At 64.9% G+C, this 114,069-nt stretch carries 105 protein-coding genes (2 of these 105 running past the window's edge); 38 read left to right on the top strand and 67 right to left on the bottom strand.

Annotation, left to right across the window (positions count from 1 at the left end; genetic code table 11):
• From I6F31_RS21380 to tpiA, 3 genes are all read right to left on the bottom strand, one after another.
• A protein-coding gene (locus I6F31_RS21380) for a CTP synthase (RefSeq protein WP_100230731.1) crosses the window boundary here: on the bottom strand, positions 1-566 show its 5' end (the start). The gene continues 1,066 nt to the left of window position 1, outside the view; 566 of the gene's 1,632 nt are visible here — the first part of the coding sequence; its start codon is at positions 564-566; its stop codon lies beyond the left edge, outside the window.
• Positions 567-732: 166 nt separating this feature from the next.
• Positions 733-1,116, bottom strand: coding sequence for a preprotein translocase subunit SecG (secG, locus tag I6F31_RS21375; RefSeq protein WP_225147124.1), 384 nt, complete (start codon positions 1,114-1,116; stop codon positions 733-735).
• 139 nt (positions 1,117-1,255) lie between these two features.
• Positions 1,256-2,011, bottom strand: a complete 756-nt coding sequence (tpiA, locus tag I6F31_RS21370; RefSeq protein ID WP_225186064.1) for a triose-phosphate isomerase — start codon at positions 2,009-2,011, stop codon at positions 1,256-1,258.
• Between the two features lie 224 nt (positions 2,012-2,235).
• Between tpiA and I6F31_RS21365 the strand changes: the two genes are divergently transcribed.
• The 5 genes from I6F31_RS21365 to I6F31_RS21345 all read left to right on the top strand — a co-directional run bounded on the left by I6F31_RS21365 (position 2,236) and on the right by I6F31_RS21345 (position 9,434).
• Positions 2,236-4,134 (top strand): SurA N-terminal domain-containing protein, encoded by a 1,899-nt coding sequence (locus tag I6F31_RS21365; protein WP_225186063.1) that lies wholly within the window; start codon positions 2,236-2,238, stop codon positions 4,132-4,134.
• A 14-nt stretch (positions 4,135-4,148) separates the two neighbouring features.
• Positions 4,149-5,162, top strand: a complete 1,014-nt coding sequence (gene trpD, locus I6F31_RS21360) for an anthranilate phosphoribosyltransferase (protein ID WP_225147127.1) — start codon at positions 4,149-4,151, stop codon at positions 5,160-5,162.
• Positions 5,163-5,170: 8 nt separating this feature from the next.
• Positions 5,171-5,992, top strand: coding sequence for an indole-3-glycerol phosphate synthase TrpC (trpC, locus tag I6F31_RS21355; protein ID WP_225147128.1), 822 nt, complete (start codon positions 5,171-5,173; stop codon positions 5,990-5,992).
• Complete coding sequence (gene moaC / locus I6F31_RS21350; RefSeq protein WP_225147129.1) at positions 5,992-6,525, top strand: cyclic pyranopterin monophosphate synthase MoaC; 534 nt, start codon at positions 5,992-5,994, stop codon at positions 6,523-6,525. The genes trpC and moaC overlap by 1 nt, the downstream gene beginning before the upstream one ends.
• Positions 6,526-6,701: 176 nt before the next feature.
• Positions 6,702-9,434: an EAL domain-containing protein gene (locus I6F31_RS21345; protein ID WP_225186062.1), complete on the top strand. Its 2,733-nt coding sequence runs from the start codon at positions 6,702-6,704 to the stop codon at positions 9,432-9,434.
• Between the two features lie 81 nt (positions 9,435-9,515).
• Here the strand turns inward: I6F31_RS21345 and I6F31_RS21340 are convergent, their stop codons facing one another.
• The gene (locus tag I6F31_RS21340) at positions 9,516-10,850 is read right to left on the bottom strand and encodes a S41 family peptidase (protein WP_225125221.1); all 1,335 of its coding nucleotides are present in this window, start codon (positions 10,848-10,850) and stop codon (positions 9,516-9,518) included.
• A 304-nt stretch (positions 10,851-11,154) separates the two neighbouring features.
• Between I6F31_RS21340 and I6F31_RS21335 the strand changes: the two genes are divergently transcribed.
• The 7 genes from I6F31_RS21335 to I6F31_RS21305 all read left to right on the top strand — a co-directional run bounded on the left by I6F31_RS21335 (position 11,155) and on the right by I6F31_RS21305 (position 17,589).
• Entirely contained in the window at positions 11,155-12,288 is a 1,134-nt protein-coding gene (locus I6F31_RS21335) for an alpha-hydroxy acid oxidase (protein WP_074447974.1), read from the top strand.
• A gap of 28 nt (positions 12,289-12,316) precedes the next feature.
• Complete coding sequence (locus I6F31_RS21330) at positions 12,317-12,940, top strand: HAD family phosphatase (RefSeq protein ID WP_225151738.1); 624 nt, start codon at positions 12,317-12,319, stop codon at positions 12,938-12,940.
• 158 nt (positions 12,941-13,098) lie between these two features.
• Entirely contained in the window at positions 13,099-13,302 is a 204-nt protein-coding gene (locus I6F31_RS21325; protein ID WP_036009959.1) for a hypothetical protein, read from the top strand.
• A gap of 221 nt (positions 13,303-13,523) precedes the next feature.
• The gene (glp, locus tag I6F31_RS21320) at positions 13,524-14,732 is read left to right on the top strand and encodes a gephyrin-like molybdotransferase Glp (RefSeq protein ID WP_225186061.1); all 1,209 of its coding nucleotides are present in this window, start codon (positions 13,524-13,526) and stop codon (positions 14,730-14,732) included.
• A gap of 176 nt (positions 14,733-14,908) precedes the next feature.
• Positions 14,909-15,610 (top strand): transcriptional repressor LexA, encoded by a 702-nt coding sequence (gene lexA / locus I6F31_RS21315; protein ID WP_036009965.1) that lies wholly within the window; start codon positions 14,909-14,911, stop codon positions 15,608-15,610.
• Positions 15,611-15,995: 385 nt separating this feature from the next.
• Entirely contained in the window at positions 15,996-16,430 is a 435-nt protein-coding gene (locus I6F31_RS21310) for a hypothetical protein (protein ID WP_025036527.1), read from the top strand.
• A gap of 217 nt (positions 16,431-16,647) precedes the next feature.
• Positions 16,648-17,589, top strand: a complete 942-nt coding sequence (locus I6F31_RS21305) for a GAF domain-containing protein (protein ID WP_225186060.1) — start codon at positions 16,648-16,650, stop codon at positions 17,587-17,589.
• Between the two features lie 6 nt (positions 17,590-17,595).
• On the opposite strand, the gene I6F31_RS21300 is transcribed toward I6F31_RS21305, so the two are convergent.
• From I6F31_RS21300 to I6F31_RS21290, 3 genes are all read right to left on the bottom strand, one after another.
• Complete coding sequence (locus I6F31_RS21300) at positions 17,596-19,875, bottom strand: ComEC/Rec2 family competence protein (RefSeq protein ID WP_225147136.1); 2,280 nt, start codon at positions 19,873-19,875, stop codon at positions 17,596-17,598.
• 123 nt (positions 19,876-19,998) lie between these two features.
• Positions 19,999-20,385: an SgcJ/EcaC family oxidoreductase gene (locus tag I6F31_RS21295; protein WP_225147137.1), complete on the bottom strand. Its 387-nt coding sequence runs from the start codon at positions 20,383-20,385 to the stop codon at positions 19,999-20,001.
• Positions 20,386-20,402: 17 nt separating this feature from the next.
• Positions 20,403-22,079 carry a glutamine--tRNA ligase/YqeY domain fusion protein gene (locus I6F31_RS21290; protein WP_036025217.1) on the bottom strand — a complete coding sequence of 559 codons (1,677 nt, stop codon included), beginning with the start codon at positions 22,077-22,079 and terminating at the stop codon, positions 20,403-20,405.
• A gap of 165 nt (positions 22,080-22,244) precedes the next feature.
• Here I6F31_RS21290 and gltX point away from each other — a divergent pair, with 165 nt between their 5' ends.
• From gltX to I6F31_RS21245, 9 genes are all read left to right on the top strand, one after another.
• Positions 22,245-23,672, top strand: a complete 1,428-nt coding sequence (gene gltX, locus I6F31_RS21285) for a glutamate--tRNA ligase (RefSeq protein ID WP_036025218.1) — start codon at positions 22,245-22,247, stop codon at positions 23,670-23,672.
• Positions 23,673-23,816: 144 nt separating this feature from the next.
• Complete coding sequence (gene gltA / locus I6F31_RS21280) at positions 23,817-25,118, top strand: citrate synthase (RefSeq protein ID WP_036009984.1); 1,302 nt, start codon at positions 23,817-23,819, stop codon at positions 25,116-25,118.
• A gap of 178 nt (positions 25,119-25,296) precedes the next feature.
• Complete coding sequence (locus I6F31_RS21275; RefSeq protein ID WP_193375100.1) at positions 25,297-26,475, top strand: ROK family transcriptional regulator; 1,179 nt, start codon at positions 25,297-25,299, stop codon at positions 26,473-26,475.
• Between the two features lie 60 nt (positions 26,476-26,535).
• Positions 26,536-27,822: an ABC transporter substrate-binding protein gene (locus I6F31_RS21270; protein WP_036025220.1), complete on the top strand. Its 1,287-nt coding sequence runs from the start codon at positions 26,536-26,538 to the stop codon at positions 27,820-27,822.
• Entirely contained in the window at positions 27,819-28,742 is a 924-nt protein-coding gene (locus tag I6F31_RS21265; RefSeq protein ID WP_057030489.1) for a sugar ABC transporter permease, read from the top strand. Before I6F31_RS21270 ends, I6F31_RS21265 begins: the two co-directional genes overlap by 4 nt.
• Entirely contained in the window at positions 28,735-29,592 is an 858-nt protein-coding gene (locus tag I6F31_RS21260) for a carbohydrate ABC transporter permease (protein ID WP_057030516.1), read from the top strand. The genes I6F31_RS21265 and I6F31_RS21260 overlap by 8 nt, the downstream gene beginning before the upstream one ends.
• A 10-nt stretch (positions 29,593-29,602) precedes the next feature.
• A complete protein-coding gene (ugpC, locus tag I6F31_RS21255) occupies positions 29,603-30,712 on the top strand; it encodes a sn-glycerol-3-phosphate ABC transporter ATP-binding protein UgpC (RefSeq protein WP_074447993.1) in 1,110 nt (369 codons plus the stop codon).
• A complete protein-coding gene (locus tag I6F31_RS21250) occupies positions 30,709-31,476 on the top strand; it encodes an SDR family oxidoreductase (RefSeq protein WP_036025234.1) in 768 nt (255 codons plus the stop codon). Before ugpC ends, I6F31_RS21250 begins: the two co-directional genes overlap by 4 nt.
• A gap of 130 nt (positions 31,477-31,606) precedes the next feature.
• Positions 31,607-31,924, top strand: a complete 318-nt coding sequence (locus tag I6F31_RS21245; protein ID WP_141697647.1) for a hypothetical protein — start codon at positions 31,607-31,609, stop codon at positions 31,922-31,924.
• Between the two features lie 310 nt (positions 31,925-32,234).
• On the opposite strand, the gene I6F31_RS21240 is transcribed toward I6F31_RS21245, so the two are convergent.
• Complete coding sequence (locus tag I6F31_RS21240; RefSeq protein WP_074447994.1) at positions 32,235-32,897, bottom strand: phytochelatin synthase family protein; 663 nt, start codon at positions 32,895-32,897, stop codon at positions 32,235-32,237.
• A 257-nt stretch (positions 32,898-33,154) separates the two neighbouring features.
• Between I6F31_RS21240 and I6F31_RS21235 the strand changes: the two genes are divergently transcribed.
• From I6F31_RS21235 to I6F31_RS21215, 5 genes are all read left to right on the top strand, one after another.
• Positions 33,155-33,370 carry a dodecin family protein gene (locus I6F31_RS21235; protein ID WP_035699963.1) on the top strand — a complete coding sequence of 72 codons (216 nt, stop codon included), beginning with the start codon at positions 33,155-33,157 and terminating at the stop codon, positions 33,368-33,370.
• Positions 33,371-33,526: 156 nt separating this feature from the next.
• The gene (locus I6F31_RS21230) at positions 33,527-33,838 is read left to right on the top strand and encodes a hypothetical protein (protein ID WP_036009997.1); all 312 of its coding nucleotides are present in this window, start codon (positions 33,527-33,529) and stop codon (positions 33,836-33,838) included.
• Positions 33,839-33,986: 148 nt separating this feature from the next.
• Positions 33,987-34,172 (top strand): hypothetical protein, encoded by a 186-nt coding sequence (locus I6F31_RS21225; RefSeq protein ID WP_036025247.1) that lies wholly within the window; start codon positions 33,987-33,989, stop codon positions 34,170-34,172.
• Between the two features lie 39 nt (positions 34,173-34,211).
• On the top strand, positions 34,212-34,538 hold the full coding sequence (locus I6F31_RS21220) for a GcrA family cell cycle regulator (protein WP_036010004.1): 327 nt from the start codon (positions 34,212-34,214) through the stop codon (positions 34,536-34,538).
• A 300-nt stretch (positions 34,539-34,838) separates the two neighbouring features.
• Entirely contained in the window at positions 34,839-36,380 is a 1,542-nt protein-coding gene (locus I6F31_RS21215; protein ID WP_225147139.1) for a PAS domain-containing sensor histidine kinase, read from the top strand.
• Positions 36,381-36,493: 113 nt separating this feature from the next.
• Here the strand turns inward: I6F31_RS21215 and lpxB are convergent, their stop codons facing one another.
• Genes lpxB through lpxA form a run of 3 tightly spaced genes read right to left on the bottom strand, consistent with a single transcriptional unit; the run spans position 36,494 to position 39,362 of the window.
• On the bottom strand, positions 36,494-37,672 hold the full coding sequence (lpxB, locus tag I6F31_RS21210; protein WP_225147140.1) for a lipid-A-disaccharide synthase: 1,179 nt from the start codon (positions 37,670-37,672) through the stop codon (positions 36,494-36,496).
• Positions 37,672-38,541: a UDP-2,3-diacylglucosamine diphosphatase LpxI gene (gene lpxI, locus I6F31_RS21205; RefSeq protein WP_225147141.1), complete on the bottom strand. Its 870-nt coding sequence runs from the start codon at positions 38,539-38,541 to the stop codon at positions 37,672-37,674. The genes lpxB and lpxI overlap by 1 nt, the downstream gene beginning before the upstream one ends.
• Positions 38,542-38,570: 29 nt before the next feature.
• Positions 38,571-39,362 (bottom strand): acyl-ACP--UDP-N-acetylglucosamine O-acyltransferase, encoded by a 792-nt coding sequence (lpxA, locus tag I6F31_RS21200; RefSeq protein WP_225125199.1) that lies wholly within the window; start codon positions 39,360-39,362, stop codon positions 38,571-38,573.
• Between the two features lie 176 nt (positions 39,363-39,538).
• Here lpxA and I6F31_RS21195 point away from each other — a divergent pair, with 176 nt between their 5' ends.
• Positions 39,539-39,859, top strand: coding sequence for a KTSC domain-containing protein (locus tag I6F31_RS21195; protein ID WP_225147142.1), 321 nt, complete (start codon positions 39,539-39,541; stop codon positions 39,857-39,859).
• A gap of 12 nt (positions 39,860-39,871) precedes the next feature.
• On the opposite strand, the gene fabZ is transcribed toward I6F31_RS21195, so the two are convergent.
• From fabZ to I6F31_RS21105, 18 genes are all read right to left on the bottom strand, one after another.
• A complete protein-coding gene (fabZ, locus tag I6F31_RS21190) occupies positions 39,872-40,333 on the bottom strand; it encodes a 3-hydroxyacyl-ACP dehydratase FabZ (RefSeq protein WP_036010015.1) in 462 nt (153 codons plus the stop codon).
• A complete protein-coding gene (gene lpxD, locus I6F31_RS21185; RefSeq protein WP_036010017.1) occupies positions 40,330-41,397 on the bottom strand; it encodes a UDP-3-O-(3-hydroxymyristoyl)glucosamine N-acyltransferase in 1,068 nt (355 codons plus the stop codon). The genes fabZ and lpxD overlap by 4 nt, the downstream gene beginning before the upstream one ends.
• Positions 41,398-41,522: 125 nt before the next feature.
• Entirely contained in the window at positions 41,523-44,048 is a 2,526-nt protein-coding gene (gene bamA, locus I6F31_RS21180) for an outer membrane protein assembly factor BamA (protein WP_036010019.1), read from the bottom strand.
• 176 nt (positions 44,049-44,224) lie between these two features.
• Positions 44,225-45,376 carry an RIP metalloprotease RseP gene (gene rseP / locus I6F31_RS21175; RefSeq protein WP_036010021.1) on the bottom strand — a complete coding sequence of 384 codons (1,152 nt, stop codon included), beginning with the start codon at positions 45,374-45,376 and terminating at the stop codon, positions 44,225-44,227.
• A 44-nt stretch (positions 45,377-45,420) separates the two neighbouring features.
• Positions 45,421-46,644, bottom strand: a complete 1,224-nt coding sequence (dxr, locus tag I6F31_RS21170) for a 1-deoxy-D-xylulose-5-phosphate reductoisomerase (protein ID WP_225186059.1) — start codon at positions 46,642-46,644, stop codon at positions 45,421-45,423.
• 4 nt (positions 46,645-46,648) lie between these two features.
• Positions 46,649-47,491, bottom strand: coding sequence for a phosphatidate cytidylyltransferase (locus tag I6F31_RS21165; protein WP_225186058.1), 843 nt, complete (start codon positions 47,489-47,491; stop codon positions 46,649-46,651).
• On the bottom strand, positions 47,488-48,246 hold the full coding sequence (locus I6F31_RS21160) for an isoprenyl transferase (RefSeq protein WP_225125193.1): 759 nt from the start codon (positions 48,244-48,246) through the stop codon (positions 47,488-47,490). The genes I6F31_RS21165 and I6F31_RS21160 overlap by 4 nt, the downstream gene beginning before the upstream one ends.
• 104 nt (positions 48,247-48,350) lie before the next feature.
• Positions 48,351-48,914: a ribosome recycling factor gene (frr, locus tag I6F31_RS21155; RefSeq protein ID WP_025036556.1), complete on the bottom strand. Its 564-nt coding sequence runs from the start codon at positions 48,912-48,914 to the stop codon at positions 48,351-48,353.
• Positions 48,915-48,979: 65 nt separating this feature from the next.
• Positions 48,980-49,696 (bottom strand): UMP kinase, encoded by a 717-nt coding sequence (gene pyrH, locus I6F31_RS21150; protein ID WP_036010035.1) that lies wholly within the window; start codon positions 49,694-49,696, stop codon positions 48,980-48,982.
• 59 nt (positions 49,697-49,755) lie between these two features.
• Complete coding sequence (tsf, locus tag I6F31_RS21145; RefSeq protein WP_225112543.1) at positions 49,756-50,679, bottom strand: translation elongation factor Ts; 924 nt, start codon at positions 50,677-50,679, stop codon at positions 49,756-49,758.
• 132 nt (positions 50,680-50,811) lie between these two features.
• Positions 50,812-51,807: a 30S ribosomal protein S2 gene (locus tag I6F31_RS21140; RefSeq protein WP_036010040.1), complete on the bottom strand. Its 996-nt coding sequence runs from the start codon at positions 51,805-51,807 to the stop codon at positions 50,812-50,814.
• 211 nt (positions 51,808-52,018) lie between these two features.
• On the bottom strand, positions 52,019-54,799 hold the full coding sequence (locus tag I6F31_RS21135) for a caspase domain-containing protein (protein WP_225186057.1): 2,781 nt from the start codon (positions 54,797-54,799) through the stop codon (positions 52,019-52,021).
• Positions 54,800-55,021: 222 nt separating this feature from the next.
• The gene (locus I6F31_RS21130) at positions 55,022-55,717 is read right to left on the bottom strand and encodes a carbonic anhydrase (RefSeq protein WP_225133754.1); all 696 of its coding nucleotides are present in this window, start codon (positions 55,715-55,717) and stop codon (positions 55,022-55,024) included.
• A 339-nt stretch (positions 55,718-56,056) separates the two neighbouring features.
• Positions 56,057-56,419: a DUF2846 domain-containing protein gene (locus I6F31_RS21125; RefSeq protein ID WP_036010067.1), complete on the bottom strand. Its 363-nt coding sequence runs from the start codon at positions 56,417-56,419 to the stop codon at positions 56,057-56,059.
• 271 nt (positions 56,420-56,690) lie between these two features.
• Entirely contained in the window at positions 56,691-60,194 is a 3,504-nt protein-coding gene (gene dnaE, locus I6F31_RS21120) for a DNA polymerase III subunit alpha (protein WP_225186056.1), read from the bottom strand.
• A 446-nt stretch (positions 60,195-60,640) separates the two neighbouring features.
• Positions 60,641-61,363: an outer membrane beta-barrel protein gene (locus I6F31_RS21115; RefSeq protein ID WP_109143607.1), complete on the bottom strand. Its 723-nt coding sequence runs from the start codon at positions 61,361-61,363 to the stop codon at positions 60,641-60,643.
• A 557-nt stretch (positions 61,364-61,920) separates the two neighbouring features.
• Positions 61,921-62,559: an HD domain-containing protein gene (locus I6F31_RS21110; RefSeq protein ID WP_036025269.1), complete on the bottom strand. Its 639-nt coding sequence runs from the start codon at positions 62,557-62,559 to the stop codon at positions 61,921-61,923.
• Between the two features lie 41 nt (positions 62,560-62,600).
• Entirely contained in the window at positions 62,601-63,062 is a 462-nt protein-coding gene (locus I6F31_RS21105) for a carboxymuconolactone decarboxylase family protein (RefSeq protein ID WP_036025271.1), read from the bottom strand.
• A gap of 113 nt (positions 63,063-63,175) precedes the next feature.
• Here I6F31_RS21105 and I6F31_RS21100 point away from each other — a divergent pair, with 113 nt between their 5' ends.
• Together I6F31_RS21100 and I6F31_RS21095 are read left to right on the top strand one after the other, a co-directional pair.
• Positions 63,176-64,582, top strand: a complete 1,407-nt coding sequence (locus tag I6F31_RS21100; RefSeq protein WP_225147211.1) for a PLP-dependent aminotransferase family protein — start codon at positions 63,176-63,178, stop codon at positions 64,580-64,582.
• A 224-nt stretch (positions 64,583-64,806) separates the two neighbouring features.
• Positions 64,807-66,060: a hypothetical protein gene (locus I6F31_RS21095; protein WP_346656496.1), complete on the top strand. Its 1,254-nt coding sequence runs from the start codon at positions 64,807-64,809 to the stop codon at positions 66,058-66,060.
• A gap of 49 nt (positions 66,061-66,109) precedes the next feature.
• Here the strand turns inward: I6F31_RS21095 and I6F31_RS21090 are convergent, their stop codons facing one another.
• Both I6F31_RS21090 and I6F31_RS21085 read right to left on the bottom strand, forming a co-directional pair.
• Positions 66,110-69,259, bottom strand: coding sequence for a GAF domain-containing protein (locus I6F31_RS21090; RefSeq protein WP_225147150.1), 3,150 nt, complete (start codon positions 69,257-69,259; stop codon positions 66,110-66,112).
• Between the two features lie 171 nt (positions 69,260-69,430).
• Entirely contained in the window at positions 69,431-70,204 is a 774-nt protein-coding gene (locus I6F31_RS21085; protein ID WP_225147151.1) for a helix-turn-helix transcriptional regulator, read from the bottom strand.
• A 109-nt stretch (positions 70,205-70,313) separates the two neighbouring features.
• Here I6F31_RS21085 and I6F31_RS21080 point away from each other — a divergent pair, with 109 nt between their 5' ends.
• A complete protein-coding gene (locus I6F31_RS21080; RefSeq protein ID WP_225147152.1) occupies positions 70,314-71,393 on the top strand; it encodes a zinc-binding alcohol dehydrogenase family protein in 1,080 nt (359 codons plus the stop codon).
• Between the two features lie 92 nt (positions 71,394-71,485).
• Here the strand turns inward: I6F31_RS21080 and I6F31_RS21075 are convergent, their stop codons facing one another.
• The 8 genes from I6F31_RS21075 to I6F31_RS21040 form a co-directional block, all read right to left on the bottom strand.
• Positions 71,486-72,190: an ABC transporter ATP-binding protein gene (locus tag I6F31_RS21075; RefSeq protein WP_036010093.1), complete on the bottom strand. Its 705-nt coding sequence runs from the start codon at positions 72,188-72,190 to the stop codon at positions 71,486-71,488.
• Positions 72,191-72,197: 7 nt separating this feature from the next.
• Positions 72,198-73,478 (bottom strand): lipoprotein-releasing ABC transporter permease subunit, encoded by a 1,281-nt coding sequence (locus tag I6F31_RS21070; protein WP_225186054.1) that lies wholly within the window; start codon positions 73,476-73,478, stop codon positions 72,198-72,200.
• A gap of 90 nt (positions 73,479-73,568) precedes the next feature.
• Positions 73,569-74,888 (bottom strand): proline--tRNA ligase, encoded by a 1,320-nt coding sequence (proS, locus tag I6F31_RS21065; RefSeq protein ID WP_225186053.1) that lies wholly within the window; start codon positions 74,886-74,888, stop codon positions 73,569-73,571.
• A 164-nt stretch (positions 74,889-75,052) separates the two neighbouring features.
• Entirely contained in the window at positions 75,053-76,615 is a 1,563-nt protein-coding gene (locus I6F31_RS21060; RefSeq protein WP_225125183.1) for a CopD family protein, read from the bottom strand.
• Positions 76,615-77,133, bottom strand: a complete 519-nt coding sequence (locus I6F31_RS21055; protein ID WP_225113116.1) for a YcnI family protein — start codon at positions 77,131-77,133, stop codon at positions 76,615-76,617. Before I6F31_RS21055 ends, I6F31_RS21060 begins: the two co-directional genes overlap by 1 nt.
• 29 nt (positions 77,134-77,162) lie before the next feature.
• A complete protein-coding gene (locus tag I6F31_RS21050) occupies positions 77,163-77,696 on the bottom strand; it encodes a copper chaperone PCu(A)C (protein WP_225125182.1) in 534 nt (177 codons plus the stop codon).
• Between the two features lie 63 nt (positions 77,697-77,759).
• Positions 77,760-79,970: a TonB-dependent receptor gene (locus I6F31_RS21045; protein ID WP_225186052.1), complete on the bottom strand. Its 2,211-nt coding sequence runs from the start codon at positions 79,968-79,970 to the stop codon at positions 77,760-77,762.
• Between the two features lie 85 nt (positions 79,971-80,055).
• Positions 80,056-80,430, bottom strand: coding sequence for a DUF2946 family protein (locus tag I6F31_RS21040; RefSeq protein WP_192893192.1), 375 nt, complete (start codon positions 80,428-80,430; stop codon positions 80,056-80,058).
• A gap of 481 nt (positions 80,431-80,911) precedes the next feature.
• Here I6F31_RS21040 and I6F31_RS21035 point away from each other — a divergent pair, with 481 nt between their 5' ends.
• The 4 genes from I6F31_RS21035 to I6F31_RS21020 all read left to right on the top strand — a co-directional run bounded on the left by I6F31_RS21035 (position 80,912) and on the right by I6F31_RS21020 (position 85,033).
• Complete coding sequence (locus tag I6F31_RS21035; protein WP_036025300.1) at positions 80,912-81,316, top strand: globin; 405 nt, start codon at positions 80,912-80,914, stop codon at positions 81,314-81,316.
• Positions 81,317-81,458: 142 nt separating this feature from the next.
• Positions 81,459-82,478, top strand: a complete 1,020-nt coding sequence (locus I6F31_RS21030; protein WP_036010114.1) for a sugar ABC transporter substrate-binding protein — start codon at positions 81,459-81,461, stop codon at positions 82,476-82,478.
• Between the two features lie 15 nt (positions 82,479-82,493).
• Positions 82,494-83,996: a sugar ABC transporter ATP-binding protein gene (locus I6F31_RS21025; RefSeq protein ID WP_225186051.1), complete on the top strand. Its 1,503-nt coding sequence runs from the start codon at positions 82,494-82,496 to the stop codon at positions 83,994-83,996.
• Between the two features lie 11 nt (positions 83,997-84,007).
• Entirely contained in the window at positions 84,008-85,033 is a 1,026-nt protein-coding gene (locus I6F31_RS21020) for an ABC transporter permease (RefSeq protein WP_225125179.1), read from the top strand.
• A gap of 317 nt (positions 85,034-85,350) precedes the next feature.
• Here I6F31_RS21020 and I6F31_RS21015 read toward each other — a convergent pair whose 3' ends face one another.
• The 3 genes from I6F31_RS21015 to I6F31_RS21005 are packed head-to-tail and all read right to left on the bottom strand — an operon-like array spanning position 85,351 to position 87,356.
• Positions 85,351-86,052, bottom strand: a complete 702-nt coding sequence (locus tag I6F31_RS21015) for an L-2-amino-thiazoline-4-carboxylic acid hydrolase (protein WP_225186050.1) — start codon at positions 86,050-86,052, stop codon at positions 85,351-85,353.
• Between the two features lie 46 nt (positions 86,053-86,098).
• A complete protein-coding gene (locus I6F31_RS21010) occupies positions 86,099-86,485 on the bottom strand; it encodes a RidA family protein (protein ID WP_036010122.1) in 387 nt (128 codons plus the stop codon).
• Between the two features lies 1 nt (position 86,486).
• Positions 86,487-87,356 carry a VOC family protein gene (locus I6F31_RS21005; RefSeq protein ID WP_225186049.1) on the bottom strand — a complete coding sequence of 290 codons (870 nt, stop codon included), beginning with the start codon at positions 87,354-87,356 and terminating at the stop codon, positions 86,487-86,489.
• A 126-nt stretch (positions 87,357-87,482) separates the two neighbouring features.
• Between I6F31_RS21005 and I6F31_RS21000 the strand changes: the two genes are divergently transcribed.
• Positions 87,483-88,109: a LysR family transcriptional regulator gene (locus I6F31_RS21000; RefSeq protein ID WP_225186048.1), complete on the top strand. Its 627-nt coding sequence runs from the start codon at positions 87,483-87,485 to the stop codon at positions 88,107-88,109.
• A gap of 12 nt (positions 88,110-88,121) precedes the next feature.
• Here I6F31_RS21000 and I6F31_RS20995 read toward each other — a convergent pair whose 3' ends face one another.
• From I6F31_RS20995 to I6F31_RS20970, 6 genes are all read right to left on the bottom strand, one after another.
• Complete coding sequence (locus I6F31_RS20995; protein WP_036025312.1) at positions 88,122-88,346, bottom strand: hypothetical protein; 225 nt, start codon at positions 88,344-88,346, stop codon at positions 88,122-88,124.
• A 346-nt stretch (positions 88,347-88,692) separates the two neighbouring features.
• Positions 88,693-89,715, bottom strand: a complete 1,023-nt coding sequence (locus tag I6F31_RS20990; protein WP_225186047.1) for an oligopeptide/dipeptide ABC transporter ATP-binding protein — start codon at positions 89,713-89,715, stop codon at positions 88,693-88,695.
• Positions 89,708-90,688, bottom strand: coding sequence for an ABC transporter ATP-binding protein (locus tag I6F31_RS20985; RefSeq protein WP_225186046.1), 981 nt, complete (start codon positions 90,686-90,688; stop codon positions 89,708-89,710). The genes I6F31_RS20990 and I6F31_RS20985 overlap by 8 nt, the downstream gene beginning before the upstream one ends.
• Positions 90,685-91,506, bottom strand: coding sequence for an ABC transporter permease (locus I6F31_RS20980; RefSeq protein ID WP_036010134.1), 822 nt, complete (start codon positions 91,504-91,506; stop codon positions 90,685-90,687). The genes I6F31_RS20985 and I6F31_RS20980 overlap by 4 nt, the downstream gene beginning before the upstream one ends.
• Positions 91,503-92,426 carry an ABC transporter permease gene (locus tag I6F31_RS20975; RefSeq protein ID WP_128265629.1) on the bottom strand — a complete coding sequence of 308 codons (924 nt, stop codon included), beginning with the start codon at positions 92,424-92,426 and terminating at the stop codon, positions 91,503-91,505. The genes I6F31_RS20980 and I6F31_RS20975 overlap by 4 nt, the downstream gene beginning before the upstream one ends.
• Before the next feature lie 55 nt (positions 92,427-92,481).
• Positions 92,482-94,068: an ABC transporter substrate-binding protein gene (locus I6F31_RS20970; protein WP_225147212.1), complete on the bottom strand. Its 1,587-nt coding sequence runs from the start codon at positions 94,066-94,068 to the stop codon at positions 92,482-92,484.
• A gap of 226 nt (positions 94,069-94,294) precedes the next feature.
• Between I6F31_RS20970 and I6F31_RS20965 the strand changes: the two genes are divergently transcribed.
• Positions 94,295-95,179: a hypothetical protein gene (locus I6F31_RS20965; protein WP_225147163.1), complete on the top strand. Its 885-nt coding sequence runs from the start codon at positions 94,295-94,297 to the stop codon at positions 95,177-95,179.
• Between the two features lie 64 nt (positions 95,180-95,243).
• Here the strand turns inward: I6F31_RS20965 and mtnK are convergent, their stop codons facing one another.
• Positions 95,244-96,533 (bottom strand): S-methyl-5-thioribose kinase, encoded by a 1,290-nt coding sequence (mtnK, locus tag I6F31_RS20960; RefSeq protein WP_225147164.1) that lies wholly within the window; start codon positions 96,531-96,533, stop codon positions 95,244-95,246.
• Positions 96,534-96,763: 230 nt separating this feature from the next.
• On the opposite strand from mtnK, the gene I6F31_RS20955 reads away from it, so the two are divergent.
• Together I6F31_RS20955 and I6F31_RS20950 are read left to right on the top strand one after the other, a co-directional pair.
• Positions 96,764-97,213: a YidB family protein gene (locus I6F31_RS20955; RefSeq protein WP_036025325.1), complete on the top strand. Its 450-nt coding sequence runs from the start codon at positions 96,764-96,766 to the stop codon at positions 97,211-97,213.
• Between the two features lie 31 nt (positions 97,214-97,244).
• The gene (locus I6F31_RS20950) at positions 97,245-97,508 is read left to right on the top strand and encodes a GlsB/YeaQ/YmgE family stress response membrane protein (protein ID WP_024341246.1); all 264 of its coding nucleotides are present in this window, start codon (positions 97,245-97,247) and stop codon (positions 97,506-97,508) included.
• Here the strand turns inward: I6F31_RS20950 and I6F31_RS20945 are convergent, their stop codons facing one another.
• The 18 genes from I6F31_RS20945 to I6F31_RS20860 form a co-directional block, all read right to left on the bottom strand.
• Complete coding sequence (locus I6F31_RS20945) at positions 97,509-97,862, bottom strand: hypothetical protein (RefSeq protein ID WP_036010150.1); 354 nt, start codon at positions 97,860-97,862, stop codon at positions 97,509-97,511.
• Between the two features lie 30 nt (positions 97,863-97,892).
• On the bottom strand, positions 97,893-98,168 hold the full coding sequence (locus I6F31_RS20940; protein ID WP_025036606.1) for a DUF1467 family protein: 276 nt from the start codon (positions 98,166-98,168) through the stop codon (positions 97,893-97,895).
• A 9-nt stretch (positions 98,169-98,177) separates the two neighbouring features.
• Positions 98,178-98,582, bottom strand: a complete 405-nt coding sequence (gene mce, locus I6F31_RS20935; RefSeq protein ID WP_036010154.1) for a methylmalonyl-CoA epimerase — start codon at positions 98,580-98,582, stop codon at positions 98,178-98,180.
• A gap of 10 nt (positions 98,583-98,592) precedes the next feature.
• Positions 98,593-100,263: a ribonuclease J gene (locus I6F31_RS20930; protein WP_225143299.1), complete on the bottom strand. Its 1,671-nt coding sequence runs from the start codon at positions 100,261-100,263 to the stop codon at positions 98,593-98,595.
• Positions 100,263-101,069: a biotin--[acetyl-CoA-carboxylase] ligase gene (locus I6F31_RS20925; protein WP_036025332.1), complete on the bottom strand. Its 807-nt coding sequence runs from the start codon at positions 101,067-101,069 to the stop codon at positions 100,263-100,265. Before I6F31_RS20925 ends, I6F31_RS20930 begins: the two co-directional genes overlap by 1 nt.
• 1 nt (position 101,070) lies before the next feature.
• The gene (nuoN, locus tag I6F31_RS20920) at positions 101,071-102,507 is read right to left on the bottom strand and encodes an NADH-quinone oxidoreductase subunit NuoN (protein WP_036025333.1); all 1,437 of its coding nucleotides are present in this window, start codon (positions 102,505-102,507) and stop codon (positions 101,071-101,073) included.
• A gap of 22 nt (positions 102,508-102,529) precedes the next feature.
• Positions 102,530-104,038 carry an NADH-quinone oxidoreductase subunit M gene (locus I6F31_RS20915; RefSeq protein ID WP_036010164.1) on the bottom strand — a complete coding sequence of 503 codons (1,509 nt, stop codon included), beginning with the start codon at positions 104,036-104,038 and terminating at the stop codon, positions 102,530-102,532.
• Complete coding sequence (gene nuoL, locus I6F31_RS20910; RefSeq protein WP_225147165.1) at positions 104,039-106,138, bottom strand: NADH-quinone oxidoreductase subunit L; 2,100 nt, start codon at positions 106,136-106,138, stop codon at positions 104,039-104,041.
• A 61-nt stretch (positions 106,139-106,199) separates the two neighbouring features.
• A complete protein-coding gene (nuoK, locus tag I6F31_RS20905; protein WP_036010170.1) occupies positions 106,200-106,508 on the bottom strand; it encodes an NADH-quinone oxidoreductase subunit NuoK in 309 nt (102 codons plus the stop codon).
• Entirely contained in the window at positions 106,505-107,143 is a 639-nt protein-coding gene (locus I6F31_RS20900) for an NADH-quinone oxidoreductase subunit J (RefSeq protein ID WP_036010173.1), read from the bottom strand. Before I6F31_RS20900 ends, nuoK begins: the two co-directional genes overlap by 4 nt.
• A gap of 9 nt (positions 107,144-107,152) precedes the next feature.
• Positions 107,153-107,641: an NADH-quinone oxidoreductase subunit NuoI gene (gene nuoI, locus I6F31_RS20895; RefSeq protein ID WP_027550624.1), complete on the bottom strand. Its 489-nt coding sequence runs from the start codon at positions 107,639-107,641 to the stop codon at positions 107,153-107,155.
• A 14-nt stretch (positions 107,642-107,655) separates the two neighbouring features.
• The gene (gene nuoH / locus I6F31_RS20890) at positions 107,656-108,723 is read right to left on the bottom strand and encodes an NADH-quinone oxidoreductase subunit NuoH (protein WP_085969087.1); all 1,068 of its coding nucleotides are present in this window, start codon (positions 108,721-108,723) and stop codon (positions 107,656-107,658) included.
• 10 nt (positions 108,724-108,733) lie between these two features.
• Positions 108,734-110,809, bottom strand: coding sequence for an NADH-quinone oxidoreductase subunit NuoG (gene nuoG / locus I6F31_RS20885; protein WP_225186045.1), 2,076 nt, complete (start codon positions 110,807-110,809; stop codon positions 108,734-108,736).
• A 5-nt stretch (positions 110,810-110,814) separates the two neighbouring features.
• Positions 110,815-112,140, bottom strand: coding sequence for an NADH-quinone oxidoreductase subunit NuoF (gene nuoF, locus I6F31_RS20880; RefSeq protein WP_036025343.1), 1,326 nt, complete (start codon positions 112,138-112,140; stop codon positions 110,815-110,817).
• 15 nt (positions 112,141-112,155) lie between these two features.
• Positions 112,156-112,356 carry a hypothetical protein gene (locus I6F31_RS20875; protein ID WP_225143282.1) on the bottom strand — a complete coding sequence of 67 codons (201 nt, stop codon included), beginning with the start codon at positions 112,354-112,356 and terminating at the stop codon, positions 112,156-112,158.
• A complete protein-coding gene (nuoE, locus tag I6F31_RS20870; RefSeq protein ID WP_225125163.1) occupies positions 112,356-112,967 on the bottom strand; it encodes an NADH-quinone oxidoreductase subunit NuoE in 612 nt (203 codons plus the stop codon). Before nuoE ends, I6F31_RS20875 begins: the two co-directional genes overlap by 1 nt.
• Before the next feature lie 12 nt (positions 112,968-112,979).
• Positions 112,980-113,987, bottom strand: a complete 1,008-nt coding sequence (locus tag I6F31_RS20865; RefSeq protein ID WP_225147168.1) for an FkbM family methyltransferase — start codon at positions 113,985-113,987, stop codon at positions 112,980-112,982.
• Positions 113,987-114,069 carry the final stretch of an NADH-quinone oxidoreductase subunit D gene (locus I6F31_RS20860; protein ID WP_036025346.1) on the bottom strand. The gene runs 1,114 nt beyond the window's last position, so 83 of the gene's 1,197 nt are visible here — the last part of the coding sequence; its start codon lies off the right edge, out of view; its stop codon occupies positions 113,987-113,989. The genes I6F31_RS20865 and I6F31_RS20860 overlap by 1 nt, the downstream gene beginning before the upstream one ends.

Here is a 114,069-nt window from a genome sequence, read left to right as displayed (position 1 = left end):
GGCTTGGTCTTCAATTCACCAGCGCTCGGAATGTAGGGCAGCAGCGTCAGATGGATGTAGACGGCATGATCGCGCGGCAGTTCGTTCTTGAGCTGGCGAATCGCCTCGAAGAACGGGAGGCCCTCGATGTCGCCGACGGTGCCGCCGATCTCGACCAGCACGAAGTCGTAATCGTCGTTGCCGTCGAGGACGAATTCCTTGATGGCGTTGGTGACGTGCGGAACGACCTGGATAGTCGCGCCGAGATAATCGCCGCGGCGCTCCTTGGAGATGATGTCCTGGTAGATGCGCCCCGTGGTGATGTTGTCGGCCTTGGTCGCGGGACGGCCGGTGAAGCGCTCGTAGTGACCGAGGTCGAGATCGGTCTCCGCGCCGTCATCGGTCACGAACACTTCGCCGTGCTGATACGGCGACATCGTTCCGGGATCGAGGTTGAGATAGGGGTCGAGCTTGCGGAGGCGGACCTTGTAGCCCCGGGCCTGCAGCAGGGCACCCAGTGCCGCCGAAGCCAGACCCTTGCCGAGCGAAGAAACCACGCCGCCGGTGATGAATATGTACCGCGCCATGGGACTTAACCTCTAATCCCCTAAATACGATTCGCCAAAGCGATTCGTATTCCGCCCCAAAGATTTTGCGGGCCTGTGGGTGAGCCGAAACGAAGAGTGATGACAGGGCCTTGATGGGGATTGTTGATGCAGGACGGTAGCCGCCGCCCTGCATGCCCCCCCTGCTTTATTGCGAGCGCGGCACCTGGGGACCGGTCGGAGCCGGCGCCTGTTGCTGCTCGTCCGCCTTCTTCAGAGAATCCAGGATGCCGCCCGAGGTCGGCGGCGCGATCGGCGACCCGCCGACCGGCTGGGTCTGCGAGGGCTGGCCGATGATCGACGACGGCTTGCGGTCGTAACCGGCATACCAGGACAGAAACAGGCTGGTGAGGAAGAAGCCGACGGCCAGGATCGCCGTGGTCCGCGTCAGCAGGTTCGCGGTGCCGCGGCTCGACATGAAGCCCGCACCTCCGCCCATGCCGAGACCGCCGCCTTCCGACTTCTGGAGCAGGACGGCCCCGATCATGACGGCGACGATCATGAGGTGGATGATGATGACAACGGTCTGCATGATATCCTTCCGTCACAAGCGGGCGGCGCCTGACGGCGGCCGAGCGCGCTTCGCGGGTTTTCCTGAAGTTGCGCGGTGTTACACGATCGTCGGGGGTATTGCCACCCCCGATCAGATCCGGACCAACGGTCCGAATGAGTTAGGGGCAGCCTTTGGCAATCGCAAGGAAGTCGGCCGCTTTCAGGCTGGCGCCGCCGACGAGTGCCCCGTTGACGTTAGTCACCGCCATCAGCTCGGCCGCATTCGAGGGCTTGACCGAGCCGCCGTAGAGAATGCGCATCTTGGCACCGTCAGCCTTGAACCGGGAGGTCAGGAGTTCCCGGATAAACCCATGAATCTGCTCGACATCCTTGGCTGTGGGGGTCAGCCCGGTGCCGATCGCCCAGACCGGCTCATAGGCCACGACCAGATTGGCCGCCGTCGAGCCCTCTGGCAGCGAGCCGGCGAGCTGGCCGCGCAGGATGTCCAGGGTCTGGCCGGCGTCGCGCTGGCCCTGCGTTTCGCCAATGCAGACGATCGCAATGACCCCGGCGCGCCAGGCCGCCTCGGCCTTCTGCCGGATCAGCGCATCGTCCTCGCCGTGGTCGGCGCGGCGCTCGGAATGGCCGACTATGATGGCCGTCGCGCCTGCATCGGAGAGCATTTCGGCGGCGATATCGCCAGTATGAGCGCCGGAGGCCTTGGGATGGCAGTCCTGGGCCCCGATCGCGACCTTCTTGCCGCGCGCCTTCTCGGCGAACGCCGCAACCAGGGTCGCCGGCGGGCAGACCAGCAGGTCCGCGTTGCCAGCCACGTCTGCCGCGCCGTTGAGCATGGCGTCGAATTCAGCAGCCTGGGCTTTCAGGCCGTTCATTTTCCAATTGCCCGCGATCAGCGGTCGGATGGCGTCGGTCATGTCAATGTCCAGCAGAATGAGGTTTGTTCTTGCGCTAGCAGAGGTGCCCCTGCAGTTCCAGAGACCAGAGGCCCTTTCGCCGCAGCTTCAAGCGGTTGCCCGAGGCGAGGTTGCGGGGGGAAAGCCGCCACTTTATGATGATCTATCAATTTGGTGACGCGCTTTTGCGGAATCTGCATTAAGACGCGCTCCGTTCCCCTTCCTGACCAAACAAGTTGGACCAAATGCTCCGAGGAATACGCAAGGCCTCATCGAACTGGCTCGGCAAGATCGTTATGGCCGTGGTGATGGGCGTGTTGATCATCAGTTTCGGCATTTGGGGCATTGCTGACATCTTCAAGGGCTTCGGCCAGTCCACGGTCGCCAAGATCGGCAGCACCGAGATCTCGCTCAACGAGTTCCGCCAGATCTACACCGACCGCCTGCAACAGATCAGCCGCCAGTTCGGCCGTCCGTTGACGCCCGACCAGGCGCGCGCGTTCGGCCTTGACCGCCAGGTGCTGCAGCAGACCATTGCCGAGGCCGCGCTCGACGAAGAGGCGCGCCGGCTCGGCCTTGGCCAATCCGACGAGCAGATCCGCCAGCTCATCATGAACGACCCCAACTTCAAGGGTATCGGCGGCAATTTCGACCCCAATCGCTTCCAAGCCTTGATCCGCAATTTCGGCTACACCGAGCAGCGCTATGTCGCCGAGCAGCGCAAGGTATCGCTGCGCCGGCAGATCACCGGCACGGTCGGCGCCGGCCTCGAGCCCCCGAAGGCCATGGTCGACGTCCTGACGCGCTACCAGAACGAACAACGCTCGATTGAATTCGTCCGGCTCGACGCCGCGCAGGCCGGTCCGATCGACCCGCCCTCGCCCGAGGCGCTCGCCGCCTATTTCGAGGATCACAAGGTCCAGTTCCGCGCGCCCGAATATCGCAAGATCTCCTTTGTCGTGGTCTCGCCGGAAGAAATCGGCAAATGGACCGAGGTCTCCGATGAGGACGCCAAGAAGATGTTCGAGCAGCGCAAGGACCGGCTCGGCACGCCTGAGAAGCGCCAGATCCAGCAGATCGTGTTTCCGAACGTTGCCGAAGCGCAGGCCGCTCGCGAGCGCCTCGTCGGCGGGACGTCCTTCGAGGACATCGGCAAGGAACGCGGGCTGAGCGCCTCCGACGTCGACCTGGGGCTTGTGACCAAGTCTTCGCTCGCGCCCGCCGTCGGCGATGCCGCGTTCGCGCTGCCTGCCGGCGAGATCAGCCAGCCGATCCAGAGCGGGCTCGGCGTCGCGATCGTCAGGGTCGACAAGATCGAGCCGGGCGCCGAGGCCGACTACGCCAAGCTTGCCGGCGACATCAAGCGCGAGATCGCGACTGAGCGTGCACGCGTCAAGGTCGCCGACCTCCGCGACAAGATGGAAGACGAGCGTGGCGGCGGCTCCAGCGTGATCGACGCGGCGCAGAAGCTCGGCCTCACCGCCGTGACCATCGAGGCCGTCGACCGCTCCGGTCGCGCCCCGAACGGCCAGCCGGTCGCCAGCATCCCGCAGGGCCTCGACGTGGTATCGCAGGCCTTCAACACCGATGTCGGCGTCGACAACGACGCGATCTCGTTCAAAGGCGGCTATGTCTGGTACGACGTGCTCGCCATCACCCCCTCGCGCGACCGCAATCTCGACGAGGTCCGCGATCAGGTCGAGGCGCGCTGGCGCCAGGACCAGATCGCCGCCAAGCTGAAGGCCAAGGCGACCGAGATGGTGCAAAAGCTCGATGCGGGCGGCAAGCTCGCCGACGAGGCCACCGCCGTCGGCGCCAAGGTCGAGACCGCGAGCGGCTTCAAGCGCGACGACTCGCCCGCCGGCGTGCCCGGCACCGTCGTGGCGGCGGCCTTCCGCACCGCCAAGGACGGCATCGGACAGACGGCCGTGAGCGGCGGCAGCGAGGTGATCGTGTTCCGCGTCACCGACATCGTCGATCCCGCGGTCGACTTTGCCTCCGACGCGGTCAAGAAGCTGAAGGAGAGCCTCGACCGCGCCCAAACCGAGGAGCAGGTCGCTTCCTACGTCAACAAGCTTGAAACCGACATCGGGACCACCATTAATCAGGCCGCCTTCGCGCAGGTGACCGGCGCGAACCAGTGAGTTGAAAGCACGCGATGGACGACCTGAAATCGATCATTGGAAAAGTGGCGACCGGCGCTAGCCTGTCGCGTGACGAAGCCGCTTCCGCCTTCGATGCCATGATGAGCGGCGAGGCCACGCCCTCGCAGATGGGCGGGCTCTTGATGGCGCTGCGGGTGCGCGGCGAGACCGTGGACGAGATCACCGGCGCGGTCGCGGCGATGCGCGCGAAGATGCTGACCGTGCAGGCGCCGCCGGAGGCAGTCGACATCGTCGGCACCGGCGGCGACGGCTCCGGCTCGGTCAACGTCTCGACTTGCGCGTCCTTCATCGTCGCGGGCGCCGGCGTGCCCGTGGCCAAGCACGGCAACCGCGCGCTGTCGTCGCGCTCGGGCGCCGCCGACGTGCTGGCCTCGCTCGGGGTGAAGATCGATCTCAAGCCGGAGCAGGTCGGCCGCTGCGTGCGCGAATGCGGCATCGGCTTCATGTTCGCCCCCGCCCACCATCCCGCCATGAAGAACGTCGGCCCGACCCGGGTCGAGCTCGCCACGCGCACGATCTTCAATCTGCTCGGTCCCCTGTCGAATCCGGCCGGCGTGAAACGGCAGATGGTCGGCGTGTTCTCCAGGCAATGGGTACAGCCGCTGGCGCAGGTGCTGAAGAATCTCGGCTCCGACTCCGCCTGGGTGGTGCACGGGTCCGATGGTCTCGACGAGATCACCCTCACCGGCCCGACCTTCGTCTCCGCGCTCCGCAACGGCGAGATCCGGAATTTCGAGGTGACGCCGGAGGAAGCCGGGCTCCCGCGTTGCGAGGCCGGTGCGCTCAAAGGCGGTGACGCCGATGCCAACGCGATCGCGTTGCAGAGCGTGCTCGACGGCAAGCCGAGCCCCTATCGCGACGTGGCGCTGCTCAACGCAGCCGCCGCGCTGGTCGTGGCCGGCCGCGCCAAGGACCTCAAGGAGGGCGTCGCGATCGGCGTCCGCTCGATCGACAGCGGCGCAGCCAACGCGAAGCTGAAGCACCTGGTCACGGTCTCCAAGAGCTGAACTCCCGCATGTCCGACATCCTGACCAAGATCGAGACCTACAAGCGCGAGGAGATCGCGGCGGCGAAGCGAGCGCGTCCGCTCTCCACCGTCGAGGCGCAGGCCAAGGCCGCCTCCGCGCCGCGCGGCTTCCTGCGCGCGATCAAGGCAAAGCACGCCAAGGGCGGCTACGCGCTGATTGCCGAGATCAAGAAGGCCTCGCCCTCCAAGGGACTCATTCGCGCCGATTTCGACCCGCCGGCACTCGCAAAGGCCTATGAAGCCGGCGGCGCCGCCTGCCTGTCGGTGCTGACCGACACGCCCTCGTTCCAGGGCCATCTCGACTTCATGGTAGCCGCGCGCGAAGCAACCTCGCTCCCCGTGCTGCGCAAGGATTTCCTGTTCGATCCCTATCAGGTGGTCGAGGCCCGCGCACACGGCGCCGACTGCATCCTGATCATCATGGCGGCGCTCGATGACGCTGCCGCAAGAGACCTCGAAGACGCCGCCCTCGCCTACGGCATGGACGTCTTGATCGAGATCCATGACCGCGCCGAGCTCGACCGGGCGCTGAGACTTCGCTCGCCGATGATCGGGGTCAACAACCGTAATCTTCGGACCTTCGAAACCACGCTCGCGACCAGCGAGGCCTTGGCGCCGCTGATCCCTTCGGACCGGCTGATGGTCGGCGAGAGCGGCATCTTCACGCCCGCCGACCTCGCCCGGCTCGAGCGCGTCGGCATGTCGACGTTCCTGGTCGGCGAGAGCCTGATGCGGCAGGCCGACGTCACGGCGGCGACGCGCGCGCTGCTCGCGCGCGAGGCCAGCGCGCGCGCCACAGGCGCGCGCTGATGGCGCGCCAGCCAGCGAAGACCATTTCAGCCAAGACGAAGCCGGCCAAAGCCAAGGCCGGGCCGGCCCTTACCCATATCGGCGCCTCCGGCGAGGCGCGGATGGTCGACGTCTCGGACAAGCCAGCGACGGAGCGGCTGGCGGTCGCCGAGGGCCACGTCGTCATGACCAAGGCGACGCTCGATCTGATCGTGTCGGGCAACGCCAAGAAAGGCGACGTGCTCGGCACCGCGCGCATCGCCGGCATCATGGCCGCCAAGCGCACCTCGGAGCTGATCCCGCTCTGCCATCCGCTCGCCCTGTCGAAGGTCATTGTCGATATCGAGCCTGACGCCAAGCTGCCGGGCTGCGTGGTACGGGCCACCGTGAAGGTGACGGGACCGACCGGCGTCGAGATGGAGGCGCTCACGGCGGTGTCGGTCGCCTGCCTCACCATCTACGACATGATCAAGGGCGTCGAGCGCGGCGTGCGCATCGAGGGCATCCATCTGGTCGAGAAGCTCGGCGGCAAATCCGGCCATTACCGCGCCTGACGCGGGCTTGCGTTAGCGCCCCACTTTCGCGCCGCGCGCATGGATTGCTTTTGCGCGCGGGTATTCACGTCTCGTTAACCGCGCTTCCTAACTTTACTTCCACACCGCCACCGTAAACCAACGGATGTTCTCGGGGTCCTGAATTGATCCTGACGTGTGCGCGGCAACGATCCAGCATGAAGATGAAATTCGGCAGTCGTCTCTTTGACCAGGTCTTCGTGCGCAGCGGCCCGATCCGCTGGCTTGTGGTTGGCGGCACGCTGCTGATCGCGGCCATCGCCATAGGCTCGGTCCTGATGGCGCAGAACTTCCGGGAGCGGGCGCTGCGCAATTCCGGCCGCGAGCTGGAAAACACCGTGCTGCTGCTTGCTCATCATTTCGATCAGCAATTGCAGGACTTCGCCGTCATCCAGAAGGGTTTCGTCGACTACGTCCGCACCACCGGAATTACCTCCGGAGAGGAGTATCGCAAGCGCCTCTCGGGCGAGGACGTGCACCGGATGCTGCGGTCGAAGATCGAGGCGCTGCCCTATATGGGCGGCCTCAACATCATCGATGCCGAAGGCAATCTGATCAATTCGTCGACCGCATGGCCGACGCCCAAAGTGAATGTCGCCGATCGCGCCTACTTCCGCACCTTCAAGTACGATCCCAATGCGCCTGATGTCCTGATCGAGCCGCTGCACAGCCGCGTCTCCGGTGCGTGGACCATTCTGGTGGCCCGGAGGGTCGTCGGGCCACGCGGCGAGTTCCTCGGCGTGGTCGGACGCGGGATCGAACCCGCCAATTTCGAGAAATTCTTCGCCTCCGTGGTGCTCGGCGAAGGCGCGACGATCTCGATGCTGCATCGCGACGGCACACTGCTCGCCCGCTATCCGCAGTCCGGCGAATTGATGGGGCGAAACTTCAAGACCGGACCGTTCGAGCATCAAAGGGTGTTCGGGCTCGATCATTTCGCCGGCCGCTTCAACAGCCCCGTCGACGGCGAGGACCGGCTGATCTCCTCCCGTGCCCTGCCCCACTTCCCGATCCTGGTGATGGCCACCACGACGCGCGCAGCGGCCTTGGCTGACTGGCGCGAGCAGATCGGCATTCTGATCTCGATCGCAGCCTCTTCCGCGCTCGCGATCGCAGGCGTGCTGATTGCCGTCGTGCGCAAGCTGCTGGAGCAGCACCGCCTTTCGCGCGAACAGCTGACGCTGGAGAAGCAGCGGCTCGACCGCGCGGTCAACAACATGACGCAGGGCCTGTTGCTGTTCGATTCCGAGCAGCGGCTCGTGGTCTGCAACCAGCGCTACATCGAGATGTACGGCTTGTCGGCCGAGATCGTGAAGCCCGGCTGCAGCTTTCGCGACATCATCGCCCATCGCAAGACAACCGGCTCGTTCACCGGCGACGTCGATGCCTACGTCGCGCGTGTCCTGAAGGACATCCATCTCCGCAACTCCATGGTGGTCGATACCGCCGACGGCCGTTCGATCCACATCCTCAACGAACCGCTCGCGGATGGCGGCTGGGTGGCGACCCATGAGGACATCACGGAGCGCCGTCGCATCGAGGAGCGCATCACCCACCTCGCACATTACGACGCGCTGACGGACCTGCCCAACCGTGCCATGTTCCACGAGCATCTGCGGCAGGAGCTGGCCGCAGTCCGCGACGGCGAGCAGGTCGCGATCCATTACATCGACATCGACGAGTTCAAGGGCGTCAACGACGCGCTCGGCCATCTCGTCGGCGACGAGCTGTTGAAATCGATCGCGACGAACCTCCGCCGCTGTGCCGGCCCGACAGACTTCGTGGCGCGGCTCGGCGGCGACGAATTTGCCATCGTCCAGGGCGCGGTGACGTCGTTGAATCAGGTCAACGAGCTCGTCGCACGCGTCTTCGAAACCATCCGCACGCCGTTCGACTGCATGGGTCATCATCTCACCAGCGACGCCAGCATCGGCATTGCGCTGGCGCCGGAGCACGGCACGGCGCTCGACCAGATCCTGAAGAATGCGGACATGGCAATGTACGCGGCCAAGTCCGCCGGACGCCACACCTACCGCTTCTTCGAGCCGGACATGGACGCCAAGGTCCGCGAACGCCGCCAGCTCGAGGGCGACCTGCGCCACGCCATCGCACAAGGCGGTCGCAAGGGTGGGCTCGAGGTGTATTACCAGCCCTGCCTCGGCCTGAAGGACGACCGCATCACCGGCTGCGAGGCTTTGGTGCGCTGGCGCCATCCCGAGCGCGGCTGGGTCTCGCCGGCCGACTTCATCCCGATCGCCGAAGACACCGGCCTGATCAACGAGATCGGCGAATGGGTGCTGGCGACCGCGTGCCGGGACGCGGCAAGCTGGCCCGACGACATCCGCCTCGCCGTCAACGTCTCGCCGGTGCAGTTCAAGAGCGGCACGCTGGCACTGAAGATCATGGCGGCGCTCGCCGCGTCGAACCTGCCGGCGAGCCGGCTCGAGCTCGAGATCACCGAGGCAGTCCTGATCCGCGACGACGATGCCGCGCTTGCCATCCTGCACCAGTTCCGCGCCATCGGCGTGCGCATCGCGCTCGACGATTTCGGCACCGGCTACTCGTCACTGAGCTATCTGCACCGCTTCCCGTTCGACAAGATCAAGATCGACCGCTGCTTCGTCGAGGACATCGCCCGTCCCGACGGCTCCGCCAGCATCGTTCAGGCCGTCGTCAACCTGGCGGCCGCCCGCCGCATGACCACGACGGCCGAGGGCGTCGAGACCGAGGAGCAGCGGCGCCTGCTGCGCACGCTCGGCTGCTCCGAGATGCAGGGCTATCTGTTCAGCGCCGCCAAGCCCGCCGACAAGATGCTGGAGTTGTTCGCGCTGCACCGCAGCCGGCTCGCCCGGCGCGAAGGCAGCGAGAGCCGCCGCCGCGAGGTCGGTTAGGTCGAAACGGCGCTGGAAACGAAATCGCCCGGAAGCGGTCCTCCGCTCCCGGGCGAAACATGATCCGGAACGTCGTAAGATCTAGTTCGGCACTGCAGCCTTCGTCGCGCGCTTGGCAGCGACGGCATTTGCCGTAACGCCGTGGAGGAAGTCGTAGGCTGCGTGCAGAGCCTTATCGTCCTTCTCTTCCGGCGGAACGTAGGACTGCGATCCGGTCTGCTCGGTGCCGTCGGCCGACAGATGCCCGCGCATCTGGGATTCCGCCATGGTGTCCATCCGCCCCTTCAGCTCGGGCGGCACGTCCTGGAGGATCTCGATGTCGGGCGCGATGCCTTGGGCCTGAATCGAGCGGCCCGACGGCGTGTAGTAGCGCGCCGTGGTCAGCGCCAGCGCGCCATTGCCGGAGCCGAGCGGAATGATGGTCTGCACCGAGCCCTTACCAAACGATCGCGTGCCGATCAACGTCGCGCGCTTGTGGTCGTGCAGCGCACCGGCAACGATCTCCGAGGCCGAGGCCGAGCCGCCGTTGATCAGCACCACGATCGGCTTGCCTTTGGTGAGGTCGCCGCCATGGGCGGTGAAGCGCTGGGTTTCTTCCGGACTGCGGCCGCGGGTCGAAACGACCTCGCCGCGCTGCAAGAAGGCGCTCGACACCGACACGGCCTGGTCGAGCAGGCCGCCCGGATTGTTGCGCAGATCAACCACGTAGCCGGCGAGCTTCTCCGGCGGGACCTGCTTGGAGACCGAGGCGATCGCCTTCTTCAGGCCGTCGGCGGTCTGCTCGTTGAACGAGGTGATGCGGATATAGCCGATGTCGCCGTTCTCGACGCGGAAGCGCACCGGACGCACATGGATGATCTCGCGCGTGATCGCAACCTCGAGCGGCGCATCCGCACCCTTGCGGATGATGGTCAGCTTGGTCTTGGTGTCGACCGGTCCCTTCATCTTGTTGACCGCCTGCTCGAGCGTCATGCCCTGCACGGCCTCGCCGTCGATCTTGCCGATGAGGTCGCCGGACATGATGCCGGCCTTCGAAGCCGGCGTGTCGTCGATCGGCGAGACGACCTTGACGAGGCCATCCTCCATCGTGACCTCGATGCCGAGCCCGCCGAACTCGCCGGAGGTGGTCTCCTGCATCTCGGTCCAGGCCTTGGCGTTCATGTAGCGCGAATGCGGGTCGAGCGAGGTCACCATGCCGGTGATCGCCCCCTCGATCAGCTTGGCATTGTCCGGCTTCTCGACATAGCTGGCCTTGACCCGCTCGAACACCGCGCCGAACAGATTGAGCTGGGAATAAGCATCACCCGCACTCACTGCCGCCCGCGCTGCCCATACGCCGCCCTGCGGGCTGGCTACCAGAAGGGTCAGGCACGCTCCCGTGAGCGTGCCCAGGGGGAACAGCAGGGTTTTCCGCATGAAGGTGCCTTTTGTGCTTGGCGTTTCTCTTGAGGCTGGGAGACGCCATGCAAATGGCGATCCAGTCCATCTCTCACAATACCATTCTGGTTTCTTCAAGGCCGGGATGCCGCGCTGGCGGGTACACCGAAGAAATCCCTTCGCCTTGGCCTAAACTTTTGGCAACGTTCCGAAACTGTTTCGAAGCAACACGACACCGGTCCGGGCCGCCCACGCTTCGCAGCTATGCGATTTTAGGATGGTTTTGGAGGGCCGGACGCGATAGGCGATGGCGACAAGACTTCAAATTCTCGGGAGGACAACAATGAATGAAGCGCCCCGCATCCGGCCGGAACGGAACGTCGAGCTCGGCGCTAGCGACGAGCCGTTCCAGAACCTGCACGAGTTCATCCGGAAGGCGCGCGCCAACCTCAACCAGAATGCCTGGGACTACATCATCGGCGCCGCCGAGACCGAGACCACGATGCGGCGCAACCGCATGGCGCTCGACGAGATCGCCTTCCGCCCGCGCGTGCTGCGCGACGTGCGCAGGATCGATGGCAGCGTCGAGCAGTTCGGCCGCAAGCTGCGTCTGCCGGTGGTGCTGGCTCCCGTCGGCGCACTCGAGATCTTCGATCCGGATGGCGCGGCGAGCGTCGCGCGCGCTGCGGGCAGGTTCGGCGCGGCGCACATGCTGAGCTCGGTGTCCGAGCCCGGCCTCGAGACGACCGCCGAGGCTGCCCCCGATGCACTGCGTCTCTATCAACTCTATGTCCGCGGCGACGATGCCTTCGTCGCCGACGTGGTCGACCGGGCCGAGAAGAACGCCTATGCCGCCTTCTGCCTGACCGTCGACACCGCCCATTACAGCCGTCGTGAACGTGACATCGCCAAGCGCTACGTTCGCGAGAGCCGCCTGCGCGCCACCGGCGGCGATTTCCAGAAGGGCCTGGAGTGGCGGACCGTGAAGATGATCAAGGACACGTTCAAAATTCCGCTGATCCTCAAGGGTATCGCCACGGCCGAGGATGCGCAGATCGCGCTCGATCACGGCGTCGAGTGGATCTACGTCTCCAACCATGGCGGACGCCAGCTCGACCACGGCCGCGGCGCCATGCACGTGCTGCCGGAGATCGTCGACGCCGTGAAGGGCCGCGCCAGGATCATGGTCGACGGCGGCTTTTGCCGCGGCACCGACATCGTGAAGGCGATTGCGGCGGGCGCCGACCTCGTCGGCATCGGCCGGCTGCAATGCTGGGCGCTGGCGGCAGCCGGCGAAGCCGGCGTCGCGCGGATGCTGGAGTTGCTCGAAGACGAGGTGCTGCGCTGCCTCGGCCTCCTGGGCGCCACCTCATTCGCCGAGCTCGACAAATCCTGCCTGCATCCGGCGGCCGCCACCAACGCGCCCAGCGTGTTCAGCGCGTTCCCGCTGTTCGACCACGAGCCCTATCGTTACTGACGCGCCATACTGAAGTGAAAAGGACGCAATGACATCGCTCTCTCCCGGCAGCGCGGATGCGCTGCTGTTCGACCTCGGGCGCGTTGTGCTCGACATCGACTTCTCCAAGGCGATCGCCTGCTGGGCGGGACATGCCGGCTGCCAGCCCGAGGCCATCATCGCGCGCTATGTGCGCGACGAGGCCTACCGGTTGCACGAGATGGGCAAGATCAGCGATGGGGACTATTTCGCCTCGCTGCGGTCCTCGCTCGGGATCGGCATCTCGGATGCGCAATTCCTGGAAGGCTGGAACGCGATTTTCGCCGGCGAGATGCCTGATATCGCCGAGCTGCTGCCGCGCGCGGCGAAGCAGATGCCGCTCTACGCCTTCTCCAACACCAATCGGCCGCACGTCGACCATTTCTCGAAGGAATATGCCGGTCTGCTCGGCCATTTCCGCGAGCTGTATCTGTCCTCCAGCATCGGCCTGCGCAAACCGGATGCCGAGGCCTTCGACCATGTCGTGGCGGCGATCGGCGTGCCGGCCGAGCGCATCGTGTTCTTCGACGACCTCGCCGAGAACATCGAGGGAGCACGGGCGCGCGGCTTGACCGCCGTGCATGTCACCTCGCCGCGTGATGTCGGGAACGCATTGAAAGCACTGGGGATCTGAGCCGCGGGAAAGCCCGGAGCGCGCTCACTTGCCGGAACAAAAACTGCTGAAAATGTGGAACCTGATCACTTTGTGCATTTTTATACAGAGTTCCGGGAACGGAATACCACCCTTCGGACTCATGAGTCCGTTGGGACTTCTACATTGGACTGATCGACGTGCTGGGCAAGACCTATCTCACCAAGCAAGCCTCTCTCCTGCTCGAATTCGCCAGAACCACCTCGGATTCTGACCTCTCCGCCAAGCTGATCAGCAAGGCCGCCGACCTAAAATCCCAGGCGGACCCGCTGCCGGACAAGGATCAGGGTCCCAAGCCGCCCGACGTCGCGGACATCAGTCCGGGCGATCCGACGGGGCGTTGAACGATGTTGGCCGTGGCGCTCGTCATTCTCGTCCTTGCCATGGCAATCCTCGTTCCGGTCTGTCTCGCCTTCCGCATCATGCCGCGGCGGAGTTGAGCCGACCTCCTCCACCCCCTGCGACCATGCAGGATAGATCATCCCGCGTGCTGCTTTGCCTCACGGCTGCACTCGGCTAGAACTCTCGCCGCCCATTGACTGATGTGCTCAGCAGGAGTTCGCCCGTGGCCCTGATGCCGGTTTCTGACGCGCTCGCCGCGGTGTTGGCCGGCGTCGAGCCGCTGGCTGAACAGATGGTTTGCCTCGACGAGGCCTACCATCGTGTGCTCGCCGGCGATGTCGCGGCACGGCGCACGCAGCCGCCGGAGGCGATGTCGGCGATGGACGGCTATGCCGTGCGCACGGCCGACGCGGCCATCGATTCCAGGCTGACCGTCGTCGGCGAGGTCGCGGCGGGTCGGCCGTTCGCGGGAAGCGTCGGCCCCGGCGAAGCCGTGCGGATCTTCACCGGCGGCGTCGTTCCCGACGGCGCCGATGCCGTCGTGATCCAGGAGGACACGGCTGCCGACGGCAAGCATGTCACGATCAAGGAAGCCGCCATTTTCGGCCGGCACATCCGCCCTGCAGGCGTCGACTTCCGCGAAGGCGACGTGCTGCTGCGCAAGGGAATCCGCCTCACCGAGCGCGATCTCGCCCTCGCCGCCGGAATGAATCATCCGCATCTCGCCATCATCCGCCGCCCGAGGGTTGCCGTTCTCGCCACCGGCGACGAGCTCGTGATGCCGGGCACCACGCCTGGTCGCGGCCAGATCGTCTATTCCAACGGCTATGCCCTGCATGCGCTCGCCCGCAGCGAGGGCGCCGAGACCATCGACCTCGGAATTGCCGCCGATACACTGGAGGCGACGTCCGCCGGCATCCGCCGCGCGCGCGAGAGCGGCGCCGACATCCTGATCACGACCGGCGGTGCCTCGGTCGGCGACCACGACCTGGTCCAGCAGGCGCTCAAGGGCGAAGGCATCGCGATGGCGTTCTGGAAGATCGCGATCCGGCCGGGCAAGCCGATGATGCACGGTCGGATAGGCGCGATGCGCGTGATTGGCCTGCCCGGCAATCCCGTGTCGTCCTACGTGTGCGCCTTCCTGTTCATGGTCCCCTTGATTCGCGCCCTGTCGGGCCGTTCAGCGATTCATCATCGGCGCGAGCGCGCCGTGCTGGGCTGCGATCTCGCCGCCAACGACCAGCGCGAGGACTATCTGCGTGCGCGGCTGGAGGAGCGCGACGACGGCACGCGCGTCGCCCTTCCGGTCAGCCATCAGGACTCCTCCCTTCTTGCGAATCTCGCTGCGGCACAGGTACTTCTGGTGCGCGCACCGTTCGCGCCGAAGGCCGAGGCCGGCACGCCTTGCGAGGTGCTCCGGCTGCCCGTCTGAGCCGCCCAGCCACACGCATTCCGCGAGCTTGGCCGCGTTCACCATAAATTAAGCAGTTGCGGAACACATATCGAACATATAGTGTCCGTTCATGATTTGTTTCGAGGATGTAGCGGCTTAGTGCCGGCTTCATCGTGTCGGAATCGAACGACATCAACCGGGGGACTTTGGTCGAGATGTTGACGCGCAAACAATACGAGCTTCTGCGGTTCATCAGCGAACGTCTGAAGGAAAGCGGCGTGCCGCCGTCCTTCGACGAGATGAAGGATGCGCTCGACCTGCGCTCGAAGTCAGGCATCCATCGCCTGATCACTGCGCTCGAGGAGCGCGGCTTCATTCGCCGCCTGCCCAACCGCGCCCGTGCCATCGAGGTGATCAAGCTGCCCGAGCTCCAGGCCGCCGCCGGCAATCGCCGTGGCTTCACCCCGAGCGTGATCGAGGGCAATCTCGGCAAGGTGCGCGCGAGCTCCAGCCCGCCCGCGGACGAGGGCGAGCGCCCCGTCGCGGTGCCCGTGATGGGCCGCATCGCCGCCGGCACGCCGATCGAGGCGCTGCAGACCCGCAGCCATACCATCAGCGTGCCGCCGGACATGCTCGGCTCGGGCGAGCACTACGCGCTCGAAGTGCGCGGCGATTCGATGGTCGAGGCCGGCATCCTCGACGGCGACATGGCGCTGATCCAGCGCAACGAGACCGCAAATACCGGCGACATCGTGGTGGCATTGATCGACGACGAGGAGGCCACGCTCAAGCGCTTCCGCCGCCGCGGCGCCTCGATCGCGCTCGAGCCCGCCAATGCCGCCTACGAGGTCCGCATTCTTCCGCCGAACCGCGTGAAGATCCAGGGCAAGCTGATCGGGCTTTACCGGAAGTACTGATACGGGAAACATCAAGCGCCGCGCGCGTTTCGATCGGCATCGGCGATCCAGGATCGGAGCGGATACTTGTCCGCTCCGGCTGGACGGTTTCTCTGGTTCTGCGCCGGCTGTCCGGTCCATCTTCCCGCGCGACATTCCCCCGCGCAGGCGCGCAGCCATTTCTGCTTCGCCGGTAGAGTTGTGCCGGCAGTGCTGATAGCTCCGGCCGAATGCAAGGACGCGAGGTTTGTTCCTATCGAATCCGGGAAAGATAATGTGATCGCGCGCTGCGGACGCGAGCCGCAGATTTGCCCATAACCGAGCAGAGCGTTGTATGCTTCCACTCTGATAGAGGCCTGCGCCTCGAAAGAGACGCGGGTCGCTATCCCAGCATGAGGAGCACCCGATGTGTGACTACAGCCTGCATGCCGTCGCGACGCGCCCCGCCGAAGTCGGCGAGACGATCGTCACGACAACCTTCCGCGGCACCTCGACGCGCGGTTTCGCTTCCGAAGCCGATCCCTCCGTCGCGGTCTGTCTGCTGCCGGGGACGGAGCTCGCTTTCGCCGACAACGTCCGCTACGACAACCGCTGGATCTGGACGCGCACCGTGAACTCTCGCGTCGGCAAGTTCGGCAAGATCGACCCGCACATTCCCGATCGCCATCATGACGCGATCGAATTCCCCGACGGCAAATACGTGCTGGTGACGCAGCTCGTCGAAGGCCAGCGCGCGACCGTGCTGCAATTGCCGGTGACGCAGCCAGCCCCCGAGCGCGAGCACAAGCCGCAGATCGTCGCCGACACGCGGCCCACGATCACGCGCCTGCCGATCGGCTGACGCCCTTCGGCCGACAGGCCGAGCCCGGGATTGAAATTGCCGTCGCCGGCTGAGGCCGGCGAGCCCGGTGAGTTTGTGTTTCAGGACATTCGATCGGCGAGCCCACCGCCGCGCCTCGTCGTCGCACGAAGTTTGGGCCGTGCTGCCCGCATTTTGAACGTCCGCTCCGCAGCCAAATGACCGATGCTGTCGTGGTTTGAGGCGGCGGACACGCTCGATGAAGACCTTCATTCGCGTCGTTGAACTTTGGGTACCCGACCGGACGCGCATGCGGCTGGAATTCGGCGGCGGCCTCTACGACGATGGGCTGTCCGCGTTCAAAGCCGTCAGCGAAGAGCTGCACTTCGGATATGACGAGGGACTTCCCGGCAAGGCCTGGGCCTGTGGCCACCCCGTCATCCTCACGAAATTCGCCAACTCCTATTTCAAGCGGACCGATCAGGCCGCTGCGGCCGGCCTCACCTGCGGCGTGGCGGTGCCGGTGTTCGCGGGCGAATTCCTGCAAGCCGTGCTGGTGCTGTTCTGCGGCGACGACGAGGCGCATGTCGGCGCGATCGAACTCTGGCACAACGATCCTGATCTCTCGCATGAGATGGGGCTCGTCGATGGCTATTACGGCACCGCGGACATGTTCGAATTCAACTCCCGCCACACCAGATTTCCGCGCGGCTTCGGCCTGCCCGGACGCACCTGGAAGGCGGGCCTGCCGCTGATCATCAAGGACTTGCACGACGCCAAGAGCTTCCTGCGCTGGGAGGACGCCGCCAAGGTCGGGATCAATCTCGGCGTCGGCGTGCCCTACCGAACCGGTACCGACCAGACCTGGGTTCTGACATTCCTCTCCGCGCAGGCAACGCCGATTGCACGACGCTTCGAGATCTGGGTCCCGAACGAGGACCGTTCGGCGCTGGTCTTTCGCGCCGGCGATTGCAGCGCGCAGACCGACCTCGCCGCACGCTATGCGGCGCAGTCCATCGCCAGGGGCGAAGGCAGCATCGGCGGCGCCTGGGCCACCGGCATGCCCGCGCTCAACGACGATCTCACCTCTGACGGCTCGATCGCCGGCTCCGAAGCCTGCGCAGCCGGGCTGAGCCGAATGGTGGCCCTGCCGGTTATCGGCAACGGAAGGCTTGACGCCGTGCTGGCCTGGTATTTGTGATCCGCGTCAATCGTCGGCCTGCAAGTCGGCCTCCGATGGCGTTGCGTCCCGGTTGCGGGGCACGGCCGCCTTCGGCACGAGGCTGCCGTCGAAATCTCCCTCGCCGGCGCCGGCCGGCAGCCAGGGACGGCTTGCTCCCCTCGTCCTCACCGCCTGCACCGAAAAGCCCTCGCCGCGTCTCGTCAGAGCCAGTGCGCCCTGACTGGCAAGACGCGCCCGATCGACCACCATCGCCGCGCAATCGGGTGGCGCAGGCCGCGCCGTCACCACCAGCGCGGAGCGGCTGCAATCATCGGCCAGCGCGTCGATACGCGTCGCCAACGCGATCAGTCGTCCGTCCGCGAGCGGCGCCACGCAGCCGGACTCGTCACACGACACCCCGCTCGCCAACGAGGCGTTGCCGGCATCGCGCGGATCGGCATCGGCAGCCAACCACTCCTTCAGCAGGAAGCTGTCCTTGCTGGCGCGGATCACCTGCAAGCGCCCATCCCCGCCCCGGACCGCGACGCTCGCGCCATCCCCGGCAATCAGGATATCGGGCTGCCGCACCGACAGTCCCCAGAGGATCGCTGCCAGCAGCACCAGGGCGCCGGACCAGCGCAAGGGCGTGCGCAACAGGCCCATCACGATGAGCCCGAGGCTCGCTGCGATCAGCGGCGCGATCCCGAAGGCGGGAATGCGGCCGACGGCGCCCGGCAGGGCCGCCACCCAGCGCGCGACCAGGACCATCCACTCGATGCCGATCCCCATCAACCACCAGAACACGCCGTCGAGCCCGAAGGGCGCCGCGAGCAGCCCCAACAGCCCGGCCGGCATCACCAGCGCCGAGACCACCGGCATGGCGCCGAGATTGGCGAGCACGCCGTATGGGGTCACGCGATGGAAGTGGAAGGCGGCGTATGGCGTGGTCGCGAGCCCCGCGATCAGCGAGGCCAGGAACAGCATCGCGATCTCCCGGCCGCCCCACAACGCGATCCGCGCAGTCGCGGAATGATCGGGCGATGCGAGCAGGTTCGGCATGCCGATCTGCACCAGCGCCACCAGCCCGAGCGTTGCCGCAAACGACATCTGGAAGCTTGGATGCACCAACGCCTCCGGCGCGACCGCAAGCACGATCAGCGCGGCAACCGCCAGCGTGCGGAAGGTGATGGCGCGGCGGTCGACCATCACTGCGATCAGCACCACCGCCGTCATGAAGAACGATCTTTGCGTCGCAACCTCCGCGCCCGACAGCAACAGGTAGAACGCGGCCGCGACCAGCGCCGCGGCGGCCGACCATTTCTTGATGGCAGAGCCGGCCGCCAGCCCCGGGATCAAGGCCAGCAGCGCGCGCACCGCGAAGAAGACGACGCCGGCGACGACCGCCATGTGATAGCCGGAGATCGACAGCACATGGCCGAGTCCCGAGACGAACATGGCATCGTTCACGGGCGCGGTGATCGCATCGCGCCGCCCCGTGAGCAGCGCCGTCGCAATCGCGCGGTTGTCGCCTTCGAGCGTTGCGCGGATGCGCGCGTCGATCGCGTCGCGCAGGCCCTGCATGAAGGCGGCATAGCGCAGCCGCAGGCCGCCGCCATCCGGCGGTGTGGACGCCGTGATCGCGCCCATCACGAAGCCGGAGGCGCCGATGCCCTGGAAGAACATGTCGCGCGAGAAATCATAGCTGCCGGGGCGCACCGGCGAGATCGGCGGCATCAGCCGCGCCTTCAATTGCACGAAGCTGCCGACCTCCGGCGCCGTGCCCTTGCGCACCGAGAGGCGGACGCGCTCGAGCTTGACGTCGCTGCGCTGCGCCTCCATCGCGCTGACGCGCAGCACGAAGCGATCGGTGCGCTCGCGGATGTCGCGCGCTTCCACGAAGCCCGACAGCGACACCGAATAGAGCGGTTTTGCCAAAACGGTGTGCGCGATACGCGCGGTCTTCCAGGTCGCCACGGCAAAACCAGCCGCGACCGCCGCGAGCATGATGGCGGGCGCAAACAGCCGGCTCCGCCGGAGCAGCACCGCGCCGAGCATCAGCGCGATGGCTGTGGCGGCAACCACCCACAGCACCGGCTCATGATCGGCGGCGAAATAAAGCGCAATGCCGCCGCCGAAGGCGACCGGCACCCACGGCAACAGCCGGCCAGGCCCGGCCTCGCCCCGAGCCCATTGGCGCAGCGTCTCGATGATCGCCGGCCAGATGCCAAAGCCCACCGGCGCAAAACCGCCGGCCGGGGTAGCGCGGCCGACCGGCCACGTCCCGGCAACTCCCTGGGACCGTCCTGGCCGGCCCGGCTCCGCCATTCCCCTGCACCTTACGATACGCGACGGCTGCGGAGGCTACCGGACCGTGCGGCTGCACGAATAGCGGTACGGATCGGGAACAGGCGAAGAGCGCCCTACTTTTCTCCGGGCTGGCGCCCGTTGCTAGATCAGCGGCGCCTGCGAGGAGGCGTGGTGATTGACGATCTTCCACTCGCCGTCCTCGCGGATGATGACCCAGCTCATTTTGACGACGAGATCATCCCGCTCGCCCGCGAGATCGAACGTGATCTTCGCGGCCATGTTGATCAGATCAGGGCCGGCCTGCGCGGCGTGCACATCGGAGAACGCGGCGCTTGGCCTGCGCCAGCGCGGCAGGCCGTTGAAGTATTCGGCGACGCCGTCCCGGCCGCGATAGAGCTTCGGGTTGGAGCCGAAGAAGAATGCGTCCTTCGCATAGAGCGAGGACAGCGCGGCCGCATCGAGCGTCGCGAAGCCGGCGCACCATTTCGCGATGATGGCGGAAACGATGGCGTCGGCCTCGCTGCTCATGTCCTGCTCAGCCCTTCTCAACCCTTGGCGACTTCCTTCGCGAACGTGTCGCGCAGACCGATCGTGCGCGAGAACACCGGCTTGCCGGGCGTCGAGTCCTTGTCACGCACGAAATAGCCCTGGCGCTCGAACTGCATCGGCTCGGTCGAATTGCTCTCCGCAACGGACGCCTCGACCCGCGCATCGGCGAGGATCTCCAGCGAGTTCGGGTTGAGATCGGTCGCGAAGTTCGAGGCATCCGGGCTCGGATTGGCGAACAGCTGGTTGTAGATGCGGATCTCCGCCGGCTTGGAGGCCGCCGCCGGCAGCCAGTGCATGGTCGCCTTGACCTTGCGGCCGTCGGGCGCGTTGCCGCCCTTGGTCGCGGGATCATAGGTGCAGCGCAGCTCCACCACCTCACCCTTGTCGTTCTTGATCACGCCGGTACACTTGACGAAATAGGCATAGCGCAGCCGCACCTCGTTGCCAGGCGACAGGCGGAAGAACTTCTTCGGCGGGTTCTCCATGAAGTCGTCCTGCTCGATATAGAGCTCACGGCCGAACGTGATCTTCCGCGTGCCGGCCGAGGGATCGTCGGGATGATTGATCGCCTCGAGCTCCTCGGTCTGCCCTTCCGGATAATTCTCGATCACCACCTTGAGCGGCTTCAAGACCGCCATGCGCCGCTGCGCCGTGCGGTTCAGCTCCTCGCGGATGCAGAACTCCAGCATGCCGACATCGACCACGCTGTTGGCTTTGGCGACGCCGATGCGCTTGACGAACTCGCGAAGTGCAGCCGGCGGCACGCCGCGGCGACGCATGCCCGCCATGGTCGGCATGCGCGGATCGTCCCAGCCCGCGACATGGCCGTCGCGGACGAGCTGGGTCAGCACGCGCTTGGACAGCAGCGTATAGGTGAGATTCAGCCGCGCGAATTCGTACTGATGCGGCTGTGAGGGCACCGGCAGCTTCTCGATGAACCAGTCGTAGAGCGGTCGGTGGTCCTCGAACTCCAGCGTGCAGATCGAATGCGTGATGCCTTCGATGGCATCCGACTGGCCGTGGGCATAGTCGTAGCTCGGGTAGATGCACCATGCGTTGCCGGTGCGCGGATGGTGCGCATGCAGGATGCGGTACAGCACTGGGTCGCGCAGATTGATGTTGCCCGCGGCCATGTCGATCTTGGCCCGCAGCACGCGCGCGCCGTTGGGGAATTCGCCCGCCTTCATGCGGCGGAACAGGTCGAGGTTCTCCTCCACGGAGCGTTCGCGGAACGGCGAATTCTTGCCGGGCTCGGTCAACGTGCCGCGCGAGAGGCGGATCTCCTCCTGGGTCTGGTCGTCGACATAAGCGAGGCCGTCGCGGATCAGCTGCTCCGCCCATTCGTACAGGCGGTCGAAATAGTCCGAGGCGAAGAACAGGTTCTTGCCCCAGTCAAAGCCGAGCCAGCGCACGTCGGCCTGGATTGAATCGATATATTCCTGCTCTTCCTTGACCGGGTTGGTGTCGTCGAAGCGCAGGTGGCAGCGGCCCGGAAACTCCTGGGCGACGCCGAAGTTGAGTGCGATCGACTTGGCGTGGCCGATATGCAAGTAGCCGTTCGGCTCCGGCGGGAACCGGGTCACGATCTCCTTGTATTTGCCCTGATCGAGGTCGGCCTGGATGATGTCACGAATGAAATCGCGCCCAACCTCAGCTGCCACCGGTTCTATCATTACGAAAATCCTGTAGGGAAATCAGCGGTCCTTCTGCCAAATTCGCGTGGCCGCGCCAAGAGCTTACAAGAGCTTAAGCAAGGCCTGCCGGGTCCGCCGTCGCCCTTTAGTTATGTCCCGTTCCTGCTATACACCACCGCCTCCAATGCATAGGCCCTGCCAAGAATGTCCGATTCCGTCGTCACGCGCTTCGCTCCCTCGCCGACCGGCTTCCTCCATATCGGGGGCGCCCGCACGGCGCTGTTCAACTGGCTCTATGCCAAGAAGCACGGCGGCAAGATGCTGCTGCGGATCGAGGACACCGACCGGGAACGCTCCACGGAAGCGGCGATCGGCGCCATCCTCGACGGGTTGAAGTGGCTCGAGCTCGGCTGGGACGGCGAGGTCATCTACCAGTTCGCCCGCGCCGCCCGGCACCGCGAGGTCGCCGAGCAGCTGCTCGCCGATGGCAAGGCCTACCGTTGCTACGCCACCGCCGAAGAGCTCGCCGCCATGCGCGAGAAGGCGCGCAGCGAGGGGCGCACCCGCCTCTATGACGGCATGTGGCGCGACCGCGACGCGGCCACGGCTCCGAGCCACGTCAAGCCCACCATCCGCCTGCGCGCGCCGCAGACCGGCGAGACCGTGATCGAGGACCAGGTCCAGGGCCGCGTGGTCTGGCAGAACGAGAACCTCGACGATCTCGTCCTGCTGCGCGGCGACGGCAACCCGACCTACATGCTCGCCGTGGTGGTCGACGACCACGACATGGGCGTCACCCATGTGATCCGCGGCGACGACCACCTGATCAACGCCGCCCGCCAGAAGCAGATCTACGATGCGATGGACTGGGAGCTGCCCAGCATGTCCCATATCCCGCTGATCCACGGCCCGGACGGCTCGAAACTCTCCAAGCGGCACGGCGCGCTCGGCGTCGATGCCTACCGCGCGATGGGGTACCTGCCGGCTGCGCTGCGCAACTACCTGGTCCGGCTCGGCTGGAGCCACGGCGACCAGGAGATCTTCTCGACCGAGGAGATGATCGACGCGTTCGATCTCGGCAGCGTCGGCCGCGCCGCCGCCCGCTTCGATTTCGCCAAGCTGGAAAACCTCAACGGCCACTACATCCGCCACGCCGACGATCAATCGCTCGTGAAGATGTTCGAGGACGTGCTCGACCACGTCGTGCCGAGCCGCGACGAGATCAAGGCCAAGTTAAACGACACCACGCGCGCGCAGCTGCTCAAGGCCATGCCGGCGCTCAAGGAGCGCGCCAAGACATTGATCGAGCTGATCGACGGCGCCCATTTCATCTTCGCCGACCGGCCGCTGGCGCCGGATCCCAAGGCGCAGGCGCTGTTGACGCCCGAGAACCGCAAGCTGATCGGCCAGCTACATTCCGCGCTGGAGAAAGTCGAGACGTGGAGCGGCGCCACCACCGAGGCCGCGCTGCGCGCCTTTGCCGAGGAAAATAGTCTCAAGCTCGGCGCGGTCGCCCAGCCGCTTCGGGCGGCGCTCACCGGACGGACGACGTCCCCTGGTATATTTGAGGTTTTGGAGGTGCTTGGACGCCAGGAAAGCCTCGGCCGGCTTAGGGATCAGTCTACGACGTAAGTCGACCATGCGTGCGGCGATCTTGCAGCGCACATAGCAATAATATACCCATCTCCCCCACATTCTGGAACATCCGGCCTGCCCCCATGGTCGCCCTGGGGGTCTCCGGCTCCGGCCCGTCTCACCACACATCGGGGACCTCTGATGGACGCAAAAGAAAGCCCAAAGACCGCGACGCTGACGGTCGGAAACAAGAATTTCGATCTTCCGATCCTCAGCGGCAGCGTCGGGCCTGACGTCATCGACATCGGCAAGCTCTACGGCCAATCCGGCCTGTTCACCTACGATCCGGGCTTCACCTCGACCGCGAGCTGCCAGTCCAAGATCACCTATATCGATGGCGACGCGGGCGTGCTGGAATACCGCGGCTACCCGATCGAGCAGCTCGCCGAGCACGGCGACTTCCTGGAGACCTGCTATCTCCTGCTCTACGGCAACCTGCCGACCGCCGCCCAGAAGAAGGATTTCGACTACCGCGTGACCCATCACACGATGGTGCACGAGCAGATGGCCCGCTTCTTCCAGGGCTTCCGCCGCGACGCCCATCCGATGGCGATCATGGTTGCGGCCGTCGGCGCGCTGGCCGCCTTTTATCACGACTCCACCGACATCAACGATCCGAAGCAGCGCATGATCGCCTCCATGCGCATGATCGCGAAGATCCCGACGCTGGCTGCGATGGCCTACAAGTACACCGTCGGCCAGCCCTTCGTTTATCCGAAGAACTCGCTCGGCTTTGCCGAGAACTTCCTGAACATGTGCTTCGCGGTGCCTTGCGAAGACTACAAGGTCAGCCCGGTGCTCGCCGACGCGCTGGAGAAGATCTTCATCCTGCACGCCGACCACGAGCAGAACGCCTCGACTTCGACGGTGCGCATCGCCGGCTCCTCGGGCGCCAACCCGTTCGCCTGCATCGCGGCCGGCATCGCCTGCCTCTGGGGCCCGGCCCATGGCGGCGCCAACGAAGCCGCGCTGAACATGCTCTATCAGATCGGCACGGTCGACAAGATCCCCGAGTTCATCGCCAAGGTGAAGGACAAGAATTCCGAAGTCCGCCTGATGGGCTTCGGCCACCGGGTCTACAAGAACTACGATCCGCGCGCCAAGATCATGCAGAAGATGTGTCATGCCGTGCTCAAGGAGACCGGCCATGGCGACGATCCGATGCTGAAGGTGGCGATGGAGCTCGAGAAGATCGCGCTCAGCGACCAGTACTTCATCGACCGCAAGCTCTACCCGAACGTGGACTTCTATTCGGGCATCACGCTGAAGGCGATGGGCTTCCCGGTCTCGATGTTCACCGTGCTGTTCGCGGTCGCCCGCACCGTCGGCTGGATCAGCCAGTGGAGCGAGATGATCGAGGATCCCCAGCAGAAGATCGGCCGCCCGCGCCAGCTCTACACCGGCGTCGCCAAGCGCGATTACGTGCCGATCGACAAGCGCTAACGTCAGGCCATCACGCCTTTCGCAGCGGCGCCATCGCAAGATGGCGCCGTTTTGTTTGCGCCCGCACTTTCCCTCGTGCTGCCACGCACAACAACAAGTCCATGCTCACGGCGGCAAGCGCCTTGACAGCCTAAATGCTCCGCGCGCATTCTTACTCTAAGTAAGAATGACGACAGGGATGGAAATGCCGGAGCAGCCGAGAAGTCGGCGGCAGACGCGCGCTGCCATTTTGACTCATCTGCTTCAGTCGGGCGGCTCGTTTCGTCCGCCGCTGGCGAAGGCCGTGCGTCTGTCGGAAGCGAGCCTGTCGCGCATCCTGCTCGACCTGAAGGCCGAGGGTCTGATCGAGGAAGTGCGGCGCCCTGCCCCTTACGTCGGCGGCCCGACCGGTCTCGTGTCGCTGGACGGCGCGGTGGCGCTGGCAGCCTTCGAGCTGACGACACAGCGGCTCAGCGTCGGGGTCGGCGGCCTGTCGGGTGAGCTGCACTACACCGAGCGTGTGCCGCTCCCGAAGACGCCTGACGTCGAGACCGTCGGCCGGGCATTTCGCGAAGCGATGACGTTGTTGCGCGACTGGACGCGGCGCCGCCGGATCACCCTCTCGCAGATCGGCGTCTCGATTCCCGGCCTCGGCCGTCTCAGCATATCGGCCAATCCGATCATTCCCTGCGACGTCGCTCGCATCAGCGACATGTTCGGCGAGATGTTCGCCGGCGTGCCGCTCGAATTCACCAATTCGGTCGTCGCGCATGCCACCTTTCACCGCTGCCGCACGGAAAACTACCCGTTCAACGACACGCATCTGTTCGTGCTCGTCAGCCACGGCGTCGCCGGCGCCTGGATGGATGATCCGGCCGAGACCGATGCTCTGCAGCCGATCGAGCTCGGCCACATGGTGTTCGGGCCTGACGGACCGCGCTGCCGCTGCGGACATCACGGCTGCGTCGAGGCCTATACGTCGATTCCCGCGCTGGCTGCGCTTCTCGGCGTTTCCGAGACCGAGCTGCTCCAGCTCGGCAACGAATGGGTCAACACGGTCCCGATCTCATCGCGCGTGCGGCAGGATTTGCGCCGTCGGCTGTTCCGGCTCGGCCTTGCGATCGGCAATACGCTGAACGTCAAGCCGTGCGGCGGCGTTGCGATCAGCGGCTGGCCGTCGCTTCTCGCTGAAGAGGATCGGCAAGCACTGGTCGATGGCATCGACGCCTGCCTGCTGGGCGGACGCAAACTGGCGCAGGTCTCCCTCGCCTTCGTGCCGCCGTCGACCGGCAACGATCCGCAGGCTGCGCTCGCCTTCGCCGCCTTTTGTCTCGCCAGCCGTGGCGGCATGCCCGCGGCATCGACGGAGGCGGCCTGACATGCGCTGAGCCCAAACGGCCTATAAAGCGCGAGAGATTTCACACCGGGAGGAACTGCCATGCCGATCACAACAACAAGGCGTCGTCTGCTCGCTGGATCTGCTGCCGCGCTCGCATTTCCGCACCTTGCCCGCGCGCAAGGCGCGGCCAAGCCGCGACTGACCGCGATCTCGCAATGGTCGGCGGGCAGCGACGGGGCGGCCATTACGGCGCTCGGCAAGAAATTCGAGGAGAAGGGCGGCGTTTGGCAGCACTCGCCCGTCCCCGGCTTCACCACCGAGATGATGAACAAGCTGCGCGCGCAGATCATGGCCGGCGATCCGCCGGCTTGCTCGCAGCTCAAGGGGCCCGAGATTGCGGCCTGGTCGAAGATTGCGCCCACCGTCAATCTCGATGCCCTCGTCGCGGCCGCCGGCTACGAGAAGGTCGTCGCTCCGGACCTTGCAAAGCTGCACAAGCCCGGCGGCAAATGGATTGCGCTGCCGCTACAGATCTACAGCACCAACATGCTCTTCCTGTCCAAGCGCGCGATGGACAAGGCGAAGGCGGACAAGGTCCCCGTCACCTGGGCCGACTTCAACGACCTCGCCGAAAAGATGAAGGCGGGCGGAGTCGCCTCTCCCATCGCCAATGGCGGCACCCGCCCGGACGACGGACAGAAATTCGAGGCGGCTCTCGCGGGCATCAGTCCGCTCGCCTATCGCGCGGCCATCATGAATCTCGAGAAGAAGGCCCTCGAGGGTCCGGAGATCAAGGCCGCGTTCGCCCAGGTGCGCAAGATCGCCGACTGGATGGACCCCAACGTCGGCGCCCAGCATTTCTCGACCAACCTGAAGCGCTTCATCGACGGCGACATGGGCATGATGATCATGGGCGGATGGGCGCAGGGCGTATTGCGCAATGCCGGCTTCAAGCTCGAGGACTTCATGATTGCGCCAGGCCCGAGCGACAACGGCAAGCCGGTCTTCCTGTTGAATGCCGACGCCTTCATCTTCTGGCAGCGCAAGGAGGCGGACCTGCAAGCCGGCCAGACCCTGATGGCTCAGCTCGTCATGGATCCGGCGATCCAGACCATGTACTCGCAGATCACCGGCTCCATCCCCGTGCGCACTGACGTCGATCTATCAGGCGAAGGCTGGTCGGAGGGGCAACGAACAACCTCGAAGGCCTTGAAGGAGGCCATCGCCAGCAATCAGGCCGTCCTCAGCATGGCGCACAACATGGCGCAGGAAAACGGAATGACCGCGGCGATGATCGACGTAATCACGGAGTACGTGAAGAACAAGACGATCAAGCCGGAGCAGGCAGCCACCCGCCTCGCCGAGGCCGTCGAGGGCGCGCGTTGAGCAATGCCGCCACGATGAGACCGGGCCGGCCGGCGCTTCCCGAATGGGTGCGCCGGCTGCCCGAATATCTGACGATCTGGGTGCCGCTGCTGCTGTCGGCGGCGCACCTCGTCTCGTTTTCGCTCTGGACGATCTGGATCTCGTTCACGCCGTCCACCCTCGTTCCCGTTGCGGGCTGGGTCGGCTTGCGCAACTACACGGCGGTCACGGCATCGCGCAACTGGCAAATCGCCTTCGACAATTTGCTGCTGTTCGGCAGCGCTTTCGTGCTGCTGAGCGCAGCGACCGGCCTCATCCTCGCGATCCTGCTCGATCAGCGCATTCGTGGCGAGAACGTGCTGCGCTCCATCTTCCTCTATCCCCTGGCGGTGTCCTTCGTGGTCACCGGCACGGTCTGGAGCTGGCTGCTCAATCCCGGTCTCGGGATCCAGAAGCTGGTGCACGACCTCGGCTGGACCTCCTTTAAGTTCGACTGGCTGATCGACCGCGACATGGCGATCTGGACCATTGTCATCGCCGCGATCTGGCAATCCTGCGGCTTTGCCATGGCGCTATTCCTTGCCGGCCTTCGCTCGGTCGATCCCGACATCATCAAGGCCGCGCAGATCGACGGCGCGGGAGCGGTCCGAACCTACCGGCGTATCATCCTGCCGTCGCTGTGGCCGATCACGGTCACCGTCGTGGTGATCCAGTTGCAGTTCGCGATCTCGACCTTCGACCTCGTGCGCGCGCTCACCAACGGCGGACCGGGAATCGCGACCCAGCTGCCGGCACTCGTCGTCTACGACCTGATGTTCCAGCGCAGCCTGCTCGGCCGCGGCGCGGCGGCGGCCGTGCTGATGTTGCTCATTCTTCTCGCGGTGCTGCTGCCCTACGCGGCGTGGCGATACATCCAGCGACGGCGAGGCGCCCATGCCTGACCGCAGCTTCGCACCGACCCGGATTCTGATCTATCTCGCCGTCTTCTTGATCGCCGCGGCCTGGCTCGCGCCGCTCGTGGTCGTGGTGCTGAACTCGCTGCGGACCAACGAGGAGATCGCGCAGGGATCGATGATCGGCTGGCCGCAGCATCTGGCCTGGAGCAACTACGCCGCAGCCTGGAGCGGCTTCTGTGTCGCCGAGACCTGCGCCGGCATCCGGCCCTACATGCTGAACTCCGCGCTGGTCACGATTCCCGCCACGATCTTCTCCACCCTGCTCGGCGCAATCGCCGGTTACGCTGTGTCGCTCTGGCGTTTTCGCGGCGACAACTGGATCTACGGCATCGTGACGCTGGGCCTGTTCCTCCCGCAGCAGATGCGCCTGTTGCCCTGGACCATCGTGCTGCGGGACATCGGCCTCATCAACACGCTGACCGGCCTCGTGCTGATTCACACCATTCAGGGGCTCTCATTCACCACGCTGTTCTGCCGGAATTATTATGTCGCCATTCCCCATGAACTGATCAGGGCCGCCCGCATCGACGGCGCCGGCTTCTTCCGCATCTTCTGGCGCATCATCCTGCCGCTCTCAGGTCCCATCCTGATCGTCACGGTGATCTGGCAGTTCACCCATATCTGGAACGAGTTCCTCTATGGCGTGACGTTCACCACCGGCCAGCAGCAGCCCGTCACCGCAGCGCTTATCGCGCTGTCCGCCGCCGTCGCGGATATCCCGCAGCATGGCGTGCAGAGCGCAGCGGTGATCATCGCCGCGCTGCCCACGCTGTTGATCTACCTGCTCGGCGGCAAGTACTTCGTCCGCGGCCTGACTGCCGGGGCCGTGAAATGATGGAGTTGTCATGGCAGCACTGAGCATTCGCGCCCTGTCCAAGCGTTACGCCAATCTGGAGGTGCTGAAGGACATCGCGCTCGACATCGAGAGCGGCGAGTTCACCGTGCTGGTCGGCCCGTCCGGCTGCGGCAAGTCCACCCTGCTCAACATCGTCGCCGGGCTCGACCGCCCGAGCGCGGGAACGATCGAAATCGGCGGCCGCGTGGTCAATGACGTCGCGCCGAAGGACCGCGACATCGCCATGGTGTTCCAGTCCTACGCGCTCTATCCCTCGATGACCGTGCGCCAGAACATCACCTTCGGCATGGAATGCCGTCACGTTCCCAAAGCCGAGCAGGACGCTGCGGTCGGCCACGTCGCAAAACTGCTCCAGATCGAGCCGCTGCTCGGCCGCAAGCCCTCGCAATTGTCCGGCGGCCAGCGCCAGCGAGTGGCGATGGGACGCGCGCTGGTGCGCAATCCCCTGCTCTTCCTGTTCGACGAACCGCTCTCCAATCTCGATGCCAAGCTGCGCGTCGAGATGCGGATGGAGATCAAGCGCCTGCACCAGCGCATCGGCGCCACCATCGTCTACGTCACCCACGACCAGATCGAGGCGATGACGATGGCGACGCGGATCGCCGTGATGCATCAGGGCAGCGTGCAGCAATTCGCCGATCCCGACACCGTGTACCGCTATCCCGCCAATCTGTTCGTCGCACGCTTCATGGGCTCGCCGCCGATGAACACCATGCCGGCGCGGCTCGAGGCCGAAAATGACGGTCCGGTCGTCGTGATCGGCGCGGGACGGCCCGACGAGCTTCGTCTGCGCCTGAGGGGATATGACGCCGCAGCACCCTTTGTCGGGCGCAAGGTGGTGTTCGGAATCAGGCCGGAATGCATCGCTGAGGGGAGCCGCACGTTTTCCAGCGAAGCGCCTGTCCTCGTCGAGGCGCCGGTGGAGCTGGTCGAGCCCACCGGCGCCGAGACGATGGTGCTCCTGCGGCTCGGCGGCGAGCCCGCGATGGCACGAGTCTCGCCGGATATCCGCCCCGCGCCCGGCACGTCCGCCGCCTTCGCGCTCGACACCCGCCGCATTTGCCTGTTCGACCCCGAGACGGAGCGCCTGATCGCATGACGAAGACGACCTATTCCAGCCTAGCCGGCAGCGTGGTGCTGATCACCGGAGGCGCCAGCGGCATCGGCGCCGCCTTCGTCCGGGCCTTCGCGGGCCAAGGCGCCCGGGTCGCCTTCTTCGACATCGATAAGGACGCCGGCGAAGCCCTGGTGCGGGAAATAGCGGCCTCGTCCGGGCCTGCGCCGCTGTTCGTGCCCTGCGATCTCCTCGACATCGATGCCCTGCGCAGCGCGATGGCAGAAGCCCGCCGCTCGCTTGGCGACGCCGCCGTTCTCGTCAACAACGCCGCCAACGATCAGCGCCAGGCTCTCGCCGAGGTCACGCCGTCCGAGTTCGACTGGATGATCGGCGTCAATCTCAAGCACGTCTTCTTCGCGGCGCAAGCGGTGGTGCCACAGATGCAGGCGCGCGGCGGCGGCTCGATCATCAACATGTCGTCGATCGCCTGGATGCGCGGCGCGCCGGCACTGCCGGTCTACGCCGCGGCGAAAGCGGCGATCGTCGGCTTCACCAACTCGCTGGCGCGCTCCGTCGGTCCCGACCGCATTCGCGTCAACGCGATCGCGCCGGGCATGGTCATCACCGAGCGCCAGCGCAGGCTGTGGTATCCGGACGATCGGGTCATCGCCGAGATACGCTCGCGCCAGGCGGTGCCCGATGCGGTAACGCCCGAAGACATTGCCAATATGGCACTGTTCCTCGCCTCCGACGAAAGCCAGCGCATCACCAGCCAGTGTTTCAGGGTTGATGGCGGACTCGCCTAGGCCGGTGCGCATAAGACCGTTCGAGTGCCCTTTGCTTAGCCCTACGTGACGTTCGACAATAGTGATTGGAACTAGGAAACCTTGGGAGGTTCGCGCGTTTAGGGGCCGGAGCAAGCCGTGGAGGAGAAGCATGCGAACAGCAATTCTCGCATTGATTGTAGTTGCCGGAAGCGCAATGAGCTTCCAAGCAACGGCCCAACAGCAAAAGGCCGCACCCAGTGAGCAAACCAAGGAGGAGATGAAGCGCGACGTGGACCGGGAGCTCAAGGCTGGCCAGCCCAACGAGCAGATGCAGCGCGATGCGGACAAAGGGATCAAGACCCGCAACTCCGGAGAGTCCGGATACGTGGCCGATCAAGACAAGCCGGCCGCTTCGGCGCATCCTCCGGGCCGACCGGGAAGTGAGCAGACCACGGGTTCGGGTAGCCAGACCGGCACTCCGAAATAGAACACTCGGCCTGCTCTGCGTCTACGGCGAGTTGCGCGGGCGCCGGAAGTGGCCAATTCACGGGTCGCATGCGGTCCCGGGTTAGCGGGTCGTCCGCCTGGTTGCCGCCCAAATGTCCTCCCGGGGTCAGTATGTCGCGCTCAGTGTACGCGTGGAGCGAGACCCCGGGGGCAAGTGCGGGCCGTCATAGGGCGCACAAGCGCCAGTCGAGGCAAGGACGGCCTCCGCGTTCTGTCCACCGCCGATAGCCGACATCCAAGCTGCCTCAAATTATCCGGCTAAGGGCCACGGTGCGACCTGGAGCGGGATGTTACTCTATGAACAGCAGTCCCCTCTTCTTATCGCCGTCAAACGTATTTACAGCGTCGAACAGCCGCTTCCGTTCGACTAGCCACGGCTGGAAATCGAAATTGACATCGAGCACGAAAACGAGGTCTTCGGCTTCGAAATAGCCCCCAATTGGGGAATGGTGTCCACTACCAGCACCAAAAATATGAGCGCGATCGAAATTCACGATGTAGCGTCGCCGCGGATCGTTGGAGCGACGGAGATGCTCCAGAAACTCATTTTCGCTGAGATCGCGCAAGACAGTAACTTTCCGGCTGGTGTTGGACTGGGCGATGTTGGCCAGTTCGTCAAGCGTGAGCCCCATGATGCATACGCCTGTCCAGCAACTCCACGTCCCGGCCAACACCTTGCCTTCCGTCCTTGCCGCCTCGCCAAGGGACCGATACGCATTTGCAACAGCGGCAGGTCCGCAGCGAGAGCCATTTGACTGCCAATCAACGTGTCCTTCAAATGTTGCTGCCACGGGCAGGTGCCACGCACGCTCAATAAGCTCCGGAGTACGTGTGACCGATGAGGCTATGGCTTCTGATGGCACGTGCGATTGATTGACCACCAGGGCTCCGGCACACACCAGACTCAGGGCAATCACCAAGCTACTGATGCTTACGCGGTGCCATCGCTTCATGGATCGGAACCTTGGCGGCAATGACGACTTAGGCGCGCAAATTATACTCGGAAGCCGGAGAGCGCGAAGAAGATACCTGTCCGCGTTCGTCCGGGCTGAAAATGCGAACATAATCTCCGACAGGACGACCCGAGTTCTTCTTTGGGTCGAACAGGAAAGTGACAGCCAATCGGACCCTTTCCGCGGCATCCCCGAGATGTATCAGCGTCGAGATCTCAGTGCTAGACTTCCTGCTCCTACCGATTAGGAGGACGAACATGCCCGATAGCGTCTACAAGGTCATTGAACTGGTCGGTACTAGCAGCGACTCATGGGAGAAGGCGGCCGCTAACGCAGTCGAGCAAGCTGCTAAATCTCTCCGAGATCTCCGCATTGCAGAAGTCGTCAAGCTCGATATGCAACTGGATGACAAGGGAAAAGTTGAGGCCTATCGCGCCAAGCTCAACGTATCGTTCAAGTTCGAGGGCTCCTGAGCCTCAGCACCTCGCCGCTTCGGGCGAGGACGGCTCATTGGACAGGCGCGTTGCGGTCCGCCAGCCGGACGCTGTGGCCCATCCCGGAAGTTGGCACTAGTCCGAGCGGGACCGAAATGCTTTGATGCGCAGGAGCGTATGGCGCGTGGTGGCCCCATGTACATGGTCATTCGCAAGTACAGCAAGGTTCGTTCGGTCGCGGACGCCGCTCGTCGCGCCAAGAGCGGCGTTGGTGAGATCCTAAGACAATCGCAGGGATTCAAATCTTACCATGTGCTGGATGCGGGCGACGGTGTCGGTATCGCGGTGATGATATTTGACGACCGCGAAAGCGCCAACGCAGCGAACGCCAAGATACTGGCATTTGTTCAAGCCAGTCTACCGGACCTCGAACTTGGAGTTCCTGAAATCGCTGCCGGCGAGGTTTTGGTGAACATAGAGCCCAATGGGTCCTCGGGCATCAAGTAGCCGAAAACGCTGCCTGTTGCATGGCCCGCCGCCCGCTGATCGTGCAGTCTACCCGACCTGCATCGCGTTTGCGGCGGTCGCGCCCCGGCACCGGCATATGCCGGCCAAGAATCTGGCGACTGCGCTAATTTTCGAGGAGCACAATGCCATGAAGCAACACACCTCCGAAGCATTTTCCACCACAGCCAGGAAACTGCTCATGCGGATGCGCATCGTGATGCCACCCAGGGACCCCGATGAAGACGAGGAGGATGAAGACGAGGAGGACGAAGACGAGGATGAGCAAGATGATGCCGACGAACCGGCGGTCGTGCGCGAGCCGGACGAAGACTAGACTAGCCGGTGTCTGGCAGTCGCCGTTATACTATCTCTGATGGGCTGGGATGCGAAAGACATAGCGCTTCTCAAAAGGCTCTGGTCCGCGGGGCAGAGCGCGGCGCAGATTGCGCGCCATCTCGGCTGCAGTCGTAACGCGGTATGCGGTATGCTGAACCGTCTGGGCCTGAAGCGCGGCCACAAGCCGCCCACAGCGCAGCCCCAGATAAGGCCGGCCCCGAAGCTGAGGCCGTCGTCGGCCGCCTGCGCCCGTCCCATCGCGCGGAGGGTGTCGCCGAGTACAGCAGAGAGGGAGCTGCCAAAGGAATTCAGCCGGCAGCAGCTTTACGCCATTCTGGCTGAGGCGGTCAGAAACACTGGTTAAGAGCTCACCACGAACGTCCTTGCCCTCCCGTCCATGTCGGCCGCGTCGTTACTTTGCAAATAAGCGTCGGCCACCCGCGAGACAGAAACAGGGCCCACCTCACACGCATACGTTGATGGAACCGGGTTTTAGCTCGCGTTGTTTCGGCTCGGGGTCGTCACAGCCACGTCGCTATAGAGAAGCCCTGTATACGGGAGTATAGTCGCCAAAGGCATATTCCCGATCGATCTTGATCGGCTCCGGGGGGACGCGATCCGGCACGAGAAATCTGTCGATTGATCCATCACGCGTGAGCAAGAGATGATCATGCAACATGCGATTGAAGTGCCGTCGGTCGCCCTCGATTCGAATGAGTGCAAGCGCCCCGAGGAGGCACTGCGCGAGAGCGAGGAGCGCTTTCGCACGCTGGTGCAATTCTCCTTCGATGTGTACTGGGAAACGGACGCGGAGCATCGCTTCATCCGCCAGGAGTTCGCCGAGACGCTTCCCGAGCCGCCTGTCTCCGAGATCGGCAGGACACGATGGGAGGTCCCGTATCTCGAACCTGACGCAGATGGCTGGCGCAAACACCGGGAGATACTCGACGCTCACCTCCCGTTTCGCGATTTCGAGCTCGCGCGGCCGATGCCCGACGGCGGCAAGCGCTATATTTCCGTCTCTGGGCTGCCCATCTTTGACAAGACAGGGAACTTCGTGGGTTACCGAGGTGTGGGGCGCCACATCACGGAGCGCAAGCGCGCCGAACAGGCGCTGATCGAGAGCGAGGCCCGTTTCCGTACCTTCGTGGACCACGCGACCGATACGTTCATGCTGCACAGTGAAGATGGTCACGTTCTCGATGTGAATCGGAATGCCTGCGAAAGTCTCGGCTACAGCCGGACCGAACTGGTTGGGGCAACTGCGGCCTTGTTCGATCTGGAGATGGATGAAGCGACTTGGCGTCGCAACCGCGAGCGTCTCAAGGCCGGCGGCATCGCTACGCTCGAGAGGCGCTATTGCCGAAAGGATGGCACTGTGTTTCCCGTCGAAGTTCGTATGCGCGAGTTCTGCGAAGTCGGACAGTCACGAATCATTTGTCTGAGCCGCGACATCACCGAACGCAAGCGAACCGCCGAGACGTTCCGCGAGATGCAAGCTGAACTAACACACGCCAATCGCGCGGCGGCAATGGGCCAGGTCACGGCTTCGGTGACACACGAACTAAGCCAACCAATCACCGCGGTGCTCTGCAACGCAGAGGCCGCACTGAACTGGCTAGGAACACAATCTCCGAATTTCGAAAAGGCACAGCAGGCGCTCGTATCCATCGTCACAGAAGCCAAGCGAGGCGGCGAGATCATCAGTTGGATCCGTTCCTTGATCAAGAAAGCTCCGGCGCCGAAGGAGAGCGTCGATGTCAATGGTGCAATCCTGGACGTGATCACCATCGCCCGTAGCGAGCTGCTCAAACATGATGTCTCGATCCAGACCGACCTCGCTCCGGGCTTGCCGCTCGTGAAGGGCTATCGCGTTCAGCTGCAACAGGTGGTTCTCAATTTGATCCTCAACGCGATCGAGGCAATGAACTGCGTCGACGTTGGCGGACGAGAGCTGCGGATCAGCACGGCTGCGGATGCTTCAAATCGCGTTGTTGTCGCCGTACGGGATACCGGACCTGGACTTGACGTCGCAATCGTTGACCGCCTGTTCGAGCCCTTCTACACCACCAAGCCGGACGGGACCGGCATGGGCTTGTCGATTTGCCAATCGATCATCGAGGCTCACGGAGGACGACTTTGGACTGGTGCGAATGAACCACGGGGGGCGGTGTTTCACTTTAGTCTGCCTTCGCAACAGGAGTGATCCACGTCGCTTTAGCGTAACTCACGCCTTCGCTGTTGCGTTTCTTGGCGTCTGGTCTTTGAGGGCAGCTCACGCTTTGGAGGGGGCAGCTCAAGCAGCCTTTTTGAAACACCCTAGCTCGTTCGCCGGCCCTGGCGCATCGTTGCGAGCACGATGTCGGCGGCGAGCACGCTCGGCGATGTGTTGCCGGTCGACATGATCTGATCGAGCCTGGCGAAGGCCTCGACCTGCTGCCGGCGCAGCGGAGACTCCGTCAGCACGTCCCGAAGCGCCGGCGCCAGCTTCTCCGGCGTGCATTCCTCCTGCAAATACTCGGGAATGACATCCTTGCCGATCACGAGATTGGCAAGGATCACCGAGGAGACACGGATCGCGCGTCGCAGGATGAACGCCTCGATCGCGCCGACGCGATAGGCCGTCACCATCGGAATGCCCGACAGCGCGAGCTCGAGCGTCACCGTGCCGGATTTCGCCAGCGCGGCCTGAGCGATGCGGAAGGCCGCACGCCGCTCGTTCTCGCCGATCACGATCTGAGGCTTGACCGGCCAGCTCGCGATGCCTTCGCGGATGGTGGCTTCGAGATGCGGCATGGTCGGCAGCATCAGTTCGAACGCACAGCCCTCACCCCTTAAGCGGCCGAGCGTTGCGCCGAACACGTCGAGATGATGCCTGACCTCGCTGCGGCGGCTGCCGGGCAGCACCAGCAGCACCGGCGGCTCACTGTCGCGGCGCGCCTGCTCCTCCGCACTCGGCCGCAGCGAGCCCAATTGCTCGATCAGGGGATGGCCGACATAGCTGCAGGGCGGCCCGCCGAGCTTGCGGTATTCCTCGGGCTCGAACGGCAGCAGGCCGAGCACGTGGTCGACATAGCCGAGCATGGTCCGCGCCCGTCCTGGCCGCCATGCCCAGAGCTGCGGCGAGACGTAGTCGACGATCGGGATCGCGGGATTGCGCGCGCGCACGCGGCGGGCGACGCGATGGGTGAAGTCGGGGCTGTCGATGATGACGAGCACGTCGGGCGCGGCCTCGGTCACTGCGTCGGCGGTCTGCCGGATCAGCCGCAGGATCTTCGGCAATTGCTGCAGCACCGCGGCAAACCCGACGATCGAGAGCTCCTCAATCGGAAACAGCGATTCCAGGCCCTCGCGCGCCATGGTGCGGCCGCCGACCCCGACGAACTGCACGCCGTCGCCGAGGCGCTGGCGCAGCACCTTCATCAAGGCGCTGCCGAGCCTGTCGCCGGACTCCTCCGTCGCGATCAGGAAGATCTTGCGCTTGGGATCACGCGACATCACGCGGGCAGGCCGATGACGAAGAGATATTTGGCATCGGCAAGCGCGATCATGGCCTGCGGCTCGGCGGCGATGGTGTTGCCCGCGATGACGGCGATGCCGGCAAGGCCGGCAGCCGCGACGCCCTCGATGGTGCGCGGACCGATCGTCGGCAGGTCGAAGCGCAGGTCCTGGCCGCTCTTCGGCGCCTTCACCAGCACACCGCGTCCGGTGGCGGCGCGGATGCGGCCCTCCTCGCGCAGCCTCGCGACGCGGGCGAGCAGCGAGTCGGTGCCCTCGATGTCCTCGACCGCCACCACGTGGCCATCGATCACGACCACGGCCTGGCCGATGTCGAACGGACCGAGTGCGGTCAGCACCGCCCGGCCGCGCGCGATGTCGGCCTTGCTGGCATCGCTCGGCCAGGCGCGGCTGATGCAGCCCTCGGGCATCAGGAGATCCGGCGCAACGTCCTTGATGCCGACCATCCGGAAGCCGTCCTGCTCGAGGATGCGGCCGACACCCGACAGCAGATGATCGTCGCCGCCGCGGAAGGCGCGGATGACATTGCCGAGCAGGCGCAGCGTCGTGAAGTCGAACCGGATCTCGGACAGCGAAGGCCGCACCAACGTGCCGATGAAGATCAGGTCGCGGCAGCCCTCCTCGCGGAACAGCCGCATCGCGCGTCCGAGCTGGCCGACGGAGATCCAGCGATGCCGGAACTTCTCCACTCGCTGGGGATCGCAGGCCCCGCGCAGCGGAAACAGCACCGGCGTGATGCCGTGCGCGGCGAGCGACTCGGCGACCGCGAACGGCATGGCACCGCCGCCGGCGACGATGCCGACCGGTGACGAAACCTGCAAAGCCGCCGATGTCGTGCCCGCGGCCATCCCAAGATCACTCCAAGATCATTTCAAGATCACTTCGCGATGGCGGGAAGACAGAGCGGGCGCTTGCCCTTGCCGATGAAGTCGAGGATTTCGGCAATCGCGGGGTCCTCGCCCGCGAGCGGCCGCGCCGCCTCCAGCCGCTCGGCGAAGGTGCCGGCGCCATGGAATAGCTTCTGGTAGAACGCACGTACGGTGGCAAGCCGCTGCTTGGTGAACTTGCGACGCTTCATGCCGATCAGGTTGAGACTCTCCAATACCGCATATTGGCCGTTGACCAATCCATACGGAATGATGTCGTCGCGTACGCCACACACCCCGCCGACCATGACGTAGGGCCCGATGCGGGTGAACTGGTGCACGGCGGACAGGCCACCGATGTAAACGGCATCGCCGATCTCGCAATGACCGCCGAGCGTTGCCGAGGTCGCGAAGATCACGTTGTCGCCGACCATGCAGTCGTGGCCGACATGGCTATTGTTCATGAAATAACCGCCGTTGCCGACGCGCGTCAGCCCGCCACCCTTGGTCGTGCCGACATTCATCGTCGCACCTTCTCGGATGGTGCAGCCAGACCCGATCTCGAGCCGGGTCGGCTCTCCCTTATAGCTGAGATCCTGCGGGGCGCCGCCGAGCACAACGAACGGCGAGATCACGCAGCCATCGCCGAGCGAGGTATGGCCAATGACAGTGACTTGCCCGATCAGCTTGCAGTTCGCGCCGATGACGACGTTCGGGCCGATGATGCAATAGGGTCCGATCTCGGTGCCCTCGCCGATCACGGCGCCGTCCGCGATCCGCGCGGTGGGATCAATCTTGCTCATCAAGCCAATCTTACTCGTCAAGAAGGTCGGGTTATGTATTGAAGTCGCTCGGTTTTCGGCTGGTTAGCGCGACTATGCCCGATCTGTCCAGTGACGTATCATCTCGCCGTGTTTCAAGTGCCGGATGAGGCGGCCTTCCCGTCCCGTCGTCAGGTTCATGCGGAGCTTCAACGATCGTGGTCAGGGCCCTGATCCTTCTGCTGGCGCAGCTCGCGGATACTCCGATCGTGTCGGAGGCGGTCGAGACCGGCGAACACCGCCTGGTCGATCTCCGGACATTCGAGTGCCGGGACATCACCCGCAGCACGGTGCTTCAGCGGGTCTGTTACGATCGCGCGCAGCAGGACCTGATCGTCGCGAGCAACGGCGCCTATCACCGCTATTGCGGCGTGACGGCCGACACCGTCGAGCGCCTCCTCGGCGCGCCGTCCATGGGCCAGTTCTTCAACCGGACTATCAGGCGGGAGGCGGCCGGCAGCCGCTACGATTGCACCTGAGCCCAGTGCCGCTCAATCGGTCAGCATGGCGCCGACGTCGGCTTCGGCGACGACCTGACCGTTGACCTTTGCATCGCCGTGAAACCACCACATGGTCTTGCGGCGGCCGAGCGAGCGCATGTGATACTCGATCGTGTCGCCCGGCAGTACCGGCTTGCGAAACTTGCACTTGTCGATGGTGAGGAAATAGACCGCCCGCGGCTTCTCGGTGCCCTCGACCGACTTGATGCCGATCACGCCCGCGGTCTGCGCCATCGCCTCGATCATCATGACGCCGGGATAGACCGGACGCTCGGGGAAATGTCCCTGGAACGCCGGCTCGTTGAAGGTGACGTTCTTGATGCCGATGCCGCTGTAATCGGCGCGGATGTTGATCACGCGGTCGATCAGCAGCATCGGAAAGCGGTGCGGCAGTGTCTGGAGGATCGCGTTGATGTCCACCAGCTCGAACTTAACAGGTGATTCCGCCGTCATTCCCGTCCCTCGTCCTTCGGATCGGCCTTGCTGTCGCGTACCAGCCGCTCCACCGCGATGATCTCCTTGAACCATTGCTTGGTCGGCTTGGCGAAGTGCCCGCCCCAGCGGCCGCCCGGCGGGATGTCGTCCTTGACCGCGCTCATCGCCGTCACCTGCGCCCCGTCGCCGATCTTGAGGTGATTGTTGATGCCAACCTTCGCTCCGAGCGCCACGTTGTCGCCGATGGTCAGGCTGCCGGCGAGCCCGATCTGGGCCGCGAGCAGGCAGTGCCGGCCGATCGTCACATTGTGGCCAATCTGGACCTGATTGTCGATTTTGGTCCCCTCGCCGATCACGGTGTCACGCAAGGACCCGCGGTCGATCGTGGTGTTGGCCCCGACCTCGACGTCGTTCTGGATCAGCACGCGCCCGGTCTGCGGCACCTTCAGATGGCCCTCCGGGCCGAAGAAGATGAAGCCGTAGCCGTCCTGGCCGATCGAGCAGCCGGGATGGATCAGCACGTTGTTGCCGATCAGGGCGCACTGGATAGCGGTCCGGGCGCCGACATTGCAATCCCGGCCGATCTTGACGCCGGGACCGATCACCGCCCCGACGCCAATCACAGTGCCACTGCCGATCTCGACGTCCGGGCCGATCACGGCCAGGGGGTCGACGACCACGCCGTCCTCGAGCCGGGCCGTGGGATCGATGATGGCCGATGGCGCGATACCGTCGTTGCCGACCCAGGATTGCGGCCGCAGCGCGTCGGCGTGCCATTCCCGCGCGATCCGGACAAAGGCGCGGAATGGCTGCGCCACCCGCAGCACGGCCACATGTTCGGGCACCTCGGCCTCGAAGCGCGGACTGACCAGACAGGCCCCCGCCTTGGTCGCCCTAAGCTGATCGGCGTATTTGAGGTTGTCGAAGAACGCCAGATGCATCGGGCCAGCTTCGTCGAGCGAAGCAAGGCCCGTGATGACGTGGCCGCCCCTCGCGGGGTCGACCAGCTGCGCCTTTGTCAGCGTGGCAATGTCGGCCAACGCTGCGGCAGGCGGCTTTGTGAAGAAGATCGGCTGCGCCATTCCACCCCGTCGCGGTCCGGCTTCGGCATGAAGCGGTCAGGCCGCATCATGCCTCATGTCCTGGATCGGCACGATCCCTTTCCGAAACCGGTTCCGGTGATCCGGATCGTGCCGTGCTGATCGAATTAGAACGTGGTGCCGCCGCCGAACCGGAATTCCTGCGTGCGGTCGTACTTGCCCTTGCTGAGCGGCACGGCGTAGTCGAAGCGCAGCGGTCCGAACGGCGACTGCCAGATCACGCCGACACCGACCGACGAGCGAACGACCTTGCTGTCGTCATAGACGAGACCGGTGCAGGTCCCCGTGCTCGAGGGATTGATGCTCGACGGGATACATCCCGGCGCATTGACCTCGTTGGTGGTGGTCCAGCTCGTCGGTCCCTTGTAGTCGTAGAGGCCGCCGGCGTCGGCATAGACGGCGCCCTTCAGACCCACTTCCTTGGGCAGGAACCAGAACGGCATCTGCAATTCGAACGAAGCACCCCAATACTGGGTGCCACCGAGCGCATCCTGCGTGCCGAACGGGTTCAAGTCGCGCGGACCGATGCCGTTCGGGGCGAAGCCGCGGACGAGGTTCGGGCCCATCTGGAAGTGGTCGAGCATGCGCAGATCGGTGCCGATCTTGTTCAGCATGCCGCCTTGCAAGCGGACGAGGCCGACGATGTCGGAGACGAGCGGAGTGTAGTACTTCGCGTCGACGACCGACTTCAGATAGGAGACGTCGCCGCCGACGCCGGCGAAGTCCTGCCGGAAGTCGACGAGCAGACCGTCGGTCGGGTTCTTGTTGTTGTCCAGCGTGTTGTAGGTCAGCGTGTAGCCGAGCGCCGAAGTCAGCGTCTTGCCGTTGGCGAGCTCCTTGCGCACCGGCAGCGAGGCTTCGCCATCGTTGTAGCAGCCGAGGCCGTTGGTGGACGGATCCAGAGGTATACCGGTGGCAGCAGAGAAGGCCGGGCTGGGATTGAAGGCCGCCGAACCAACCACGTTGTTACAGTTCGCCAGGTAGCCCGGCAGGGTGATTTCCTGCCGATAGATCGAGTAGCGCACCTGGAGCGAGAGATCTTCACGCAAGGAGAAGCCGAGGCGCGGCGAGAAGCCGAGCGTCTTGGTGCCGTAGGAGATGTAGCTGTTGGACTTCTGCTCACGCTGATAGAGGTCGAGGCCGAGCGCGACGCGGTAGTCGAGCAGGTACGGCTCGACGAACGACAGCGAGTAGCCGCGCGCATACTGGCCATAGGTCACCGCAGCCTTGGCGAACAGGCCGCGACCGAGCAGGTTGCGCTCGGAGATCGAGACTTCGGCCAGCGCGCCGTCGGTGGTGGAGTAACCGCCCGAGACCGAGAAGTCGCCGGTCGACTTTTCTTCCATGTCGACGATCAGGATGACGCGGTCACTCGACGAGCCCGGCTCGGTCGTGATCTTCACGCTCTTGAAATAGTCGAGGTTCTTCAGCCGCCGCTCGGCACGGTCGACCAGCGCGCGGTTGTAGGCGTCGCCTTCCGAGATGTCGAACTCGCGGCGGATCACGTAGTCGCGCGTGCGGGTGTTGCCGCGCAGGTTGATGCGCTCAATATAAGTGCGCGGGCCCTCGTCGATGTTGAACACGACGGACACGGTGTGCGCTTCGAAGTTGCGATCGCCGCCGGGCCGGACCACGGCAAAGGCATAGCCGCGGCGGGAGGCTTCGATCTGCATCTCCTCGACCGACTTCTCGACCAATTCGACGTTGTAGAGCGAGCCGACATTGAGGCGCGAATAGGCGCGCATCGAGCTCGGATCGAAGTTTGGAATGCTGCTGCGGAAATCCACCGCGCCGACGCGGTATTGCTGACCTTCCTCGATCTTGAAGGTGACGTTGAAGCCCTTCTTCTCCGGATCGTACTCGGTCAGCGCCGCGACGACCTGCACGTCCGCGAAGCCGTTCTTGAGGTAGAATCGGCGGATCAGGTCGCGATCGGCTTCGACGCGGTCGGGATCGTAGACGTCACCGCTGCCGAGGAAGCTCAGCAGATTCGTCTCGCGCGTCTTGATCACGTCGCGGAGGCGGTAGGACGAGAAGGCATTGTTGCCGACGAACTCGATCGACCGGACGCCGGTCTTGACGCCCTCCTCGACCGTGAAGATCAGGTCGACGCGGTTGTTCGGCTGCTCGATGATCTCGGGCGTGACGCGCACGTCGTAGCGGCCGGAGCGGCGATAGATTTCGGCGATACGGAGCGTGTCCGACTGCACCATGGCGCGGGAGAAGGTGCCGCGCGCCTTGGACTGGACTTCAGCAGTGAGCTGCTCGTCCTTGATCTTCTTGTTGCCCTCGAAGGCGATACGGCCGATCACCGGGTTTTCCACCACGGAGACGATGAGCTGGCCGCCGGAACCGCGGTTGATCCTGACGTCCTGGAACAGGCCGGTCTCGATCAACGCCTTGAGGCCGTCGTCGATGGCGGCCTGATCCAGCCGGCCGCCGGGACCCGGCTTGAAATAGGAGCGGATCGTCTCCACCTCGACGCGGCGATTCCCTTCGACGGAAATCGACTGAACGGTCTGGGCGAGCGCAGACGAAGACACGAAAACAGCCCCAACCGGGGCAACCACCGGCGCGCCGAACAAGATCAGGGTCGCGAGCAAGCCCCCCCGGAGTCGCAGTCCAAACTTCATCGCGCAACGCGCCCTTATCATTCCCTGCCAGACCCAACCCCAACGCCGGTCCGGAGATTCCCCAAGTTCAGGCCGCTTGTAGCCAATTTCGCCGACGCCGCAAACGGCCGAAAGCGCCGTAATTTCAATTTCATTCCAAGACGTTGCTCAACAGCAACGCCACAAAAAAGCCCCTATCAGGAAGCTGCCATCCGCAGGATGTCGTTGTAGGTCGCAAACACCATCAACATCAGCACCAGGCCAAGCCCGATTCGGAACCCCATTTCCTGGGTCCGCTCGGACAAAGGCCGGCCCCGGACCACCTCGGCCGCATAGAACATCAGGTGGCCGCCATCGAGCAGCGGGATCGGGAACAGGTTCAAAAGGCCGATCGACACCGACAGCACCGCGCAGAGATTGATCACGAACTGGAACCCAGCGCTGGCCGCCTGCCCCGACATTTTCGCGATTCCCAGGACGCCGCTGACCTCGTTCGGATTGCCCTGGCCGACGAACAGCGAGCCCAGGAACTTGAAAGTGCTGGTGATGATGAACCAGACCTGCTCGACGCCGATCTTGAGCGCTTCGCCGACGCCGACCGGGGTGGTCGAGGCCTCCCCGGCCTGCGACTTGTGCTCGATGCCGAGAACGCCGAGACGGTGGCTGTTGCCGAACGGGTCCTTGCGCTCCAGCAGCGCCGGGGTCGCGGTCAGCGAGACGACGGCGCCGTCGCGCTTCACCTGGAAGGTAAGAGCCGAACCGGCGTTCATCGCAACGATTCGCTGCATGTCGGCAAAGCTCTCGATCGGCTTGCCGTCGATCTGGATGACGACGTCGCCCACCTTGAAGCCGGCGGCAGCCGCCGCGCCGTTGGCGACGACACCGTCGACCCGGGCGATCGTGCTCGGCTTGCCGTAATAGAGCGCCATTCCGGCGAAGATCAGCGCGCCCAGGATGAAATTGGCGATTGGTCCGGCCGCGACGATCGCCGCCCGGGGACCGACCTTCTTGTGGTGGAAGCTGCCGGCGCGCTCCTCGGCCGACATAGCCGCCAGCGTCTGGGCCGACGGGGTCGAGGCCTCGCTCTCGTCGCCGAAGAACTTGACGTAGCCGCCGAGCGGGATCGCCGAGATCTTCCAGCGGGTGCCATGGCGGTCGTTGAAGCCGACCAGCTCGGGGCCGAAGCCGAGCGAAAAGGTTAACACGCGTACGCCCGCCCAGCGCGCGACCAGGAAATGGCCGAGCTCGTGGAAGAACACGACAATGGTCAGGACGAACAGGAAGGGAACCGCGTAGCCGAGGAGCCCATGGCTCAACGTATTGAAACTATGGACGAAAAAGTCGATCATCGAATTCCCTCACCCAGCGCCGCAAGGCCCTGGTCCCGAACCAACTAGGATGCCTTTAAGGCAATTTGAGGCAATAGGGCGGCAGCCCTATTTCGCGCAACATGGTCAACAGAGATTGCATCGTCTGCGGAGGTCAGAGGCGCCTGGTTGCCGCCTTTGATCCAATCCTCGAGGGTCGCCTCGACCAGCCGGGCAATCGCACCGAACCGGATCTTGCCGCCGATGAAGGCGGCCACGGCGACCTCGTTGGCGGCATTGTAGACGGTGGTCGCGCCCTTCCCGGTCCGGAGCGATTCGTAGGCCAGCCGCAGTCCGGGGAAGCGCTCAAAGTCCGGCGCTTCGAAGGTCAGCTGGCCGATCTTGGCAAGGTCGAGCTTGGCCGCCGGGCCCTTGATTCGATCGGGCCAGCCGAGGCAATGGGCGATCGGCGTCCTCATGTCGGGCGCGCCGAGCTGGCCCACCACCGAGCGGTCGGAAAACTCGACCATGCCGTGGATGATCGACTGCGGATGAACCAGCACGTCGATCTCGTCCGGCGAGAGCGCGAACAGGTAGGACGCCTCGATCACCTCGAGCCCCTTGTTCATCATCGAGGCCGAATCGATCGTGATCTTCTGGCCCATGCTCCAGTTCGGATGCTTCAGGGCCTGCTCGAGCGTCGCCTGCTCGATGTCGACAGGCTTCCAGGTCCGGAACGGGCCGCCGGACGCGGTGATGATGACGCGGACGAGCTCGTCCCGATTGCCTGAGCTCAGCGCCTGGAACAGCGCGTTGTGCTCGGAATCGGCCGGCAGGATGCAGGCGCCGGCTTTTGCCGCGCGCTGCATGAAGAAGTCGCCGGCGCAGACCAGGCACTCCTTGTTGGCGAGCGCGACATGCGCGCCGCGATCGACCGCGGCGAGCGCCGGCTTCAGCCCGGCAGCGCCGCTGACCGCCGCCATCACCCAATCGGCCGGACGCGCGCCGGCCTCGATCACCGCGCTTTCGCCGGCGCCGCATTCGGTACTGGTGCCCGCGAGCGCAGCCTTGAGCTCGGCGAGCTTGGAGGTGTCGGCGATCGCGACATAGCGCGCGTTGAATTCCTTGGCGAGCTTGGCGAGCGCTGCGACATTGCCGTTCGCCGTCAGCGCCTCGACACGGTAGCGCTCGGGCGAGGCGCGCAAGAGATCCATCGTGCTGTCGCCGATCGAGCCGGTGGCACCGAGGACCGTGACGCTGCGAATGTCGGACGCAGCAAGCCTGTTGTTACGCAAGGGAACGGCGCTCATATCCTCACCAAACCATAAGACCGCTTCCGGCGCTATGCACACCATGGCGGAAAAAGCCGATAAACCAGGCCGCCAGGATGGCGGCGACAAATCCGTCCAGGCGGTCCATAAGCCCGCCATGGCCGGGAATTAAGTGACTGGAATCCTTGACACCGAAGCGCCGCTTCACGGCGGATTCGAAGAGATCGCCGAGCTGCGACACCATCGACAGGGCGGCGCCGACGAGCAGCAGCGGAATCAGCTTTCCGATCCCGGAGGCGGCGAAGCCGGCCGCGACCGCAAGGCTCGCCGCAAAGCCGCCGAGCGCGCCGGCCCAGGTCTTTTTCGGGCTCACGCGCGGCCATAATTTCGGGCCGCCGATGCTGCGTCCGGCGAAATAGCCGCCGATGTCGGTCGCCCACACCACGAGCAGCACGAACATCAGCGCGGAGAAGCCGTTGACGAGATCCTTGCGCACCAGGATCGAGGCCAGCAGCGCCGCCGCCGCATAGGCAAACCCGCTCGCCGCCCACAAGAACTTGCCCCGGGCGATCAGCGTCACGATGGCACCGCCGATGAGGCCGGTGACGACGGAGGTCTTGAGCGCGCCGAAAGCGACGGAGGCTCCCATCATGGCGATCACGACCGTCCCTGCCCCGGTCAGCGCGGCCGACGCTGCGCCCACCACCATCAGCCATTCCGCGAACAGCCCGATCGAGACCAGGGTGACGAGAAGCGCCCACAACCAGCCGCCGGCATAGGCGATCGCGATGGCCAGCGGCGCCAGCACCAGCGCTGCGAGGACCCGCATCACCAGATTGCTCGGGGCAGGCTTGGCGCCCGCCGATGCAGGATCGGGTTCGTTCACGAGGCGGTCTTTGCAACCAGGCCGCCGAAACGGCGCTCGCGCCTGGCAAATTCGGCGATCGCGCCTTCCAGCGCCGCCTTGTCGAAGTCGGGCCAATGGATCGGCACGAACACGAGCTCACTATAGGCGGCCTGCCACATCAGGAAGTTCGACAGGCGCTGCTCGCCGCTGGTGCGGATGATGAGGTCGGGGTCGGGGATGTCGGGCGCGTCGAGATGCGCGCCAAGCGTCTCGGCGTCGATCGTGGCAGGATCCCGCCTGCCCTCGGCGACCTCGCGGGCCAGCTTCTGCGCCGCCTTCGCAATCTCCTGCCGCGAGCCGTAGTTGAAGGCGACGACCAGCGTCAGGCGCGTGTTGTCGCGCGTCAGCTCCTCGGCCTCGTTCAGCAAGGCGCAGATGTCGCTCTCGAGCCCCTCGCGCTCGCCGATGATGCGGACCTTGACGCCGTCGCGATGCAGGCTCGCCAGGTCGTTGCGGATGAAGCGCCGCAGCAGGCCGAACAGGTCGCCGATCTCGCTTGCCGGGCGCGACCAGTTCTCCGACGAGAACGAGAAGATGGTGAGATAGCGGATGCCGAGCTCGTGCGAGGCGCGCACCACGCGGCGCAGCGCGTCGACGCCGCGGCGATGCCCTTCCGCACGCGGCAGACCGCGCGCGGCCGCCCAACGCCCGTTGCCGTCCATGATGATGGCGACATGCGCAGGCGCCTCGGACCTGTCGGGTCCTTCCGTTGCGGGCGCGGCGGCGTTGGACATGAAGGCGATGCCTTAAAGCATGATCCGGAAAAGTGCGAAGCGGTTTTCCGACAAAATCATGCGCGAACAATAGTCTAGAGCGCGATGATGATACTCATCGCGGTTTAGACGGTGAGGATTTCTTTTTCCTTGGCGGCCAGCAACTGGTCGATCTCGGCGATGGTGCCGTCGGTCGCCTTCTGCACCTCGTCGGCGTGACGCTTCTGGTCGTCCTCCGACATCTCGTGATTCTTCTCGAGCTTCTTGAGCACGTCGAGACCGTCGCGGCGGACATGGCGCGCGGCGACCTTGGCGGCTTCGGCATATTTGTGCGCGACCTTCACCAGCTCCTTGCGGCGCTCCTCGTTGAGCTCGGGAATGCGCAGGCGCAGCACCTGGCCCTCGGTCGCGGGCGACAGGCCGAGATTGGAATCGACGATCGCCTTCTCGACGGCCTTGACCATCGACTTGTCCCAGACCTGCACCGAGATCAGCCGCGGCTCCGGCACGCTGACGGTGGCGAGCTGATTGAGCGGCATGTGGCTGCCATAGGCCTCGACCTGCACCGGATCGAGCATCGAGGCGGAGGCGCGTCCCGTGCGCAGGCCGCCGAGCTCGTGCTTGAGCGAGGCGACGGCGCCCTGCATGCGACGCTTCACTTCGTTGAGATCGAAATTACCCGTGGCCATCACGTTTCTCCTTCAAAATCCCGGCGACCGCTCCGCACCGTCCGTTCGGCGCGCCAGATGAGCCGTCAGCCGGCGACGATGGTTCCGTGGCCGACGCCACGCAGAATCGCGCCGATCGAGCCCGGCTCCGCGATCGAGAATACGATGATAGGCAGCGATGTCTCGCGGGCAAGCGCGAAGGCGGTCGCATCCATCACCTTGTAACCGCCCTCGATCGCCTGCGAATGCGTCAGGCGGTCGAACCGCGTCGCGGTCGGATCCTGCTTCGGATCGGCCGAGTAGACCCCGTCGACATTCGTCGCCTTCAGGACCGCCTGCGCGCCGATCTCGGCGGCCCGCAGTACCGCGGTCGTGTCGGTGGTGAAGAACGGATTGCCGGTCCCGCCGCCGAGCAGCACGATGCGGCCCTCGGCCAGGTATTTGTGTGCCGCAGTGCGGGTGAACAGCTCGGAAATCTCGGGCATGACGAAGGCCGACAGGGTCCGGGCCGGCGTTCCCTTGCGCTCGATCGCCGCTTCCAGCGCGAGGCAATTCATCATGGTGGCGAGCATGCCCATGGTGTCGCCGGTGGTGCGCGACACCCCGCGGGATGAGACCTCGACGCCGCGGACCATGTTGCCGCCACCGATCACGACCGCGACCTCGGTGCCGAGATGGCGGGCCGCGATCAGATCGTCCGCAACCCGGTCGACGGTCGGCTGATCGATGCCAAAGCCTTGCCGTCCCGCGAGATACTCGCCGGACAGCTTGATCACGACGCGACGATAGACCGGATCAGTCATGAGCACTTTCCTTGTCCGGGCGCCGCTTCCGGCGGCACGCCGGAAGGAACTTCCGGCGCTTACTTCTTGCCGCTGGCCGCGGCGACCTCGGCCGCGAAGTCGCTTTCCTGCTTCTCGATTCCCTCGCCGAGAGCATAGCGCACAAAGCCCGCGATTTTCACAGCCCCGCCGACCTTGCCCTCGGCCTCCTTCACCGCCTGCGCCACGGACTTGCCGGTGTCGTGGATGAAGGCCTGCTCGAGCAGGCAGACTTCCTTGTAGTAGGTCTTGAGGCCGGACTCGACGATCTTCTCGATCACGTTCTCGGGCTTGCCCTGCTGACGGTACTTGTCGGCCAGTACGTCCTTCTCGCGCTTGACCACGGCCGGATCGAGGCCGGACGGATCGAGCGCCAGCGGGTTGGCGGCCGCAATGTGCATCGCGATCTGACGGCCGAGCGCTGCGAGCTCATCGGCCTTGCCCGGCGATTCCAGCGCCACGATCACGCCCATCTTGCCGGCGCCGTCGATGACGGCACCATGGACGTAGTGCGAGACAACGCCCTGGCTCACCTCGAGCGCGGCGGCGCGGCGGAGCGTCATGTTCTCGCCGATGGTGGCGATCGCATCATTGATGGCGGTTTCGATCGTGACGTCGCCGACCTTGGCGGCCTTGATCTTCTCGACGTCCGCTCCGACGTCGAACGCGACCTGGGCGATCATCTTGACCAGGCCCTGGAACTGGCCGTTGCGCGCAACGAAGTCGGTCTCGGAGTTGACCTCGACCACGACGCCCTTGGTGCCCTTGGTGAGCGCGCCGATCAGGCCCTCGGCGGCGACGCGGCCCGACTTCTTGGCGGCCTTGGACAGGCCCTTCTTGCGCAGCCAGTCCTGCGCCGCTTCCATGTTGCCGTCGTTTTCGGTGAGCGCGGCCTTGCAGTCCATCATGCCCGCGCCGGTTGATTCGCGCAGGTCCTTGACCATCGCAGCTGTGATCGTTGCCATCGTTGAAAATCCTTTGTGCCTGCCGGTTTGCCGCGGCGCGGCATCAATCGCCCCGCCGCGGTCCATCTCAGGAATTCGCGTCAACTGAAATGGTGGCCGGATCCTATCCGGCCAACCCATCGCTCTTTTTAACTATTCCGCTTCCGCGGTCAGCGCCTTGGCCTTGGCCACCCAGGCATCCGCACGGCTCGGCAGACCGACTTCTTCGCCGATCGTGTGCGCGGTGTCGTGGTCGAGCTCGGCGAGCTGCCAATAGTGGAAGATGCCGAGGTCGTTGAACTTCTTCTCGATCGCGCCCGACACGCCCGGGAGCTTCTTGAGGTCGTCGGCAGTGCCGCGAGGACCCGCAAGGCCCTGGAAGCCGCTCGAAGACGCCGCCGGTAGCTCTTCGGCGACCGGCTGGGCCGAGGCGCCGACGTCGATGCCCGAATCGCCTTGCGCGCGCGAGATGCCGTCGATCGCCGCACGCGCGACGAGATCGCAGTACAGCGAGATGGCGCGGCCGGCGTCGTCATTGCCCGGCACCACATAGGTGATGCCCTTCGGGTCCGAATTGGTGTCGACGATCGCAGCGACCGGGATGTTGAGCCGCTGGGCTTCCTGGATCGCGATGTCTTCCTTGTTGGTGTCGATCACGAAGATCAGGTCGGGCAGACCGCCCATGTCCTTGATGCCGCCGAGCGAGCGGTCGAGCTTGTCGCGCTCGCGCTGCAGCGTCAGGCGCTCCTTCTTCGTGTAGGAATTGGCTTCGCCGCCCGAGAGCACGTCGTCGAGGTGACGCAGGCGCTTGATCGAGGCCGAGATCGTCTTCCAGTTGGTCAGCGTGCCGCCGAGCCAGCGCGAATTGACGAAATACTGCGCGCATCGCTTGGCCGCGTCGGCAACGCCGTCCTGCGCCTGGCGCTTGGTGCCGACGAACAGGATGCGGCCGCCCTTGGCCACCGTGTCGCTGACGGCCTGGAGGGCCTGGTGCAGCATCGGCACGGTCTGGGCGAGGTCGACGATGTGGATGTTGTTGCGGGTGCCGAAAATGAACGGAGCCATTTTCGGATTCCAGCGGTGAGACTGGTGACCAAAGTGCACGCCAGCTTCGAGCAGCTGACGCATAGTGAAATCGGGCAGTGCCATCGTTCTAATTCTCCGGTTGGTTCCTCCGGAAACGTGTGAGCAAAACGGAGCGTTCACGCCCCGGTTGCCACCGGACGGCCTTGTGAGCCATGTTTCCGTGTGAGATGGCGCGCTATATAGCGCCATTTCGGCCAGAAGCAAGGAAATAACGGCCTTTGGGGACGCCTCTAGGCTGCTGTCGCATCCCGGCATCCCCTGCCCCTCGCGCCTCCTAACACCTGGGCTGGCCCGGGGGGCAGCTCTTCGGTGGCGGTCCGGCCGGCCGCGGAGGCGCATGCGGCGCGGCGGCCATCGGCGGCGGCGCCGGTCGGGCGACCGGAGGTGGCGGCGGCGGCGGCGCTGGCCGCGCAACCGGCGGCGGAGGTGGTGCCGGCCGCGCCATTACTGGCGGAGGCGGAGGCGGCGCCGGCCGTGCCACGGCCACGGGCGGAGGCGCCGCTCGCGGCGGCGGAGGTGGCGCAACGCGCGGCGGAGGCGGCGGCGTCGGCCTTGCCAGAGCCTGAGGAGGCGGCGGCGGAGCGGCGGGCCTGGCGGCCTGCGGCGGCGGTGGCGCGGGCCGATGACCCTGAACTCCGGACGGTGTCCGCGCCGCTACGGGCGGCGGCGGAGGTGTCACGGGTTTAACCGCAGTCGGGGCCGCGGGCTTGCCGGTGGCCGCGCTCGGCGGCGGCAAAGCGCTCGGCTGGGGCCCGCCCGGCCTGGCGCGCAGGTCAGGCGCAGGCTGGGTCGTTGTCCCCGGTGGCCTGGGCAGGGCCGCGGACGGGCTCGCCGCGGTTCCGGAAGCCGGCGGGTGATTGGGCGTCGTTGCCGCGTTCGGCTGCGCCGGCGGAACGTTGCCGCTCGGCGCCGTGGCGGTCGCGGCGGGCTTGCCAGGAGATGGGACAGCCCCGGGCGCAGCCCCTGCCCTGGCCGGCGGCGGCCCGCCGGGGGTGCCGGGCACGGGCAGCGTATTGGCCGGCGGCAGCTTGGTCGGGGCCAGCGCTTGCGGGCTTCCTGCGGCGTTGCCGGCGGGAGCGTTCGCGCTCGGACTGGGCGTGCCGCCGGGCGTCCCCGTCGCGGGCGGCGCTCCGGCCGGCGGGCTGCCCGGAGATCCCGGCACCGGCAGCGTATTGGCCAGCGGCGGCTTGGTCGGGGCCAGCACTTGCGGGGTTGTAGCGGCGCTGCCGGCGGGAGCGTTTGCGGTCGGACTGGGTGTGCCTCCCGGCGTCCCAGCTCCGGGCGCCGCTCCGGCTGGCGGGCTGCCAGGAGCTCCCGGCACCGGCACAGTATTAGCCTGCGGCAGCTTGGCGCCGGCGGGCGGCGGCGCTGTCGTGCCAGGCGCGACATTGGCAGGAGCTGGTGTCGGGATACCCGGCCTTGCCGTCGGCTGGATGGTCGCGCTCGGCGGCATCGGCGCCTTGCCCTGCTGGATCAGGGCGGCGCGCTGAACGACCGCCTGCGGCACGGCCGGTCCTGCCGGCGTGGCGCGGCCGGCAACCGCCGGCGCCAGATTGCCAGGTCCGATCCCAGATCCGAGCGCCGGCCCCGCGGCCGGCGGCGGCGCCGGCGGGCGGTTGATGACGGTGTTGATGACCGTGGTGTTGTGGATGTTCTGATAGATGATGTTGTTCGGCGGCGGCGCGACATAGACCGGCGGCCTCACGAACACCGGGATCGGCACGAACACCGGCTGCGGCAGCACGAACAGGCCGACCACGGGCAGCGGCGGCGGCAGCACGACGAAATCCGGCGGCGGCGGCGGCAGATAATAGACCGGCGGCGGCGGTGGCGGCGCGAAGCCGAAATCGGGATCGCTGAAATACAGCACCGGGCGATCGACATAGACCACCTCCTCCGGCGGCGGTGGCGGCACGTCGTAGTCGATCATCGCGAAGGTCGGCGGCGGCTCGGGCGGCGCGGTGAGGATCGCAAGGCGGCGCCGCGCATCCGCCGCATGCGGCCCGCGCGGATAGCGGCGCAGATACGACCAATAGGCCTCCGGCGTGTCGGTCCGGTAGGTCCGCCGCCAGGTGATGGCTTCGCGGCGCGCGGCAACGATCGCCATCACGCGCTTGGCGAGGGGATCGTTCGGATAGGCCGCGAGAAACTCTTCATAGGCCGCCAGCGTGTCGCGCTCGAGCGCGGCGGCATAGGCGTCCTGCACGCCGAGATCGCGGATCTGCTTGCTCCGGATTGCGGCGACCTGGTCGGGCGCAGCCGCCGGCGGCGCATCGGGCGCGCGCTCGAAGAACGAGAACGGCGCCGAGATCTTCTGCTCGTTCCAGGGCACCTGCGCACCCTTGGAGGCCTCGTTAACGCGCAGGCGGACGCGATCGAACACCTCGGGCAGCGGCAAGCCGCCGGTGCGGATCATCTCGGCGAGCGATTGCGCGTAGATGCCGTAGGGCCCCGGCTCCTCCGGCGCCACCGTGCCGGGCGCGGCATTGAAGGCGATCAGCATGTTCGCCTCGGGCTCGACCAGCGCCAGACCGCTCGCGATCGGCTGACCGCCCTCGATGAAGGGCTGCGCACGGGCTGCGTCGAGCACGACGATATTGGCCTTGAGCGGAATCGAGGCGAGCTGGCGCGCATAGTCGCTGATGCGCAGGGCCTCGGTCGGTATGTCGGTGTCGCGGCTGATGTTGGAATCGACCGGGATGAAATAGTTCTCGCCGGCGAGCTGCACGCCGTAGCCGGCAAGATAGATCATCTTGACGGTGCCCGGGCCCGACGCCTGGGCCTTCTGGATGAAATCGCGCAAGCTCTTGCGCAGCGTGTCGCCGTCGAGATCGCGCGCGCCGACCACGTCGAAGCCGGCCGCCTGGAGCGTCTGCGCGATCAGGCCGGCATCGTTCGCGGTGGTCGCGAGCGGCGATTTGGCGTAGGCGCCATTGCCGACCACGAGCGCGATACGCTTTTCCTGCTGCTGGGCACGCGCCTGATGCGGCGCGCCTGCGGCAAGGACCGCCATCGGCAGGAGAAGGCAGAGGAAGACTTTGAGCGTCCCACGCATGGCTTGTGCCTGCTTTTGTCGTTGAGGTGGCCACCGCATATACCGCATATCAGGCGCGCGGCCAGCTGAATGGCACTTGAACGAAAAGCGCGGATTGAGGCGGCGGCATGGCGCCGCCGCCCAACTCAAACCTCCACGCCAAACCTCACGTCAAACCTCGAACCTCCACGTGAGGCCTGCAAGCCTCGCGACCGCACTGCGGCACAAGGCTCCTCGGCCCGTTCAGCCCTGGGCGATCAGATCGACCGTGCCAGTGGTTAGCCGGTAGATGCCGCCGACGACCTTCAGCTTGCCCTGCTCCGCGGCCGCATTGAGGATCGGCGCAGCCGTCTTCAGCTTGGCGATGTTGTCGACCACGTTCTGCCGGATCGCCTTGTTGAGCACGTCCCCGCCCTGCTGCATCGCCGCCTTTGCGGCGGGCGCGATCGCATCGACCAACGAGGGAATGTGCCCCGGCGGCGACGTATTGTCCTTGATCGCCTTCAGCGTCGCGTCGACCGCGCCGCAGGCATCATGGCCGAGCACGAGGATCAGCGGTGTGTTCAGCACCGCCACCGCATATTCCATGCTTGCGATGGTCTCGGTGCCGGCAAAATTTCCGGCGACGCGACAGACGAAGAGGTCGCCGCGCCCCGCGTCGAACGCATATTCCGGTGCGATGCGCGAGTCGGCGCAGCTCAGCACGGCCGCGAACGGATTCTGTCCGCCGGCCAGCGCCTCGCGCTCGTGCTTGAAATCGTGACGTCGCGACACGCCGGCGACGTAGCGCCCATTGCCTTCCATCAGCCGCTTCAGCGACGCGTCGGGCGACAGCACGTTCTGCGGCTTCGGCGGCTGCTTGGCGTCCTTCGCCAAGGCGCCACTGGCGAAAGCTCCACCGGCGAGGGTCATGCCGAACGCGGCGGCGCCAAACAGCATCGCCGATCGCCGCGACGGCGCGATGTCTTGGCGCAGAGAGTCTTGGCGCAGAGATTGGTGATGCAGAGTGTCAGAACACTTGTCGCACATGTGACGTCTCCTCGGGTCAGTGGACGAATGAAGCGTCGCGAAGATAGGTGCGCCGATATGAAGAAATAACAAATGTTAGTTGATGCAACCGATGATTGCTGCACCGCGCGCTATGCTGCAGCCGAAAGCCCGGTCATTCCGCGCCCGACGATTGCACGAACATGCGTCCGCCTGCATGCATTCGAGATCAACCCGCCAAAGAGCCCCTGCGCCCGGCGCGATCAGAGGCACGTCGTCGTACCGCGCGCCCTACTCGACGGCTTCCAGCTCCGCGAGCTTCGTCCGCGCGGTTGCCTCATCCAGCGCGACGAGCTCGCCCGGCCCGAGATTGGCCTCGCCCGCCGTCGCGACGGACACGACCGCAAGTCCGGCCAAACCGCCGAGCACGGCGCCGCCCATGGCCGCATCGTGCCGGGGGCTGCTCTTGATCAGGTAGAAATGCGTCCGGCCTGCCTCCATGACGATCTCGCGCTTGGTCTCGCCCGGAAACATCAGCTCGGTGAGCAGCACGTCGTGACGCCCGGCAGGGCGGTCGGCATAGGCGTATTTTCCGGCCACGACTTTTCCGAGCGGCGCACCGTCGAGCTTCACCTCGCAGGCGCAAATAGCCATGCTCAGGCCGCTCCTCTTATCCTGCAGGAACACCACACGCGCGTGCCCCGCGCGCGGAGGACCAACCTTTTTCGACACCGACGCAAAGTCCGTACCAACCTGATTGCTAACGCACCCCGTCAGCATGGCACAAACGGCCAACAACAACGCAACCTGTCGCAGCATCACACGCCCCATTCCATTCCCCGGGACATGCTAGTCGGAATCAGCGCAGGGTTGCAACCGATGCAGTATGACGACTTTGCAAAAACCGGAACGCGTGGCGGAGAAGCTAAAGCTGCTGCACGTCGACGACGCCTGCCACCGCCTTGATCGCGCCGGCGATCTGCGGCGAGACCTTGAAGCGGCCGGGCAGCTTCATCTCCACCTCGGTCTCGAGGTCGAGCATCAGCACCAGCGAGACCTCGCCGTCGCCGTTTCCGCGCGGTGCGATGCCCGGACTGCCGACCTTCGGCGCGCCGCCGTTGGAAGCCGCCATCTCGGGCCCGGCGAGACGCTTGGCAATCGAGTCCAGCGGCTTGGTGTCGCGCAGGAAGATGCGCAGCCCCTTCTGCGTCTTCGCCGCAGCATCATCGAGCGGCTCGGCATGCAGCACGCGGGCGCGGACGTCCTCGCCCTGAAGCTCGGCCCCGAGTTGCAGCAGCACGGCCGCGCCCGGCTCCAGCACGTCGCGATATTGCGCAAGGCCTTCCGAGAACAGCACCGCCTCGAAATGGCCGGTGGGATCGGACAGCCCCATGATGCCCATCTTGTTGCCGGTCTTGGTACGCCGCTCCATGCGCGAGACCACGGTCGCGGCAACCTTGCCGGCGGTGGCGCCGGTCTTCACGGCGCGCGAGAACTCGGCCCAGCTCTGCACCCGCAGCCGCTTCAGCACGGTCGCGTAATCGTCGAGCGGATGTCCCGAGAGGAAGAAGCCGATCGCGTCGTATTCGCGGCGCAGCCGCTCGGCCGGCAGCCATGGCTCGACCTGCGGCAGCATGATGGTCGGCGCATCCGCCGACATGCCGAACATGTCGTTCTGGCCGATGGTCGCAGCTTCATGCGCGCGCTGGCAGGCGGCGAGGATCGCATCCGCACCGGCAAAGACGCGCGCCCGGTTCGGCTCCAGCGTGTCGAAGGCGCCGGCGGCGGCGAGACTTTCGATGATGCGCTTGTTGATCGCGCGCGGCGAGACGCGCGCGGCGAAATCCGCGAGCGAGGTGAACAGGCCGCCCCGGGTGCGCTCCGCGATGATCTGCTCGATCGCCTGGATGCCGACGCCCTTGAGCGCGGCGAGCGCGTAGTAGATCGTGTTCTCGCCGACCTCGAAGGTCGCGCCCGACCGGTTGATGTTGGGCGGCTCGACCTTGATACCGAGGCGCTGCGCCTCGGAGCGGAATTCGGAGAGCTTGTCGGTGTTGTTGAGATCGAGCGTCATGGACGCGGCGATGAACTCCACCGGATAATGCGCCTTCATGTAGGCGGTGTGGTAGGACACCAGCGCATAGGCCGCCGCGTGGCTCTTGTTGAAGCCGTAGTCGGCGAATTTCGCCAGCAGCTCGAAGATGGTTTCGGCCTGCCCCTTCGGCACGCCGTTCTTCACCGCCCCCGCGACGAAGATGTCGCGCTGCTTGTCCATCTCGGCGCGGATCTTCTTGCCCATGGCGCGGCGCAACAGGTCGGCGTCGCCGAGCGAATAGCCCGACATCACCTGCGCGATCTGCATCACCTGCTCCTGGTAGATGATGACGCCGAAGGTCTCCTTCAGGATCGGCTCCAGCACGGGGTGCAGATATTCCGGCTCCTCGTCGCCGTGCTTGCGCGCGCAATAGGTCGGGATGTTCGCCATCGGGCCCGGCCGATAGAGCGCGACCAGCGCGATGATGTCCTCGAAACGGTCCGGGCGCATGTCGATCAGCGCCCGCCGCATGCCCTGGCTTTCAACCTGGAACACACCGACCACGTCGCCGCGCGCCAGCATCTGATAGCTCTCGGCATCGTCGATCGGCAGCGTGGCGAGATCGACATCGATGCCGCGCGGCTTGAGCAGCTTGCAGGCGACGTCGAGCACGGTGAGCGTCTTCAGGCCGAGGAAGTCAAACTTCACGAGGCCCGCCGGCTCGACCCATTTCATGTTGAACTGGGTCACCGGCATGTCGGATTTGGGATCGCGGTAGAGCGGCACGAGCTCGCTCAAGGGGCGATCGCCGATCACGATGCCGGCCGCGTGGGTCGAGGCGTGGCGGGTCAGGCCTTCGAGACGCTGGGCGATGTCGAAGGCGCGCGCCACCACGGGATCTTCGTCGCGGAACGCCTGCAGCTTCGGCTCGCTCTCGATCGCGGCGGCCAGCGTCACCGGCGCCGCCGGATTCTGCGGCACCAGCTTGGTCAGCTTGTCGACCTGGCCGTAGGGCATCTGCAGCACGCGGCCGACGTCGCGCAGCACGCCGCGCGCCTGCAGCGTACCGAAGGTGATGATCTGCGCGACCTGGTCGCGGCCATAGCGCTGCTGCACGTAACTGATCACCTCGCCGCGGCGGTCCTGGCAGAAGTCGATGTCGAAGTCCGGCATCGAGACGCGTTCCGGATTGAGGAAGCGCTCGAACAGCAGGCCGAACCTGATCGGGTCGAGGTCGGTGATCGTCAGCGCCCACGCCACCAGCGAGCCTGCGCCGGAGCCGCGGCCCGGCCCGACCGGAATGCCGTGAGCCTTGGCCCATTTGATGAAGTCGGACACGATCAGGAAGTAGCCCGCGTACTTCATGCGCATGATGACGTCGAGCTCGAACGCCAGGCGCTTGTGATAGTCTTCTTCCGTCGTGCCCTGAGAGAGGCCGTGCACGCGCAGACGGTTGGCGAGCCCCTCCTCCGCCTGCCGCTTCAGCTCGGCCGCCTCGACCGCGGCGGCGTCCGAGCTCGCCGCGGCGCCGACGGTGAAGAACGGCAGGATCGGCTTGCGCGTCATCGGCCGGAACGAGCAGCGCTCGGCGATCTCCACCGTCGAGGCCAGCGCCTCCGGAATGTCGGCGAACAGCACCGCCATCTCGGCGCGCGTCTTGAAGCGATGATCCGGCGTCAGCTGCACACGGTCGGTCTCGGCGATCAGCCGGCCGCCGGCGATGCAGAGCAGCGCATCATGTGCTTCGTAATCGTCAGTGGTCGCGAAATACGGCTCGTTGGTCGCAACCAGCGGCAGTCCCTTGGCGTAGGCGATGTCGATCAGGCCGCCTTCGACGCGCCGCTCCTTCTCGGCGTTGTGGCGCTGCAATTCGATGTAGAGACGGTCGCCGAAAAGAGCGGCCAGACGCTCGCACCGCGCCCCGGCGAGCTCGGCCATGCCGCCGGCGAGCGCCAGCGAGATCGGCCCGTCCGGCCCGCCCGTCAGCGCAATCAGGCCCTCGGTCTCGCCCTCGAGCCAGTCGAGCTTGATGAACGGAGCATGGCTGTCCGGCGATTCCAGAAACGCGCGCGAGTTCAGCCGCATCAGGCTGCGATAACCGCGCTCCTGCGCGGCGAGCAGCACCACGCGCGAGGGTCCCATCGCGTTGCGCGCGTTGGGATCCTGATCGCCGAAATCGATGGCGAGCTCGCAGCCCACGATCGGCTGGATGCCGGAGCTCGCCATCTTGTCGGAGAACTCCAGCGCGCCGAACAGATTGTCGGTGTCGGTCAGCGCCAGCGCCGGCTGGTGGTCCTTCTTGGCAAGCTCGGCGAGCTTGGCGATCTTGATCGAGCCCTTGAGCAGCGAATAGGCCGAGTGAACGTGAAGGTGGACAAATCCGGCGCTCGGCATGGTCGCGTGACGGCCTCTTGCAGATGAGATGGAGCGGTCGCCGGCGCCTCAAGGCATCATGCACTCGCGGCCGACTCGCCTCTCAATGGTGGGGTCTCACAGCTTGAGAGTCCACGCCGGAGCGGCCGCTTGGGCGCGTCGTCCCGCTTTTCCCCAAGAGGTCGGAGAAAGCCGGCCTACAGCTGCGGAATGACCTGGGCCCAGATCGCGATCATCCCGACGAACAGCGTTATGGACGCCAGTGCGGCGGCTTCTTCCACGAAAACCCTGAACATGGCCGGCTCCCTTGTTGGAACGTATGAAGAACATTGTTCTCATTTCGTTCTATGGAGTCAAGCGATCCGGAAGCGGCCGAAAGGAGATGGTTAACTCGCTGAAGACAAACAGCAAAAAAGCCCCGGCCGAGGCCGGGGCTTTCGTCAGCCGCTCACGTGGAGCGGTCAGTCTCAGTAACGGCCGATCATCGGGCCGCCGAACTTGTAGTTCAGGCGGACGAGACCCATGTCGATGTCCTGCCCGATGCGTTCGACAGCGCCACTGGCGAAGGTGACGTTGTGGTCGCCGAGGAAGATGTGGTTGTACTCGACGCCGACCGTCCAGTTCGGAGCAAAACCAAACTCCAGGCCCGCGCCAACCGTGGCACCCCAGCGGGTCTCGTCGGCCCGGTCGAGATTCGCACCCGTCACGACGCTGTAGACGTCGTACTTGTTGCTGACGACCGCCGCACCGCCCTTCGCGTAGAGCAGGACGTTGTTCCAGGCATAGCCAACCTGGCCTGTGATCAGACCGAACGCATCGACGCGCGTCCGGTTCCGCAAACCGGTGATTGCGCTGATGTTGTCACCCGAGAAGTCGGCCCAGTTGCCCTGGCCCTCAAGACCGAACACGAACTGGCCGGACTGAAAGCGGTAACCGATCTGGCCACCGACGGTGCCGCCGGTCGAGTTGTGGGAGCCTTCCGGACCGAAGCCGACCAGATCCCACGACGTGTCAGCCGAACCGCCGCCGCCGTTGAGACCGATGTAGAAGCCGCTCCAGTCGTACACCGCAGCGATCGCCGCGGGCGGTGCTTTGGTGTAGGGCCGTGCCGCGAGATCAGCCGCAAGTGCCGGCGCAGTCGCACCAAGCGCGACCAGGCTGACAGCTGCAAGCAACAAATTCTTCTTCATTTGATTCCCGTTCCAGTTTCTTCAGTAGTGGGCCCCCCGGCCGTGGGTCGTCATAACAGCGATCGACGGAATTGCTGTAGCCGCGGCGCCACAGTGTGATCGAAAGGACTTTGCTCATTAACGAATGTTAATCGAGCATCGCGGACACCCTATCAAACAAGGGGTTTTGCAGCAGTTTCAATGTTGACGAGGCGAGACAAGCTGCATGCGCGCGCAACATCGTCGCGCGCACATTAGCGTGATGGAAGAGGCGAATGCGAATAAGTTCCTCATCCAAATTGTCGCCATCTTTTCGCTCGCTTTCATCACATTCGTGGGCGCGTCAATCGCTAGCTCGCCTCCGCGCGTACTTCGCCGGACAAAGCGACACCCCATACGCGATCAGAGTCGTCTGCGTGATGAGGCCAATCAGCGACAGTGCCTTTTGGAAGCTGCAGCCTCACACACCGTCTTTCACCTGAAAAGCCCGCCTGAAGCGGACATCTCGAAGGATGGTCGCAGGAACGGCTGAACAGCTCTCAAATGCCATAGCCCTGCGATGAGCGCGCTGCGTCTGCTCAGCTTTGCCAGGGCGCATTGCGGATCCGCGTGCACGCGTTCGGCCTTTGGAAGCTCGGATCGTGATCTGCGATGTAGTCGAAGTTGACCGTCCCGAACGTCGTCTGCGGTTTCTTCAGCGCCGAGCAGGTCTGTACCTTCACGAACTCGTTCTTGAAGTCACCGCGCGGGAACGCCGAGATCACCTGCTCGCGCTGCTCCGGTGTGTAATGATCATACCCGATGCCCACCACATCCACCAGAACGCCTGCGTTGGTGAGCGCGATTTCCGGTCTCATATATTGCGGAATGCCGGGCGTGGTGTGCAGGGCGATGGCCTCCCACACCAGATCGGCCTGGGAATCAGCGATGCCGCGTGCCCGCAGAAACTCGCGCGCTGCATCGGCACCGTCGACTTCAAACCGCTTGGTCGCGGTATGGTAGTGATCGACGAGGCCGAGGTCGTGAAACAGGGCCGCGACATAGAGAAGCTCGGAATCAAACTTCAGCTTCTGGCGCAATCCCGTCATCGCGCCGAACACGTAGACGCGAACGGAATGGTTGAACAACATCTCGTCTTCGTAACTGCGCACCAGCTCGGCGGCCTCGCGAGCCAGTTGGCTGTCGGGAATTTTGACGCCGGAGATCACTCTCGTCATTTTCAGGTTCCTGCTTTCTGTTTCGGCTGATTCCCTTCGGGTCAGGCGGCCTCCTCGAGCGCGGCCTGCGGCGTATTTCGAAAGCTGATCGACATGCGATTGTACGCATTCATCAGGCTGATCGCGATCGTGAGATCGACTAGCTCGCGCTCGCTGAAGACTTTGCGAACAGCTTGATAGGCCTCATCCGGGACGTTGGTCTCGGCGACGCGGGTGATCGTCTCGGCCCATGCGAGAGCCGCACGCTCGCGCTCGTCGAAAAGATGGCCCGCCTCGGCCCAGGCCTGGACCAGCGCGATCTTTTCGATTTTCACGCCGCTCTTCAGCAGGTCGCGTGTATGCATGTCGAGGCAGTAGGCGCAATTGTTGATCTGCGACACGCGAAGATAGACCAGGGTGACAAGCGTCGCGGGAAGTCCGCTCTGCATGACGTAGCCGTAGACACCGCCCAGCGCCTTCATACCTGCCGGTGCGACGTGATTGTAGTTGAGCCGTTCGCTCATCTGCCTGCTCCTTGATGATCGGGGATGAACCCTCCCTCTTGCCCCCTTAGGTGCCCCTGCACTGGTCCACAAAAAAGCACCAAGAACGTACAAAACTCGTGTACCACGCAGGCATGACGAGGCCGCTGCACCTGGAGCTCGATCGATCTGCAAAGACGCCGCTGGCCGAGCAGATCCACAAGGGGATCAGGACCGCGATCGAAAGCGGCGTTCTCGCCCCCGGCGCACGCCTGCCCTCCTGGCAGGATCTCGCCGCCCAACTCGGCGTCGCCCGCGGCACCGTACGGGTGGCGTACGAAAAGCTCTCATCCGCCCAACTGATCGTCGCAAGCCGCGCGACAGGAACCCATGTCGCCGACAGGCCCCCGTTCCCAGTAAGGCGGGACAGCGCCCCGTCGCCCGGCTCGTTCATGGAGATGTACCAGGAGCTGACGGCGGGGCCCGCGATCTTCCAGATGGGCGTGCCTGCGCAGGAGACCCTTCCCGCGACATTGCTGGCGCGGATGCGCGCGCAGGCAGTTCGGGCGGAGGTGAGCGCACCGGCGATCTACCCGGATCCACGCGGCGAGCTGGCGTTGCGGCGCGAGATCGCGGCCTACCTCGCGCTGGCGCGCGGGATCGAATGCGCGCCGTTCCAGATCATCGTCACTGCCGGTTTCAGCGGCGGCCTTGGCTTGGCGCTCCGCGTCCTCGGACTCGAGCAGAAGAAGGCCTGGATGGAGGACCCTGGCTTTCCCTTTACCCGGCAGGGTCTCGCGCTTGCGCGATTGTCGGTTGCGCCGATCCCCGTTGATGCGGACGGCATCGATGTCGATTACGGCATGAAACATGCTCCTGATGCGGCACTGGTGGTCGTGACACCGGGCCAGCAGGCGCCGCTCGGCTCCACATTGTCGCTTGTGCGGCGCTCACGCCTGCTCGACTGGGCAGCGCAAAGCAAGGCATGGGTGATCGAGGATGACTATCTCAGCGAGCTTCAGCTCAAGGGCCGGGCGACGCCGGCGCTCGCATCGCTCGACCGCGCCGGCCGCGTCATTCACATCGGCTCTTTCAGCAAGACGGTGACGCCTGCCCTGCGGCTGGGCTTTGTCGTCGCACCGGCCGCCCTGGCGTCGCAATTTGCCGAAGCTGCTGCGTGCCTTGCGCCCGCGCCTGGGCCGGCGGTGCAGCGCGCGATGGCCGACTTCATGCGCGAGGGCCATTATCTGCGGCATCTTCGGCGCACGAAGCGGGTTTACGCTGCACAAGGCGATGCATTGCTGAAGTACCTTCGCGCGCGCACCGCGAACATTGCGCTTGCCGGGTTGGCGGCGGTCCTGCAATTGGCGGACGGAGCACCCGATCTGGCCGTCGCCAGGGAAGCAGCACGGCTGGGACTTGCGCCTACGCCGCTATCGCTCTGGTATGCGTCGAACGGATCAGTGCGCCCGGGACTTTTGCTCGGCGTGGCAACGTCTCCGCTCAAACGAATTGAGGCGTCCTGCGATCGACTGTTGCAAATCATCGATCGTCTGACCTGATCTTGACCTGACGGACGACAGCACGCCGCGCATGGGTGCGTTGCTGCGGTGGCCGGTGAACGAAATAAGCGTGCACCGGCCGGCCATCAAAAGTTGTGATAACGGTGGTCCTCATATAGGGTCGAACCTCTTCCTCGCCGTGCGTGGTCGCTTGCTGCATGCATGTCCGTATCCTGCTCCTCCTTGCCTCGCTCTTGCTTCCCGGCACTTTGCGTGCCGAAGCAATGCCGGCCGAGAAAACCGGATTTGCCTCCAGGCTGACGATCTATCTCGCCAAGGGGCCGGCCGACGCATGCGGCCCGGGCTGCGATCGCTGGATCGCCATCGAGGGCGAGATCGATCGCGAGGCTGCGCTGCGCATTCGCCGCTTCCTCGCCGCCGTCAAGGACCTGCAGCGTCCGATCTACGTTCATTCGCCCGGCGGCAACGTCGAGCAGTCCTACGCGATCGCGCGGTTGCTGCGCAGCCGCAAGGCGATTGCCAGGGTCGGCCGGACGATCGCGACCGCCTGCGCCGCGGGCACGCAGGGAGACGCCGCTTGCTTGAAGCTCAAGAACGCGAGCGGCGAGGTCGAGGCCGAACTCACCACGACCCGTGCCATGTGCAACTCGGCCTGCGCATACCTGTTTCTGGGGGCGGCATCGCGCGAAGTCGCCCCCGACGCCGCAATGGCGGTCCATAATTCCAGGCTGGTGCTCGCCTTCGATGGACGGCCCGATCCGGCGGCCGTCGCGGAATACAGGCGTCGCCGGCTGTTGGCGGCCGATCGCGATCGCGCCGCGTTCATCGCGGCGATGGGAATTGGCCGCGAGCTCGATTCGCTGATCCGGACGGTGAAGTTCGAAAGCCTACACGTATTGACGCGATCCGAGCTCTACGGTTTCGGCATCGACACGCGACCGCTCGCCGAAACGAAATGGACGCTGGAGAAAGAGGCCCGGCCGTTCATCCGCAAGATCGCGACCGCCAAGAAGGAGAACGCCTCCACGTTCCGAACGATGGAGCTGCGCCTGTCTTGCGAAAGCAGCAAGGGCGCACCGCTGACATTTGCGGCCGAGGTCGACGAAACGGCCACCGGCAAGAGCACGATCCTGATCACGGCGGATGCCGACAAGGAGAAGACGACCGGAGGATCTCCGCTGCGGACCGGCAAGCACGAGGTCTGGCGCAGCAACATCGACCCCGACATGGTCAAGGCGATACTGGCCTCCCGCTCCCTGCATGTCCGCGAAAGCACGCCGATCGCGGACGACAAGACGGACATCATGACATTCGAGCTCGACCTGGCGGGCCTGCCGTCACAATGGGCTCGGCTCAAGGCATCCTGCGCATTGCCGACGCCGGGCCCGACAAGCTCCTGGCCGACGACGCCTGGGAAAGCGGCTCCCTGGCAGGCAGTTCATTGGCCCGAGAGCCCTTGGACGCCCGCCCCCCAACTGACCGTCAGCACAAACCCTCGGCCCGCTCCGTCGCCTTGAAATGACGTCGGACATCGCCTCGGGGGACGATTCAACGCGCAACATTCATTCACCCCTCGTCGAGCAGGGAGCGGACCTTGGCGGCCAGGTCCTCGATCGCAAAGGGCTTGGAAAGTAAATGCTTGCCGGCATCGAGCACGCCATTATGGACGATCGCGTTGCGCGTGTAGCCGGTGGTGAACAGCACTTTCAGATCCGGGTATCGTCTCGACAGCTCGGCCGCGAGTTCGGCACCGGTCATGTCGGGCATGACGACGTCGGTGAACAGCAGATCCGGAACGAAACCGCCTTCGATCTTGCCGATCGCCTCCCGGGCGCTGGCGGCCTCGACGACGGTATAACCAAGCTCGCGCAGGCTTTCGGACGAGATGCCGCGGACCCGCTCGTCGTCCTCGACGACGAGGATGGTCTCGCTCTGCGGACTTGCACCGGGATGTGGCACGCCGTGCGACGGAGTTGAGACAGGCTCCTGGCCCGCGAACCGTGGAAGATAGATCTTCACGGTCGTACCGACGTCCACCTCCGAATAGATTTTGACATGGCCGCCCGACTGCCGCACGAAGCCGTAGACCTGGCTGAGGCCAAGTCCAGTCCCCTTGCCGACGACCTTGGTCGTAAAGAACGGATCGAAGACCTTTCCCAGCACGTCGGCCGCGATGCCCGTGCCGTTGTCCGTCACCGCAGTGAGCACGTACTGCCCGGGCTGCAGCGCGTATTCGCGGGCGTATTTTCGATCTATCGAGGCGTTGGCGGTTTCGATCGTCAGCCTGCCACCCTTCGGCATGGCATCGCGTGCATTGACAGCAAGATTGACGAGAACGCTTTCGAGCTGGGCAGGGTCTGCCTTGACGCGCCAAAGGCCAGCCGCGAGGACCGTCTCGAGACGAACGAGCTCGCCGAGCGAGCGCTCGAGCAACTCACTCATCTCACCGACCATCTTGTTGATGTCCACGACCTCGGGCGCAAGAGGCTGCTGCCGCGAGAACGCCAACAATCTTTGTGTCAACGTGGCGGCACGGTTCGCACCATCCGTTGCACTATCCAAGAAACGGTCAATGTTGAGCTCGCCCTTGCCGAGCCGCCGCTTGGCGAGATTCAAGCTGCCGAGGATGACGGCCAGCATGTTGTTGAAGTCGTGGGCGATCCCCCCGGTCAATTGCCCGACGGCTTCCATTTTCTGCGATTGCCGCAATTGCTCCTCGGCCTTCATGCGCTCGGCGATCTCGTCGGCGACACGTTGCTCCAGCTCGGCATTGAGCGCTTCGAGCCTGGTCAGCAGCCCGGCATTGTCGATCGCGGTCGCGGCGTGGCCGGCGATGCCGAGCAATGCGGATTCGTGCTCCTCGTGGAATCGACCGACCTCCGCATGACCGAAGAAAAGCCCACCGAGCACCTCGCCGCTGCGCGAGATCACGGGGACCGCCAGATAGGACCGGACCGGAAGATGGCCCTCGGGCATGCCTTTCCGCGGCGCATTCTTGCCATAGCGCGGGTCTTGCAGGATGTCGTCCGACCTCACCACGCCCGTGCCCTTGAAGGTCGGCTCGAACACGGCGGTGGCGCGCGGCATCGGGAAGTTTTCGAAAGCGGATCGCGGCACGCCGGACAGCGAATACAGCATGTAGCTGCCGCCGTCCGCGGCCAGGACGTTGTAGAAGAAGGCTCCGAACTGGGCGCCCGTCAGCTCGACGCCGGCATCCGTCACGATCTGCACGATCCTCTCGAGATCGCGTTCGCGGGCAACCGATGCTCCCGTGTCGTTGAGGATCCTCAGATGACGCTCGGTCTTCTTTTGCGCGGATATATCCAGCACGGTCCCGATGAATCGCGTGGCGTGGCCGTCAGAAAAGATCGCGTGACCCGTTGCGGCGATCCAGCGCTCGACACCATCCTCGATGCCGACGGTGCGGTATTCGATGTTGTAGCTTCCCGGAGAATTGGGCTGTAACGCGGTCGAGACGGCCTCATGGGCGCGCTGCCTGTCGTCGGGATGGATGCCCTTCAGGAATGAGCCCTCGTAGCTGACCTCGGCATCCGGTGAGAGACCGAACACCTCCTTGCAGCGGTTATCCCATCGAAGAATGTCGTTGACCGGATCGTAGTCCCAGGTGCCGATTCCGGCGGCCTTGTTGGCGAGGACGAGCCGCTCGGCAGCTTCGCGCGCCGCCTGCTCCGATCGGACGCGCTCGATGTGCGCCCATGATCGCTCCGTCACCTCGGTGAGCAAGGCAAGTTCGCGCGGCGTCCAAAGATGCGGGCCACGGTGATGAATGGCCATCAAGGCGGTCAGGCGCCCCTCCTTCACCAAGGGCATGCAGATCGTCGAACCGATGCCGATGCGCTGGAAGGTGGCGGCTTCCTCGGGGGCGATCTCCTTCAGATTGTCGTTGATGATGAGGGGGCGGCCGGCGCCCAGCTCTCGCACCGCCTTCTCGCCGAAGTCGGCAAGGCTGTAGTGCCCCACTATGTGCATCGCACCGGGGGCAGCCCAATCCCCGCGGATGGTGAAGCCGTCCTGATCAGGATCCATGTCGGCATAGGCGCAGTTGGAGACGCCGAGATACTCACCGACCATTCGCGTCGTCACTGCCATGACGCCGTCTGCATCGCGCGTCTTCGCCGTTTCCTTGTTGAGAGCGTCCAGGAAGAGGAGTCGCGCTTCGTTCTCGCGCACCGCGCTCTCGGCGCGGCGACGTTCAACGGCGGTGCGGGTGCGTTCGGCAACCTCGCGGATGAGCTCGAGCTCCGCCGGGGTCCATTCGCGCGGCGTGGCATTGTTGAGGTAGAGCAGCGCCACGACCCCATCGGGCTCGGAGATCGGCATGTTGACGAATGCGCGCGCCGAGATCGCCTCGAGAGCTCGGGCGCGGTCGCCGACGCGAGCGTCCTTTTCAGCATCGGCGCAGACGACCGTCTCGCCCCGCTTCAAGTCTTCGATATAGCTGCCATAGTCGCGAAAGCGCAGCACGCCGGCCAGGCTCAAGATCCCAGGCGCATTCCAGTCGCGCGCGATCGTGATGGTCTCGGCGGAGGTGTCGACGGTGCCGTAACCTGCCCGGCTGACATTGAGGCTGCGGCCAAGCAGCTCGGCCGCCGCATAGGCGAGATCGTCGGGGCTGCCGATCTCTCGAATATGATCGCCGAGGGTGGCCAAGACGGCGTTGCGGTCGGCCGAGGATCCCCCGGTCGCTGTCGTCATCGGTCAACCCCGAACACGTCCCTCGCTCCACCTGCACAATGATGAGACAGTAACTGTAGGCGGGGCCTTCGGTTCCCGGCGCGAGGGGCGGCTCAGCATCAAGACGCCTCTCGGGTCCTGCTCGGCCCAGCGCGCGATGCAGGTGGTCAAGTGTCTTCAACAACGGCGGGCTTAGAGCGGCGTATAGATCACGAGCTTCAGCGCGGGATCGTCGTTGGCCTGGAAGCTGGTGTGCTCGAAGTGCAGCACGCCTTTGCTCGTATGGTTCATGGTCTTGCGGCCCGAGATGGTGCTGCGGATGTCGTGCGCCTCCCACCATTTGACGAATTCCGGGCTGCCCTCGCGCAGCCGCGTCAGCAGCTCCGTGAAGGCGGGATCGCCGGCCCAGACGTCGTGGGTGGCGCGAAACATCGCCACCATCGCCTTGGCTACGTCGGTCCAGCCGGCGCCGTAGGATTTTCGCGTCTGCTTGTTCGTCAACATAAGAAGCAGCGTGTTGCGATCCTGCTCCGGCAATCGCCCGAACCCGAACACCTCCTCGGCCGCATCGTTCCAGGCCAGCACGTCCCAGCGCCGGCCGGTGATGTAGGCCGGCTGATGCAGGCTCTCGATCATGCGACGAATGGGCGGAGGCACGATCTCGCGGGTGAAGGGGCTCCTTGCGGGCTCGCGCGCCAGCGCCTTGAGGTGGGCGTGCTCGGCCTTGCTGAGACGGAGGGCCCGGGCCAGCGCATCCACGGTGGTCACGGACGGGCTGACCGTGCGGCCCTGCTCGAGACGGATGTACCAGTCGACGCCGATGCCGGCGAGCTGCGCGACTTCTTCGCGGCGCAGCCCCGCGGTGCGCCGGCGCCGGCCCACCGGAAGCCCGACCGCCTTCGGCGACAGCTTTTCGCGGCGGGACCTCAGGAAGTCCCCGAATTCAACGCGGCGTGGATCGACCATGGCGGGTGTCCCGGCGATGGAGGGCCTATGAAATACTAGGATAATACCAGGCCTTCCTGACTTCCGCCAGGGCAGCATATGGACCTCACCCGACCTCGAGGTGAACATCATGAAAGCTGCCGTACTCAAATCCTTCGGATCGCCGCTGGCGATCGAGACTGTCCCCGAACCGGTGCTCGGCACCGGCGAGGTCATCATCGACGTCGTCGCGACGCGCGTGCTGTCCTACATGAACGAGGTCTTCGACGGGACGCGCAACTACGCGCTCGACCTGCCCATCGTCCCCGGCCCCGGCGGCGTCGGCCGCGTGCGCGCGATCGGTCCGGACGCGACCAGGCTTGCCGTCGGCGACTGGGTGTTCTGCGATCCGACAGTACGCTCGCGCGACGATGCCGTGGCGCCCGATATCGCCCTGCAGGGCCTGACCGCCGCGGGAGCTGGCGGCATGCGCCTGCAACGGCACTTTCGCCACGGCTCTTTCGCCGAGCAGATGCGGGTGCCGACCGAGAACGTCAAACCGCTCGGCCCGATCACGTCCGAGCAGGCGACACAATGGTGCGCGCTGGGCACGCTGCTGGTGCCCTATGGCGGCTTCCTTGCGGCAAATCTTCGCCCGGGCGAGACCGTGCTGGTGAGCGGCGCCACCGGCAATTTCGGCAGCGCCGCCGTCTCCGTCGCGCTGGCGATGGGCGCAGCCTGCGTGGTCGCGCCGGGCCGCAACGAACGGATCCTCGCCGACCTCGTCCGCCGCTTCGGGGCGCGGGTGAAGCCGGTCAAGCTCTCGGGTGACGAGGACGACGACCGTGAGACGATGAAGCGCGCCGCACCGGGGCCGATCGACTGCGTCTTCGACATCATGCCGCCCTCGGTGAGCCCGACTGTCGTGCGCGCGGCAGTCATGACGGTCCGCGCTTACGGACGCGTCGTGCTGATGGGTGGCGTCGGCATGGCGGGCGGGCCGGGCCTCGAGCTGCCCTACCCCTGGATCATGCGCAACTGCATCAGCATCCACGGCGTCTGGATGTATCCGCCCGATGCGGCCAGCCGCCTGATCGCACTGGTGCGTGCCGGGCTGCTGCGGCTGGAAGAGTACGAGACAGAGACCTTCGATCTCGACCACGCCAACGAAGCCGTGGCGCATGCTGCCGCCAATGGCGGACCGTTCAAATTGACGGTGATCAGGCCCTGAATCGTGAGGCGGCGACGGACCGCCGTCTTCGATTTTTTTCGGAAGTCTCACCAAGCACTTGGCTACTGTGCATGGGGTTGTTTTCGAGCTCTTTAGTCGAGCTCGACCACCTGGCCGTTCGACAGCGAGACCCGCCGGTCCATGCGGCCGGCGAGCTCCATGTTGTGGGTCGCGATCAGCATCGACACATGCGTCGCCTTGACCAGCTGCATCAGGGCCTGGAACACGTGCTCGGCGGTGCCGGGGTCGAGATTGCCGGTCGGCTCGTCCGCAAACAGCACGCGCGGCGCGTTGGCCACCGCACGGGCGATGGCGACACGCTGCTGCTCGCCGCCCGACAGCTCGGCGGGGCGGTGGGTGATGCGGTCGCCGAGGCCGAGATAGCCGAGGATCTCCTTGGCACGCTTGACGGTCTCGGACTTCTTCAGGCCGCGGATCATCTGCGGCAGCATGACGTTCTCGAGCGCCGAGAACTCCGGCAGCAGCCGATGCGACTGGTAGACGAAGCCGATATCGGTGCGGCGCAGCTGCGTGCGCTCGATGTCGGGCAGTTGCGAGGTCGGCGCGCCCGAGACATAGACCTCGCCGGAATCGGGGGCTTCCAGCAGCCCAGCGATGTGCAGCAGCGTCGACTTGCCCGAGCCCGACGGCGCCACCAGCGCGACCGACTGACCGGCCCACAGCGCCAGCTTGGCGCCGTCGAGGATCGTCAGCGGCACCTCTCCCTGCAAGTACTGCCGCTTTATCTCGTGGAGATAAATGACCGGTACATCTTCTGCCCCCTGCTGCTGCTCCATCAGCCCCTCACTCGTACCGGAGCGCTTCGACGGGATCGAGGCGCGCGGCGCGCCACGACGGATAGAGCGTCGCCAGGAACGACAGCGTCAGCGCCATGATGACGACGGCCGTGGTCTCGCCGACGTCGATCTCGGCGGGCAGTTTCGACAGGAAGTAGAGCTCCGGCGAGAACAGCTCGGTCGAGGTCAGCCAGGACAGGAATTGCCGGATCGATTCGATGTTAACGCAGATCACGAGGCCGACGCAGAAGCCGACCAGCGTGCCGACGACGCCGATCGAAGCGCCCGTGATCAGGAAGATCCGCATGATCGAGCCTTGCGAGGCGCCCATGGTGCGCAGGATCGCGATGTCGCTGCCCTTGTCCTTCACCAGCATGATCAGGCCGGAGACGATGTTGAGCGCGGCGACCAGCACGATCATGGTCAGGATCAGGAACATCACGTTGCGTTCAACCTGGAGCGCGTTGAAGAAGGTCGAGTTGCGCTGCCGCCAATCCACCAGGAAGATCGGCCGGCCCGCCGCCTCCGTCACCGCCTTGCGGAAGGCGTCGATCCTATCGGGGTTGGTCGTGAACACCTCGATCGAGGTGACGTCGTTGCTGCGGTTGAAATAGGCCTGCGCCTCGGCAAGCGGCATGAACACGAAGCCGAGATCGTATTCGGACATGCCGATCTCGAACACCGCGACGATCTTGTACGGTTTTATCCGCGGCGTCGTGCCCATGGGCGTCACTGCGCCCTTCGGCGCCACCAGCGTGATGCTGTCGCCGGCATGCAGCGAAAGCTGATCGGCGAGGCGCCGGCCGATCGCAACGCCCTGTCCTTCGTCAAAGCCCTCGAGGGAGCCCTGCTTGATGTTCTTGGCGATCGAGGTGAGGTTGTTGAGATCGTCGGAGCGGATGCCGCGCACCAGGACGCCCGAGGCGTTCCAAGGCGATGACGCCAGCGCCTGACCGTCAACCACCGGCGCCGCGAGCCGGATGCCCTCGACCTGGCTGAGGCGGTCGGCAACGTCCTTCCAGTCGGTCAGCGGCGATTCCAGGGGCTGGACCAGGATGTGGCCGTTGAGGCCCAGGATCTTGTCGAGCAGCTCCTTGCGGAAGCCGTTCATCACGGCCATGACGATGATCAGCGTCGCAACGCCGAGCATGATGCCGAGAAAGGAGAACCCGGCGATGACCGAGATGAATCCCTCTTTCCGCCGCGCCCGCAAATAGCGCGCCGACAGCATCCACTCGAAGGGCGCGAAAGGCGCGGTTTGCACGGTTTCGGTCATGGTTTCATTCATCGCTCGATAATCCCATGATTCGGGGTCAATTGTGGCCGGATTGGCGGCCGCGATATCGCGCGATGAACAATATTCAGCCGACCAGCCTTATCAGCCCACAAGTCTTGCGACCGCGTCGGCAGGCGACATGGTCTCGCGCGCGCCGTCGCTGCGCCGCTTGATCTCGACCTTGCCGTCGGCGAGCCCCTTCGGCCCGATCATGATCTGCCAGGGGATGCCGATCAGGTCGGCGGCGGCGAATTTGGCACCGGCGCGTTGATCGGTGTCGTCATAGAGCACGTCGACGCCCTTGGCCATGAGCTCGGCATAGAGCTTCTCGCAGGCCGCATCGACGGCCGCATCGCCCTGCTTCAGGTTGAGGATCGAGACGCGGAACGGTGCCACCGCTTCCGGCCATTTGATGCCGGCATCGTCATGGCAAGCCTCGATGATGGCACCCAGCAGGCGCGAGACGCCGACACCGTACGAGCCGCCATGGATCGGCACGTCGACACCATCAGGCCCCGCCACGAGCGCCTTCATCGGCTCGGAATATTTGGTGCCGAAATAGAAGATCTGGCCGACCTCGATGCCGCGGGTGTTCACCCGCTTGTCCACGGGCACCTCCTGCTCGAACCGCGCGGCATCGTGGACGTCTTCGGTCGCCGCATAGAGCGAGGTCCATTGCTTGATGATCGGCGTCAGGTCGCTCTCATAATCCACGTCCTCGCCCGGCACCGGCAGGTCCAGCACATCGCGATTGATGAACACGCCGGATTCGCCGGTCTCGGCGAGCACGATGAACTCGTGGCTGAGATCGCCGCCGATCGGGCCGGTCTCGGCGCGCATCGGGATCGCCTTCAGCCCCATCCGCGCGAAGGTGCGCAAGTATGCGACGAACATCTTGTTGTAGGCGACGCGCGCCGCGGCCTCGTTGAGGTCGAAGGAATAGGCATCCTTCATCAGGAACTCGCGGCCGCGCATCACGCCGAAACGCGGACGCTGCTCGTCGCGGAATTTCCATTGGATATGATAGAGATTGAGCGGCAGGTTCTTGTAGGACTTCACATAGGCGCGGAAGATCTCGGTGATCATTTCCTCGTTGGTCGGTCCGTACAGCAGCTCGCGCTTGTGGCGGTCGGCGATGCGCAGCATCTCCGGGCCGTAGGCGTCGTAGCGGCCGCTCTCGCGCCAGAGGTCGGCGAGCTGGAGCGTCGGCATCAAGACCTCGATCGCGCCGGAGCGATTCTGCTCCTCGCGCACGATCTGCTCGATCTTCTTCAGCACGCGAAAGCCGAGCGGCAGCCAGGCATAGATGCCCGCCGCCTCCTGCCGGATCATGCCGGCACGCAGCATCAGCCGATGCGAGACGATCTCCGCCTCTTTCGGATTTTCCTTCAGGATGGGCAGAAAGAACCGCGACAACCGCATGGTAATACTCTGGGAATCAGTGATCGCCTGCAGTGAAACCGGATTGGGAGCGAAAACACAAGACGGGAATGAAGAAAAGCCGCTAACGCGGCGAAATAGCTGTCATTTTTCCGTTGCCTTCAGGTTTGACTTCAGGAGCACCGTGCTCAGCAAAGCCGGTGAGCCTAGGGCGGCGGCACCTCGAGTTCATCCGCCAGCGTGATCTTCTCGAAATCGCTCACAAGCGCCTCGATCCGCACACGCCAGCGGCCGGCGAAGGGCAGCTCGACCCTGCGCACGTGCCAGTAGCCATCCGGCCCGAGCAAGGCGACCCGTTCCATCGGCTCGATGCCACGCTCGGGCAGACTGAGGGTCAACGTCACCTCTTTGGCCGCCAGGGGCGTCCCCTCGCCGGTCATGAGCTGGAGCACGAAATCGTCCTTGCCGACCTTTCCAGGTGACACCAGCACCTGGAACATCGCCTTGTCGCCGTGGATGTGGATCGCCAACGGCGTCTCCGGAATGATCGTTCGCGGCGGCGGCGTGAAGCGCCAGCCGGCGACGACGGCAAAGATGGCGAGGGCGATCACGCATTCGAGGAGGATCGAGCGCTTGAGGATGGTCTGGGCTCCACGATCGCGGGCGAGTGCCGGAGTGAGGCGGAAGCGGTTGAGCGCCGCAAGTGCGAGCAGCATGAGAACCAGGCCGAGCTTGATCGAGAGGATGAGGCCATAGCGGGTCTCGACCAACGCCGAAACTTTTTCGAGCTGAACAATCGCAAGGGCGAGGCCCGTCAATGCCAGCACGCCGACCGCCGGCATGGCGATGCCCGAGAAGCGCTTCACGACGGCGAGTGTTGCCGGCGTCGGCTTCGACAGCAAAGCCGCGAGCGGAGCAAGAGCGCCGATCCATAGCGCAACGCACAGGCCGTGAAGAAACATCGCCGGGCGCATCATCATTCGAGGCGGCGCCGTTGCGGCATGCCCGCTCATGGCGAGCGACAGGCCCACGCCGACCATGGCAATGATCGCAAGAGCCCGCGAAGACCATGCGCTGCGGAGCGCCAGCAAGGCGAACAGCATCGCGGCGGCAGCAACTAGAAACGCGCGGCCGGCACTGGTTGCCACCGCGACCTTCCAAGGCGCGGCCGTCGCGAGCGCCGCCGGCGGCAGGCCGAGGAGATCGAGACCCAGCGCACCGAGCGACACCACCGCGCTGGAAAGGCCGACCGCGAGCGCCATGCGCGGCACGGTCATGCCGGCCAGAGACCATGATATCCAGCGCGCAAACCACACACCGCCGACGCCTACGAACAGACCGAGATAGAGGCCAACGCGCGCCAGCCAGATCAGCGCGGCCAACCAATGGTCAGTACTCGCGGACGGCTTCGTCTCCGACGGCATGCCGACTGAAAACATCACCGATCCCACGATCGGATGGCCATCCTGCGAGACCACGCGATAGCTGACGACCGCGGTCCCCTCAGGCAGATCCGCCGGCATCTGGATCGAAATCGTGTCGCCGGACGCGCTGACGCGCGTCTCGTCCCGCGCCCTGCCCGTCCCGTCGATCAGCCGGATCGCGCCCGGCGTTACCGGTTCGTTGAACCGCAGCTCGACCATCTTGGGCGCGGTCGCGAGCGTGCTGCCATTCGCCGGCTCGACCGAGATCAGCGCCGCATGCGCGAGCGCACCGCTCGCGAAGCCCGCAGCGAAGAGCAGCGTCGCGAGCGCGGCGAGGAGGCGCATCAGGGTTTCGGCAGGAGCTTGACGCCAGGCGCCGGCGACTTGCCCTCATGCGAATGGCTTGACCCCTCGGTTGGGATCTCGATCCAGCGTCTGACGCCGGTCTCGCATTCTTGAACCACTGGGAAGTACAAGGTCGTGTTCGCCTTGAGCTTGTCGGTCAGCACCGTCTGCATGATGAACTCGTCATAGTTCTTGTCCGGCAGCTTGCCGCCGGACCACGCCACCTCCTTGACGCCGGACGAGAGCTTGTTGCCGTGATAGTCGTATTCCCCCGCATATTTGCCCTCGACGACGTCGATGGTCCAGCCGGCCTTCGGCATCGGCTTCACCGCGATGACCCCTTCCGGAATCTGCACGCGGAGCTTCACCGTCGGCGAGCCCGCGCAGCCATGCGGCACGGTGAACACCGCCTTGTAGGACGCGCCGATTGTGGCTTGCTTGGTCTCGAGAGAGACATGCGCCGCCACTGGTGATGCGGCGACCGCGGCAATCAGAATCAGGCAGGATCGCTTCGACATATTCGGTCTCCCGAGAGTCCAGAACAGTCTCATTTCATCTTCATTCCCGAATGATCCGGCATTTTCTTCATGTCCATGTGACCCGAGTGCCCCCCGCCGCCCGGTGCTTGCGCGCCGACGCCCTGGACGTCGAGGGCAACAGTGATCTTGCCGGCCTTCTCGAACTGAAGCGTCACCGGCACCTTGTCGCCCTGCTTGAACGGCCCCTTCAGCTCCTGAAGCATCAAATGATTGCCGCCGGGGGCGAGCTTCACGGTCTTGCCGGGCTCGATCGCCAATCCCTTGTCGAGCGCGCGCATCTTCATCACGCCGTTGTCCATGGCCATCTCGTGAATCTCGGCCTTGCCTGCGATATCGGCGGACACGCTGACCAACCTGTCGGCGGCGCTCCCCTTGTTTTCGATGGTCAGATAGCCGCCGGCGACCTTGGCGCCGCCCGGCGTCGCCCGGCTCCAGGCCTGCGAGATGACGAGATCGCCGGCCTTGACGTCGTCGGCTGCGACTGCCGCGCTGGTGCCGAGCAGCATGGCGGCCGCCAGAAGTGATAGCTTGATCCTGTTCATTTGGTTCCCTCGGTTTTGATCTGATTGGATCGGTCGTGGTGGTCTCGGCAGCCTCAGTGCGCTTTACCATCGATACCTCATTCCGGTGTAGACCGCCCGGCCCGCACCTGGCTCGAACAACGCCGACGTCGCGGTGGCGCGATCGATGATACTGACGCTTGCAATGTAGGTCCTGTTGGTGAGGTTTCGACCCTCGATATAGGCGGAGAACGGCCCGCCATTGTCGAAGCCCGCTTTCAATCCGAGCAGTGCATACGGCTCGGTCGTCAACGTGTTCATACTGTCGACAAAATAGGCCTGCGGCACCCATTCGACGTTCGGACCAGCATAGAACCCGGTCGGATGCTTATAGAGCAACTCGGCGCGCAAATAGTGACGCGGCGCGCCGGGCAGCTGGTTGTTGCCGAACGCCGTGTCGCTGTCGAAGCGAAAATCGCTGTAAGTATAAGCGAGGTTGAGCCACACCTTGTCGGGCGCGCCTCCTGTCACGAAGATATCGCGGAAGATTGCTGCCCCTGCCCCCGCCTCGACGCCCTGGTGGAAGGTTCGGTCGGCATTGGTCACGTTGCAATTGCCGAACGCGCTGTACAGGCACAGCAGCTCATCGCGGATATCGGCGCGATAGGTGGTCAATTCCCACGAATAGTCGGGCCGTCGCATGCGGGTCCCTATCTCGTAGGTCGTCGCAATCTGCGGGCGGATGCTGGTGAACGGAATCGTCGGAATGCCAGGACCGCGCGCGCTCTCGCCGAAGCTCGGCACTTCGGCGCTCCGCGAAACATTGGCGAAGGCCTGCCACGTCGGGTCGATCTGCCACAGCAGGCCCGCCTTCGGCGACCACAGATCAAAGCGGGTTGCTCCCGACTGGTCGCCGTCGCTGAGAAACCGGTCCTGCCGATCGCGGGTCGCATGCAGGAATTGCGTGCCGGCGATCGCGGCGACATTCGGCAGAAAGTAGAAGCTGTCCTCCACGTAAACCGAGGTGTTCTCCGAGCGATCGATCGACGACGACAGCAATGCCCCCTTCTGTCCGGCAATGTTGGCGAACTGCTGGTTGTCGATGCTGCCGTTCAACAGGTTGACGCCCGCAACCAGCCTGTTGCGGTAACCGCCGATGATGCGGTCGTCCGTAACCTTCGCGAAGCCGCCATAATCCTTGTAGCGATAATCGAGCCACTGGAAGATCGGATGCATGAGGTGCCGGTCGACGCCGAAAGCGCCGAACTCCAACCTGGTGTCGTCGAATCGGATCGTCGTCTTGTTTGCCAGCCTGATCGTGTCGATGTTGCGCTGCTGGTCCAGCGCAACGTTCGCCGGAGCCGCGGCCTCCGGATTGGTCAAGGCAGACGCCTTGGTGACGGTTCCTGGAATGCGCTGCCGCACCTCGTTGGCGTTAAGATAGAATCGCGTCTCGAAATCCGGCGAGAACTGGTAGCCAACATTGCCGCTCACGCGGTTGCCCGAGCCGAAGCTGTGATCGCGGAAGCCGTCCGTGGCCTGCGTTGATGCGGTGACGAAACCATCCCACGGCCCGTTGGCGCCTCCTGCATTGGCCTGCAGTCGCCTGAAGCCGAAGGCTCCCACGTCGAGCGAGACTCCATTCGGAAATCGGTCGCGTCCCGATGGCGTCACGAAGTTGACGGCGCCTCCCAGCGAATTGGCTCCGAACTGCAGCGCGTTCGCGCCCTTGTACACCTCGACGTATTTGTAGGCGGTCGGGTCGATCTCCTGGAAATCGCCGTAGCCGTCCGCCGTATTGATCGGGATGCCGTCCATGTAAAGCTGCACGCCGCGCAGATGGAAATTGCGCGACAGGCCGGATCCGCGGATCGAAAGCCGGGTGTCGTCACCCCATTTCGGCTGCGCAAACACGCCGGGAACGTAGTCCAGGACATCCTTGATCGTGCTGGCGGGAGTCGAATTCCGGTAGGCCTCCGCTGCGACCAGCGCTACGCCGCCCGGCGTCTGGTTGATCTCGCTCAGTGCCTGCTGGGCGGTGAGAACCGTCAGGGCACCAGGACCGAGGCCCCCTTCGGAAGCTGCCGTCGGTTGCGGACGCGCAGTTGCGGGCGCGCGGGCCCGCGTTGATCGCGCGGCGGTTCGCTGTGCGCGGGCTGGAGAGGCCCGTTTCTCCCGCGGCGCGTCGACTGTGACGGGAGGAAGCTCGCGCCGGTTTTCCTCCGCGATTGCGTTGGATGGCACAACGAGGGCAGAAGCTGAGGCAAGCAGAATTTTGCGTGCGGAAAGCAGTCGAAAGAAGCCTGTACGAGGCATGAGGTCATTCCTGATGCCGGCAGAGAGCCGGTGCATAGCGATCCCGGCACGGCCGAAGCCGGCGCGGAGCTGAAGGTTTCGCGGATCAGGAAATGCGAGGGGGAGCGCGCGCCCAAGCGCTCGAACCGTCGATGGCGGCGAGGACGGGCGCGTTCGCCACGTGCCAGACGATGCGGGCGATGGGGCGGACGGGAGTTGAGAACGCCGCATGGGGCGGCGCGTCAAGCGAAGCGTCAGCGTGCGCGAGGCAACAAAGCGCACATGCGCCAGCTTTTGCGGCCGGTGTCCCGGTCTCATCAACCGGGCCGCCCTGCTCACTTGTGCTATGGCAGATGACGCCTGCAGAGAACGGATCGGCCGCAGCCTGGCCGGCCGCGAGACAGGCGGCGATCGGCGCCAGCACCTGCATCGCCAGGGCGAGCAGGACCAGAGGCAGGAATTTTTGCAGGCGTGCGCGCATCCGCCGGACCATTCGTTCGTGCGCTAACTAATCACTCGGGCGCAGCCGAGTCGAGGCCAGTTCCGCAGCCTGCTTGGTCCCGCGCAAATTGCTCGAAAGCTGTGGCCGGACCGCCCTACGCCCGAGCCCGGCCGGTATCTGAGGCAGGGAAACCTGCCCGGCCATCCACAAATTTCTTATATCTGTCATATGTTTAGGTAGGCAGAAGCCCGAACGTTTCGTCAGCTGCTCCTATTTTGAACATTCGTTGCCGAAAATGATGACAAGTGAGAAAAGTTGATCTAGCATCCCTCTTGCTCAGGCGCTGACCGCGAGGTCGAGGCCTGGTGGTCCAAGTCTCGGGAGGAGCCCCTGGCGCGCAAAACGCAGCGTCGCCCCGTCAATCAAGATCAAATCTTAAGATCGGGGATAATAGGGTCGACACAATTTTTGAGCGGGGCCAGGGCCCCGCTCTTTTTTTGCCCGCGCGGCTGAACTGTCGATGAACGCGGCCTTTCATCCCATCCACGACAGCTTCGAACGTGCGGCCTCGCGCTGCGCCGACCTCACGCCGTTCGTCTATCGACGTCTGTTCGATCTCCATCCGGAAACGCAGGCGATGTTCCGCACGGACGGCGGTGACCTCGTGAAGGGGTCGATGCTGGCGCTGACGATCGAGGCGATTCTCGACTTCGCCGGCGAGCGCCGCGGGCATTTCCGGCTGATCGCGTGCGAGGTCGCCTCGCACGACGCCTATGGCACGCCGCGCGAGCTGTTCAACGCGTTCTTCGCCGTCATCAGGGATGCGCTCCGCGATCTGCTCGGCGATGAATGGACGCCCGAGATCGCGCAGGCCTGGGATACATTGCTCGCCGAGATCGACGCATTCGCCGCCGCGGCCACCTGACGCTTTGCGCTGCACCAACGCGCGGGCTGCGACGACACTGCGGCTGAATGCAGATTGAGTGCGAACAACTCTTGTGAGAGACTTTCGGAGATCGGTAGCGCTACCAATGACGCGCCGACGACAAAATATATGGGAGCGAGCGATGTCCGGGACGAAAGATTTCTCGACGACCAGGCGCGATCTTCTTCAGGCGGCTGCGGCCGCCGGCGCCGGAGCTGCCATCCTCGGCAGCATGGGCATAAACCCCGCACTGGCCGCAGTCGGACGCAGCGAGAAGCCGTTGAAGGCGGCCTTCTCCAACGCCGGCCTCCAGGCCACCTGGTGCGCGCAAGGCAAGCAGGCGGCGGAATTCTGGGGCAAGCTGTTCAATGTCGAGGTGACCTGGTTCGACGGGCAGCTCGATGCGGTGAAGCAGCGCGCGGCGATCGACAACATGGCCTCGCAGAAATGGGACTTCGTCGCGATCCAGGCCTTCGGCATCGGCACCCTCACCCAGCCGGTGCAGAAGATGATCGACGCCGGCACGCCCGTGATCGACATGGACACGCTGATCGCGCCGCTCGATCAGATCAACGTCCATTCCTTCCTCGCTCCCGACAACGAGTTCATGGGCGCTTCGGTGACACAGGCGCTGTGCAACGCCATGGGTGGCAAGGGCAAGATCATCATGACGCAGGGCGCGCTCGGCCACACCGGTGCGCAGGGCCGCGCCAAGGGCTTCAACTCGGTCGTCAAGCAATTCCCGGGCATCGAAGTGCTGGACACCCAGCCGGCCGATTGGGACGTGTCGAAGACCGCCCGTCTCTGGGAGACCTATCTGACCAAATACCCGCAGATCGATGCGGCCTTCTTCCACAATGACGACATGGCGCTGGCCGCCGCCAACATCATGAAGGCGCGCAATCGCACCAACATCCTGATCGGCGGGGTCGACGCCATGCCGCCGGCGATCCAGGCGGTCAGCGAAGGCCGCATGTTCGCGACCGTCCGCAATCCGTCCTGCCGCATCCATGGCGGCGCGATCGTCGCGGGCGTCTCCGCCGTGGTCGGCGGCGAGAAGAGCGGACAAGGCATCCCGAAGAACGTCGTCACCGACGGTCCGGTCGTGACCAAGGCCAACGCCGCCGGAATGCAGTGGATGCAGGATCACTTCCTGATCTGAGCGTCCAGATCTTTCATGAGCGTGGGACAACAGCCCATCTTGGAACTGCAGGGCATCACGAAGAGCTTCGGCGGCGTCGAAGCGCTTCGTGGTGTCGACTTCGCGCTTTATCCCGGCGAGATCCACGGTCTCGTCGGCGAGAACGGCGCCGGCAAAAGCACGCTGATGAAGATCATCGCCGGCGTGCACACCGAGTTCTCCGGCCGCTTCCTGGTCGACGGCCAGGAGATGCATTTTCGCTCGGCTCGCGATGCGCACGCCGCCGGCATCGCCATGGTGCACCAGGAGCTCAGCGTCGCGCCCGACCTGACGGTCGCGGAGAACGTCTTCCTCGGCAACCAGCCGACCAACGCCTTCGGCCTCGTGCAATGGCGGCGGATGGCGCGCGAGGCGGGCGAGCAGCTCGCCCGCTTCGGCATCGACGTCGATCCGATGGCGCGGCTCGGCGACCTTCCGATCGGGCTGCAGCAGTTGATCGAGATCGCGCGCGTGCTGTTCTCCGGCGCGCGCATCGTCATCCTGGACGAGCCGACCTCCGCCCTCTCCCCGCCCGAGGTCGAGCGCCTGTTCACAACGCTCCGACGGCTGCGCGAGGAAGGCACGGCGATCGTCTTCATCTCGCATTTCATCGAGGACATCCTGCTGGTGTCCGACACGGTGACCGTGTTCCGCAACGGCCGCAAGGTTGCGGAGACGGCGAGCGCCGCGACCAGCAAGGGCGCGCTGATCGAGGCCATGATCGGCCGCGGCGGCGAGGCGCTCGAGCATAGCTACACCGACGATCTGATGCTGCCGCAGCCAAGCGACAGCAAGGTCGTTCTCAAGGTTGACCAGCTGTCGTTGTCCCGCAGCCTTCAGGACGTCTCGTTCGAGGCCCGCGCCGGCGAGGTGCTCGGCATCTACGGCTTCATGGGCTGCGGCCAGCAGGAGCTGTCGCGCATCCTGTTCGGCAAGCTGAAGCCGGACGGCGGCACGCTTGCAGTCGAAGGCGTGCCGAAAACTTTCGCCAGCACGGCGGCGGCGCGGCGCGCCGGCGTGGCGCTGGTGCCGGAGAGCCGGCGCGACATGCTGTTCCACCAGGAGCCGGTCTACAAGAACATCTCGATTAGCATTCTCGACCGCATCTCCTCGCTGCTGCTCAAGCCGGCGCAGGAGCGCGACATCGCCAAGCGCCAGGTCGAGCAGCTGCAGATCAGGCCGCCGGTGGTCGGCCTCGATCTCGGCATGCTCTCGGGCGGCAACCAGCAAAAGGTCGCGCTCGCGAAATGGCTGACCTATCCACCCAAGCTGCTGGTGCTGTGCGAGCCGACCCGCGGCATGGATGTCGGCGCCAAGAACGACGTCATCAACATCGTCCGCGACCTCAGGACAAGGGGGCTCGCGATCATCGTGCTGTCGACCGAGCCGGAAACGGTGCTGTCGCTGGCCGACCGCATCCTCGTGCTCAAGCGCGGCGCCTTGGTGCGTGAATTCAAGAACGAGCCGGTCAGCAAGGACCGCCTGCTGGAAGCGGCGTGACGGAGAAGCACATGAGCAGCGAGACGGCTTTGGCGACAGGACAACGAGCGCGGGGCCTTGCCCCCTTCCTGCGCTCGCAGATGCGCAACATCGCCCCGTTCCTGACGCTGATCTTCCTCACCGCCTTCTTCGCCTTCGCCAGCCCCTCCTTCGCGACGCTGGACAATCTCGGCAACATCCTGACCCAGGTGTCGGTGACGGGCATCATCGCCGTCGGCCTCACCTTCGTGATCCTCTGCGCCGAAATCGACCTGTCGGTCGCCAGCATCGCCAACGTCACGGGCATTGCGGTCGCCTACTTCACGCTGCAGGAATCCTACGTCAACATCGCCAACATCCCCCTGCCCGGCGCCGTCGCGATCATCCTGTCGCTCCTGCTCTGCGCCCTGCTCGGTCTCGTCAACGCGGTGGGGCTGACCGTGATCGGCATCCCCTCCTTCATCATGACGCTGGCAATGATGCAGATCGCCGCCGGCATCTCCGCGCTGCTGGTGCGCGGCCAGATCGCCTACAAGGTGCCGAGCCTGATCACGACGCTCGGCTCGGGCTCGATCGGTGGCATCCCCTGGATCGTCATCGTCGCCGCCATCATGCTGCTCGGCGGCCATCTGGTGCTGACCTACACGCGCTTCGGCCGCTACGTCTACATGGTCGGCGGCAATCGCGAAGCGGCCGAATATTCGGGCCTCAACGTCAAGCTGATCCTCGGTGCGGTGATGGTGATCTCGGCGGTGTGCTCGGGCCTCGGCGGCATGCTCGGCGTCGCCCATTTCGGCAGTGCGCAGCAGAACGAGTTCGACACCTACCTGCTCGATTCCATCGCCGCGGTCGTGGTCGGCGGCACCAGCCTGTTCGGCGGCCGCGGCGGCATCGGCAACACCATCGTCGGGCTTTTCGTCCTCGGTGTGCTTAACAACGGCCTCGACCACGTCAACATCGACAGCTTCCTGAAGATCCTGATCCGCGGCCTGATCCTCCTGGCGGCGCTGGTCATCAACGTCTATGCGCAGCGCTTGAGGGAGAAAGCGGCGGAGTAGTCGGCCGCAAAACAAAAGTGCGAAAACAACCCCATGCACAGTAGCCCGGGCTAGCGGAATCAACGACTTGCCGGCGGGTGTCGTTAAATTGCGGATTTGGCGAAGTCGATTTGCTCCGTCGGGCAAAACAGGGGTATAGTGGCATCATCGGCAGCCGGCTTTGAAAGGCCGGTGCGTCCCCCGTCATCGGGTGCGTCCCCGTCATTGCGAGCGCAGCGAAGCAATCCAGGACTCTCTCCGCGGATGCATTTCTGGATTGCTTCGCTGCGCTCGCAATGACGACGTGGATTCGGGATCAGCTATATCGCGGGTGCGGTCTAACTCCCGGTCTTGGCATTCGATGGCAATCGCGAGAAGCGGAAATTGCAGTGGGTTGCGCCGCCCGCCAGCGTCTGGGTCCGTTCCAGGCGGATGCCTCGCGCAGCATAGGCGACGAAGTCGAGGCCGCAGATGTTCGGCAGGATTTCCTTGTCGCCATGGCAGGCCGCAAGCTTGCAGAAGCCGCAGGCCTTGTAGTCGATGCCGAATTCGAAAGTGTCCTGCGGGCCCGGCTCGACGAAATCGTAGACGAAATCTTCCGGAAACTCCGCTTGGTGAGCTTGTGTAACGCTTCTTGCCGCCTGTTCGCGCATCAAGGCCTGGTTCTCCCGTGACATGAACTGGCGCCCAGCCGCGAGACGCTCGGCTTCTGGCGCCCTCAGCAGCTGGGCCTTGTAGGTTTCCCGCTCGATCTCGCCGATCACCGGCACCGGAACGCCGTGGCGCCGCAGCACCCGGCTGATGGCCATGAAGCCGGTCAGACGCATGAAGAAATCGCTCATGCGGCTTGCCGCGCCGCCGACATAGGGCATCTGGGTGAGGACGATCTGAAATTCGTCCATCACCTCCTGCCTGATTGCGTCGATGTCGGAGAGATGCGTGCGCTCGCGGAGCATCGCTTCGGCAAGACCTATCCGCTCGCGCATGGCGGCCTCCATCGCATGGCGATGCGTCTGGTAGAACGGATGAATCTCAGCCATTGGACACCTGATATGCTTGCCTCATCGCAACATCGACGACGCCGCCTCATTCCGCGGCGATCGCCTCGATCTCCAGCAGCCATTTGCTGTCGACGGTCTCGACGACCACGACGGTCAGTGCCGGCTGGTGCTCCCCGAGCATGGCCCGACGAATGGCGCGGTTGGTGACGACCTGGCTGCGATCAGTCAGGAACGTGGTGACCTTGACCAGGTGCTCGACGCCAAGGCCTGCCGCGGCGAGCACCTCCCTGACATTGCGCCAGGCCTGCTCGCATTGCGCCTCGAAGCCGTCGGGCACGGTGCCGTCGGACCTTTGAGGCACCTGGCCGCTGATGAATAGCAGGCGGCGATGCTGGCTGAGTTCAAGGCCCATGCTGTAGCCGCCGGCGGGAGGATGAACCGACGGAGGATTGTGCGTGACGATTTGAGCCATCTCAGAATGTCTCCTGTGCGACAAACTCCAGTGCCAGGCCATGCGACGCCGCCGGCGGCACCAGCAACACGCTGCCGAGCATTTCGAAATTGATGCCGTTGGCTTTCAATATGCGTCGCGTCGCATCGAGATCGGCGACGGCAAGCCGCGTCGCGCAGAAGCGTGGTGAGGCTTCATTCGCGAGGCCCGGCAATCGCCGTGACAATTCCGCAGGACCGAGCACCGTGACTCGATCGCTGGACTTGCCGACCGTCAGCCGTCCCGGCACAAGCTCGGCTGTGTCCTCCATGAGATGCTCGAGAAATTCGCGATGCCTTGCTGGCTCCGGTGCCGACATCACAACTTCGATCACACGCGTGGCCCCGTGGGCATGACGCTGATAGTCGGGTTTCCAGAACAATTCCGGCGGATGGCGCTGCTCGCAGGTGAAGAACGCGATGCCAGGCATGGCGGGGTCGGTCGCGAAGGCGAGTGAAAACTCCACGCGCGCCGTGCCTCCCGCCGGCAGCACCGCATCGCGGCCGAAATCGAACGGCGCGTAGGCCCCGATGCGTCTCGCCGCAAAACGCGCGGCATCTGCGTGCGCGTCGGTGCTGTGCAGGGCTAGCATCGACATGCCTTCGGAGCGCCCGAGAAAATCCCGATGGTGAGCCGCGAAGCTGAAGCGTCCCGGTGCGGCGGCGGGCACCAGCGCATCGTCGGTGACAGCCAGCAATTCCAGAAAATTGTCTGAGAACTGCGCCAGGCGATTGCTGGTTCCAAATGGATGCACGCCGGTCGGCGTCAGAGTGAAGCCGAGCTTTTGCCAATCCAGCGCAGCTTGTTGCAGATCGTGGACGCAGATGACGAGGTGGTCGAGACGGCGGGGCATGGGGTTCTCCGGATTGCGCCTGACCGTACCCGGCGCCAGCGCCGTCGCACAAACCATCATTCCTGCTGTTCAGCGCAAGAAAATCTATTGCAAGCACGCAGCCATTGCATGACAAACTGCGTAACGATGACCTACGCCCTGCCCCCACTCAACGCGCTCCGCGCCTTCGAGGCCGCCGCGCGCCATCTCAGCTTCAAGCTGGCCGCGCACGAGCTGCACGTTACGCCCGCGGCCGTGGGACAGCAGGTGAAAGCGCTGGAGGCGCGCCTCGGCGTGCAGCTGTTCGAGCGTCTGCACAAGCAGCTCATCCTCACCGAGGCCGGCCGGGCCTATCTGCCCGGGATCTCCGAAGGCTTCCGCCACATTGCCGAGGCGACCTCGCAGCTGAAGCCGGCAGGCACGGTGCTGCTGCAAGTGGGGGTCCACGGCAGCTACGACCTGCGCCGCCTCGAACTTGGGGCGTTTCGCAGCGCACATGCGGACATCGGTTTGAGCGTGCTGCAGCCCGCCGGCCTGCACGAGCTCGTCGAGGGCAAGGTGGACGTGCTGATCGCCCGCGGCGCAAGCCACCATCCGGGCTATCGCTGCGAGCGGATCAACGAGGGATCGGGCCCGGGTGATTGGCTGGTTGCGCCGGAAGGCACGGCGGATTGCCCGGAGATCGTGAGTTTTCGGGCATGGCTGCGCGCGCTGCCCGCGGCAAAAACGCTCGCAGACCGTCGCCCGCGCCTGGTCGGCGGCTTCGGGAGTTGAGGCGCCAGCGGGCTACGGACGACGCACAAGCCCCCGCCTTGCGCGCTTGGCAATCGCATTGCAGTGCCGAACAAAAAAATAGGCAGTGAGGACGACGATGAGCAGGCCAGCAATCCAACGGCCGGCAGCAAATACTGCAATGCAAAGCAGGTAGACTAAAAACATGACGATGGTCCAAACCAAGATGAACCCCAAATAAGTCCGCCCGGTCGGAATATTGCTGACGTTACGTACCATGGCTTCCGTTCGACCTGATGTCTCATTACCTGTACATCGCAAGCCCGCGCAACAATGGGCCGCCCCAAAATGCGTTTGTACGTTGTCGATGCAAGCTACGCCAGGTAAAGCACCGACGAGCCGAATAGTTAAAAATGCCGCACAGATCGTCTGGGCCGTTGCAGCGGTGGGAGTTCGCACCTTCATCGGAGGTACCTACAGTTTGGCCCATCACGGGTGGTTGGGAGCCATCGCACTGGGAACCGTCGGATTTTGCGTGGGAGCGATGCTGGCGGCGTCCCCTCTCACATTCCTCGAATTCTTGAGCGCGGGATTGTGACCGACGACAAATTTCCGCCTCCACGTTTCAGGTTGGGGTCAAGGCCATCCGCTCCGCAATCTCCTCACTCCGCCAGCACCGCACCGCGTGCCCATCTGCGCGCGTCTCCAGCGTTGGCCCCGGCTCGCTCCGGCACACCGCTTCCGCATGACGGCAGCGCGGGCTGAAGGCGCAGCCGTTCGGCGGGTTGAGCGGATTGGGCAGGTCGCCGCCGGTCGTTGCCAGTGGGGCGTGGTGCAAGGGATCGGGGATCGCCGCGATCAGGGCCTGCGTATAGGGGTGCGCGGGGCGCTCGAAGATCTCGCGCCAGTCGCCGTTCTCCACGATGCGGCCGAGATACATCACCGCGACGCGGTCGCTCATGTGCTCGACCACGCCGAGGTCGTGGCTGATCATGATGTAGGACAGGCCGAGCGTGTCCTTCAATTCCAGCAGCAGATTGATGATCTGGGCGCGGATCGAGACATCGAGCGCCGACACCGGCTCGTCGCAGATGACGATCTTCGGGTTGAGGATCAGGGCGCGGGCGATGCCGATGCGCTGGCGCTGGCCGCCGGAGAATTCATGCGGATAGCGGTCGGCCTGCTCGGGGCGCAGGCCGACATGCCTCAGCATCGTCGCGACGCGGTCCTCGATCTCGCTTTTCGCGGTCACGCCGTGCACGCGCAGGGGATCCTCTAACGTGCGGCGAACGGTCTGGCGCGGATTGAGCGAGGCGTAGGGATCCTGGAACACGATCTGCACGATGCGGGCCAGCGCTTTCCGGTCGCCGGATGGCCGGTTCGTGACGACCTGTCCGTCCAGCACGATGCGGCCGCGCGTCGGCGTCAGCAGGCCGAGGATCGAGAGCGCGACCGTCGACTTGCCGGAGCCGGATTCGCCGACGAGGCCGAGGCATTCGCCGCGCTTCAGCCTGAGGTCGACGCCGTCGACGGCGCGGAGCAGCCGACGGCCGCGGCCCAGCAGGCCGCCTCCAAGCGGAAAATGAACGGCGAGATCCTCCACGCTGAGGATCACATCGTCATCCGCTCTGCCCTGCGGTTCATGCATGGTGGTGACACCGGACGAAACCGCCCGCCTCCAGTCCATCCGTCTGCGGCGCGGTGGTACGGCAAATATCCGTCGCCTGCGAGCAACGCGGATTGAACCGGCAGCCATCGGGGAAGCGCGTGATCGCCGGCACGACGCCCGCGATCTCCTTCAGCCTGCTGCGGCCGAGAGCAGCACGGCTGCCAAGCCGCGGCAGCGAGTCGACGAGGCCCTGCGTATAGGGATGGGACGGCGCACGGAAGATGTCGGCCGAGCCGCGCTCCTCGACGATGCGGCCGGCATACATGACAGCAACACGGCGGCAGACATTGGCGACCAAGCCGAGATCGTGGCTGATCATCAGGATCGCCGTTCCGCGCTCGGCGCACAGATTGCGCATCAGCTCGATGATTTCCGCCTGCACGGTGACGTCGAGCGCGGTGGTCGGCTCGTCGGCGATCAAGAGGTCCGGACCGCAGGCGAGCGCAATCGCGATCATCACGCGCTGGCGCATCCCGCCGGACAGCTGATGCGGATAGTCCTTCACGCGCCGCTCGGGCGCGGGGACGCGGACGCTCGCGAGCGCCTCGACTGCCAGCTGGTTGGCCTCCCGCCAGCTCTTGCCCTTATGCAGCACGAACATCTCGGCGATCTGCCGCCCCACCGGCGAGACCGGGTTCAGCGCCGTCATCGGCTCCTGGAAGATCATGGCGATGCGATTGCCGCGCAGTTGCCGTTGCCTCGCAGCGGACAGGTGCTGGATCTCCTGGCCCTGGAACCGGATGACGCCGCCGCCGATCGACAAGGGTGGCCGCAGCAGGCCGATCAAAGCGAGCGCCGTGATGCTCTTGCCGCAACCGGACTCGCCGACGAGGCCGAACGTCTCGCCGCCATCGATGCGGAATGAAACGCCTTCGGCCGCAGCAACGCGCCTTAATCCGTCATCGAGATCGATGCGGAGATCCTCGACCTCGAGCAGCGGCGCGCCGGTCATGTGCGCCGGCTCCGCGATTGCGGATCGAGGATGTCGCGCAGGCCATCGCCGAGCAGATTGAGGCCGAGCACGGTGAGGAAGATGGCAAGGCCCGGGAAAATCGAAAGCCACGGCGCCGTCGTGATCTGCTCGCGCGCTTCCGACAGCATGCTGCCCCAGCTCGGAAAGGGCGGGCGGACGCCGAGGCCCAGGAACGACAATGCGGCTTCGGACAGGACCGCGCTGCCCATGCCCAGCGTGCCGATGACGACGATCGGCCCCAGCATGTTCGGCAGGAGCTGCGTGATCATGATGCGGATATCACCGTAGCCGAGCACGGTGGCCGCCTGCACATAGCCCTGGCTCCGCAGCGACAGCGCCGAGGCCCGTGCCAGGCGGCAAGTGAACGACCAGTTGGTCAGCCCGAGCGCGATCAAGAGGCTGGTCAGCCCGGGACCGAGCACGGCCATGATGGCGAGCGCGAAGATCAGCGAGGGGATCGCGAGCATGAGATTGGTCAGGGCGTTGACGACATCGTCCCACCAGCCGCCGAAATAGCCGGCGCTGAGGCCGAGCGCCACGCCGATGACGCTGTTGATGAGCTGGGAGACGATACCGACCGTCAGCGAGACGCGCGCGCCGTAGAGGACACGGGAATAGATGTCGCGGCCCTGCGCGTCGGTGCCGAACCACCAGGTCCAGCTCGGCGGCTCCTCCGCATTCATGAGGTTGGCGTCCATGACGGGATCGGTGTGCGCCAGCCATGGCGCGAGCAGACCGACCACGATCGCCAGCGCGAACAACGACCCGCCGATGACGAGATTGGCGCGCAGCTTCATGCGTATCTGATCCTGGGATCGATCACGCCGTAGAGCATGTCGATCAACAGATTGATCGCGAGAAAGAACATCACCACGACGAGGATGGAGCCCTGGACGGCGGGAATGTCGCGCTGGAGCACGCTGTCGACCAGCAGCGAGCCGATGCCCGGCCAGGAGAACAGTTTCTCGACCACGACCGCCTGCCCCATCAGGGCGCCGAACTGCAGGCCCATGGTCGTGAGGATGAGGACGAGCGCGTTGCGCATCACGTGCCACTTGACGACCCTGGTCTCGCTCATGCCCTTCGAGCGCGCGGTGCGGACGAAATCCGCGGTCATGATCTCGAGCACCGCGGCGCGCGTCGTCCGCGCCAGCAGCGCCATCGGCGAGACGCCAAGCGTCACGGCGGGCAGGATCAGGTATTTGAGGCTGCCGTCACCGTAGCCGAAACTCGGCAGCCAGCCGAGCTTGAGCGCGAACAGGTACATCAAGAGCAGCCCGAGCCAGAACTTGGCCAATGACAGGCCGGACACTGCCAGCATCATCGAGACGGTGTCGACGAGGCTGCCCGGCCGCAAGGCGGCGACGAAGCCGAGCGGCACGCCGAGCAGAATCGCAAACGCCATGGATGCGAAGATCAGCTGCAGCGTCGGCCATGCCCGCTTGGCGATCATGGTCGTGACAGGCTCACGGGTCCGGAACGATGTTCCGAAATCGCCGGTCGCGAGCCCGGCGATGTAGGTGCCGAAACGCATATAGACGGGCTGATCGAGGCCGAGCTGCTTCTTCATGCGCAGCTCGACCTGCGGATCACTGTCGTCGCTCATGCTCGAGACGATGCTGCCGGGAACGACGCTGAACAGCACAAACACCAGCAGCACCACGGCGAGCACGGTCGGGATGGTCTGCAGGACGCGGCGGATCAGGAACGCGAGCATCTCAACTTTTCCCCGCTCCCTCCCTCGCCCGTCGCGCTAGGCGGGAGCGCGCGTGTCACTTCGCGGGCGAGGTCTCGTCGACCCAGAGGTCCTCGACGTTCTGGTGGGTCAGCTCGGTCGCGTTGAGCTGAATTCCCTTCAGCCAGGGCTGCACCGCCATGACCGCCTTGTTGTAGTTGAAGAACCAGACCGGCGCCTCCTCGTAGAGCAGCGCATTGGCCTTCTGCAGCAACTGGATGCGCTTTGTGGGATCGTCGGCCTGTCCGGCTTCATCGAGGATCTTGTCGAAGTCGGGATTTTTGTAGGTCGTGTAGTTACAGGCCGCCTGCGGCGTCGCCGAATGGAAGCATTTGAGCGCGGCCTGAGGATCGGGGCCGCTCGCCTGGGAATAGATGAAGGCCTGATAGTCGCCGGTGCGAACCACCTCGGCCAGCACCGCGGTCTCGACCTGCTTGACCTTGGCCTTGATGCCGACCTTGTCCAGCATCGGAATGACGGCCGAGACGATCGGCAGGCCCCAGCTTTCATTCTGGCTGGTGGTCCATTCGAACTCGAAGCCGTTAGGATAGCCGGCTTCGGTGAGCAATTGCTTGGCCTTTGCGGGATCGAAGGGATAAGGCTTCATCGCCTTGTCGTAGGCCGGCGAGGTCAGCGGCAGCCAGCTGGTGGCGCGGTAGGCCTTGCCCTTGACCAGCTTGTTGATGATCAAATCGGTGTCGATGGCGTAATTGATCGCCTGCCTCACGCGCTTGTCGGAGAACGGCTTGACCGCGGGATTCATGCCCATGTAGCGCGTGAACACCTCGGCGACCTCGACGATGGTGCCCTTGAGGTCGGCGTCGGATTGGTAGGCGACGTACTGCGCAGGTCCCAGCACCGAGGTGTCGATCTCCTTGTTGCGGAAGGCGACGTCGCGCGCCGCGGCCTCGCCCATCACCGACACCACGATCTTGTCGGCATAGGGCTTGCCGGGCTTGTAGAACCGGTCCCAGCGCTCCAGGACGATGCGCGATCCCGGCACGTGCTCCACGAACTTGAACGGACCGAGACCGATCGGCTTCTGGATGAAGCTTTCCTTGGCGGCCTCGTCGGCGGGATAGATCGAGGTCAGCGCGGTGAAGAAGTAAAAGCCGGGATCAACCTTCTCGGTCAGCTTCATCTCGATGGTGAAGTCGTCGATCTTCTTCAGGCCCGAGATCTCCTTGGCCTGGCCCTTCTCGACTGCGGCTGCGCCCTCGATGACACGGACGTAACGCGCGCCGGGATAGGCCTTGCTGCCGTCCATGATGCGGTTGTAGGACCAGATGATGTCGTCGGCCGTCATCTTGCGGCCGCTGTGGAAATAGGCGTCGTCGCGCAGCTTGAAGGTGTGAACGAGGCCTCCGCCCGAGACCACATCCTCCTTGGCGAGCTCGAGCACCGGCTTTCCTTCCGCCGAATTCCAGATGTACAGCGAACGGTGCAGGGCCTTGGCGTAGATCTCATCCTGGGCGCGCTGCGTGGTGTGAATGTCGAGGCTGGTGAAGCTCGAGCCGTAGGGCGCCGTCATGCGGATGGTTCCGCCCTTGCGCGGTGTCTGCGCCTCGGCTGTGGCGGCGAGCGCCAGTCCCAAACCGGCAACGATCGCGATGGTCTTGAACATCATGTGTCCCCCCGACGCAGGCGTATTGCGATGAGTGATTTGATCATTCGTCGCCTGCCGAAAGCAAGCTTCGTTTTGACGGCAAATGATGCCGGTTCCTGAGGCAGTCTTTCGGCGGGGCATTGACGCGGTGCGTCATCGGGCGAGAAGGATTGATGAACATTTTTCCTGATCAACGCGACCAAGCTCAGGATCATTATCTGAGCCCCAAGGGATCTGGAAAAAAATGAATCGCCGAACGCTAGCTGCCCTGCTCGCGGCCGGTCTGGTCGCCGCGACGGCCGTGCTGGCGCGCCCGGTCGCGGCCGGCCTAGGTGGAGAGAGCGTGACAGACGCTATCCAGTTCGGCTGGAGTCGCACCTCCGGCGCGAACGACAATGTCGACCAGACCTGGTGGGCGGTCCGGAGCCATGACACTCTGGACAATTTCGTCGAACGGCTGCTCAGCATTCCCGTCGGGATGATGGCGCGCGGTGCGGGAGCACGTTTCGAAGCCAAGCTCTCCGAGCATACCGGCCTGCCGCTGCCCGAAGGCTGGGCCCTCGCGACGGCGAAAGATTCGCCGCAGATCCGGTCGATTTACGCCGAGACGCCGCGCGATCTCGGTTCTGTGCTCGGCTTCTATCGCGACGCACTCGGCAAGCGTGGCTGGACGGAGAAAGAAGGTGCCGTCGAAGAGCCGGACCGGGCCGTGATCACGTTCCTGACGAGAGAGGGACCGGTCCTGCTCCGGCTCTCACGTCAGGACGACAAGACAATTGCCGAGCTGTCGAGGCGCAAGCTCGCCTCGGCGACCATCGGCCTGCTGCCGAAGCCCGGGCATGTGAGGCTGATGCTCGGCAACAAGACGGATGAAGCGGCGGTGATCACCGTCGCCGACCAGGCCGTCAATCTGGCGGCGCACGCCGGCGAAGAACTGGCGAACTCTGACGGTGCCGCAGGCGAATTGCCGGACAGCCAGAAGCTCGATCTGCCGCCCGGCAGGTACAAGGTCACCCTCAAGGTGGACGGCGGAGCGGCAGCGAGCCGGGAGTTCGAGGTCGCGGCCAACGAGACCTGGGGTTTGCTGGCCGGCGCGGACGGCGTCCTGCTGCCGATGCGGCTTTACTAACGTTCCGGGGACGATCTCTCATCTCGCAATCACGGAGCGTGGGCGGGCTCCTCATGAGGCTGGTTCAGCCCGACAATTCCGGCATCCAGTCCCGCAGTTTTCGCGCGGCATTCGTCACATCCGCGATGGTCCGGAACGACGCCGTCTCCACCATCATCGCCCTCGCCAGCCGCACGGCACGGGCTTCGCTGACCGCCCGCGTGCGCGGGTCCTCGATCAGCTCGAAATCGATGTTGTGGGCGAGGCCGAAGATGCGGCGGATGATTTTTGCGGCTGCGAAGCCGACAGCGTCGGCGAACAGGCGTTGCACGTAACTTTTTCGCTCGGCTTCCAGCCGCACGGCACCCTGCTCGCCGGCGAAAAGCGTGACCGGATAGGCATCGCCGGTGCCTCCCGCCCGCCAGAGATCGAGGAACTTTCGGGCGAACTCGGTCCAGACCTGCTCGACCGTCTCCAGCACCCAGGCCTCGAATGCCGCCCGTTCGCCCGGCGCGCGCTCGTGGCCGGCGGAAGCGAAATAGGCCATCAGGAGATTGGCCAGCACGGCGCCGATGTCGAAGCCCATCGGACCGTAGAATGCGAATTCCGGATCGATCACCCGGGTCTGGCCGTCCGTGACCATGATCGAGCCGGTGTGGAGGTCGCCATGGATCAGCGCTTCCGGGCTCGCCATGAATTTCAGCTTCAGCCGGGAGACAGCGACATGCAGCTCCAAGTCCTCGCGCAGGTTCGCGGCAAGGCCGTCCAGATAGGGCGCGGTCCAGCGGTTCTGCTCGGCGATGCGGTAGGGATCGGTGAAGATCAGGTCCTCGGTGATCTTGCACAGGGCGTGGTTGCCGGCAAAGGCCGCGATGGCCTCCTTCTTCTCGGCCGCTGACAGCGCGAGGTCGGAGGTGAAGAACAGCGTCCGCGCCATGAAGGTGGTGATATCGTCGACGAAACGCGGATAGCGCGTTGCCGCGACCAGGCCCTTGCGCATGATGATGTGGGGCTCGAGCAGCTCCATCACCGTCAGCGCCAGCGCCTCGTTGTGATGCAGCACGGCCGGCACCAGGCCGGGCGCGAGCTGGGCCTGGCGCGACAGCGCCAGATATTCGTAATGGGCGCGCGACAGCGGCAGGGGCCAGCTCTCGCCGACGAGGCGGACGTAAGGCAGCGCCTGCTTCACGGCGATGCCGCCGCGCGCGCCCTTGACGATGAAGACGAGGTTGAGGTTGCCGTCGCCCACCTCGGTGATCGCCCAGGAGGACGCCTCGCCGCCAAGGAGCGCGGCGATATCAGGCAAGCCCGCGAGATAGTCCCGCAAGTCCGCCTCGTGCAAAATCCGATAGTCCCCTGCCCGGTCCCCGGTCATTGCGATCCCATCCCATGTCTGGGCCGGATCGCTACTCCCGATGCTGGCAAGCTCGAGCCGATCCGGCCATTCTTTTCATCGGATCGTAGCCACAATGTACGTTGTCTGCCACCCGGTGCTTTGGTGGCGGCCAAGCTGGGACGCTTGGTCGCGAGCTCCGATTGGTCGATTGAGGAACCCAAGCAAGCTGAGACGGTTTTGGGTTTCTGACCTTCTAAAAGGAGCGAGCGATGAGCCGCGGAATGCCATCTATGACTGCCCTGCTGGCGATGCTGGCCATCGCCGGATATCAGAACCGCGACAAGCTGGCGGAGCTGCTGAAAGGCGCCGGCGCCGGCTCGTCCACCGGCGGCCAGCAACCGCTCGGAGGCATGCTCGGCAATCTCGGCGGCATGCTCGGCGCTGGCGGAATCGGGGGCCTGCTCAATGGCGGGATTGGCGAGCTCCTGGAGAGGTTCAACCAGAATGGGCAGGGCGAGATCGCCGATTCATGGGTGAAGCCAGGCCCCAACAAGGAGATCTCCCCGCCGGAGCTCAAGCAAGCCATCGGCAGCGACGTCCTGGAGAAGCTCGCGCAGCAAACCGGGCTTTCCCAGGAGGAGATCGTCTCACGGCTAACCCGCGAGCTTCCTTCCGCAATCGACAAATACACGCCGGATGGACGCCTGCCCGACGCATAGAAGCAGCGGCTCAACTCGAAAAGGTGTACTCATGAGCATTCTCTGGACCATCATCATTGGCTTTCTCGCCGGCGTGATCGCCAAGTTCATCATGCCGGGCGACAACGAACCTTCAGGGTTCATCCTGACGACCATCCTCGGCATCGTCGGCGCCTTCGTCGCTTCGTATCTTGGGCAAGCGCTGGGCTGGTATCGCCCTGGCGAGGGTGCGGGCCTGATCGGTGCCGTGGTCGGCGCGATCATCGTGCTGTTCGTTTACGGTCTCTTCGCCGGCCGGCAGCGCCGCGCGATCTAGCTAGAAAGTCTCCCGCTCCAGGAAGCTGGAGCCGATGTCGGCCTTTCTCTTGATCGGATCGTAGTCGCAATAGACGCTGTCCGCGACCAGCGTGTAGCTGGCGCTGACCGTGTATTTGTCCGTCTTGACCGAGTTCAGGCCGATCACCGAGGTGCTCTTGCCGCCGTTCCATTTGAACGGCGTCGAGCTCTTGGCCTGTTCGCAGGCCAGCACAGCCTCGTTGAAGACATAGCCCTCGACGAACGCCTTCAGGGTGCGCACCTGCGCCGCCATTCGCCATTCGAAATAGCCGATGGCACCGAGCCCTGCGACGATCAGCACCAGAAGCGCAATGACGATACGCTGAAATGTCATTTTTGACCCCATAACAACGCCAATCAAAACTTAAAACGGCATTCCCATCATCTTCGACAGGCGCTCGATCGAGAGATAGCCGGCATGATAGGCCGCAAGGCCAATGCCGAACACGATTGCCGAGATGATCGTGGTCCAGATCAGCTTGTGCCCCATGCGGGTGAGGATGGGAGCACCGGGATCGGTGCCGGGCGCGCCAACACCGTCCTCGTGCTGGCTGCGCACGCCGAACGGCAGCGTCACGAACAGCATGACCCACCAGAGCACGAAATAGATCGCGAGCCAGGTTGAAATCTGGATGGCCATGACGCGGCCCTATGCCTGCTCGATCTCGACGAGGGCGCCGGAAAAATCCTTGGGGTGCAGGAACAGCACCGGCTTGCCGTGGGCGCCGATCTTCGGCACGCCGTCGCCGAGCACCCTCGCGCCCTCCTTCACCAGCGTGTCGCGCGAGGCGATGATGTCGACGACCTCGTAGCAGACGTGATGGATGCCGCCGTCGGGATTGCGCTCGATGAACTTCGCGATCGGCGAGGCCTCGCCGAGCGGCTCGATGAACTCGATCTTGGTGTTGGGCAGGGTCGCGAACACGGTGGTGACGCCGTGCTCGGGCAGCGGCACGGCCTCGGAAATCTGGGCGCCGAAGGCCGCACCGTAGATCTTCGCGGCCTTGACCGCATCCTTGGTCGCGATCGCGACATGGTTGAGCCGGCCCAACATGTTCCCCTCCCTATACCGTCAGTACATGTACCAGACAGGGGGGCTTTTTGCCCCAATGTTCGTTGATCACGGCCCGGACAGCGCGTCGCACCGACTCGGCCAAGGCGTCCGGATCGCGCCGGCGCGCCCTCGGCAAGCCTTCGATGGTCGACATCACGGCATCGAAGACGACGTCGTCGAAGGCCTCGCCGGCCCTGTTCTTCTCGGGGATGCCGACCAAATCGAGCTCGGGATCACCGGCGAGCTCACCCTGCGCGGTCATCGCGATGGCGACGAAGGCGCAGCCGGAAAAGCCCATGCGGCGCCGCTCCACGACGGCACGGGACTTGGAGTCTTCCAGGATCGTGCCGTCCTTGTACAGACGTCCCGACGGCACCTCGCCGACGATGCCGGGATCGCCGGGGCCGAGCTTGACGAGGTCACCGTTGCGGCAGACCAGCACGCGCGGCACGCCGGCAGCGCGGGCGAGCTTGGCGTGCTCATGCAGGTGCAGGGCCTCGCCGTGGACCGGGATCAGGATCTGCGGCTTCACCCAGGAGATCATATCGCGCAGCTCGTCACGGCGGGGATGGCCGGAGACGTGGACCAGCGCATCGCGGTCGGTGATGACCTCGACGCCCTGCAGCACCAGATTGTTGATGATCGAGCCGACCGCCTTCTCGTTGCCGGGAATGGTGCGCGAGGAGAAGATGACGCTGTCGCCGCGGTTCAGCGTGATTTCAGGATGGTCGTCATTGGCGATGCGGGCCAGCGCGGCGCGCGGCTCGCCCTGGCTGCCCGTGCACAACGCCAGCACCTTGTCCTGCGGCAGGTGGCCATAGACCTCGGGCGAGCGGAAGTTCTGCACGCCCTCGAGATAGCCGGTCTCGCGTGCAACCTGCACCACGCGCTCCATGGCCCGGCCGACCACGACGACCTCGCGGTCCGCGGCCCTCGCCGCGTCAGCCACCGCTTTGACGCGGGCGACGTTGGAGGCGAACGTCGTCACCGCGACGCGGCCCTTGGCGGATTTGACGAGGTCGATGATGGTTCGGGCGACCTCGGCCTCCGAGGGCGAACGGCCGTCGCGCACGGCATTGGTGGAATCGCCGATCAAGGCGAGCACGCCCTGCTCGCCCAATTCGCGCAGCCGCTTCTCGTCGGTCGCGGCTCCAAGCGTCGGGGTCGGGTCGATCTTCCAGTCGCCGGTGTGCAGCACGATGCCGGCGTCGGTGTGGATCGCCAGCGCATGCGCTTCCGGAATCGAATGCGCGACCGGAATGAACTCGACGTTGAACGGACCGATATCGACCCGGCCGCCTGAAGGCACCACGGTGACCGGAATCTCGGGCGCGTTGCGCTCGGCGGCGCATTTGGCCTCGAACAGCGCGGCGCTGAACCTGGTTGCGTAGATCGGGCATTTCAGCTTCGGCCAGAGGTCGATGATGGCGCCGAAATGATCCTCATGGGCGTGGGTCAGCACGAGGCCCATCAGGTTCTTGCGCTCCTTCTCCAGGAAGGAGATGTCGGGCATGATCAGGTCGATGCCGGGCAGATGCTCCTCATCGCCGAAGGAGACGCCGAGATCGACCGCAAGCCAGGCGCGCTGGTGACGGTTGCCTAGGCCGTAGATCGACAGGTTCATGCCGATCTCGCCGACGCCGCCGAGCGGCGCAAACACCAATTCGTCCGGCCTTGCCATCACGCTGCTCCCACCGAGGCGACGGGGCCGAAGAACACCTCGCCGGCCGCAACCGGCACGAGGCGGCCCTCCGCGGTGCGGACGATCAGGCAGCCGGTGTCGTCGATCGTGTCAAAAACACCTTCCAGCGTCATGGTTCCCGTGTGGATGGCAACCTTTTCGCCGAGGCCGGCGGCGCGCTCCAGCCAGAGCCTGCGGATCTCGGCAAAGCCGCGGCCATTGTCCCAGATGCCGCGGAACTCGACCCAGGCATCCGACAGCGCCATGAATAGCTCCTCGGCGCTGATCTGGACGCCGAGGGCGGCCAGCGATACGGCGGGCGTCGGGGTGCCCTCGGGCGCGGCGACCACATTGGTCCCGATGCCCACCACGACGGCAAGGCCGCCACCGACGGCCTCGGCCTCAAGGCCAATGCCGACCAGCTTCTTGCCGCTGGCGAGCACGTCATTCGGCCATTTCAGCGCGTAGCGGGGCCGGCCTTCGCCGAGACGGAGCGCGGCCTCGAGGCTCACCTTCTCCAGTGCCGCCTCCTCGGCCAGCCCTGCGGCAAAGCCGAGCGTGGCGGCGACGGCGGGGGCGACGTCCATGACTTCGAGGATGCTGGCGGCGAGATTGCCGCGCGGCGCGATCCAGGCGCGCTGGCGCCGGCCGCGGCCGGCGGTCTGCTCGGACGTGACGAACCACATCGGGCCGCGCTCGCCGGCCCTGGCGTGTTCGATCGCCTCGCTATTGGTCGAGCCGGTCCGTTCGAACGCCGCGAGCCTGTAGCCCGCAGCCGATGCGCGAGGACCGAGCGCGAAGGCCATCCTAGAACAACGACTTTGCCGCGGCGGAGGCGACGCTCACCACGGGCCCCGCGAACAGCGCAAACAGGATATTGAACAGGCCCGCCACCGCCAGCACCGTCCGCACCTCGATGCGCACCGGATCGACCCGGCCGGCCGGCTCGTCGAAATACATCGTCTTGACGATCGCGAGATAATAGTAGGCGCCGACCACGCTGGTCAGCACGCCGATGACGGCGAGCGTGAACAGGTTCGCCTTGATGGCGGCGACGAAGACGTACCATTTGGCGAAGAAGCCGGCGAGCGGCGGAATGCCGGCGAGCGAGAACAGCAGCATCGCGAACATGAAGGCGAGCAGCGGATTGGTGCGCGACAGGCCGGCGAAATCGCTGATCTGCTCCACGGCCTGGCCGTTGCGCTTCATCGCGAGGATGATGGAGAACGAGCCGAGCGTCATCGCGACATAGATCACGATGTACATCAACACGCCCTGCGCGCCTTCCACCGTGCCGGAGGCAAGGCCGACCAGCGCGAAGCCCATGTGACCGATCGACGAATAGGCCATCAGGCGCTTGATGTTGCTCTGGCCGATCGCGGCGAAGGAGCCGAGCGCCATCGAGGCGATCGACACGAACACCAGGATCTGCTGCCATTGCGAGACGATGCCGGGGAATGCGGTGAGCGTGACGCGGGTGAAGACGGCGAGCGCGGCGACCTTCGGCGCCGACGCGAAGAAGGCGGTGACCGGGGTCGGCGCGCCCTCGTAGACGTCAGGCGTCCACATGTGGAACGGCACGGCCGAGACCTTGAAGCAGAGGCCGACGAGCAGGAAGACGAGGCCGAACACCAGGCCGACATTCGAGACCGTCGCGGCCGCGGCGATGCCGGTGAAGCTCACCGTGCCGGTGAAGCCGTAGACCAGCGAGGCGCCGTACAGCAGCATGCCCGAGGACAGCGCGCCGAGCACGAAGTACTTCAGGCCGGCTTCGGTCGACTTGGCGTTGTCGCGGTTCGAGGCTGCCACGACGTAGAGCGCCAGCGACATCAATTCGAGGCCGAGATAGAGCGAGATCAGGTCGCCGGCCGAGATCAGCACCATCATGCCGAGCGTCGAGAGCAGCACGAGGATGGCGTATTCGAAAATCCGGCGCGACGGGTCTGACAGGAACTCGGTCGACAGGACGAGCGTCACGGCCGAGCCGATCAGGGCCAGGATCTTCATGAAGCGGGCGAAGTCGTCGACGATGAAGCTGCCGCCGAACGTCACCTGCTTGCCCGCGGGCTGCATGTAGACGAGCGCGCCGACCACGATGAGGAGCAACACCGCCAGCGACGTCACGGTCCTGGTCGTCTCCTGCCCGCGATAGGCGCCGAGCATCAGAAGCGCCATAGCGCCGACCGCGAGCACGAGCTCGGGCAGCACCGGCGCCAGTTGATAACCTGCAGTCGAAAAGCTCATGGCGATATCCTGACCTGCCCGATCACTGGAGCAGTGCGGCGGCCTTCACGGCCGTCACGGCGGTATTGTAATTGTTGACGAGTTGCTGGACCGAGGCGGCCGACATGTCGAGCACCGGCTTCGGATAGACGCCGAACAGGATCGTCAGCGCGATCATCGGGAATAGAATGACGCACTCCCGCAAGGTGAGATCCTTCATGCTCGCCAGCTGCGGCTTGACCAGCGCCCCGAACACGACCTTGCGATAGAGCCATAGTGCGTAGGCCGCCGAGAGGATCACGCCGAAGCTGGCGAAGAACGCGGTCGGGATCGAGACCTTGAAGGTGCCGAGCAGCGTCATGAACTCGCCGACGAAGCCGCTCGTGCCGGGCAGACCGACATTGGCCATGGTGAACACCATGAAGGTCATCGCATAGAGCGGCATCCGGTTGACGAGGCCGCCATAGGCCGCGATCTCGCGGGTGTGCAGGCGGTCGTAGACGACGCCGACGCAGAGGAACAGCGCGCCGGAGACGATGCCGTGCGAGATCATCTGGAACACGCCGCCGGCGACGCCCTGCATGGTGCCGGCGAAGATGCCCATGGTGACGAAGCCCATATGCGCGACCGAGGAGTACGCGATCAGCTTCTTCATGTCCTCCTGCATCAGCGCCACCAGCGAGGTGTAGATGATGGCGATGGCCGAGAGCGTGAACACCAGCGGCGCGAAGTCGTGCGAGGCCAGCGGGAACATCGGCAGCGAGAAGCGCAGGAAGCCGTAGCCGCCCATCTTCAGCAGGATCGCGGCGAGGACCACGGAGCCCGCGGTCGGTGCCTCCACGTGCGCGTCGGGGAGCCAGGTGTGCACCGGCCACATCGGCATCTTCACCGCAAAGGAGGCAAAGAAGGCGAGCCACGCCCAGGTCTGCAACGACCGCGGCACGGCGGTGTGCATCAGCGTCGGGATGTCGGTGGTGCCGCCGTTCCAGTACAGCGCCATGATGGCGAGCAGCATCAGGACCGAGCCGAGCAGCGTGTAGAGAAAGAACTTGAACGAGGCATAGACCCGGCGCGGACCGCCCCAGACGCCGATGATCAGGAACATCGGGATCAGGCCGCCCTCGAAGAACAGGTAGAACAGCACGAGATCGAGCGCCGAGAAGGTGCCGATCATCAGCGTTTCCAGGATCAGGAACGCCATCATATATTCGCGGACGCGGTTGGTGATCGCCTTCCAGCTCGCGATGATGCAAAACGGCATCACGGCGGTGGTCAGGATCACGAGCGGCAGTGAGATGCCGTCGACGCCCATGTGGTAGGTGATGCCGGTGGCGAGCCAGTTCGCCTTCTCGACGAATTGGAAGTCGGGGTTGCTGGGGTCGAAGCGCATGACCAGGATCACCGACACCGCGAAGGTGATCAGCGTGGTCCAGAGCGCGATCCAGCGCGAATTGCGCCGCGCCGCCTCGTCGTCACCGCGGCTCAGATAGACGATCAGCGCGCCGACCAGCGGCAGGAACGTCGTGACCGAAAGAATGGGCCAGGTTGTCATTTACTGGCCTCCAAAGCCGAACATGAACCAGGTGATCAGGCCGGCGGCGCCGATCAGCATGGCGAATGCATAGTGATAGAGATAGCCGGTCTGGATCTTGACGACGTTGCGGGTGACGTCCAGCACGCGGGCCGAGACGCCGTCGGGGCCGAAGCCGTCGATGATGAAGCCGTCGCCCTTCTTCCAGAGCTGGTAGCCGATCCACTTCGCCGGTCGGACGAAGATGATGTCGTAGAGCTCGTCGAAGTACCATTTGTTGAGCAGGAACTGGTACAGCATCGGCTGCGTGTTCGCGAGCTCGACCGGCAGGTAGGGCCGGCGGATGTAGAACAGGTAGGAGACGAGGAAACCCAGCACCATCATCACCGTCGGCAGGAAGGCGATGGTCTGCGGGATGTGATGCATCTCCTCGATGATGTGCGGGTTCATCTTGACGGACTCGCGGAAGAACTCCTCGACCCCGTGGCCGGCGAACAGCTCCTTGAACGGCAGGCCGGCGACGAACGAGCCGACCGCGAGCACGCCGATCGGGATCAGGATCCAGAGCGGAGCCTCATGCGCGGCCTCGTAATGATGCTCGTCATGCGGCTCGCCGTGGAAGGTCTTGAAGATCAGGCGCCAGGAGTAGAACGAGGTCAGGCCGGCGGCGATGATCGTCATCAGGAAGCCGTACACCGCGAACGGATTGTGCGAGGCGTAGGCGGACTCGATGATCGCGTCCTTGGAGAAGTAGCCGGCGGTGAGCGGGAAGCCGGTCAGCGCCAGCGTGCCGACCACCATCACCGCATAGGTGTAGGGAATCTTCTTCCAGAGGCCGCCCATGTTGCGGATGTCCTGCTCGTGGTGCATCGCGTAGATCACCGAGCCGGAGCCCAGGAACAGCAGCGCCTTGAAGAAGGCGTGCGTGAACAGGTGGAACATGCCGACCGAATAGGCCCCTGCTCCCATCGCCACGAACATGTAGCCGAGCTGCGAACAGGTCGAGTAGGCGACGATGCGCTTGATGTCGTTCTGGACGAGGCCGATGGTCGCGGCGAAGAACGCCGTGGTCGCGCCGAAGAACATCACGACGGCCTGGGCATTCGGAGCGAGCTCGAACAGCGGCGACAGGCGCGCCACCATGAAGACGCCGGCGGTGACCATGGTCGCGGCATGGATCAGCGCCGACACCGGGGTCGGGCCTTCCATCGCGTCCGGCAACCAGGTGTGCAGCAGGAACTGGGCGGACTTGCCCATCGCGCCCATGAACAGCAGCAGGCAGGTCAGCGTCAGCGCGTCGGCGTGCCAGCCGAGGAAGTTGATGGTCTTGCCGGTGAGGCCGGGCGCGGCGTGGAAGATGGTCTCGAAATCGGTCGAGCCGACCAGCATGAAAACCGCGAAGATGCCGAGCGCGAAGCCGAAGTCGCCGACGCGGTTGACCACGAAGGCCTTGATGGCGGCAGCGTTCGCCGAGGGCTTCTGGTACCAGAAGCCGATCAGCAGATAGCTGGCGAGACCCACGCCTTCCCAGCCGAAGAACAGCTGCACCAAATTGTCGGCCGTCACCAGCATCAGCATGGCGAAGGTGAACAGCGAGAGATACCCGAAGAAGCGCGGCCGGTTCGGGTCCTCGTCCATGTAGCCGATGGAATAGAGGTGCACGAGCGAGGACACGGTCGTCACCACCACCAGCATTACGGCGGTGAGCGTATCGACGCGCAGCGTCCACCAGACCTGGAGATCGCCGGAGAAGATCCAGGGCAGCAACTGGATCCTGTAGTCGTGATGCATGAAGCCGACGTCGACCAGCGTCATCCAGGACAAGGCCGCCGAGACGAACAGCAGCCCGGTGGTGATCAGCTCGGCCGCGCGCGAGCCCGCCGCCGGCGGCTCGGTCGGGCCATGGCCGTGATCGTCGTGAGCGTCGTCGTGATGGCTCTCGTGGATGACCGAGGCATCCTCGTTGATCTTGTCGGACGCATGGGCATGCGCGCCATGGCCGTGGCCGCCGTGATGATCGAGCTCGTCGCCCGAGGGATTGCGGGCATGCGCGCCGAACAGCGCGATCAGGCCAGCCAGAATGGCGCCCAGCAGAGGCAGAAAGACAATTGCCTGAACCATGACTTACTCTTTCCGCATGATCTGGTCGGAAAACCGGTACCCACTTTTCCGGATCATGCGCTCAGCCCTTCATCAGATTGACGTCCTCAACCGCGATCGAGCCGCGGTTGCGGAAATAGACCACCAGGATGGCGAGACCGATCGCAGCTTCGGCAGCCGCGACCGTCAACACCAGCAGCGCGAAGACCTGGCCGACGATGTCGCCGAGGAAGCTCGAGAACGCCACGAGGTTGATGTTGACCGAGAGCAGGATCAGCTCGATCGACATCAGGATGACGATGATGTTCTTGCGGTTCAGGAAGATGCCGAGGATGCCGAGCGTGAACAGGATCGCGCCGACCGCCAGATAGTGTCCGAGCCCGATCGTCATTTCACCCACTCCGCCGCGTCCGCGTCCGAGAGCCCCTGCCCCGGCGCCACCTTGCGCACCGCCATCGCGATGTCGGGCGTGCGCGCGTTCTGAACGTTGATGTCCTGCCGCTTGACCTTCTCCTTGTGGCGCAGCGTCAGCACGATGGCGCCGATCATGGCGACCAGGAGCACCATGCCCGAGAGCTGGAAGTAGTGGATGTACTTCGTATAGAGCACGAGACCGAGCGCCTCGGTGTTGCTGACGTTGGCCGGGATCGCCGCCGTGATCGTCTTGGAGACGCCGGGATTGATGACCCAGAAGCCGACGGTGAGCAGCAACTCGAACATGAAGATGCCGCCGATCACGAGGCCGACCGGCAGGTACTCGATGAAGCCCTCGCGCAGCTCGAGGAAGTCGACGTCGAGCATCATGATCACGAACAGGAACAGCACCGCGACCGCGCCGACATAGACGACGATCAGCATCATGCCGAGGAATTCGGCTCCCATCAGCACGAACAGGCCGGAGGCGTTGACGAAGGCCAGGATCAGGTACAGCACTGAGTGCACGGGATTGCGCGAGACAATCACCATCACGGCCGAGGCGACGCAGACGCCGGCGAAGAGATAAAAGAACAGTGCGGGAAGGATCATGCCCTCACCTCACCGGTACGGCGCGTCGAGCTCGATCGCCTTGGCGATCTCGCGTTCCCAGCGGTCGCCGTTGGCGAGCAGCTTGGCCTTGTCATAATAGAGCTCCTCGCGGGTCTCGGTCGCGAACTCGAAGTTCGGGCCTTCAACGATGGCATCGACCGGACAGGCCTCCTGGCAGAGGCCGCAATAAATGCACTTCACCATGTCGATGTCGTAGCGCACGGTGCGGCGGGTGCCGTCGTTGCGGCGCGGGCCGGCCTCGATGGTGATGGCCTGCGCCGGGCAGACCGCCTCGCACAGCTTGCAGGCGATGCAGCGCTCTTCGCCGTTCGGATAGCGGCGCAGCGCGTGCTCGCCGCGGAAGCGGGGCGAGATCGGGCCCTTCTCGAACGGATAGTTCAGCGTCGGCTTCGGCTGGAAGAAATAACGCATGGCGAGGAAGAACGCCGAGACGAATTCCGACAGCAGAAGCGAGCGTGCAGTGGCGTTGACGTTGATACCCATGACGGCCCTCACTTCGGCGCGATGCCGGCGAAATGCAGCACGCCGGCCACCACGATCACCATCGCCAGCGACAGCGGCAGGAACACCTTCCAGCCGAGGCGCATCAGTTGATCGTAGCGGTAGCGCGGCACGATCGCCTTCGCCATCGCGAACAGGAAGAACATGAAGAACAGCTTCAGCGAGAACCAGATGATCCCCGGCACCCAGTTGAAGGGCGGCAGGTCCACCGGCGGCAGCCAGCCTCCGAGGAACAGGATGGTCGCCAGCGCGCACATCGTGACGATTGCGACATACTCGCCGAGCATGAACAGGAGGTACGGCGTCGAACCGTACTCGACCATGAAGCCGGCGACGAGCTCGGATTCGGCTTCGACGAGGTCGAAGGGCGGACGGTTGGTTTCCGCCAGCGCCGAGACGTAGAACACCACGAACATCGGGAACAACGGCCAGACGTACCAATTCAGGATCGTCAGCTGCGGCAGCCCGATCAGGCTGGCGAGGCCGCGCGCGTGCTGGGCCTCGACCACCGCCGTCAGGTTCAGCGTGCCGGCGCAGAGCAGCACGGTGATGATGACGAAGCCGATCGAGACTTCGTAGGACACCATCTGCGCGGCCGAGCGCAGCGCGGCGAGGAACGGATACTTCGAGTTCGACGACCAGCCGGCCATGATGATGCCGTAGATCGACAGCGACGAGATCGCGAAGATGAAGAGGACGCCGACATTGATGTCGGCGATCACCCAGCCGAGATTGGTCGGGATCACCGCCCAGGCCGCGAGCGCGAGCACGCATGAGACCAAGGGAGCAAGAAGAAACACGCCCTTGTTGGCGCCGGCCGGAATGATCGGCTCCTTCAGCACGAACTTCAACAGGTCGGCGAAGGATTGCAGCAGGCCCCACGGGCCGACGACGTTCGGGCCGCGGCGGATCTGCACCGCCGCCCAGATCTTGCGGTCGGCGAGCAGGATGTAGGCGATCGCGACCAGCAGGACGACGAGCACGAGGACGCTCTGCGCGACCATGATGATCAGCGGCCAGAGGAACCCGGTCCAGAATGCGCTTTCGAAGAATTCCATCAGATCACGCTCACTCCGCTGCGGTCAGCATCTGCCCGGAGGCGAGGCGCGAGCATTCCGCCATCACGGCGGACGCACGCGCGATTGGGTTGGTCAAATAGAAGTCCTCGACCAGAGGCTTGAACGGCGCCTTCTCGGGCGAGCCGCCCTTGCCCGCCAGCTTCTTGATCTGGTCGGCCGAGCCGGCCTCGATCTGGTCGAGACGGATGAAATGCGGCACGGCCTTGAACACCGCCTGGCGCAGGGCTTGAAGCGAGTCATAGCCGAGCTTCTTGCCGAGTGCTTCCGACAGTGCGCGGATGATCGCCCAGTCCTCGCGGGCCTCGCCCGGCGGGAACGCGGCGCGGCCCGTCATCTGCACGCGGCCTTCGGTGTTGACGTAGATCGCGGACTTCTCGGTGTAGGCGGCCCCCGGCAGGATGACGTCGGCGCGGTGTGCGCCACGATCACCATGGGTGCCGATATAGACGACGAAGGTGCCGTCAGGCGCCTTTATCTCGTCGGCGCCGAGCAGGAATAGCAGGTCGAGCGTGCCGAACGTCGTCATCTGCGCGGCATTGAGGCCGCCGCTGGTTGCGGCAAAGCCGATGTCGAGCGCGCCGACGCGCGAGGCGGTCTCGTGCAGCACGCCAAAACCGTTCCAGCCGTCCTTGACTGCGCCGACATCGAGCGCGAGCTTGGCGCTGGCGGCGAGAATGGCGGCGCCGTCGTGACGGGCGGCCGCGCCCGCACCGACCAGGATGATCGGTTTCTCAGCGTTCTTCAGCACGTCCATGAAGGAATGCTTGCCGGCCGCGAGCTCGGCCAGCGTCTCGGTACCGGCACCGAGATGGTCGTAATCATAGGTCAGGTCGGCCTTGGCACCGATCACGCCGACCTTGAAGCCGCCGGCACGCCAGCGCTTGCGGATGCGGGCGTTGAACACGGCCGCCTCTTTCCGCGGGTTCGCGCCGATGATGAGCAGCGCGTCCGCCTGCTCGACGCCGGCGAGCGTCGGATTGAAGATGTAGGAGCCGCGGCCGAGCGCGGGATCGAAGGCGTCGCCGCCCTGCACCGCCAGATTGCTCGAACCGTATTTGCCGAGCAGGTCCTTCAGCGCGAACATCTCCTCGACGCCGGCGAGATCGCCTGCGATCGCGCCGATGCGCTTGCCGTCGGTGCGCGCCGCCTTGGCGGCGATCGCAGCGAAGGCTTCGGTCCAGCTCGCTGCGCGCAGCTTGCCGGCCTCGCGGATATAGGGCCGGTCGAGACGCTGGGTGCGGAGGCCATCGACCACGTGCCGGGTCTTGTCGGAGATCCACTCCTCGTTCACGGCCTCGTTGATGCGCGGCAGGATCCTCATCACCTCGCGGCCGCGGGTGTCGACGCGGATCGCAGAACCGACGCCGTCCATGACGTCGATCGACTGGGTCTTGCCGAGCTCCCACGGGCGCGCCGCGAAGGCATAGGGCTTCGAGGTCAGCGCGCCGACCGGGCAGATGTCGACGAGGTTGCCCTGCAATTCGGACGTCAGCGCGTGCTCCAGATAGGTCGTGATCTCCATGTCCTCGCCGCGGCCGGTGGCGCCCATCTCGGGCGCGCCGGCGACTTCCGCCGAGAAGCGGACGCAGCGCGTGCACTGGATGCAGCGGTTCATCGAGGTCTTGACCAGCGCGCCGAGATATTTGTCCTCGACCGCGCGCTTGTTCTCGGCGAAGCGGCTGGTGTCGACACCATAGCCCATCGCCTGGTCCTGCAGGTCGCACTCGCCGCCCTGGTCGCAGATCGGGCAATCCAGCGGATGGTTGATCAGAAGGAATTCCATCACGCCTTCGCGTGCCTTCTTCACCATCGGCGAACGCGTCGAAATCTCGGGCGGCTCGCCCTTGGGGCCCGGACGGCAGTCGCGCACGCCCCAGGCGCAGCTCGCGACCGGCTTCGGGCCGCCCTTCACCTCGACGAGACACATCCGGCAATTGCCGGCGATCGACAGCCGCTCGTGATAGCAGAAGCGCGGAATCTCGGCGCCGGCCGCCTCGCACGCCTGAAGCAGCGTGTACTCGGCGGGGACATCGATCTCTTTGCCGTCGATGATGAGCTTGGTCATGTCTCTTACTCCGCCGCGACCATGTTCACGGGATCGCGGACCCCGATGTCATCGACATCGGCCTTGTGCGAATATTGGTCGATGCGCGCTTCGATCTCGTGGCGGAAGTGCGTGATCAGGCCCTGGATCGGCCAGGCCGCGGCGTCGCCGAGCGCGCAGATGGTGTGGCCTTCGACCTGCTTGGTGACCTCGAGCAGCATGTCGATCTCGCGCTTGTGGGCACGGCCTTCGGCCATGCGGGTCAGGACGCGCCACATCCAGCCTGTGCCCTCGCGGCACGGCGTGCACTGGCCGCAGCTCTCGTGCTTGTAGAAATAGGAGATGCGGGCGATCGCACGGATCAGGTCGGTCGACTTGTCCATCACGATCACCGCGGCGGTGCCGAGGCCCGAGCGCAGCTTGCTCAGGCTATCGAAATCCATCGGCGTGTCGATGATCTGCTCGGCCGGCACCATGCGCACCGACGAGCCGCCGGGGATCACGGCCTTGAGGTTGTCCCAGCCGCCGCGAATGCCGCCACAATGCTTCTCGATCAGCTCACGGAACGGGATGCCCATGGCCTCTTCGACATTGCAGGGCCGCTCGACATGGCCGGAGATGCAGAACAGCTTGGTGCCGACATTGTTCGGGCGGCCGATGCCGGCGAACCACGCCGCGCCGCGGCGCAGGATATCGGGCGCAACGGCGATGGATTCGACGTTGTTGACGGTGGTCGGGCAGCCGAACAGACCGACATTCGCCGGGAACGGCGGCTTCAGCCGCGGCTGACCCTTCTTGCCCTCGAGGCTTTCGAGCAGCGCGGTCTCCTCGCCGCAGATATAGGCGCCGGCCCCGTGGGCGACGTAGAGGTCGAACGGCCAGCCGTTGAGATTGTCCTTGCCGATCAGCTTGGCTTCATAGGCCTGGTCGATCGCGGCCTGAAGGCGCTCGCGCTCGCGGATGAACTCGCCGCGGACATAGATGTAGCAGGCATGCGCGTTCATCGCGAAGCTCGCGATCAGGCAGCCCTCGACCAACAGATGCGGATCATGCCGCATGATCTCGCGGTCCTTGCAGGTGCCGGGCTCGGATTCGTCGGCGTTGACGACGAGATAGCTGGGACGGCCGTCGGTGGACTCCTTCGGCATGAAGGACCATTTGAGACCGGTCGGGAAGCCTGCGCCGCCGCGGCCGCGGAGCCCTGAGGCCTTCATCTCGTTGATGATCCAGTCGCGGCCCTTGTCGATGATGTTCTTGGTGCCGTCCCAGGCGCCACGACGCCGCGCACCCTCCAGCCCCCAATCATGGAGGCCGTAGAGGTTCTTGAAGATGCGGTCCTTGTCCTCGAGCATATCAGTGCTTTCCGATCAACGAATGGACTGCTTGTAGGCAAGTCCGGCGGCGCAGACGGCGAAGAACAGCGCCCAGAGCAGACTGGTCTCCTGCGAGGCGTTCATGAAGTAACGCTGCAGCAGGAACATGAAGGCAGCCGCGATCGCGGCGTGCATGGCGACGAAGCCCCATTTCTTCACGGCCGCGGTCCCTCCGGTTATGGCGAGATCACGCATCAGGTGATCTCCTTGAGCGTGGTCGGTCCGGTGATCGGCGCCGAGAATTGGCGGCCGTTCTGCGGACCGGGCTTGGGCGGATTGCCCGAAGCGAAGCCATCGAGCACCTTGCCGAAGCTTTCCTTGGTCAGGTCCTCATAGGTGTCCTTGCCGATCAGCACCATCGGCGCGTTCACGCAGGCGCCCAGGCACTCCACCTCCTCCCAGCTGAAATTGCCGTCCTTGGAGAGATGGAAGGGCTCGTGATGGATGCGGTGCTCGCAGACGTGGATCAGATCCTCGGCGCCGCGGAGCCGGCACGGGGTGGTGCCGCAGACCTGGACGTGAGCCTTCTTGCCGACGGGGGCGAGCTGGAACATGGTGTAGAAGGTCGCGACCTCCAGCACGCGGATATAGGGCATGTCGAGCATGTCGGCGATGACGCGGATCGCGGCTTCCGACACCCAGCCCTCGTTCTGCTCCTGCGCACGCCAGAGGATGGCGATGACGGCGGAGGCCTGGCGGCCTTCGGGATATTTCGCGATCTGCTGCCGGGCGAATGCGAGGTTCTCCTCCGTGAACGCAAAGCTCGCGGGCTGGACTTCCTTCGGTGCTAATCGGCGAACGGACATCTCTTCAATCTCTCACTGCATGCGGCGCGCGGACTTGGCATTCAGATTCTTGGCATTCAGATTTTTGGTATCCAGGTTCTTGGCGTTCATGGCCTCGATCCTGTCCTGCCAGAATGCGCTTGCGGTGCCGAAAACGTTGTAGCCGACGTGGGTCGAGACCTTGATGCGGTCGAGGATCGACAGCTCGGTCACGGTTTCCATGCGGTTGCTGCGCGGATCGAACACGATCAGCTTCAGCGGGGTCTGTTCGAGGATGAAGCGCGACACTGCGTGCGAGCGGTCGCTGCCGTGCTCCTCGCACATGATGACGCTGTCGGTCTGCAGCAGGCGGACGCCGCCCTTGATCGCCTCGATCTCGACGCCTTCGACGTCGAGCTTGATCAGGTACTTGCCGGTGGCCGCGACCTTGCCGTCCTCGATCAAATTGTCGAGCGCGATCACCGGCACCTCTTCGCCGCCCGCCGACTGATCGCCGGCGATGCTGAAGGCTTCGTGCTTGGTGCCCGACAGACGCGCGGTGCCGCGCGCCGCGCCGATGGCGCATTTCATGGTCTCGAAGCGGCCAGCGTTGATGCGGGCATTGTTGGCGAGCTTCGAATAGTTCTGGCCCGACGGCTCGATCGCGATCGCCTTGTGCGCGCCGAACGGCTTGCTCGAGACCAGCACCGACCAATAACCGTAATTGGCGCCGCAATCGAGCAGCGTGTAGTCGACGTCGATGGAATCGGCGAACAAGAGCTCGAGCTCGTCCTCGTAAATGTAGGAGCGGTTGAGCAGCTTGCTCCAATAGCCGTCGCCGTAAGGGAATTCGAACACCGCGTCGGGATTGAGCCTGATCGCGATGTTGCGCTCGGGCAGCGTCTTGCGCAGCAAATTCGCGCAGGCGATGTAGCCCATATGCGAGAAGTGCGAAGAGATCTTCGATCCCGTCACCAGCGCCAAGGCAGCCGTCCGCTCCCACAGGTTGGCCCCTTCAAGGGCCCCCGAGGCACGGTCAAACTGGATTGGCGCCTGCGCCATCACCGATCGACCTCTCCGAACACGATGTCGAGCGATCCTAGGATCGCCGACACGTCGGCCAGCAGATGGCCGCGGCAGATGT

Origin of the sequence: Bradyrhizobium sp. NBAIM01, from assembly GCF_020194115.1 — a bacterium.
Taxonomy (GTDB): domain Bacteria; phylum Pseudomonadota; class Alphaproteobacteria; order Rhizobiales; family Xanthobacteraceae; genus Bradyrhizobium; species Bradyrhizobium yuanmingense.
This window is presented reverse-complemented; position numbering and strand designations above follow the sequence as displayed.

Excerpts from the sequence above, each read along its gene's own strand:
- secG (WP_225147124.1), bottom strand. The coding sequence starts at position 1,116 with ATGCAGACCGTTGTCATCATCATCCACCTCATGATCGTCGCCGTCATG.
- tpiA (WP_225186064.1), bottom strand. The coding sequence starts at position 2,011 with ATGACCGACGCCATCCGACCGCTGATCGCGGGCAATTGGAAAATGAAC.
- I6F31_RS21365 (WP_225186063.1), top strand. The coding sequence starts at position 2,236 with ATGCTCCGAGGAATACGCAAGGCCTCATCGAACTGGCTCGGCAAGATC.
- trpD (WP_225147127.1), top strand. The coding sequence starts at position 4,149 with ATGGACGACCTGAAATCGATCATTGGAAAAGTGGCGACCGGCGCTAGC.
- trpC (WP_225147128.1), top strand. The coding sequence starts at position 5,171 with ATGTCCGACATCCTGACCAAGATCGAGACCTACAAGCGCGAGGAGATC.
- moaC (WP_225147129.1), top strand. The coding sequence starts at position 5,992 with ATGGCGCGCCAGCCAGCGAAGACCATTTCAGCCAAGACGAAGCCGGCC.
- I6F31_RS21345 (WP_225186062.1), top strand. The coding sequence starts at position 6,702 with ATGAAGATGAAATTCGGCAGTCGTCTCTTTGACCAGGTCTTCGTGCGC.
- I6F31_RS21340 (WP_225125221.1), bottom strand. The coding sequence starts at position 10,850 with ATGCGGAAAACCCTGCTGTTCCCCCTGGGCACGCTCACGGGAGCGTGC.
- I6F31_RS21335 (WP_074447974.1), top strand. The coding sequence starts at position 11,155 with ATGAATGAAGCGCCCCGCATCCGGCCGGAACGGAACGTCGAGCTCGGC.
- I6F31_RS21330 (WP_225151738.1), top strand. The coding sequence starts at position 12,317 with ATGACATCGCTCTCTCCCGGCAGCGCGGATGCGCTGCTGTTCGACCTC.
- lexA (WP_036009965.1), top strand. The coding sequence starts at position 14,909 with ATGTTGACGCGCAAACAATACGAGCTTCTGCGGTTCATCAGCGAACGT.
- I6F31_RS21310 (WP_025036527.1), top strand. The coding sequence starts at position 15,996 with ATGTGTGACTACAGCCTGCATGCCGTCGCGACGCGCCCCGCCGAAGTC.
- I6F31_RS21305 (WP_225186060.1), top strand. The coding sequence starts at position 16,648 with ATGAAGACCTTCATTCGCGTCGTTGAACTTTGGGTACCCGACCGGACG.
- I6F31_RS21300 (WP_225147136.1), bottom strand. The coding sequence starts at position 19,875 with ATGGCGGAGCCGGGCCGGCCAGGACGGTCCCAGGGAGTTGCCGGGACG.
- I6F31_RS21295 (WP_225147137.1), bottom strand. The coding sequence starts at position 20,385 with ATGAGCAGCGAGGCCGACGCCATCGTTTCCGCCATCATCGCGAAATGG.
- I6F31_RS21290 (WP_036025217.1), bottom strand. The coding sequence starts at position 22,079 with ATGATAGAACCGGTGGCAGCTGAGGTTGGGCGCGATTTCATTCGTGAC.
- gltX (WP_036025218.1), top strand. The coding sequence starts at position 22,245 with ATGTCCGATTCCGTCGTCACGCGCTTCGCTCCCTCGCCGACCGGCTTC.
- gltA (WP_036009984.1), top strand. The coding sequence starts at position 23,817 with ATGGACGCAAAAGAAAGCCCAAAGACCGCGACGCTGACGGTCGGAAAC.
- I6F31_RS21275 (WP_193375100.1), top strand. The coding sequence starts at position 25,297 with ATGGAAATGCCGGAGCAGCCGAGAAGTCGGCGGCAGACGCGCGCTGCC.
- I6F31_RS21270 (WP_036025220.1), top strand. The coding sequence starts at position 26,536 with ATGCCGATCACAACAACAAGGCGTCGTCTGCTCGCTGGATCTGCTGCC.
- I6F31_RS21260 (WP_057030516.1), top strand. The coding sequence starts at position 28,735 with ATGCCTGACCGCAGCTTCGCACCGACCCGGATTCTGATCTATCTCGCC.
- ugpC (WP_074447993.1), top strand. The coding sequence starts at position 29,603 with ATGGCAGCACTGAGCATTCGCGCCCTGTCCAAGCGTTACGCCAATCTG.
- I6F31_RS21250 (WP_036025234.1), top strand. The coding sequence starts at position 30,709 with ATGACGAAGACGACCTATTCCAGCCTAGCCGGCAGCGTGGTGCTGATC.
- I6F31_RS21245 (WP_141697647.1), top strand. The coding sequence starts at position 31,607 with ATGCGAACAGCAATTCTCGCATTGATTGTAGTTGCCGGAAGCGCAATG.
- I6F31_RS21240 (WP_074447994.1), bottom strand. The coding sequence starts at position 32,897 with ATGAAGCGATGGCACCGCGTAAGCATCAGTAGCTTGGTGATTGCCCTG.
- I6F31_RS21235 (WP_035699963.1), top strand. The coding sequence starts at position 33,155 with ATGCCCGATAGCGTCTACAAGGTCATTGAACTGGTCGGTACTAGCAGC.
- I6F31_RS21230 (WP_036009997.1), top strand. The coding sequence starts at position 33,527 with ATGTACATGGTCATTCGCAAGTACAGCAAGGTTCGTTCGGTCGCGGAC.
- I6F31_RS21225 (WP_036025247.1), top strand. The coding sequence starts at position 33,987 with ATGAAGCAACACACCTCCGAAGCATTTTCCACCACAGCCAGGAAACTG.
- I6F31_RS21220 (WP_036010004.1), top strand. The coding sequence starts at position 34,212 with ATGGGCTGGGATGCGAAAGACATAGCGCTTCTCAAAAGGCTCTGGTCC.
- I6F31_RS21215 (WP_225147139.1), top strand. The coding sequence starts at position 34,839 with ATGATCATGCAACATGCGATTGAAGTGCCGTCGGTCGCCCTCGATTCG.
- lpxB (WP_225147140.1), bottom strand. The coding sequence starts at position 37,672 with ATGTCGCGTGATCCCAAGCGCAAGATCTTCCTGATCGCGACGGAGGAG.
- lpxI (WP_225147141.1), bottom strand. The coding sequence starts at position 38,541 with ATGGCCGCGGGCACGACATCGGCGGCTTTGCAGGTTTCGTCACCGGTC.
- lpxA (WP_225125199.1), bottom strand. The coding sequence starts at position 39,362 with ATGAGCAAGATTGATCCCACCGCGCGGATCGCGGACGGCGCCGTGATC.
- fabZ (WP_036010015.1), bottom strand. The coding sequence starts at position 40,333 with ATGACGGCGGAATCACCTGTTAAGTTCGAGCTGGTGGACATCAACGCG.
- lpxD (WP_036010017.1), bottom strand. The coding sequence starts at position 41,397 with ATGGCGCAGCCGATCTTCTTCACAAAGCCGCCTGCCGCAGCGTTGGCC.
- bamA (WP_036010019.1), bottom strand. The coding sequence starts at position 44,048 with ATGAAGTTTGGACTGCGACTCCGGGGGGGCTTGCTCGCGACCCTGATC.
- rseP (WP_036010021.1), bottom strand. The coding sequence starts at position 45,376 with ATGATCGACTTTTTCGTCCATAGTTTCAATACGTTGAGCCATGGGCTC.
- dxr (WP_225186059.1), bottom strand. The coding sequence starts at position 46,644 with ATGAGCGCCGTTCCCTTGCGTAACAACAGGCTTGCTGCGTCCGACATT.
- I6F31_RS21160 (WP_225125193.1), bottom strand. The coding sequence starts at position 48,246 with ATGTCCAACGCCGCCGCGCCCGCAACGGAAGGACCCGACAGGTCCGAG.
- frr (WP_025036556.1), bottom strand. The coding sequence starts at position 48,914 with ATGGCCACGGGTAATTTCGATCTCAACGAAGTGAAGCGTCGCATGCAG.
- pyrH (WP_036010035.1), bottom strand. The coding sequence starts at position 49,696 with ATGACTGATCCGGTCTATCGTCGCGTCGTGATCAAGCTGTCCGGCGAG.
- tsf (WP_225112543.1), bottom strand. The coding sequence starts at position 50,679 with ATGGCAACGATCACAGCTGCGATGGTCAAGGACCTGCGCGAATCAACC.
- I6F31_RS21140 (WP_036010040.1), bottom strand. The coding sequence starts at position 51,807 with ATGGCACTGCCCGATTTCACTATGCGTCAGCTGCTCGAAGCTGGCGTG.
- I6F31_RS21135 (WP_225186057.1), bottom strand. The coding sequence starts at position 54,799 with ATGCGTGGGACGCTCAAAGTCTTCCTCTGCCTTCTCCTGCCGATGGCG.
- I6F31_RS21130 (WP_225133754.1), bottom strand. The coding sequence starts at position 55,717 with ATGCTGTTTGGCGCCGCCGCGTTCGGCATGACCCTCGCCGGTGGAGCT.
- I6F31_RS21125 (WP_036010067.1), bottom strand. The coding sequence starts at position 56,419 with ATGGCTATTTGCGCCTGCGAGGTGAAGCTCGACGGTGCGCCGCTCGGA.
- dnaE (WP_225186056.1), bottom strand. The coding sequence starts at position 60,194 with ATGCCGAGCGCCGGATTTGTCCACCTTCACGTTCACTCGGCCTATTCG.
- I6F31_RS21115 (WP_109143607.1), bottom strand. The coding sequence starts at position 61,363 with ATGAAGAAGAATTTGTTGCTTGCAGCTGTCAGCCTGGTCGCGCTTGGT.
- I6F31_RS21110 (WP_036025269.1), bottom strand. The coding sequence starts at position 62,559 with ATGACGAGAGTGATCTCCGGCGTCAAAATTCCCGACAGCCAACTGGCT.
- I6F31_RS21105 (WP_036025271.1), bottom strand. The coding sequence starts at position 63,062 with ATGAGCGAACGGCTCAACTACAATCACGTCGCACCGGCAGGTATGAAG.
- I6F31_RS21100 (WP_225147211.1), top strand. The coding sequence starts at position 63,176 with ATGACGAGGCCGCTGCACCTGGAGCTCGATCGATCTGCAAAGACGCCG.
- I6F31_RS21095 (WP_346656496.1), top strand. The coding sequence starts at position 64,807 with ATGCCGGCCGAGAAAACCGGATTTGCCTCCAGGCTGACGATCTATCTC.
- I6F31_RS21090 (WP_225147150.1), bottom strand. The coding sequence starts at position 69,259 with ATGACGACAGCGACCGGGGGATCCTCGGCCGACCGCAACGCCGTCTTG.
- I6F31_RS21085 (WP_225147151.1), bottom strand. The coding sequence starts at position 70,204 with ATGGTCGATCCACGCCGCGTTGAATTCGGGGACTTCCTGAGGTCCCGC.
- I6F31_RS21080 (WP_225147152.1), top strand. The coding sequence starts at position 70,314 with ATGAAAGCTGCCGTACTCAAATCCTTCGGATCGCCGCTGGCGATCGAG.
- I6F31_RS21075 (WP_036010093.1), bottom strand. The coding sequence starts at position 72,190 with ATGGAGCAGCAGCAGGGGGCAGAAGATGTACCGGTCATTTATCTCCAC.
- I6F31_RS21070 (WP_225186054.1), bottom strand. The coding sequence starts at position 73,478 with ATGAATGAAACCATGACCGAAACCGTGCAAACCGCGCCTTTCGCGCCC.
- proS (WP_225186053.1), bottom strand. The coding sequence starts at position 74,888 with ATGCGGTTGTCGCGGTTCTTTCTGCCCATCCTGAAGGAAAATCCGAAA.
- I6F31_RS21060 (WP_225125183.1), bottom strand. The coding sequence starts at position 76,615 with ATGCGCCTCCTCGCCGCGCTCGCGACGCTGCTCTTCGCTGCGGGCTTC.
- I6F31_RS21055 (WP_225113116.1), bottom strand. The coding sequence starts at position 77,133 with ATGTCGAAGCGATCCTGCCTGATTCTGATTGCCGCGGTCGCCGCATCA.
- I6F31_RS21050 (WP_225125182.1), bottom strand. The coding sequence starts at position 77,696 with ATGAACAGGATCAAGCTATCACTTCTGGCGGCCGCCATGCTGCTCGGC.
- I6F31_RS21045 (WP_225186052.1), bottom strand. The coding sequence starts at position 79,970 with ATGCCTCGTACAGGCTTCTTTCGACTGCTTTCCGCACGCAAAATTCTG.
- I6F31_RS21040 (WP_192893192.1), bottom strand. The coding sequence starts at position 80,430 with ATGCGCGCACGCCTGCAAAAATTCCTGCCTCTGGTCCTGCTCGCCCTG.
- I6F31_RS21035 (WP_036025300.1), top strand. The coding sequence starts at position 80,912 with ATGAACGCGGCCTTTCATCCCATCCACGACAGCTTCGAACGTGCGGCC.
- I6F31_RS21030 (WP_036010114.1), top strand. The coding sequence starts at position 81,459 with ATGTCCGGGACGAAAGATTTCTCGACGACCAGGCGCGATCTTCTTCAG.
- I6F31_RS21025 (WP_225186051.1), top strand. The coding sequence starts at position 82,494 with ATGAGCGTGGGACAACAGCCCATCTTGGAACTGCAGGGCATCACGAAG.
- I6F31_RS21020 (WP_225125179.1), top strand. The coding sequence starts at position 84,008 with ATGAGCAGCGAGACGGCTTTGGCGACAGGACAACGAGCGCGGGGCCTT.
- I6F31_RS21015 (WP_225186050.1), bottom strand. The coding sequence starts at position 86,052 with ATGGCTGAGATTCATCCGTTCTACCAGACGCATCGCCATGCGATGGAG.
- I6F31_RS21010 (WP_036010122.1), bottom strand. The coding sequence starts at position 86,485 with ATGGCTCAAATCGTCACGCACAATCCTCCGTCGGTTCATCCTCCCGCC.
- I6F31_RS21005 (WP_225186049.1), bottom strand. The coding sequence starts at position 87,356 with ATGCCCCGCCGTCTCGACCACCTCGTCATCTGCGTCCACGATCTGCAA.
- I6F31_RS21000 (WP_225186048.1), top strand. The coding sequence starts at position 87,483 with ATGACCTACGCCCTGCCCCCACTCAACGCGCTCCGCGCCTTCGAGGCC.
- I6F31_RS20995 (WP_036025312.1), bottom strand. The coding sequence starts at position 88,346 with ATGGTACGTAACGTCAGCAATATTCCGACCGGGCGGACTTATTTGGGG.
- I6F31_RS20990 (WP_225186047.1), bottom strand. The coding sequence starts at position 89,715 with ATGCATGAACCGCAGGGCAGAGCGGATGACGATGTGATCCTCAGCGTG.
- I6F31_RS20985 (WP_225186046.1), bottom strand. The coding sequence starts at position 90,688 with ATGACCGGCGCGCCGCTGCTCGAGGTCGAGGATCTCCGCATCGATCTC.
- I6F31_RS20980 (WP_036010134.1), bottom strand. The coding sequence starts at position 91,506 with ATGAAGCTGCGCGCCAATCTCGTCATCGGCGGGTCGTTGTTCGCGCTG.
- I6F31_RS20975 (WP_128265629.1), bottom strand. The coding sequence starts at position 92,426 with ATGCTCGCGTTCCTGATCCGCCGCGTCCTGCAGACCATCCCGACCGTG.
- I6F31_RS20970 (WP_225147212.1), bottom strand. The coding sequence starts at position 94,068 with ATGTTCAAGACCATCGCGATCGTTGCCGGTTTGGGACTGGCGCTCGCC.
- I6F31_RS20965 (WP_225147163.1), top strand. The coding sequence starts at position 94,295 with ATGAATCGCCGAACGCTAGCTGCCCTGCTCGCGGCCGGTCTGGTCGCC.
- mtnK (WP_225147164.1), bottom strand. The coding sequence starts at position 96,533 with ATGACCGGGGACCGGGCAGGGGACTATCGGATTTTGCACGAGGCGGAC.
- I6F31_RS20955 (WP_036025325.1), top strand. The coding sequence starts at position 96,764 with ATGAGCCGCGGAATGCCATCTATGACTGCCCTGCTGGCGATGCTGGCC.
- I6F31_RS20950 (WP_024341246.1), top strand. The coding sequence starts at position 97,245 with ATGAGCATTCTCTGGACCATCATCATTGGCTTTCTCGCCGGCGTGATC.
- I6F31_RS20945 (WP_036010150.1), bottom strand. The coding sequence starts at position 97,862 with ATGACATTTCAGCGTATCGTCATTGCGCTTCTGGTGCTGATCGTCGCA.
- I6F31_RS20940 (WP_025036606.1), bottom strand. The coding sequence starts at position 98,168 with ATGGCCATCCAGATTTCAACCTGGCTCGCGATCTATTTCGTGCTCTGG.
- mce (WP_036010154.1), bottom strand. The coding sequence starts at position 98,582 with ATGTTGGGCCGGCTCAACCATGTCGCGATCGCGACCAAGGATGCGGTC.
- I6F31_RS20930 (WP_225143299.1), bottom strand. The coding sequence starts at position 100,263 with ATGGCAAGGCCGGACGAATTGGTGTTTGCGCCGCTCGGCGGCGTCGGC.
- I6F31_RS20925 (WP_036025332.1), bottom strand. The coding sequence starts at position 101,069 with ATGGCCTTCGCGCTCGGTCCTCGCGCATCGGCTGCGGGCTACAGGCTC.
- nuoN (WP_036025333.1), bottom strand. The coding sequence starts at position 102,507 with ATGAGCTTTTCGACTGCAGGTTATCAACTGGCGCCGGTGCTGCCCGAG.
- I6F31_RS20915 (WP_036010164.1), bottom strand. The coding sequence starts at position 104,038 with ATGACAACCTGGCCCATTCTTTCGGTCACGACGTTCCTGCCGCTGGTC.
- nuoL (WP_225147165.1), bottom strand. The coding sequence starts at position 106,138 with ATGGTTCAGGCAATTGTCTTTCTGCCTCTGCTGGGCGCCATTCTGGCT.
- nuoK (WP_036010170.1), bottom strand. The coding sequence starts at position 106,508 with ATGACGATCGGGCTCGGACACTATCTGGCGGTCGGCGCGATCCTGTTC.
- I6F31_RS20900 (WP_036010173.1), bottom strand. The coding sequence starts at position 107,143 with ATGATCCTTCCCGCACTGTTCTTTTATCTCTTCGCCGGCGTCTGCGTC.
- nuoH (WP_085969087.1), bottom strand. The coding sequence starts at position 108,723 with ATGGAATTCTTCGAAAGCGCATTCTGGACCGGGTTCCTCTGGCCGCTG.
- nuoG (WP_225186045.1), bottom strand. The coding sequence starts at position 110,809 with ATGACCAAGCTCATCATCGACGGCAAAGAGATCGATGTCCCCGCCGAG.
- nuoF (WP_036025343.1), bottom strand. The coding sequence starts at position 112,140 with ATGCTCGAGGACAAGGACCGCATCTTCAAGAACCTCTACGGCCTCCAT.
- I6F31_RS20875 (WP_225143282.1), bottom strand. The coding sequence starts at position 112,356 with ATGCGTGATCTCGCCATAACCGGAGGGACCGCGGCCGTGAAGAAATGG.
- nuoE (WP_225125163.1), bottom strand. The coding sequence starts at position 112,967 with ATGTCCGTTCGCCGATTAGCACCGAAGGAAGTCCAGCCCGCGAGCTTT.
- I6F31_RS20865 (WP_225147168.1), bottom strand. The coding sequence starts at position 113,987 with ATGGCGCAGGCGCCAATCCAGTTTGACCGTGCCTCGGGGGCCCTTGAA.